Source organism: Lysobacter soli, assembly GCF_003382285.1.
GTDB classification, from domain to species: Bacteria; Pseudomonadota; Gammaproteobacteria; order Xanthomonadales; family Xanthomonadaceae; genus Lysobacter_J; species Lysobacter_J soli.
This window is the reverse complement of the sequence record NZ_QTJR01000003.1, coordinates 222,895-336,465: the sequence shown is the minus strand read 5'-3', so window position 1 is coordinate 336,465 and position 113,571 is coordinate 222,895. Positions and strand designations below refer to the sequence as shown.

Here is a 113,571-nt window from a genome sequence, read left to right as displayed (position 1 = left end):
GTAGCCGACCTTCGGATGCGTGCGAAGGAACTGGCCGTCGATGTTCACGCCCAGTCGCGAGAAGACGTCGTTCACCTGCGACAGCACGCCCGGCACGTTGCGATGGATGTGCAGCAGGCGCGTGCTGCCGGTGTGCTCGGGTAGCGTCACTTCGGGGAAGTTCACCGCCGACAGCGTCGAACCGTTGTCGCTGTAGCGGATCAGCTTGGCCGCCACTTCCAGGCCGATGTTTTCCTGCGCTTCCAGCGTGCTGCCGCCGATGTGCGGCGTCAGGATCACGTTGTCCAGCCCGATCAGCGGCGAGACGAACGGATCGGCGTTGCCCTGCGGTTCCACCGGGAACACGTCGATGGCGGCGCCGCCGATCGCGCCGGAAGCAAGAGCGCCGGCGAGCGCGTCGATGTCCACCACCGTGCCGCGCGAGGCGTTGATCAGGTGCGCGCCGGGCTTCATCTTCCCGACCTGCGCCGCGCCGAACATGCCCTGCGTCGCCGGGGTTTCCGGCACGTGAAGCGTGACGATGTCGCTGCGTTCGAGGAGGTCGTCCAGGCCCAGCGCCATGCGCGCGTTGCCGAGTGCGAGCTTGGTTTCGATGTCGTGGAAGATCACCTGCATGCCCAGCGCCTCGGCGATCACGCCGACCTGCGTGCCGATGTGCCCGTAGCCGACGATGCCCAGCGTCTTGCCGCGCACTTCATGGCTGCCGGCGGCCGACTTCGACCACCCGCCGCGATGGCATTGCGCGCTCTTCTGCGGGATGCCGCGCATCAGCATGATCGCCTCGGCCACGACGAGTTCGGCGACGCTGCGCGTGTTGGAGTAGGGCGCGTTGAAGACCGGGATGCCGGCCAGCTCGGCTTCGTCCAGGTCGATCTGGTTGGTGCCGATGCAGAACGCGCCGATCGCCATCAGCCGGCGCGCGTGCGACAGCACTTCGGCGGTCAGCTGCGTGCGCGAGCGGATGCCGACGATGTGCGCCTGCGCGATCTCCTGTTGCAGCAGCTCGGCCGGCAGCGATTTGTCGTAGAGCTGGATGTTCGAATAGCCGGCGTTGCGGAAGCTTTCCACGGCGGTCGGCGCGACGCCTTCCAGCAGCAGGACGCGGATGTCGGACTTCGGGAACGAGGTCGTCAGGCTCACGACGGTATCGGGTGTGGGTGGGCCTTGGACTATGTCAGAAATCCGGGCCGGTTGCTGCGCTGCATCACTGGACGCCGGCGCGCGCGCGGTGGCAGGCTGGGGCTCCTGTCCGGCCCGCGTCCCACGCGCCTTCCATGACCGATCCGCAGCCCATCGATGCCCGCCTGGAGCGCCTGCGCGCGCAGCTCCCCGGCCTTCGCCTGACGACCGATCCCGCCGATGCCGAACACTACGGTCGCGACTGGACGCGTCGCTGGACGCCCGCGCCGCTTGCGGTGGCGTTGCCGGCGTCCGTGGATGAGGTCGCCACGATCGTGCGCTGGGCCGTGGACGAAGGCGTCGCGATCGTTCCCTCGGGTGGACGCACCGGACTTTCCGGCGGCGCGGTCGCCGCGAATGGCGAACTCGTGCTCAGCCTCGAACGCATGAACCGCGTGCTCGATTTCGACGCGGTGGATCGCGCGCTCACCGTGCAGGCCGGCATCGCGCTGGAAGCGGTGCACAACGCGGCGCGCGAGCACGGACTCGTCTATCCCGTCGATTTCGCCGCGCGCGGCTCGTGTTCGATCGGCGGCAACATCGCGACCAACGCCGGCGGCATCCGCGTGATCCGCTACGGCAACACGCGCGAATGGATCGCGGGGCTCAAGGTGGTGACGGGCGCGGGCGAAGTGCTCGAACTCAATCGCGCGCTGATCAAGAACTCCAGCGGCTACGACCTGCGCCAGCTGATGATCGGTTCGGAAGGCACGCTCGGCATCGTGGTCGAGGCGACGCTGCGACTGGCCGATCCGCCGCCGCCGACGAACGTGATGCTGCTCGCGCTGCCGTCGTTCGAGACACTGATGCAGGTGTTCGCGGCGTTCCGCGAACGACTGACGCTGGAGGCGTTCGAGTTCTTCACCGACCGCGCGCTGCACCACGTGCTGGCGCACGGCGCGCAGAAGCCGTTCGACGAAGTGCATCCGTTCTACGTCGTCACCGAGTTCGCGGTGGGCGACGAGGCGAAGGAAGCCGCCGCGATGGCGGCCTTCGAGTTCTGCCTGGAAAACGGGCTGGTGAACGACGGCGTCATCAGCCAGAGCGATGCGCAGGCCGCGCAGCTGTGGCGACTGCGCGAAGGCATCACCGAGGCCTTGGCGAAGTACAAGCCGTACAAGAACGACGTATCGGTGCGGATCTCGGCCATGCCGGCGTTCCTCGCCGAAACCCAGGCACTGCTGGCGCGCGAGTACCCGCAGTTCGACGTGGTGTGGTTCGGCCATATCGGCGACGGGAACCTGCACATCAACGTGCTCAAGCCCGACGACGCCGACTACGCGGTGTTCGTGGACCAGTGCGAACACGTGACGCAGCTGCTGTCCGACGCGCTCGCCCGCCACGGCGGCAGCATCTCGGCCGAACACGGCATCGGGCTGGTCAAGAAGCCTTATCTGCTGGGCACGCGCTCGGCCGCCGAGATCGAACTGATGCGCGGCATCAAGCGGGTGCTCGATCCGAAGGGGCTGCTGAATCCGGGGAAGGTGTTCGACGCTTGACCATCCCGGTGTTTTGAGCCCTCCCCCCCTCGGAAGAGGGGTGGGGGTGAGGGTCGGGGCGCGAGGGCACGCGCGCACTCGCGACATGTGCTTTTTGCAGTGGCAACGGCGCGGTTTCTCCTGGGCAAGCCCGCGGGCACCTTCCTGTCGGGAGAGCAGCTCAAGCATCAGGTGAACGCTCCCACGATGCGCAACGATCGACACCGATTTTCGGACCGTAAACCGGTACCCTTCGCGGGCCGGCCGCGACGCGGCCTTCCAACGAACCGGGAAATCCTGATGAAGCGTTCCGTCCTGCTGCTTTCTCTCGCCCTGATGGCCGCCACGCCGGTGGCCTTCGCCTCCAGCTTCGCCGGCACGTCCGCGGGCTCGTCCGCCGGCGGCAGCTCCGCGTCCAGCGGCGCGAGCTCCGATTCGAGCTCGGGCAAGGACGACAAGGTGGTGCAGGCCGCGCGCGAGGATGCCGCGAGCTTCGTCGCGAGCGACGGCGCGATCCGCGGCGCCCAGCTGGAAGCGGCGCTGCGCCATCTGCGCGAGCAGGTCCCGCAGGCACGCGAGGCCAGCGACCTCGAACTGGCGCAGGCCATCCTCGCGCAGTGAATGCGGTGAACGGCCGCCGCGGACGCATTCGCGGCGGCCATGCCGTGCTGGCCGCGGCCTTGTGCGCGTGGAGCGCCAATGCCGCCGCCCTGAAGCTCGATCCCGCCGGCCTCTCGCCGGACGAACGTCTCGCCACGCAGCGACTGCTCGACGACGCACAGGCACGATTGCCTGAACGCATGCGTGCGCTATCCGGTCGCGACATCACCGTGCGCTGGTCGACGTTGGCCGACGAGGTGCACGGTCACGCCGGCCGCTCGGAACTCCTGCTCAACCGCGAACTGCTCGCGCCGCTGATCGAAGGCACCGAGGCAGCGCGACACGCGGCGCTGGCGACCGTGCTGCACGAGCTCGCGCATTTCCAGGATCGCGACGAGGGCATCTCCCGCGATCCGCGTTTCCTCGACCTCGCCGGCTGGCAGGTGCGCGCGACGCGCTTCAACACGCGCGTGGCCGGGCGCACGCGGGAGAACCGTTTCGTCGACCGCAGCCCGGATCCATACGAGCTCACGCGGCCGTCGGAGTATTTCGCCGTCAACGTCGAGCATTACCTGCTCGATCCGCAATACGCCTGCCGCCGGCCGGCGATGCACCGCTATCTCGAACAACGCCTTGGTTCGACGTCGGCGAGCACGCCGTGCACCGACGACCTGGTGTACGTCGATGCGGGCGAAGGAGACGGCGGCGCGATCGGCGCGATCGATCCCTCGCGCGTCTACGCGATCGATTACCTGCTCGCCGAAGGCAACGCGCAGCCGATGAGCCGATGGGGCCACAGCATGCTGCGCCTGGTCGTGTGTGCGCCGGGCCGTCCGCCCGGACCCGATTGCCGTTTCGATCTCACGCATCATCGCGTCCTCTCGTTCCGCGCCTTCGTCGACGACGTGCAGATTTCCAGCTGGCGCGGGCTGAGCGGTCGCTATCCGTCGCGCCTGTTCGTCTTGCCGATGCAGCAGGTGATCGACGAATACACGAAGGTCGAACTGCGCGGACTGCGCTCGGTGCCGCTGCGGTTGTCGCGCGAGGAGATCGCGGCGGTGCTCGAACGCACGTCGCAGCTGCACTGGAGTTACGACGGGCGTTATTACTTCCTCGGCAACAACTGCGCTGCCGAGACATGGAAATTGCTGCACGACAGCGTGCCGCGGCTTGCGGGGCAGGGCATCGGCAGCATCACGCCGACCGGCTTGCTGCGGCGGCTGGGTAATGCCAGCATCGCCGATGCGTCCGTGTTGGACGATCCCGCGCAGGCGCTGCGCCAGGGCTACCGCTTCGAATCGCAGGGCGCGTATTACGACGCGTTGTATGCGGGCGCGAAGGCTTCGCTGTCGCTGCCGACGCGAACGGTCGCGCAGTGGATGGACCTGTCGCCCGAGCAGCGTCGGCCGTCGATCGAGCGAGCCGATCTTCGGACCGGCGCCGCGCTGCTGATCCTCGAACAGGCTGCGCAGCGACGCGCCCTGGCGCAGGTTCGCGAGGCGCTGAAGCGGCGCTATCTCGCATCGGACCGTGAGGACGACGCGCCCGACGTCGTGCGTCGTCTCCTGCAGGAAAGCGTGTATCTCGGGCAGCCGTCGCGCCTTCTCGACGGACGCGGCTACGGCGTGCCGCAGCCCGACGAACGCGCGGCGCTCGACGCCCGCAGCGCTGCGCTACGCAGCGAACTGCAGGCGACGCGTGTGGAACTGGAACAGGGCGCGCGCCAGTGGATGGGCGCGGCGCAACGCGATCGGCTGGATGGCATCACCGCGAACACGGAACTGCTCGGCACACGTTTGCGTGCGCTGCATGCGGAGCAGGGTGGATTGCGCCTGCCGTGAGGGTTGGCGGGCGATCAGCCCAGCCACTTCGTCATCAGTCGTCGCGGATGCAGCGCGTAACCGCGACGACGGTAGATCTCGCGCGCGTGGTCGTTGTCGTCGCTCACCTCAAGCCGCACGCAGCGCAGGCCTTCGGCGATGCACAGCCTCTCGACTTCCTCCAGCGCCTGCTTGCCGATGCCGCCACCGCGATGCGCGGGCAGCACGTACAACTCGTCCAGCAGGCCGAAGCGACCACCGAATTCCAGGCTGAAACAGAAACCAACCACGACGTAGCCCGCCAGTTCGCCGTCGCGTTCGATCAGCACGAGGCGGCCGTTGCGGGCATCGCCGATCAGCGCGTCCATCGCCGCACGCACGCGTGCTTCGTCCCACGCGATGTGCTCGTCCGCATGGAACTGCCGGATCACCGGCAGCAGCGCGGCGCGATCGGAAGCAGCGGCGGGTCGGAAGGTCGGCATGTCCGCGGTCGACAGGCGATGCGCGATGGCCGCGCATCGCCCGGATGCCTCAGTCCGCGCGACCGGCGAATTCGCCCGTCGTGGTGTTCACCAGCACGCGCTCGCCGTTGCCGATGTACTCGGGAACCATGATCTCGATGCCGGTCGACAGCTTCGCCGGCTTCGGACGCTTGGTGGCCGTGCCGCCCTTGAGCTCCGGCGGCGTCTCGATCACTTCGATCGCCACGCTCTGCGGCAGCTGCAGTGCGACCGGTGCGTCGTCGATGATCTGCACGTAGCAGCCGGTGAGGTCGGCGACGATGTAGCCGGCCAGGTCGCCCACGACGTCGGCGTCGAGCGTGTACGGCGTGTAGTCCTCGTCGTCGAGGAACACGAACGCGTCGCCGTCCTTGTACGAGAACGTCGCCTGGCGGCGGCTGAGCTCGACTTCCTTCAGCTCGTCCTCGGCGCCCATGCTCACGTCGAGTTTGGTGCCGCCGGGCACGCTGTACATGGTGAAGCGGAACTTGACGTTGCCGCCGCGGCCCTGCGGCGAGCTGCGCTCGATGTCGCGGATCTGGTAAACCGCGTTGTTGTACTCGACAACGTTACCTTTCTTTACGTCGTAGGCTTTCATGGCTTGTTCGTTGGTTGTGATTCGTGATTCGTGAGTCGGAACAGCGCGTGGTTGCGAGTGGTGTCGTGCTTTCGAATCACGAATCACCAAACACGAATCACCGCTTCACTTCGGCGCAAGCCGCGTCGCGCCGTCGAGGCGGATCGTCTCGCCGTTGAGGTAGGTGTTGCCGAGGATGTACGCGACCAGGTCGGCGAATTCCTTCGGCTGACCGAGGCGCGACGGGAACGGGATCGACGCGGCCAGCGACTGCTGCACCGAGTCGGGCATGCCGTCGACCATCGGCGTCCAGAACACGCCCGGCGCGATGGTCATCACGCGGATGCCGAAGCGCGACAGTTCGCGCGCCATCGGCAGCGTCATGGCGACGACGCCGCCCTTCGATGCGGAATAGGCGGCCTGGCCGATCTGGCCTTCGTACGCGGCTACCGACGCCGTGTTGACGATCACGCCCCGTTCGCCGTCGGTGCCAGCCTCGTTGTGCTGCATCAGGTCCGCGGCGGCCTTGGCGACGTTGAAGCTGCCGACGAGGTTGACCATCACGGTGGACTGGAACTGCGACAGCGGCATCGACGCCTCGCGGCCGAGCACGCGGCCCGCGCCGAGAATGCCGGCGCAGTTGACCGTGACGTTCAGCCCGCCGAGGAACTCGCGCGCGGCCTTCACGTTTTCGGACACACCGGTTTCGCTGGTGACGTCGGTCTTGAAGTAGCGGGCGTTGATGTCGCCCAGTTCGGCGACGGCGGCCGCGCCCTTTTCGTCGTTCACGTCGAACAGTGCGACCTTGCCGCCGTGGGCGACCAGGTGCTGGGCAACGGCGAGGCCGAGGCCGGAAACGCCGCCGGTGACGATGGCGCGGACGGATTGGAGCTGCATGGGCGTGGTTCCTGACGCGGAAAGGCGGGATTTTAGCTTCTTTCGTCGCGTTTCCCGCGACCGGGCACAAAGCGCGTGGCGTACGCGATCTGTGCCGCATCGCTCGCCCCGGCCCTCACCCCAACCCCTCTCCCGGGGGGAGAGGGGCTTGAAGCGTCAGGCCATTCCCACCGTCGGATACCGCTCGCGCAGCTCTTCGGGCGTCATGCCGGGCGCGAACAGGAACCCCTGGCCCACGTGGACGCCCAGCTGCAGCAGGAAATCGCGGTGCTGCCCGGTCTCCACGCCCTCGGCGACCAGCGCCAGCCCGAGGCTGCGCGCGATGCCGGTGACCGCCTGGCAGACGGCGACGTCGGACTGGTTGTCCGGTACGCCCTGCACGAACAGCTGGCTCAACTTGAGCCCGTGGATCGGCAGCCGGCGCAGGTAGTTCAGCGCGCTGTAGCCCTCGCCGAAATCGTCGATCGTCAGGATCACGCCGAGCTGGCGCAGTGCGGCGAAGGTGCGCAGCGTGTCGGGGGCGTCCTCGATGAGCACGCGTTCGGTGAATTCCAGTTCCAGCGCATGGCCCGGCAGGCCGTACTCGGCGAGCACCGCGGCGACGGTGCTCGCGAGGTCCTCGCCCAGGAACTGCCGGTACGACACGTTCACCGCCACGCGCGGGATGTTGAGCCCGGAGTCCTGCCATTCGCGCATCTGCCGGCAGGCTTCGTTGAGCACCCAGTCGCCGATCCCGACGATGTCGCCGGTGGTCTCGGCGTGGTCGATGAACTTGTCGGGACGGATCTCGCCGAGCGAATGGTTGCGCCAGCGGATCAACGCTTCCGCCGCCACGACGTCGCCAGTGCGCATGTCGATCTGCGGCTGGTAGACGAGGTGGAACTCCTCGTTGTTGACGGCGCGGCGCAGGTGGGTTTCCAGCTGCAGGCGATGCAGCTGCTGTTCGGCCAGTTCAGGCGTGAACGTCTGCCAGCCGTTGCGGCCGCGCCGCTTGCTGTCGTACATCGCCACGTCCGCGCTCTGGATCAGCTGCTGCGAACGCACGCCGTCCAGCGGTGCCTGCGCGATGCCGATGCTTGCGGTGATGCTGAATTCCTCGCCGTCCAGGCGGAAGCTGTCGCCGAAGATTTCGAGGATCGCGTCCGCCAGGCGCTCCGGGCGCGATGGATCGCTGCCGGTGTCGCACAGGATCAGGAACTCGTCGCCACCGAAACGCGCGATCAGCCCTTCGTTGCCGATGGCGCGCTGGATGCGGCGCGCGGCTGACGCAAGCAGGCGATCGCCCGCCGCATGCCCGAGCACGTCGTTGACCACCTTGAAGCGATCCAGGTCGACATACAGCACGGCCAGTTGCGAGCGCAGCGGATCGTCGAGCCGGCTTTCGAGTTCGGCAAGCACGGCGTCGCGGTTGAGCAATCCGGTGAGCGGATCGCTGCGCGCCTGCACGCGCAGAGTTTCCTCGTCGTGCTTGCGCTCGGTGACGTCTTGCAGCGTGCCGGTCAGGCGGGAATGCAGCGGATCGCCCGCTTCGGCCTCGCCGATCACGCGGGCCCAGAACGTGCGTCCGTCGGCGCGATGGCCCTGCACTTCGAGGTCGAGGTTGCGGCCGAACGAAATCGCCTGGCCGAGCGCGGCGCGCAGGCGGTCGCGATCGTCCACGCGCAGGCAGTCGAGCATGCCTTCGATGGTGTCCGGCGCCGGCCGATGGCCGAGGATGCGCTGCGCTTCCTCGGTGAGATAAAGCCGGTCCGGCGTCACCTCCCATTCCCAGCCGCCGATGTGCGCCATGCTCTGCGCGCGGTCGAACAGCGTGCTGTCGCGCTTGAGCGCGGTGATGTCGGAGAACAGCGACAGCACCTGCTGCGGCTTGTCGCCGCCGGCCGGGAACTGCGGCACGGCGGTGACCGAAAGCCACATCAGCTGCTGGCGCTGGCGGTGGTACAGGCCGACGACGGTGCTTTCGATGATGCGGCCGCTTTGCAGCGCACGCGCCGATGGGTAGCGGTCGGACGCCAGCTGGCGCCCGTGTTCGTCCATTACCAGCCACTGCTCGCCGCGCATCGCGTCGTTGACCAGCTCGTCCTCGCCGACACCGAGGATCTTCATCGCGGCGACGTTGGCGTAGGTGATCTGCAGTTCCGCGTCCTGCACGACGATGCCGCGATCGATCGCCTCCATCAGCTCGCGATAGCGCAGTTCGGCGGTGTGGCGGCTGCTGAGGTCGCGCGCGACGGCGACCATCGCCTTGCGGCCGTCGAAGGTCAGCCCGGCGGTGTGCACTTCGACCGGGAAGCGCGTGCCGTCGCCGCGCATGTTGGTGACTTCGACCACGTAGGTGTCGCCGCGATTGAGCGTTTCCCACACCGGGACCATGTGGTCCTGCGGCAGGTCGGGATTGAGCGTCTCGATCGGCTGGCCGACGATTTCCTCGCGAGCGCGGCGATAGGCGTTCATGCCGGCCTTGTTGAGGTCGAGCACGGTGCCGTCCCACGCGATGATGCTCACCGGATCGGGCACCGCATCGAAGAGCGTGCGATAGCGGGCACGTTCGGCTTCGCAATCGGCCAGCGACTGCGCGAGCGCCTGGTGCGCCTGCAGCAGCAGCTCGCGCGTCGGCGCGGGCAGGGCGCTGTCGCGCGCCGCGTCCTGCAACGCCGCCAGCGTGGTTTTCGCATCCACCGGAAGGGGCGGGGCGGTGTCCTGCGCGGGCGAGCGTGGCTTCATGAGGAAGGGTCAGGTGGTGGCGAGGGCCTTGCCCACCTTGCTGCCGGTCTCGCGCCCGAGTTTCGAAGCGAGCCAGCGGCCGGTGTCGGCGAGTCTGGCAAGGTCGATGCCGGTCTCGATGCCGAGCCCGTGCAGCATGTACACGACGTCCTCGGTCGCCACGTTGCCGCTGGCGCCCTTCGCATAGGGACAACCGCCAGTGCCGGAGACCGCGGCGTCGACGACGGCAGCGCCTTCTTCCAGGCACGCGAGTACGTTCGCCAGCGCCTGGCCGTAGGTGTCGTGGAAATGCACGGCCAGTGCGTTGACCGGCACTTCCGAGGCCACCGCGAGCAACATCGCGCGCGCCTTGCCGGGCGTGCCGACGCCGATCGTGTCGCCGAGCGAGACCTCGTAGCAGCCCATGTCGTGAAGTGCACGCGCGACGCGCACGACGTCGGACAGCGGCACTTCGCCCTGGTATGGGCAGCCGAGCACGGTCGATACGTAACCGCGCACCGCGACGCCGTCGGCACGGGCGCGTTCCATCACCGGCGCGAAACGCTGCAGCGATTCGTCGATGGAGGCGTTGATGTTCCTGCGGTTGAACGCCTCCGATGCCGCGGTGAACACCGCGATCTCGTCCACGCCCACGGCGCGCGCACGTTCGTAACCCTGTTCGTTCGGCACCAGCACCGGATAGCGGACGCCCGGCGCGCGATGGATGCCGGTGAAAACTTCCGCAGCGTCGGCCAGCTGCGGCACCCACTTGGGGCTGACGAAGCTGGTCGCTTCGATACTGCGCAGGCCGGTGCCGGAAAGCCGGTCGATCAGTTCGATCTTGTCGGCGGTGGCTATCGTCGCCTTTTCGTTCTGCAGCCCATCGCGCGGGCCGACTTCGACGATGCGGACGGAAGACTTCATGCCGGCCTCATTCGTCCTGCGCCAGCGCGACGAGCACGGCATCGGCTTCGACGAAGTCGCCCGCGGCCGCGCGCACCTGCGCGACGGTGCCCGCGCGCGGCGCCTTCAGGCTCAGCTCCATCTTCATCGCTTCGATCACCATCAGCTCCTGTCCGGACTCCACGGTGTCGCCCTCGGCGGCCTTCACCAGCACCACGCGGCCCGGCATCGGCGCGAGCACGTTATGGCCGGCGTTGCCGCCGCCGCTGCGCTCGTGGCGATACATCGGCACCCCCAGCAGGCGCAGGCGGCGTTCGCCGTCGTGCACCACCAGACGCTGGCGGTCGTCGGCCAGCGTATCCAGTTCGAACGTAAATCGGCGTCCATGTCCGCCAATGCGCAGGCTGAGCGCCCCGTCGGCCTCGATTCGTGCCCCTTCGACCGCGTGGGACTGGCCCGCCAGGTCGATCCGGTACGTGCCGCCCGCGCCCTGCGCCTGCAGCTCGACGCGGTTGTCGCCCTGGAGGAACGCCAGGCTGCGATGGCCGCCGTGGCCGAGGCGCCAGCCGTCGGCGATTGCCCAGGGCGAGGTCGGATCGGTCGACGCCGCGGCGCGGCGGCGCGTGTCCTGTTCCTGCGCGAGCAGCACCGCGGTGGCGCCGGCGATCAGGCGCTCGGTGATGTCTTCATCGGCCGGCGCGAGGAACTCGTCGAGGTGGCGGTCCAGGTACCCGGTATCGATGGTGCCGTCCACCACGGCCGGATGCCGCGCGAGGCGTTCGAGGAATTCGATGTTCGACTTCGGCCCGGCGATGTCGCACGTCGCCAGCGCCGCGCGCAGCCGGGCCAGTGCGGCGGGGCGGTCGGCGGCGTGCACGATGAGCTTGGCGATCATTGGATCGTAGAAGATCGTGACGGTGTCGCCTTCGACCACGCCCGAATCGATGCGCACGCCTTCGCCCGCATGCGGCAGGCGCAGGCGTTCGAGCTTGCCCGAACCGGGCAGGAAGCCGGCGTCGGGATCCTCGGCGTAGAGGCGGACTTCGATCGCATGACCGTTCTGCGCGATGGCGTCCTGCTCGTGCGGGAGCGCGTCGCCCGCGGCCACGCGCAGCTGCCACTCGACCAGGTCGAGCCCGGTCACCATTTCGGTGACGGGGTGCTCCACCTGCAGGCGCGTGTTGATTTCCATGAAGTAGAAACCGCCGTCCTGGCCGACGATGAATTCCACCGTGCCCGCGTTGACGTAGTCGATCGAGCGCGCGGCGAGCACCGCGGCTTCACCCATCGCGGCGCGCAACTGCGGCGTGAGGAAGGGCGAGGGCGATTCCTCCAGCACCTTCTGGTAGCGGCGTTGCGCGGAGCATTCGCGTTCGTTGAGGTGGATCGCGTGCCCGTGCGTGTCGGCGAAGACCTGGATCTCGATGTGGCGCGGCTTCTCGACGTAGCGCTCCAGCAGCACGCGATCGCGACCGAAGGCGTTGGCGGCTTCGCGCTGGCAGCTTTGCAGGTTCGCCGCGAATTCGCCGCTCGCGCGCACGATGCGCATGCCCTTGCCGCCGCCGCCGTGCGCGGCCTTGATCATCAGCGGATAGCCGATGGCGTCGGCCTCGCGCTGCAGGCGTTCGGGCGACTGGTCCTCGCCCGTGTAGCCCGGCACGACCGGCACGCCGGCGGCCTGCATCAGCTCCTTCGCGCCGGCCTTGCTGCCCATCTTGCGCATCGACGCCGCCTTCGGGCCGATGAAGGCGATGCCGGCGGCTTCGACGGCATCGGCGAAATCGGCGTTCTCGCTGAGGAAGCCGTACCCGGGATGCACCGCCTGCGCGCCGGACTTCAACGCGACTTCGATGATCGCGTCGCCGCGCAGGTAGCTGTCCTGCGGACGCGGACCGCCGATGGGCCACGCCTCGTCGGCCTGGCGCACGTGCTGCGCATCGGCGTCGGCTTCGGAATACACCGCGACCGTGCGGATGCCGAGGCGGCGGCAGGTGCGGATGACGCGGCAGGCGATTTCGCCGCGGTTGGCGATCAGGATCTTGTCGAACGGGCGTTGGGGCATGAGGTCACTCGGGACGGTGGCACACGGCTTCGATGTTGTTGCCATCGAAGTCGATCACGAAGGCGCCGTAGTAGTTCGGGTGGTAGTGCGGGCGCAGGCCGGGTGCGCCGTTGTCGCGCGCACCGTGCTGCAGGGCGATGGCGTGGAACTCGTCCACGGCGGCACGCGATGACGCGACGAACGCGACGTGCAGGCCGGTGCTTGCCGTCTGGCCAGTGCCGATCCAGAACGCGGGCTTGCCGTCGGGGCCGAAGCCGCACCCTTCGTAGCCGCCGGTCTGCTCCTTCGTCACGTCCATGACGATGCCGTAGTCGAGCACGCCGAGCACGCGCTCGTAGAAGGCGCGCGAATGCGCGTAGTCGGACACCGTGATTCCCATATGGTCGAGCATGGTCGGTCCTCTGGTTCGATTACGGGATCCAGCGCGGCTTGCGCTTGTCGAGGAACGCGGTGAGTCCTTCCTGGCCTTCCTCCGACACGCGCAGGCGCGCGATCAGCGCGGCGTTGTCGTGGTCCAGGCGATCGCGATCGCGCTCGAACGCCACCCGCCGCACCAGCGTCTTGGCCTCGGCGCTCGCGTGCGGGCCGGCCTTGAGCAGCAGGTCGACCTGGCGTTGCACCGCGGCATCCAGCGCGTCGCCTTCCACAACCTGGTGCAGCAATCCGATCTCCAACGCGGTCGCTGCGTCGAAGATTTCCGCCGTGGCGAACCAGCGTCGCGCCTGGCGCGGACCGATGGCATCGAGCACGTAGGGCGAGATCACCGCGGGCAGCAGCCCGAGCTTGCTCTCGGTCAGGCCGAACTTCGCGTCGGCCGAGGCAATGGCGATGTCGCAGCACGCCACCAGCCCGACGCCGCCGCCGAAGGCCGCGCCCTGGATGCGGGCGACGGTCGGGCGGGGGAGTTCGTCCAGGGTCCGCATCAGGCGGGCGAGGGCGAGCGAATCGGTGCGGTTGGCCTCCTCGCTGGCGGCGGCCATGCCGCGCATCCAGTTGAGGTCCGCGCCGGCCGAGAAGGAGGCGCCTTCGCCCTCCAGCACCACGACCCGGACGCTGTCATCGGCGGCCACGGCTTCCAGGGCGCCGGTCAGGGCGGCGATCAGCATCGCGTCGAAGGCGTTGTGCAGCTCCGGACGATTCAGGCGCAGCCGGGCGACGGGCCCTTCGCGCAGGTTCAACAGCGGATTGGTCATCGGCCGGATTGCTTGCTGGAGTCTGGCGAATGATAGCCGCTGCCCTCCGATGGCCATGCTGCAGCCGCGTACGGCGGCGGCCGGGTGCTACAATTGAGAACGATTCCCATCTTGTCGACCCGTCGCCGCCGGCGGCGGGTTCGGCCTAAAGGTGACCCTTGAAGCTGTCCGAACTCCAACGCCGCACCGCCGCCATCGTCGAAGCCGTCGAGGACCAGGCGCCCAACGACGCGATCGCCCGCCGCCTGCGCGAGCTCGGCTTCGTGCGCGGCGAACGCGTGGAAGTCATGGCCGCCGGCCCGGTGTCGAAGGAGCCGCTGCTGGTGCAGATCGGCTTCACGCGTTTCGCGCTGCGCCGCACCGAGGCGGCGCGCGTGAGGGTCTCGCTCGAAGGCGCGCAGGCCGCGGCGGGAGCGATCGCGTGAGCGCGGCCGAAGGGACGGTGAAGGGCGTGGCCGCCGTGCAGAGCGCGACCGCGCAGAGCGTGCGCGTCGCGCTGATCGGCAACCCCAATTGCGGCAAGACGGCGCTGTTCAACCAGCTGACCGGCAGCCGTCAGAAGGTCGCCAACTACGCCGGCGTCACCGTGGAGCGCAAAGAAGGCCGTTTCCACGCACCGTCGGGCCGCCACTACGCGGTGCTCGATCTCCCCGGCGCCTACAGCCTGCACGCGGCAAGCCTGGACGAAGCGGTCGCGCGCGACGTCTGCCGCGGCTTCTATCCGGGCGAACCCGCGCCGGACGTGCTGGTGTGCGTGGTCGACGCGACCAACCTGCGCCTGCACCTTCGTTTCGCGCTGGAAGTGCGCGAACTCGGCCGCCCGATGGTGCTGGCCGTCAACATGATGGACGCCGCCAAGCGCCGCGGCATCGAAGTGGACCTGGCCGCGCTGGAACGCGAACTCGGCGTGCCGGTCGTGCCGACGGTGGCCGTCCGCAACGGCGGCGCGCGCGAACTGGTCGCGATGCTCGATCGCGTCGCCGGCAAGCTGCACGAGCCCAGTGCGCACCTGCCGGCCGACCTCGTCCACGATCCCGACGCGCTGCACGCCGAAACGCGCCGCCTCCTGTCGCTCGCCGTGACGATGCCGCGCCGCACCGCCGAGGTGGACGACGCGCTCGACCGCTGGCTGCTGCATCCGGTGCTCGGACTGGTGTCGCTGGCGGTGGTGATGTTCCTGATCTTCCAGGCCGTGTACGCCTGGGCGACGCCGCTGATGGACCTGATCGAAGCCGGCACCGGCGCGCTCGGCGAGACCGTCGGCAGCGTCATGCCAGACGGTCCGCTGCGCAGCCTGATGCTCGACGGCATCATCGCCGGCCTGGGCGGCGTGATCGTGTTCCTGCCGCAGATCCTGATCCTGTTCGCCTTCATTCTCGCGCTCGAGGAATCGGGCTACCTGCCGCGCGCGGCCTTCCTGCTCGACCGGTTGATGTCGCAGGCGGGCCTGTCGGGGCGGTCGTTCATCCCGTTGCTGTCGAGCTTCGCCTGCGCGGTGCCGGGCATCATGGCGACGCGTTCGATCCAGGATCCGCGCGACCGCCTCGCCACGATCCTCGTCGCGCCGCTGATGACGTGCTCGGCGCGCCTGCCGGTGTATGCGCTGCTGATCGGCGCGTTCATCCCGCAGCGCCAGGTGGCCGGTGGCCTGCTCAACCTGCAGGGCCTGGTGCTCTTCGCGTTGTATGCGGCAGGCATCGCCAGCGCGCTGGCCGTGTCGTGGATCATGAAGAAGTGGCGCCGCGACAAGAGCGAGCACGCACTGCTGCTCGAACTGCCGTCGTACCGCATCCCGCATCCGCGCGACCTGCTGATCGGCCTGTGGGAACGCGCGTGGATCTTCCTGCGCCGCGTCGGCGGCATCATCCTCGCGCTGACGATCCTGCTGTGGTTCCTGCTGTCGTTCCCGGCGGCGCCGGCGGGCGCGACGGGCCCGGCAATCGACTACAGCTTCGCCGGCCGCATCGGCCACGCGCTGACAGCGGTATTCGCGCCGATCGGCTTCAACTGGCAGATCTGCATCGCACTGATTCCGGGCCTGGCGGCGCGCGAAGTCGCGGTGTCCTCGCTGGCGACGGTGTACGCGCTGTCGGCGGCCAACGATGAAGCCGCCGCGCAGGCGCTGTCGCCGATCATCACCGGTTCGTGGTCCCTGGCGACCGCGCTGTCGCTGCTGGTGTGGTTCATCTACGCGCCGCAGTGCATTTCGACCCTGGCGACGATCCGGCGCGAGACCAACTCGTGGAAGCAGGTGGCGATCGCCACGGGCTATCTGTTCGGCCTGGCGTACCTGGCGTCGTTCGCGACGTACCACATCGCCGTGGCGCTGGGCGCGGGCTGACGATGGACGCCGGCCTGCTCGCGCAGTACGCGATCATCACCGTCGCGGTGATCGTCAGCGCGTGGTTCGTCGCGAAGCGGCAGTTCCCGAACGCGGTGCGCCGACTGCGCGTCGGTCTCGCCATTCCGCTGGTGCGCGAAGGTCGCGCCGCGTGGGTGCAGAAGCTGGGCCGCCGGATCGCGCCGCCATCGACCTTGGCCGATGCGTCCTGCGGTGGCTGCAACAGCTGCGGGCCGTCGGCGCCGCGGCGTCATTGAAACCGGCAAGTTCCTTTCCCGAGTAACGAAGCCCCTCTCCCGCGTGCGGGAGAGGGGTTCGGGTGAGGGCAAACCGAGGCAATGCCGGACAAGGCGTCAGTGTTTCCGCCGCGCCTTGTACCCGCGCACTTCCACCGCTTCGACTTCCAGCGTGAACGAGCGCTCCTCGCCATTGAACAGCGCGCCCACGCCCATCACCTGACGTTCGATCTCCTCGCCATCCGCGTTACGGATGGTGAGCACCACCGAGTACTCCAGCGCGTTCTCGCCGGGCGGCGGCTTGATCGTGCCCTCCACGCGCAGCGGCACCGACCGCAGCTTCGCGGACTGCGCGGCGTCCGGATCGAAACGCAGGTGGTGCCGGCACGACGGACAGACGTTGGCGCTTTCCAGGATCGTCGTCTTGCAGTGCGGGCACGTCCGCGTCGCGCCGGGCGTACCGGGGCGCGCGAGGCTCATGACGTGGCGGACGCCTCGGACTTCGATTCGCCCTTGTCGGCCTTCTCGTTCTTCTCGGCCTTGCCGGCGCTGCGCGTGTCGCGATCCTCGAATCCGAAGTCGACCTGGCCGCGCATGCGCGAACCCGGCGCGATGCTGACGACGCCGGCCTTGATGTCGCCGACGACCACGCCACCCTCGAGCAGTTCGACGCGCTGCGCCGATTCGACATTGCCTTCGAGCTCGCCGGCGATCACGACCTTGCGCGCACGCACGCCGCCGTTGACCTTCGCGCCGACTTCGACGGTGAGGTCGCCTTCGACATGCACGTCGCCCTTGAACCGGCCCGCGATGCGGATGTGGCCGGCGCCGTTGATCTTGCCTTCGATCGACAGGTCGGCGGCGATCACCGACTCCTTGCCTTCGCGTTCGTTCGCACGCGGGCTCGGCGACGGCGCAGGAGAGGGCGCAGGCGCAGCTGCGGCGGCGGGCTTGGGCGCGCCGAAGGAGAACTCGTCACGTGCCGGTTCCTTCGGCAGCGCCGATTCGGTCGGATTGGTGGGAGCGGGGCCGTTGTCGCGCTTGGGCGTTGCGGGCTGTGGGGAATTGAAGATCGCCATGACGCACTTCCTCGATTGGCAGGGGCGGGGCAATGCACGGGGGTGCAGAGAACGGGGTGCAACCCACCCGAGGCTACGCCCGCAAAACCGCGCTGCGTGTGACTCGCCTCACCCAATCGTTGCCGGCCTTGCGCCGTTCATTTGCCGATCACCTGCCTGAATCCGCATCAGAGCGCCTCCAAGCTTGCGAAGCCGCATCACATGCGGAAGACGCCGAAGCGCGTGCTCGCGTCACCCGGCGCGCTTTCGATCGGCGCGTTGAAGCTCGCCGACAGCGCGAGACCGAGCACGCGACGCGTGTCGGCCGGATCGATGATGCCGTCGTCCCACATGCGCGCGGTCGCGTAGTAAGGGTTGCCCTGCGATTCGTACTGCTCGCGTATAGGCGCCTTGAACGCGTCTTCCTCTTCGCTCGACCAGGACTTGCCGGCCGCTTCGATGCCGTCGCGCTTCACCGTCGCCAGCACGCTCGCGGCCTGTTCGCCGCCCATCACGCTGATGCGCGCGTTCGGCCACATCCACAGGAAGCGCGCGCCGTATGCGCGGCCGCACATCGCGTAGTTGCCGGCGCCAAAGCTGCCGCCGATGACGACGGTGAACTTCGGCACGTGCGAGCACGCCACCGCCGTCACCATTTTCGCGCCGTCCTTCGCGATGCCGGCGTTCTCGTACTTGCGGCCGACCATGAAGCCGGTGATGTTCTGCAGGAACACCAGCGGGATGCCGCGCTGGTTGCACAGCTCGATGAAGTGCGCGCCCTTGAGCGCGCTCTCGGCGAACAGGATGCCGTTGTTGGCGACGATGCCCACAGGATAGCCGTGCACGTGCGCGAAGCCGGTGACCAGCGTCTTGCCGTAGCGCGCCTTGAACTCCTGGAACTCGCTGCCGTCGACCACGCGCGCGATCACTTCGCGGATGTCGAACGGACGACGCGTGTCCTTCGGGACGATGCCGTACAACTCGTTGGTCGGGAACGCCGGCTCGCGCGACTCGCGCACCGCGACCGGCAGCGTCTTGCGGCGATTGAACGTGCCGACGATGTCGCGCGCGATCTGCAATGCATGGCGGTCGTCTTCGGCGAAGTGATCCGCAACGCCCGACACGCTGGTGTGCACGTCCGCGCCGCCGAGCGCTTCGGCGTCTACGACTTCGCCCGTGGCCGCCTTCACCAGCGGCGGGCCGCCGAGGAAGATCGTGCCCTGTTCCTTGACGATGATCGACTCGTCGCACATCGCCGGCACGTATGCGCCACCGGCGGTGCACGAGCCCATGACGACGGCGACCTGCGGGATGTTCTCCGCGCTCAGCCGCGCCTGGTTGTAGAAGATGCGCCCGAAGTGTTCCTTGTCGGGGAACACCTCGTCCTGCAGCGGAAGGAACGCGCCGCCGGAATCGACGAGGTAGACGCAGGGCAGGCGGTTCTCGCGCGCGATCTCCTGCGCGCGCAGGTGCTTCTTCACCGTCATCGGGAAATAGGTGCCGCCCTTGACCGTGGCGTCGTTCGCGACGATCACCACTTCCTGGCCCATGACGCGGCCGATGCCGCAGACCATGCCGGCGGCGGGCGCGGCGTCGTCGTACATGCCTTCGGCCGCGAGCGGTGCGATCTCGAGGAAAGGCGAACCGGGGTCGAGCAGCGCGGCGATGCGATCGCGCGCGAGCAGCTTGCCGCGTTCGGTGTGCTTCGCACGTGCCTTCTCGCCACCGCCGCCGGCAGCGCGAGCGAGGCGGGCGTCCAGTTCGTCGACCAGCGCGCGGTGGTAGGCGACGTTGTCCTGGAATTCCTGCGAGCGGGGATCGATGTGGGAAGTCAGTGCGGGCATCGATGCAGCGGCGTGCGGAAGATGCGGCATCAGACCATAAAGCGCGGGAATGGGCCAACGGTGCCGCGCCTGCGCGCCACGCGTGCGCAAAGAAAAGGCCCGCGCGAGGCGGGCCTTTCCAGTGGAACGATCGCGCGCCTTACTTGCGTTCGGCGGCTTCCTGCTCGGCCTTCTCCGCAGCGTTGTCGGCCTTCTCGGCGACCTTGCTCGCCGCGTCGGCCGTGGCCTGCGCGGCGTCGGCGGTGGCAGCTGCCGCACCGGCCGCTGCATCGTTGGCTACTTCGCGCGAACGTTCGGCGGCGTTGTCCACCGCAACGCTCGCGCGATCGGCGGCTTCGCTGGTCGCAGCCGCCGCAGCCTCGGCCGATTCCTGCGCGGCGTTGGCGGAGGCGTCGGCGGCCTGGTTGGCCGCAGCGGCGGCTTCGGCCGCTTCGCTCTGCGTGTCGGCCTGGTGGCAGGCCGACAGCGACAGCGCAGCAGCGGTCATGGCAATGGCGACGTAAAGCTTGGTGTTCATGGGTTTCTCCGTGTGACGGGGTTTGGGTCCCAGCCGGGGCGCACGATGCCAGCGGCCGCGCGAAGGAAAAGTCATCGTCGGGGACGCCGATGCCCGGACGGATGAATCGTGGAGAAACCGTTGCCGACCGAACGCATGCCGGTCGTTACACGCGCGATGGATCGTCGGGATCGGGTCGACGCATGCGGGTCGACGGGCGCGATAGCGGCAAATCGGTCCGATCGCGATGCATGTGCGGATGCCACAAATGAAAAAGCCGCCGGAAATCCGGCGGCTTCTTCGAAGCGGTAATCACCTGGGCAATTGCTTGCCCGCGGTTATTACTTCTTCTCTTCCTTCGAAGCTTCGGCAGCCTGGTCGGCAGCGTCAGCAGCCTGGCCAGCGGCGTCAGCAGCCTGCGAAGCGGCGTCGGCAGCGGCGTCGGCAGCGGCCGGAGCAGCAGCGGCGGCGGTGGCGTCGGCCGAAGCGGCGGCGGCGTCAGCAGCCTGGGCAGCGGTGTCGGCAGCAGCCTGGGCAGCGTCGGCAGCAGCGGCGTCGCCCGAAGCAGCGGCGTCGGTGGCGGCAGCAGCGGCTTCGGTCGAAGCAGCGGCGGCGTCAGCAGCGGCTTCGTCAGCCTGCTTCTGGTTCGAGCAGGCGGCCAGAGCGGCAACCATAGCCAGGGCGATCAGCGCCTTGTTGAAGGTCATGATTTTTATCCTCGTCGTTTAGTTAGGCAACGCGCAATTGCGCGTCAATAACATGATGACAAGCCGGTGACGCGTGTCAAGCGGCTTGGCCGGTTTTTTTTAGGTAATGCGTTTTTAACGCCTTATAGCAGCTCGATGGCGACAGCGGTAGCCTCGCCACCCCCGATGCACAGCGAAGCCACGCCCTTCTTGACGCCCCGTGCACGCAGCGCGTGCAGCAACGTCACCACCAGGCGGGCGCCGCTGGCGCCGATGGGATGCCCCAGTGCAACCGCGCCGCCGTTGACGTTGAGCTTCTCGTGCGAGATGCCCAGGTCCTTCATCGGCGCCATGGCCACACAGGAAAACGCTTCATTGACCTCGAACAGGTCAACGTCCTCGACCGACCAGCCGGCCTTGGCCAACACGTTTGAAATCGCTTTCACCGGCGCGGTGGTGAACCACTCTGGCGCCTGCGCATGGCCGGCATGCGCGACGATGCGCGCGAGCGGCGTCAGGCCACGCTTGGCGGCTTCGTCGGCGCTCATCAGCAGCGTGGCCGCGGCACCGTCGGAAATCTTCGAGGACGACGCAGCGGTCAGCACGCCATCCTTGCCGAACGCCGCGCGCAGCGTGGGGATCTTCGCCAGGTCGATCTTGCCCGGCTCCTCGTCGGTGTCGACGACGACGTCGCCCTTGCGACCCTTGACCGTGACCGGCACGACTTCGTCCTTGAACGCACCACCGCTTACCGCCGCCTGCGCGCGACGCGCGCTTTCGGTCGAGTACGCATCGAGCGCTTCGCGATCGAAGCCGTACTTGTGGCTCGTCGCATCGCCGAACACACCCATCGCCTTGCCGTCGTACGGATTGGTCAGGCCGTCCCACGCCATGTGATCGAGGAACTCCGCGCTGCCGTAGCGGATGCCGGTGCGCGAGTTGTTGAGCAGGTGCGGTGCATTGGTCATCGACTCCATGCCGCCGGCGACGACAACGTTGGCCGACCCGGCCTTGATCAGGTCATGCGCCAGCATGATCGCCTTCATGCCCGAGCCGCAGACCTTGTTGATGGTCGTGCAACCGGCGGAGGTGGGAAGGCCTGCACCCAGCGCGGCCTGGCGGGCGGGCGCCTGGCCCAGGCCGGCCGGCAGCACGCAGCCCATGATCACTTCGTCGACCTGGTCGGCGGCGACGCCGGCATGTTCGAGCGCACCCGTGATGGCGGCCGTACCCAGCGCGGGGGTCGGGACGCCGGTGTACTGGCCGAGGAAGGAACCGATGGCGGTGCGCTTGGCACCGACGATGACGACGTCGCTCATGAGGACTCCAACTGAAGGTCGAACCGTGACAGCGGCCGGCGCGAGGGGCCGGAACCCTCCGATTATGCGGGGCCGTGCTGCGGCGCGGCAAACCGGGCTCAGCCCAGCTTCAGCAGGACAGGGCGCGGCCACGTCCTGATTCGCCCTGCCGGCGAAACCCCAACGGCTCATAAAGCGAGGGGACGCCGGTCCAGACGAACGCCCCGGCCTGCCGCTCCCCCGGCGCCAAGGATTGCGGGTACGCCTCGACCTCGGTCGCGCCCCGCTGCCGGGCCAGCTCCACCACGGCAGCCACCAGCGCCCGGGCCACCCCGACACCGCGCCAGCGCGGCGGCACATACAGGCAGTTGAGCGACCAGGTATCGGCGGACCATTGGCGAACCAGCGACTTGCTCCGGTCGACCCGCGGGAACTCAGCGCGCGGGCCGATCCCGCACCAACCGGCCGCCTCGCCGTCGACGAATGCGAGCACCCCCGACGCCGCGCCGGCGTTGACGAGTTTGCGAAACGCCTCGCGGTTGGGTTCGCCTTTCGCTGCCTCCCAGGCGCGCCCGCCCATCGGCACGCGCCACCACATGCACCAGCACCCGCCGCATGCACCACGCGGGCCGAACAGCGTTTCGACGATGGACCAGTCGTCGCAACCCAGAGGTCGGGTGTGGATGGCGTTCATCGCGTTCACCGATGTGCGCGGAATGTGGCGCCCGATGCGGTTTCCGTCACCGGATCGTGCCGGTTGATTGTGGACGATCCGCATTGGGTCGATACTCGATTCGCGATCGCTGGGGAGCGATGCGATTTCATTCAGATGGGGAGCGTCATGCATTACAGGCACAAGGAACTGGTGACGGCGATGCGCAGCGTGCTGCTGTGCTCGGGCTTGATGGGGCTTGCCGCGTGCGGCGGCGGTGGCGGCGGCGGGAACGTGCGCGAGACGCCTCCGCTGTATGCCCCGCAGCAGCCGGGTACGCCGCCGCCGAGCACTCCGTCCAATCCGACACCGCCTGTCGTCAGCACGCCCAATCCCGCCTACAGCCAGCACATCGCGCTGACCAACACCGCGGCCGCGCACCAGGCCGGCTTCACCGGCGCCGGCGTACGCATCGGTGTCGTCGACAGCGGCGTGAATCGCAACCATCCGGCGCTTGCGCCGCGCGTCGTGGCGAACTTCAATTACATCGCCTCGCCACCGAACAACCTGCAGGTCGATGACGTGCTCGGCCACGGCACGGATGTCGCGCAACTTGCCGCCGGCACGCCGTTCGGTGCATGGCCGGGTGGTATCGCGCCGGGCGCTCAGATCGTGTCGGCGCGCATCCTGTCCGACACGCCGCCGAAGGACGACGGCACGGGGCAGGGCAACGAAGTCGGCGGCGAACTCGGCATGCGTCAGGTCCACCAGCAGCTGATCAACAGCGGCGTGCGGATCATGAACAACTCATGGGGCGGCCTGTACTGGACCAACACGGTCGCAACCAATCCGATCGCCGACGAATACCGCCCCTTCGTGCTGAGCAACAACGGCCTGGTGGTGTTCGCTACTGGCAACGACGGTCGCCCGAACCCCGACAGCATGGCGGGACTGCCGAGCCAGCCCGGCCCGAACGGCACGCTGCCCGCGGCGGACCTGGAACGCGGCTGGCTTGCGGTGACCGGCGTCAATCCCAACAACGTGCAGCAGCTCGACATCGATTCCAACGGCGCGGTCTACGCCAACGCGTGTGGCGTCGCGATGCGCTATTGCCTGGCGGCGCCGGGTACGACGGTGTTCACCGGCGTCAATGACGGCCCGACCTCGCCGTCGTACTGGCGCGGTTCGGGCACCTCCTTCGCTGCGCCGCAGGTGTCGGGCGCAGCGGCGCTGGTGTGGCAGGCGTTTCCGTACTTCAGCAACGACCTGGTGCGACAGACGCTGCTCGGCACGGCGACCGACCTCGGCGCGCCGGGCGTCGATCCCGTCTTCGGCTACGGCCTGCTCAACGTCGGGCGCGCGATCAACGGACCGGGCCGTTTCGACTGGGGCGTGACCAGCGTGGACGTCACCGGCATGAGTCGTCCGTGGAGCAACGCCATCGCCGGCAGCGGCGGGTTGCGCAAGCGTGGCACCGGCACGCTCGCGCTGACCGGCGCGAATACCTACACCGGCGCCACCATAGTCGAGCAGGGCACCCTGGAAGTGCAGCGCGCCATGCCGGGCGGCGCGACGGTAGCCAGCGGCGGACGCCTGCGCCTGAACGCCGGACTGCAGGGCAATCCGGTCGCGGCGAACGTCGGTGCGCTCGACAACACCGGCACCCTTGAATTCCTCGGCGGCAATACCGCACAGGGCGCGACGTACTCGATGTCGTCGTTCCGCAACAACGCCGGCGGCGCGATGGAACTGCAGATCGGCGCGCACCTGGACGTGTCCGGCACGGCGACGCTCGGCGGCGAACTGCGGCTGACCGGCCGCGCGCCGAACTACATCATCGCCACGCCCAGCATCAACACGCCCACGCGCGAGACCTTCCTCCAGGCCTCTACCGTGACGGGCACGTTCGCCACGGTGACGTGGTCGCCGTTCGTGACCGGTTCGGTCGCTTACGCGGCCACCGACGTATCGCTGCTGCTCACGCGCGCCGACGTCGCCACGGCCGCGTCGTCGATGAACCTCAGCGCGACCGCGCTGTCCAGCGCGCAGCGCATGGAAGGCGCGATGGACCAGATCGACACCAGCGTCGCCAATGGCGAGGGCGCCAGTCTCGACGTGCTCGCGGGGGCGATCGCGTTCCAGGGCACGCCCGATGCGGCCGCGGCGGAGACGTCGCTGTCGAGCCTCTCCGGCGAGCTGCACGTCGCCGACACCGCCTTCGCGATGATGGCGATCGAAGGCAACCGCCGCGCGCTGGAATCGCGCATCGACGCGCTGCAGGACGCGCCGCTCGGCGGCGCATGGTTCGACGACCTCGACTCGCAGCGTGCGCTCGCGCGTTTCGACATGCAGGCCGACGGCTGGATGGCCGGCCAGGATCGCCGCATCGGCGCGCTGACCGTCGGCGCCGCGCTCGCGCAGACCGAGGGCTACGCGCACCACGAGCAGCGTTTCGATCGCGAACACAACCGCCAGCTGGAGGCGCAGTTCTACGCGAGCTACGACCTCGGTCAGGGCTACCTGCTCGGCAGCGTTGCCGTCGGCCGCATGCAGCGCTGGACGCGTCGTGACGTGCTACTCGGCGCGGACGCGTTCCGCCTTGGCACCGACTACGCGCAGCGTTATGCGAGCGTCGGCATGCAGGCCGGCTTGCCGATGAACGTCGGTGAGGGGCGCATCACGCCTTACGTAGGCGTGCAGAACCTGCAGCTTGAACGCGATGGCTTCAGCGAAGCGGGCGCGGTCGGCTTCGGCCTGAGCACCGATGCATCGTCTATGCGCGTCAGCCAGGCCTTGCTCGGGGCGCGGTATGCGACGCAATGGAACGTCGGTTCGATGCAATGGGACCTTCAGGCTCGCGCGGAATGGCAGCGCCTGCTCTCGCAGTCCGGGGGCGACATCCAGGCGCGTTTCACTGCACTGGACGCGTGGTCGCCGATCATGGGCGGCGCGCTGGATCGCGACGTCGGCGTGCTCGGTTTCGGCGTCGGTACGTGGCTGCGCTACAACAGCCGCCTGAGCCTGGACGTCGATGCACGCAGCGATCACGGCGAAACGTGGACGCAGGCGATGCTCAACTGGACGACGGCGTTCTGATCGCATCGTCGGCGCAATGCAAAACGGCCGTCGATGCGACGGCCGTCTCGTTTCAGGCTACGGCTTCGCGACGGCTCAGTGCCGCTCTTCGAACAGCTCGCGGCCGATCAGCATGCGGCGGATCTCGTTCGTGCCCGCGCCGATGGCGTAGAGCTTGGCATCGCGCAGGATGCGGCCGGTCGGGAACTCGTTGATGTAGCCGTTGCCGCCGAGCGCCTGGATGCCTTCCAGCGCGACCTGCACCGCCGCTTCCGACGCATGCAGCAGGCACGAAGCGGCATCCACGCGACTGCGGTGTCCCGCATCGAAATCACGACCGACCTGGTAGGCGAACGCGCGGCTCGACTGCAGCGCGGTGTACATGTCGGCAATCTTGCCCTGCATCAGCCCGAACGTACCGATGGCCGCGTTGAACTGCTTGCGTTCGCGCACGTAGGGCAGGGCGATGTCGAGCGCCGCCTGCATCAGGCCGATCGGCCCGCCGGTCAGCACGAGGCGTTCGGTGTTCAGGCCGCTCATCAGCACCTTCACGCCGCGGTTCACTTCGCCGAGCACGTTCTCGGCCGGAATCTCGCAGTTCTCGAACACCAGTTCGCACGTGTTGGAGCCACGCATGCCGAACTTGTCGAGCTTCTGCGCAGTGGAGAAACCCTTCATCCCCTTCTCGACAATGAAGGCCGTCATGCACTGGCTGCCCGCGTCCTTGCCGGCGGTGCGCATGTAGACGATCAGCACGTCGGCTTCCGGGCCGTTGGTGATCCACATCTTGTTGCCGTTCGCGATCCACGTGCCGTCGCGAAGTTCCGCACGACAGCTCATCGAACCGACGACGTCGGAACCCGCGCCCGGTTCGCTCATCGCGAGCGCGCCCTTCCACTCGCCGCTGCACAGCTTCGGCAGGTACTTCTGGCGTTGCGCGTCGGTGCCGTTGGCGTAGAGGTTGCTCACGCACAGGTTCGAATGCGCGCCATAGCTCAGCCCAACCGAGCCGGACGCGCGGGAGATCTCTTCCATCGCAACCAGGTGCGCGAGGTAGCCCATCTCGCTGCCGCCGTACTCGGCGGGGACCGTCATGCCCAGCAGGCCCATTTCGCCGAGCTTCGGCCACAGGTCCTGCGGGAACCAGTTCTCCTCGTCGATCTGCGCCGCGCGCGGTGCGATCTCGACCTCGGCGAAGCGGCGAACGGCGTCGCGCAGGGCATCGATTTCGTCACCGAGGGGGAAAGGGCGCATGGGAATCCTTGTGTTCGAGAGGGCGGCGCGCGATCGAACGCCGCGCGCGATGCGCCAATTCTAGGCGGAGGCGGTGAATCGGTCGTCGTGCGGTGCAATAAAACCGCGCTTTCAGGGGCTCCAAAGCGAAGCGCCCCGCCACCGTACGCAACGGTGCGGGGCGCGATTGCGCGGAAGCCGTGGCGATCAGCCTTCGTCGTGGACCAGCGGACGGCCGTTCAGCGGCTGCACGTTGCGATTGTTGTGGCGGTAGTGCGCCAGGAACGCCTCGATCTGCTTCTTCGACATCGTGACCGGCGCCGGCAGCACGTACCACTCCACGTTCTCGGTCAGCGGCGGCGTGGTGAGCGAGCCCAGGTAGTGGTAGTAGCCGCGCTGCGCCGGCAGCAACGCGTCGATGTCGACCTCGTGCGGCGCGTTCTCCTTGTGCGCGAGGCTGTCGAGCACCGCCTGCGCCTGCGGATTGGCCTTGCCGACCTGGTACATCACGCCGACCACGGCCAGGCGCCCGTCCTGTGCCTTGAAGACGTAGTGGCCTTCCAGCGGATAGTGCCGGCCGTCGATGGTGTGCTCGCTTTCCGCGTGGAAGTGGAACTGCGTCAGCGCGAAATGCCGGCCGCGGATCGTCGCGTCGGTGGCGTGCGTTTCGACTTCCACCGCGTGGCCGTTGTCGACGGCTTCCATCGGCGCGTGCGTGTGCGTGAACACCAGCGCCTGCGGTTCGTCGTCGCGCGCGGCGACGGTGTCGTGCGTGACGATGTCGATCGGCGACTGCGCCATGTCGTGCGCGGACTGCCATTGCGCCTGATGGTCGTAGTCGATGCGGCCATCGCCTGCGTGGGCTGCGAAGGCGGCGGCGAGACCGAGGGCGGCGAGGGGAAGGGCGATGCGCATGGAGGCAACTCCGAGTGGGGGAATGCCACTTTGCGCCGGGCGCTGAGCGGCGTCTTTCGGAATTGCCTGAAAAGCAGGCCGTTTGTCGCGTACCGAAGCCCGTCATTTCGGCGAGGCCGGAGAGCGGGACCAATCGTGGATCGTCGCCGATACGCTCCTTTCGACCTGCCATAACGGCCTGGGTCCCGGCGTTCGCCGGGATGACGGTGATGGGGCGGTGGCGTCTCGATGCAAGAAGACCCACAAAAGAAAACGCCCGGACAGCCGGGCGCTTCTCGAATCATTGCGCTGCAACCGCTGCCACGTCCTCCGCGGCCCATAGCCCCCTTTAGTAAAGGGGGCGCCGCGGCAGCGGCAGGGATTTGGAGGAAGACTGCTGGGGCCCGAAGTTTGCGAATGCAAACTTTGGGGATTTTCCAGTCGAGACTGGAAAATCAGTGCCCGCCGCGAATCCTGCCCTGGAAACGCGGAGCGCTGCGACCCAGCGGCAGCTTCAGCTTGCCGATCGCGGTGATGCGCTCTTCGGCCAGGCGGTCGGCCGCGCGGTAGGTCGGGATCGCGTCACGCTCGGCGATCTCGAAGATGCGCGCGAGGTTGTGGTAGATCGTGCGCATCATGCGCATGGCGCGCTCGCGGTTGTAGCCGTCGAGTTCCAGCGCCACGTTCATCACGCCGCCCGCGTTCACCGCGTAGTCCGGCGCGTAGAGGATGCCGCGCTTGGCCACTTCGTCGCCGATGGCGTTGTTGGCCAGCTGGTTGTTGGCCGCGCCGCAGATGACCTTGGCCTTCAGGCGGGGCAGGGTGCCTTCGTTGACGGTGCCGCCCAGCGCGCACGGCGAGTACACGTCGGCCGGCACGTCGTAGATCTCGTCCAGGCCCACGGCTTCAACGCCGTATTCCGAGACGGCCTTGTCGACCAGGCCCTTGTTGATGTCGGTCGCGAAGATCTTCGCGCCGCGCTCCTTGAGCAGCTTCACGAACTCCATGCCCACGTGGCCGAGGCCCTGCACGGCGTAGGAGTACTTGCCGACTTCCTCGTCGCCGAAACGCTTGTTGAGCGTGGCCATCAGGCCCTGCAGCGTGCCGTAGGCGGTGAACGGCGACGGGTCGCCCGAACCGCCGTGGACCTGGTGCACGCCGGTGACGTACTCGGTCTCGCGGTACACGTATTCCATGTCGTTGACGTCGATGCCGACGTCCTCAGCCGTGATGTAACGGCCGCCGAGCGCCTCGACGAACTGGCCGAACGCGCGGAACAGCGCCTCGGACTTGTCGGTGGACGGATCGCCGATGATCACCGCCTTGCCGCCGCCGATGTTCAGGCCGGCGACCGCGTTCTTGTAGGTCATGCCGCGCGACAGGCGGAGCACGTCGTTGAGCGCGTCCTGCTCGGTCTTGTACGGCCACATGCGCGTACCGCCGAGGGCCGGACCGAGCACGGTGTTGTGGATCGCGATGATGGCCTTCAGGCCCGCGTCCTTGTTGTGGCAAAACACGACCTGCTCGTGGCCGAAGGTGTCCAGCGTTTCGAAAATCATCGGGTGCTCCGCTGTTGGCGCGAGAGGTTGCGCGTCGCGCTTTACGCCAACTGTGATGGGTAAGTCGTTGAATCGAAATGAAAATGACACTGCGGCCAAGGTCCAGGACCCCGCCGCAGGCGCGACAGTCTAATCCAATCGGCCGGAGGGGACAGGCATGCCGACGGACGGCTTCGCCGGCGCCGCCCGTTCAGAAAGCCCGGTAGCGTCCCTGGCGCAGCCAGAGCGTTGCGAGCCACTTCTCGCCGCGTTCCACCGGTAAGCCGGCGTGCAGCGAATCCGGGTCGGGCGAGCCGTCCGGATGCAGGTTCTCGAACACCACCGCGCGGCCCGGCCGCGGTTCGACGCGCAGCCCGGCGACCGGGAACTCGGTCTGCCCGCCGGCTTCCACGGTGTTGAGGTACGCGCAGATCGTGCGCATGCGGTTGCCGGCTTCCGGGCGATCGCGTTCGATCGAGCTGGGCGGGCGGTAGTCGCGATGCGGGCGATATTCCTGACCGGGCTCGTAGCGCAGGACGACCAGATGTTCGGCGTGGTCGAGCGGCACGCCTGCCGCGCTCGCCATACGCAGCTGCACGCAACGCAGCGCCAGGTCTTCCTGGATCGCGTCGAAGGACGCGTCGCTGCTGGTGCGGATCTCCTGTTCCATCGGCAGTCCGGTGTCCGGATCGACCGTGCGCGAACGCGTCAGGTGCACTTCGGCATTCGCGATCAGCAGCCGGCATTCTTCCGCGCTGAGCAGGCCGTCCACGGTCATCACGCGCGGCCGCGTGGATTGCAGATGCAGGTCGATCGGCTGCAATACGTCGTCCATCGACAGCACGCCCGGCGCGGCTTCGCTCCGTGCGAACTCCGGCACGACGATCTCCGGCAACGGTCCGACGCCGATTGCCTGCAACTGCCCGCGCAGATCGGCAGCGGCGTCGGGTTGCGGAACGTCGCCTTCGCCGTGCGTGATGCGCTCCAGGAACAGCCGCGCCGCGATCACGTCGCCGAGCCCCGCGCCGCGTTCGAGCAGTTGCAGGCAGCGCAACTGGTCCGCCGGATCGGCCTTGCGGCCGAAATGCACGGCAGCCGCGCGCAGCGCCGGCGGGTAATCGGCGCGAACCGCGCGCAGCACGCGCTCGTTGACGCGGCCATCGCGAGGCAACGTGCGTCCGCCCAGCGACATCAGCGCGAGGAAATACGAGGCGATCGGGCTTCCCACCGATTCGGCACGCAGCAGCCATTCGGCCGCGCGCAGCGGTTCGGCATCGCAGCCGACGCCGTACATCAGCATGCGGGCGTATTCGATCTGCGCGTTTGCTAGTCCCGCCTCGGCCGCACGGCGGTGCAGGGTGAACGCTTCGTCCAGTTCGTGCCGTGCCACCAGCGCCGACGCCAGTTGATAGAGCGCCTGCGGCGACCCGTCGTGGGCGCGGCGGCGAAGGTCGAGCAGGACGGCGTCTTCGTTCATGGCGGTTCGCGTGATCGGACGGCGAGTGTAGCCAGAAAGGAAGGGTGACTTTGCCGGGACGGGCGGTTGCTGGAGTCTCACGGGTTCCCCAAGGTTGATGCATCGAATCGCGCGCCGGCATTTCCATGCCCGTCATCCGATCCCCGTCATCCCGGCGAACGCCGGGACCCAGGCCCGCCGCGTCTGAAGCCACCGGGCGACAGGGTTGAACGCATGCCAGCCTGGATCCCGGCCTTCGCCGGGACAACGGCCTTTAGCCCCTCTCCCCCCGGGAGAGGGGTTGGGGTGAGGGTCGGGACGAGCGACTACGCCCTCGCTCGCGATGCCGACTGCCTTGCGCGCCGAGAAGATCAAGATGGATTCCAGCTTCCGCTGGAATGACGACTCATAGCCCCTCTCCCGCGCGCGGGAGAGGGGTTGGGGTGAGGGCCGGACGTGTGACCAGGCCGCGCTAGCAATTCCTATGTCCCGAAACCTACGCCAGAGATGCCACAGTTGCGGCGGCTGCCAGCTCTCCCGCGCCGCACAACAAGCCCCTAATCCCCCTCGGGCTACAATACGGATTCGACCGTTTCCGTATTTCGAGCGTCCATGAGCACCCCCGCAAGCAACCTGCCCGAAGCCGCCACCCCCGCGTTGAATGAGAGCGGCAGCCCGCTGCGGTTCGTCACCGCCGCCAGCCTGTTCGACGGGCACGACGCCGCCATCAACATCATGCGGCGCCTGATCCAGGGGCAGGGGGCGGAGGTCATCCACCTGGGCCACAACCGCTCGGTGGAAGACGTCGTCCGGGCCGCGCTGCAGGAGGATGCCGACGGCATCGCGCTGTCGTCCTACCAGGGCGGCCACGTCGAGTACTTCAAGTACATGGTCGACATGCTCAAGGAGCGCGGCGCCGGCCACATCCGCGTCTTCGGCGGCGGCGGCGGCACGATCACGCCGGAAGAGATCCGCGAACTCCAGGCCTACGGCGTCGAGCGCATCTACCACCCCAACGATGGCATGCACATGGGCCTCGTTGCGATGATCGAGGACGTCATCCGCCGCGCCGGCGATGCGCGCAAGGCCGCGCAGCATCCCGACAAGACGGCCGACATCGACGACGAAATCAGCATCGGCCACACCCTCAGCGCCATCGAGGAGGGCATCTTCGACGAAGCCCAGCTCGCGCACCTTCGCAAGCAATGGCAGCTGGCCGGCGGCAAGACGCCCGTCATCGGCATCACCGGCACCGGCGGCGCCGGCAAGTCGTCGGTCACCGACGAACTGCTCAACCGTTTCCTCGCTGCCTTCCCGGAGATGCGCATCGCCGTGATCTCCGTCGACCCCACGCGTCGCCGCACCGGTGGCGCGCTGCTGGGCGACCGTATCCGCATGAATTCGCTGCGCAGCAAGCGCGTCTACATGCGTTCGATGGCCACGCGCCGCCAGCACGCCGCCACCAACACCGTGCTGAAGGACTGCATCGGGTTCCTCAAGGGCCTCGGTTACGACCTGGTCATCGTCGAAACCGCGGGCATCGGCCAGAGTGATTCGGAAATCGTCGACCTCGTCGATTTCCCGATGTACGTGATGACCAGCGACTTCGGCGCGCCGAGCCAGCTGGAGAAGATCGACATGCTCGACTTCGCCGAGCTCGTCGTGCTCAACAAGTTCGACAAGCGCGGCGCCGAAGACGCGCTGCGCGACGTGCGCAAGCAGTGGAAGCGCAACCGCGTCGCCTTCCAGACCAAGGACGAGGACGTGCCGGTCTATCCGACCATCGCCTCGCAGTTCAACGACCCCGGCATCAGCTGGATGTTCGCCAACCTCTGCCGCCTGCTGCGCGACAAGCTCCAGCTGCCGGTCGACAAGTGGACCCCGGAGATCGACACCTCGCTGAAGGAACCGCGCGCGACCGTGCTGATTCCGGGCGCCCGCGTGCGGTATCTCGCCGAAATCGCCGAGCAGGGCCGCAGCATCAACGCGAAGATCGAAACGCAGGCGGAAGTCGCCGATCGCGCGCAGAGCTACTGGCAGTCGCTCAATGACCTGGGCGACGACGCACTGCCGAAGGCGCTGGACCTCTACGCCGCCGATGCCCTCACCGACGGCGGCGACAAGACGCTCCTCACCCTGCGCCAGCGCTACAACGACGCCGTGCAGTCGCTCACGTCCGAAGCGCTGAAGCTCCTGCGCGACTGGCCCGCGCGCCTGAAGTCCATCACCGACGAAGTCAACGAATACCAGGTTCGCGACAAGACGATCCGCGTCGAGAACTACCGCGAATCGCTGAGCCACCAGAAGATCCCGAAGATCGCGGCGCCCACCTACAAGAGCTGGGGCGAGCTGCTGACCTTCCTGCAGAAGGAAAACCTGCCGGGCTACTACCCGTACACCGGCGGCGTGTATCCGTACCGCCGGACCGGCGAGGATCCCATCCGCATGTTCGCCGGCGAAGGCACGCCGGAGCGCACCAACCGCCGCTTCCATTACCTGTCCGTCGGCCAGCCGGCCGCGCGCCTGTCCACCGCGTTCGACAGCGTCACGCTCTACGGCGAAGACCCCGCCGTGCGCCCGGACATCTTCGGCAAGATCGGCAACTCCGGCGTCAACATCGCCACGCTCGACGACATGAAGAAGCTGTACTCCGGCTTCGACCTGTGCGCGCCGAGCACCTCGGTGTCGATGACCATCAACGGCCCGGCGCCGATCATCCTGGCGATGTTCATGAACACCGCCATCGACCAGCAGGTCGAGAAGTACCTGCGAAGCGATGACGCGCGCTGGAACGAAGCGCACGACAAGATCGAAAAGCTGTTCGAAGGCCGCAAGCGCCCCGAATACAGCGGCATGCTGCCCGAAGGCAACGACGGCCTCGGCCTGGGCCTGCTGGGCGTGACCGGCGACCAGGTCGTCGACGCCGAGACCTACGCCAACATCAAGGCTCAGACGCTGGCCACCGTGCGCGGCACCGTGCAGGCCGACATCCTGAAAGAGGACCAGGCGCAGAACACCTGCATCTTCAGCACCGAGTTCGCCCTGCGCATGATGGGCGACATCCAGCAGTACTTCGTGGACAAGAACGTCCGCAACTTCTACTCGGTGTCCATCAGCGGTTACCACATCGCCGAAGCCGGCGCGAACCCGATCAGCCAGCTGGCTTTCACGCTCAGCAACGGCTTCACCATCGTGGAGTACTACCTCGCGCGCGGCATGAAGATCGACGACTTCGCGCCCAACCTGTCGTTCTTCTTCTCAAACGGCATGGACCCGGAATACACGGTGATTGGCCGCGTCGCCCGCCGCATCTGGGCGCGCGCCATGCGCGAGCGCTACGGCGCTTCCGCGCGCAGCCAGATGATGAAGTACCACATCCAGACCAGCGGCCGGTCGCTGCACGCGCAGGAAATCCAGTTCAACGACATCCGCACCACGTTGCAGGCGCTGTACGCGCTGTTCGACAACTGCAACAGCCTGCACACCAATGCATACGACGAAGCCATCACCACGCCGACGGAAGAAAGCGTGCGTCGCGCCGTCGCCATCCAGATGATCATCAACAAGGAACTGGGGCTCAACTTCAACGAGAACCCCTGGCAGGGCAGCTTCATCGTCGACAAGCTCACTGACATCGTCGAGGAAGCCGTCTACAAGGAATTCGAAGCCATCAGCGAACGCGGTGGCGTGCTGGGCGCCATGGACACGATGTACCAGCGCGGCAAGATCCAGGAAGAGAGCCTGTACTACGAGCACAAGAAGCACGACGGCACCCTGCCGCTGATCGGCGTGAACACCTTCCTGCCGAAGGACCACGGCGGCGACATCGTCACCGAGATCGAACTGATCCGCTCCACCGAAAGCGAGAAGGGCCAGCAGATCGACAACGTCGCCGGGTATCAAGGCAACCGCAACGGCTATGCGCCCGAGGGCTTGAAGGCGCTACAGGCGACGGCGCGGGAGCGTCGGAATGTGTTTGCCAGTTTGATGGAGGCGGTTAAGACGCATAGCTTGGGGCAGATTAGCCATGCGCTTTATGACGTCGGTGGGGAATATCGACGGAACATGTAAGCTTCTAACTCGGGCGCCAGACTGACTGGTGCCCGAGTTCTCTTCAGGGGGAAGGGTGCGCAAGCGGGACTACAAGCGACGAGTGCGGATCGCTCATTATCGTGAGCGTAACCCTTTGGAGAACGCGCCCTTGATCAGTCGCCATCGGACCGGAAAGTCCGTATCGCCGTCGGGAAGTTCGATGACGCAATGCAGATGATCGGGCAGGACGACCCACCCGTGGGTGCGGAAGGGGTGGCGGAGCATCACGTCCGAAACAGCGCGGCGGAGCAGGTCGATCTCGCGAACGAGCAGATCGTTGCCCCGCCGTTTCAGCCAGCGTAGCCCGGGTAAGCGGAGCGCACCCGTGTTGCCATGGACAATAGCAATCGTATGGATGAAAAGGCCCGCTTTGGCGGGCCTTTTCATTGGAAAGCAGGATGGGGCCGCGGCTAATGCCTGTAGTCTGCGGGCGTCAAAGCTCCCGTTTGATGAAATCGGCCAGTGCCCTGGATCGATAGAAGCCCATGCATTGCTCAAAGATCCTGTTGAACGGGCCCCGGCCTTCCTCGTCCTTCATCGGCAACTGTGCCCGGTAGTAGTTGGATGTGGATGATTCGACGAAGGCCGCGAGTCTCTTGCCCGCGTTCTGTCGCCGATCGGACAACTGGTAGCGAAGCGTTAGGTACGACTCGTCCCTCACCTCGCGCGCGACGTAGCCGCCGCTCCGTTCGTAGTTGCCATCCAGGCAGAGTTTCAACGCGTGCGCCTTCGCATCGTCAACCGAGATCCGTGGCTGTGCCGCCGGCGTGGGCGAACAGGCGAACGTGACGGCGCCAAATGTCGCGCAGGTCAGAACAGAGCGGAGGGCCATTTCAGCTCCCAGAAGGAACGGAGGCGGTTTGGACCACCCGCTTGCTGTGCTCCGTCGCAGGATGGCGTGTATAGGCGCATCCCGCCAGCGAGATCGATGCCCAGATCTCTCCCCCAGCCGATAACATATCGACGGTACACGCATCTAGAAGTTGGGTAGCTGGTCTGGTGCCAGTTCGCAGACATCCCAGTGCCGCTTTTGGGTGTCCTCGTCCCATCGAATTTCGTGGACTGTGGTTTTTCCGTGGCTGTCTCGCGTAAGGCAGAAGTACCCTTCATACACGCGGGGAATCCACGTTCCTGCGGTGGGGTGGGGAATGTGTGAGTTGAACTCGTAGGAATAGACCACTCCCGTGCTCAGTGGCAACGCTGGGGCATCCGCGTCGAACCGAGGGTCTGAATCTCCGTAAACAATGCATGCGTCTGGCGAGAGGTAAACCGGCTTCCCCTCAAAAAAGCCCATGCTCCAGACCGTACGCGACATGGCGCCGTGGAGACCTCGCTGGGATACGTGGAGCGCTGCAAGGTCGGGCGGCGTTCGTCTGGTTTCCTCGCTATCTGCCACAGTGAAGCACGGCAGGCCTCCAACCTGCCTTACTTGTCCCGCTTGGTGGACATGCGGCTGGCTGCAACCTGCGCAAAGCGGTATGGCCGCGATCAGAAATTCGCTCAGCTTGAACACTGATTAGCCCTACTGAGTGAGTGGAGGGAGGTTGCCGATGCTTCTTGGGTTGAGGAGAAAGTCGGCCAGGGCGTTTTCTAGGAGCTGTCGGATGTTAGGTGCGTGCATGTACTTCTTCCCGTATAGCTCGCGCCTGGCAATCCCTCCGACGATCGCAACTAGGTAGTAATCAGACAGGATGTTGGCCTGCTGCTCCATGTTGTACTGACAAAGTCGGGTGCCGGGCATGAGCGTGTAATCGTAGGGGTCTATGCCGCGTATCTCCAACGCGGACGACGTTGCGCGATATGCCGTCTATGCATTCCACCTGCCATCCGGAAAAGCCTTCGAGCGCTCGGCCGCCGGCTGTTGTGGGGTCATCTACAACGATGAAGTAACGAGCGGCCATGCTGCTCCGTAGTGGTCGGGAGCGCCAATGAAACGACTCCTTGCGAGCGTCGGAGTTGTCGCTCTACTCAGTGCGCCGAGCGTCAAGGCGGTTTCGTTCGGAATCGATGCGCACCCCATCGTGTACGAGGAGAGGGGACGTGTCTGTTTTCGGGTCGAGCGCTACGTCTACTCGCACTCGATCATCTCGTTTCTTGACTGGTATCGGGATATCGAGGCGCGCGACGTGCGACTCGTGGATTTGTTGGTAGGCAACGACGAGGACGGCTGGGGCGTCTACAAGGACGAGTCGACACCCGGGCTGCGACTTCGTAGATCGACGGGCGTTTGTTACGGACTCGCGCCGGCAGGGTTCGTGACGAGGGACGAAGCCGAACCTTTGCGGCCCGGACGCTACACCGTGCTGATGGACGCGCGAGAAGGCGAGAATCACCTTCGGTTCACCGACGACTTTTGCCTCTCAGACGATAGGCGCTTGGTCAAGTGCGATGACGGGGAGGAAGCACCGAAGTCGTTCATCGAGCAACTGCTCCGCTGGGTGTTCGGTGACTGACCTGACTACCACGATGCGCACACCATCCGCCGCAAGGGCAGGCGTATCGCGGGTGGCCATCAAGATGGTGATATCCCTGTTGGTTGCCGCACTAAGCACCGTGCCTTCCGCCCTGTCAGCCCAAGCAGCAAGGCCCATTTCCATCGGAGGAAGCGCCGACGAAGACGCTTGCGCGGCAGTCGGTAAGGTCAAAGGGTTGAAGCCAAAGGGAACCCTCGCGGTAAGGACCGGTCCCGGCCGTTCCTTCGCATCCGTCGACGAACTCCGGAACGGACAGTTGCTGTACGTCTGTGACTCGTCGAAGGACGGTACGTGGCTGGGCGTCGTCTACGCACGTGGCAACGACAGCTGCGGCGTGACCAGTCCTGTTGTGAAAAGGCAAGCCTATAAAGGGAGCTGCAAGCGCGGCTGGGTCCGCTCGGATTGGGTCGAGATCGTGGCGGGGTAGGTCCCCCGTGACTATCGACATTCCCGCCCACCCGGCGCGCGCCTCTAGAGTGGCCCCGTTTGGATCAGGAAGACGCCAGGCGAGGGCAGGGCGTTGGACGGTCCGCCCGCCTGCATGGAGACGTCCCGATGACCACCCGCCGTGACCTGCTCAAGTTCAGCGCGCTTGCCGCCGCTGCCGCAACGCTGCCGTCGTTCGCGTTCGCCGAAGAGAAGGCCAAACCTGTCGGCCGCGCGAAAAAGCCGCTGGACATCCTCATCCTCGGCGGCACCGGGTTCACCGGGCCGTTCCAGGTGAACTACGCACTGGCGCGTGGGCACAAGGTCACGCTGTTCAATCGCGGCAAGAAGCCGTCGCCGGAGTGGCCGGGCGAGGTGGAGCAGCTGTTCGGCGATCGCAACACGGGCGATCTGAAATCGCTGCAGGGCCGCAAGTGGGACGTGTGCATCGACAACCCCACGAGCCTGCCGTTCTGGGTGCGCGACGCGGGCAAGGTGCTGGCCGGCAACGTGGGGCATTACCTCTTCATCTCGACCATCTCGGTGTATGCCGATGGCAGCAAGCCGGGCATCGACGAGAACGCGCCGGTGGCCATCTACAAGGGCAAGGACGCGATGGCCGAAACACAGGAATCGCTGCGCGCCGATATCGAAAACCTCTACGGCCCGCTGAAGGCGCTGAGCGAGGCCGAGGCGCACAAGCAATTCGGCAAGCGCGTGACGATCGTGCGGCCGGGCTACATCGTCGGCCCACGCGACGAAACCGACCGCTTCACCTACTGGCCGCATCGCGTCGCACAGGGCGGCGAAATGCTGGTGCCCGGCGATGGCGCCGACCCGGTGCAGATCATCGACGGCCGCGACCTGGGCGAATGGATGATCCGTCTGGCGGAGGCGGGCACGATCGGCACCTTCAACGCCGTCGGCCCGAAAACGCCGATGACCATGGACGAGATGCTGCGCGCCTGCCAGAACGCCACCGGCGGCAAGCCGACGTACACGCACGTCACGCCGGAATTCCTGGAAGCGCAGAAGGTCGGCGAACTGCCGATCTGGGTGTCGCGCAAGAGCGGCGATTACGCGGGCTATGGCGCGGTGAGCAACGCGCGTGCGATCAAGGCCGGGCTCACCTATCGCCCGCTGGAAACCACCGTGACCGACCTGATGGCCTGGTTCCGCAGCCTGCCGGCCGAACGTCAGGCGAAGCTGAATGCCGGGATCTCGCGCGAGAAGGAAGCGGAGCTGCTCAAGGCGTGGCATGCGCAGCAGGGTGCGTAAACGGGACGCGTAGGTTCGACAAAGCGGCATGAAAAAGGCCCGGATTCCCGGGCCTTTTCATTGGGTCACAGCTGCCACGTCAGACCGGCGCGAAACCCTTGGCGGCCTTCTTGTCGCGCTTCTCGGCCTTCTTTTCCTTCATCGTTTTCGCCGGCTTCTTCTTCTGTTCCTTCTTCTGGTCCATGCCTTTCATGCGGCGTCTCCTGGATGCGGTGGCGGTGGACGGCGGCGGCCGTCGGCGAGCGAAGTATGCGCCTGCGGCAGGGCGCGCGGCGTAGCCGGACGCCCGTCACGGTGGGGTGGCCTAAACTAGGCGGCCCCACGCAATACCGCTCGACGCCCCATGATCACCAACGACGTTCTGCGCAGCATCCGGTACATGCTCGATCTCAGCGACCAGCGCGTCGTGGAGATCGTCCACCTGGTCGATCCGGCATTCGCGCTCGACAAGGCCGACGTGCAGGCGTTCCTGCGCCGCGAGGACGACCCCGAGTACGCCGATTGCAGCGACGCGGTGCTGGCTCGGTTCCTCGACGGGCTGGTGATCTACTGCCGCGGCCGCGACGAAAGCCGCCCGCCGCGCCCGCCGGAAACGCGCGTCACCAACAACGTCGTGCTGAAGAAGCTGCGGGTCGCCTTCGAGCTGAAGGACGTCGACATGCATGCGGTGTTCGAATCGGCCGGCTGGCCGGTGTCGAAGCCGGAACTGACGGCGCTGTTCCGCCAGCCGGGCCATCCGAATTACCGTCCGTGCGGCGACCAGCTGCTGCGCAACTTCCTGAAGGGCCTGACGCTGCGCGTGCGCGGCGCCTGAGGCGGCATTGCGTCAGAAGCGGTCGCCGACCGGCAGGTAGCGCCATTCGCCCGGCGGCATCTTCGCCAGCGACACCTTGCCGATGCGCAGGCGCCGCATCGCCACGACCTTCAGCCCGACCTGTGCGCACATGTCCTGGATCTGCCCGGGCCGAACGTCCTTGAGGGCGAAGCGCAGGCGGATCTCGTTCTGCCAGCTGACCTTGCACGGCGCCAGTTCGCGCCCCTGGTAACGCAGGCCGTGGTTGAGGCGGCGCAGGCCGTACGGGGCGATATCGCCGGCCACTTCGACGACGTATTCCTGCTCGATCTGCGCCGCGTCCTCGGTGAGCCGGCGCCACACGCGGCCGTCCTGCGTCAGCACGATGAGCCCGCTGGCCTCGGCCTCCAGCGGCACCAGCGGCGTCAGCCGGACGAAGTGGCGCTTCAGCAGGCGCACGCCGCTGGCGTCGCCTTCCCAGCGCGTGCCGGGCGTCACCAGCGCGGCGGCGGGGTCGCCACCGTCGAATGCATCGAAACCGGCCGGCTTGTGCAGCAGCACGGTGGCCGGTTCCGGCGCTTCCAGCACGGCGTCGGGGTCGAGTTCGACGCGCTCGTCCGTCACCGGGTGCTGCGGCGCCTCGACAACCTCGCCGTCCACGCGGACCCAGCCGTTCTCGATATAGCGCTCGGCATCGGCGCGCGAACACCCGACCAGTTCGGCCACGCGTTTGGAGAGTCGGACGGGATCGGTCATGGGCGGGGGCTCGGCGGGGGGGCGGTACTTTGGCACACGTTGCCACCACGCACCCGAATGCGGCGTCGAAACACGTCCGGTTGTCTGGCGCTACCATCCACCTGCCATGGAATCCGCGGGGGGCGGAGTGAACGGACTCAAGCCGGTGTCAAGTCGCCGAAGTGACGCCCTCTCGCGCGTCGGCTGGGATCAACTCGAACTCCTGCTGGCGGCGTACTACCGCAGCGAGGGCTATGACGTCGAGCACGTGGGCACGGGCGCGACCGGCGCGAAGGCCGACGGCGGCATCGACCTCAAGCTGCGCCGCGGCGAGCAGTTCGTCATCGTGCAGTGCAAGCACTGGAACGCGATGAAGGTGCCGCACAACGACGTGCACCAGCTGCTCGGCCTGATGGTCAACCACGGTGCGACGGGTGCGATCCTCGCGACCAGCGGCGAGTTCACCAAAGCCGCGATCGAGGCCGCGCAGAAGCTGGGCCACGTGCAGCTGATCGACGGCGACGAACTGCGGATGATGCTCGGGCCGATCCGCGAACCGGCCCCGGCGTTCGATTCGGTACGCATGGGCGCGCGCGATGGGATTCCGGCGGCCGTCGCTCGTCGCATCGGCGAGCGGTTGCTGTCGGCGACGGAGGATCGCATTCGCTACGGCAGTGGACGGCGGGAGCGGCGTTCGACAACGCGCAGCCTCGCGACGGTGCTCGCGCTCAAGCTGCTCGCCGCCGTGGTGTTCATGGCCTTCATGCTGCTGATGTATCGCGTGTTCGTCGATTCGATCATGCGGACGGTCGCGCCTGCGACGCCGGCGGCTTCTACCACGCAACCCGCAGCGCCTGCGGTTGCGCCGCCGGTTGCGGCCACCATCGATTCCTGCCGCGAGATCATCGACGCCAGGTCGGGGAGTTATATCGACCGCTGCGCGCAGGGGCCGGTGCACACGCCGAGCGCCGCGCAGACGCGCGAACAGCAGCATCGCGCGGAGGAAGCGATGAAGGTCATCGCCGAATCGACGCCGGAGATCTGAACGTCGGCACTTCACTCACGACCGGATGCAGGGGGCGGCATGGACGGAGCAGGGCAGGCAGCATCGCAGGACGCGGGATCGAGCGGCAACGTAGCGCCCATCGAAGTCCCGCGGGATCTGTGGCAGCAGTACACTTACTTGGGCGACAAGTGCGACAGCTACTCGCGCAGCTCGTTCGAGGATTTCGGACTGCTGTTCTCGACCGGCGCCATGGCGGCGTGGGTGCCGGTGTCGGCGCAGTTTCCCGAAGCCGCACTGGGCCGGTGGGCACCGCTGACGGGGTTCGTGGCGATCCTGTTCTTCATCGCCATCGTCGGTACGCGCACGCTCGCCAAGCAGGCGCTGGTGCAGTATTACCTCGCGAACCTCGCGCGCGTGGAGGCGAGCGTCGCATCGCGATTGCCGCCAAACGACGCGGACGCCTTCGCCTTCGCGCGCCGCTGGCCGCAGTGGCAGGCGACGCATTACGAACCGCTGATGCAGCGCTTCCTCCTGCTGTTCGCGATCTTCCTTGCATTCGTACCGACGGGTGCGCTCGCGGTCGGGTCGGGCGCGCTACAGGCGGCGGTGTACTTCGGCTGCTTCCTCGTGGTCGGCGGGATCTATGGTTCCGCTGCGGGCCGGCTGCGCGGCGCGGCGATGGCGGACGCGTGATGGCCATCGCCGCTGACCTGGGCGTCACCGACCTGGGAAGCCGCATCCTCAAGGTCAACCATGCCGGCGAGTTCGGCGCCATCGCCATCTACAGCGGACAGATCGCGATTGCGCGACTCGTCGCGCGCGACCTGGTGCCCGAGCTGATCGAGTTCCGCTCGCATGAGCGCCGCCATCGCGAGATCTTCGGCGCGGAACTGGCGCGGCGCGGGCGCCGCCGGTGCAGGAGCTACTGGCTGTGCGGACTGGGCGGTCTGGTGCTCGGGTTGACGACGGGCGTGCTGGGCCGTTCGGCCATCTCGGCCACGACGGTGGCCGTCGAGAGCGTCGTCCTCCGGCACCTGGAACATCAGCTGCACATGCTGCGTGGAAGAGACCCGGCCGCCGTCGAAGCGATCAGCGCGATCACCGAGGAAGAGCGTGCGCATCACGATCAGGCGGCGCTGCATGTGGATGAAGGGGGGCTTCTGTACCGCGTGTTGCGGCCGGTGGTGTCGATGGCGACGGAGTCGGTGATCTGGCTGGGGATGAAGCTTTGATCGGCGGGGGCGTCGCTAGACCTCTGGGCGCCGGTGCATCGCGCTTCGGTGATCGGTAGTAGTGCTCGATTGCAACGCGCTGGACCTCCGGCGGTGCGAACGCCAGGTTGCAGTCGGCGCGGGTAGCAGGGCTCTGAAGCAGGAAGATCGACAGCCAGGCGCTGCGCAGTCTGTTCATGAGGGCGTTTTGACGGGGGCGGCCGCCAGCGTCGCAGCACGATCGCACGGCCGATATCCGGATCACGCCACCCGTTGATGCGCACGAGTACGCCGCATCGCAAATAATGCGGCTTCAGCACAAGCCAGCTCTGTCATGACCATCACCCTCACCGACTTCGCCCGCCCCCGCCTGTTCCCGCGCGAGCCGCGGCGAAACACGATCCAGGACTGCACGCCGGAGCAGTTCGAGCGGCATCTGAACGAGGTGCCGCCGCTGGCTGTACTCGAGGGATACGCGCCGTTCTGCAAGCTGCACGTGCACCGCAACTGGACGTCGACGAAGTGCCTGGCGGTGCCGATCACCGACGACAACCGCCACCTGCTGCGCTCCGACTACGACGCGCGCACGCGCGACGAACTGCCGGTGCTGGTGCGCTGGTTCGAGGGGCTGGAGCCGCCGCTGGCGAACTTCCTCATCGTGATCCTCTACAGCCGCGAGCAACTGGCGAAGGAAGGCACCGAGATCGACGCCGACTGGGGCGTGGTCGGCTGCATGTACACCGCCGAGCCGGTTGAGACGCCGATGGCACCGATCACGATCATGCGCAACGCGCTGGGCGTGGAAGAGGGCGGTTCCGGCGTCCCGCTGGATCGCGATGCCTACCTGCGCAGCGTGGAGTTCTGGCGGACGCATGCGAACTGGCGTGGCTGACTCGCCCACCCGGTGCGACGTGCGTCACGTCGCGCGACATCCACCCGCCTGATTTACACGCCGCTTACCGCATCTTCACCGCTGCGTTGCCGCGCGACGCATCGAATGCCTGCGTTCACCACGAACGCAGGAGATTGATCATGAGGAAGACATGGAGCGCCGCCGCGATGGCGGTCGCACTGTTCGCATCCGGCGCGGCGACGGCCGCGATCACGCACGTGAGCGGTTCGGGCGTCAGTTACGATCCGGGCATCGCGCTGGAGGACGCCCGCGCCGATGCGATCGGCAAATGCACGGCGCAGGGCGGCGAGCCGATTGCCGAGGTCTACAACCACGTGACACGGGCGAACCAGTGGATCGCCAGTTCCGTGTGGTCGTGCGAAGTAGCGGACGCGCCCTGACGCGTGGGCTGCGCCGGCACTGAAAGGCCCGCCACGCGGGCCTTTCGCGTGTGCGCGTTCGGCGCCGATGACGCACCGGATGCTAGAGTCCGCCTTCATCCGAACCCCGCAAGAGCCCGCCATGAACCACACCGCCCCGTATCCCATCGGCACGCCCGGAACGCCTTGGGGCGCCGCGGAGAAGGCGCAGTGGCTCGCGGGGCAGGTACGCCGTCGCAGTTATGCGGACGAGGTGGTCGCGGCCATCGAGCCGCTGCGTTCGAAGTTCGACGTGGTCGAGTACGGCACGCTGCAGTACGGCGACGAGCGCTTCCCGCTGCTGGCGATCCGCAGCCGCGACCGGAACGACGCGCTGCCCGTCGCGCTGGTCACCGGCGGCGTGCACGGTTACGAAACCAGCGGCGTGCACGGCGCGCTGCAATTCGTGCGCGACCACGCGGCCGATTTCGCCGGACGCGTGAACCTGCTCGTCGCGCCGTGCATCAGTCCGTGGGCGTACGAGCGCATCCATCGCTGGAATGCCGAGGCGATCGATCCGAACCGTTCCTTCCGCGCGGATAGCCCGGCGCAGGAATCGGCGGCGCTGATCAAGCTGGTGGAACCCGTGCGCGATCGCGTGCTGGTCCACATCGACCTGCATGAAACCACCGACACCGATGAAACCGAATTCCGCCCCGCGCTCGCGGCGCGCGATGGCAAGCCGTTCGAGCCGGACGGCATTCCGGACGGCTTCTATCTGGTCGACGACAGCGAGAACCCGCAGCCGGAATTCCAGAAGGCCGTGATCGAAGCGGTGGCGAAGGTCACGCACATCGCGCCGGCCGACGCGCAGGGCCGCATCATCGGCTCGCCCGTGGTGGCGCCGGGCGTAATCGAGTATTCGCTGCGCAAGCTCGGCCTGTGCGCGGGCGTCACGGATGCGCGCTACAAGACCACGACCGAGGTGTATCCGGACAGCCCGCGCGCCACGCCGGAGCAGTGCAACCTCGCGCAAGCCGCCGCCGTGTGCGCCGCGCTGGAGTACGCGCTGGCGCATCCGTAAGCCGCATCACCCGCAGCATCGCGTGACCGGACGATCCTTTCGAGACGCCACCATGCCCAACCCGCATCGCCGCAAGTTCCTCGCCGAAACCGCCATCGCGCTGGCTGCCGCGCCGTTCATCAGCACCAGCGCGACGCGCGAGAAATCGAAGCAGTCGCGAAAACTCGGCGTTGCGGTGTGCGGCCTGGGCCGTCTCAGCGAGAACCAGATCGCGCCGGCGTTGATGAAGACGCAGCACTGCCGTCTTGCGGGTATCGTCACCGGGACGCCGGCCAAGGCCGCGGCGTGGAAGGCGAAGTACGGCATTCCCGATGGCAGCGTGTATTCGTACGACACGATGCATCGCATGGCGGACAACCCCGACATCGACATCGTCTACGTCGTCACGCCCAACGCGCTGCATGCGCCGCACACCATCGCCGCGGCGCAGGCCGGCAAGCACGTGTTCTGCGAGAAGCCGCTGGAGATCTCGGTCGAACGCTGCCAGTCGATGATCGACGCCTGCCGCAAGGCGGGCCGCCTGCTCGGCACCGCGTATCGCTGCCAGTACGACCCGCATCATCTGGAATGCATCCGGCTGGTGCGCGAGGAAGTGTTCGGCAAGCCGAGCATCGTGCAGGCGGGGTTCGCGATCGATGTGGGCGAGCCGACGCAGTGGCGCCTCAAGCGCGACCTCGCCGGCGGCGGCGCGCTGATGGACGTGGGCATCTACGCGTTGCAGGCCACGCGGTATCTCACCGGCGAGGAACCGATCCTGGTGTCGGCCATCGAGACCAAGACCGACCCGGTGAAGTTCGCGCAGGTCGACGAAACGATGGTGTGGACGACGAAATTCCCCAGCGGCGTCGTCGCGTACTGCAGCACCAGCTACAAGGACGGCGGCATCCAGAACCTGCGCGTGAACGCCGAACGCGGCTGGTTCGAACTCGACCCGGCCTTCTTCTACGACGGCAACCACGGCCGCCGCAGCGACGGGAAGGAGATCCGCTTTCCCGAGATCGACCTGTTCGCCGCGGAAATGGACGACTTCGCGCGATGCGTCCTCGAGAACCGGCCGACCAAGGTGCCGGGTGAGGAAGGCCTGCGCGACGTGCGGATCATGCAGGCGATCTACGAGTCGGCGCGCACGGGCAGGGCGGTGACGTTGGGGTGATGGGTTGCGCTTGCTCACCAGCTTCGTTCTCCGTCATCCCGGCAAAGGCCGGGACCCAGACCCGCAGCGCTGGGGAATGCCGGAAGCGGCGAACTATCGACCGTCATTCCAGCGAAAGCTGGAATCCATTTTGATCTTTGGCACTCCGCTGAAGGAGCAAAATCGCAGCGCTGTGCCGCGACATTGATTCAACGCATCCGCTTCGTTGCCCCTCACCCCAACCCCTCTCCCGGTGGGAGAGGGGCTTAACAGCCCCATACACCCATACACACGAGACGCCCCCATGCTTCGCCAGCGCCTGGCCGCCGTCGCCATCGTTCTTTCCGCGATTTCCGCATCGTCCTTCGCCGCACAGCCCATCGTTGGCGCGTACTACCCGGGCGGAAACGCCGCGCGCTATCCGGTGTCGAACATTCCGGCCGACACCGTCACGCACCTGTTCTACGCGTTCGCGCGCATCGAGGACGGCCGGTGCGTGATCGAGAAGGATGCGCCCGAGCGCTTCAAGGAACTCGCCGCGCTGAAGATGCAGCATCCCAAGCTGCGCACGATCATCTCCATCGGCGGCTGGGAAGCTGGCGGCTTTTCCGATGCGGCGCTGACGAAGGAAAGCCGCGAGCGCTTCGTGTCCTCGTGCGTGGCGATGTTCTTCGACACCCACCGGGGCAGCTTCGACGGCGTGGACCTGGACTGGGAATTCCCGGTGTACGGCGGCCCGAAGGAGATCGCGGCGCGGCCGGAGGATCGCGAGAACGCGACGCTGCTGGCGAAGGAATTCCGCCGTCAGCTCGATGCGAAGGCGAAGCAGCGCGGCCAGTCGTACCTGCTCACCGCCGCGCTGCCGGCCGGTCGCATGCAGTCGGCGGGTCCGTACGATCCGGCGAAGAGCTACGACCTGAAAGCGCTGGGCGAAATCCTCGATTTCATCAACCTGATGACCTACGACATGGGCACCGCGTTCTCCACCGTGTCCACGTTCAACGCGCCGCTGCGCGAAGTGCCACAGGATCCGCTGCCGCCGGAGCTGCGCCGCGCCAACAATGTCGAAGGCGCGGTGGATTTCTACCTGCAGCACGGCGTGCCCGCAGACAAGCTGGTGCTCGGCGTGCCGTTCTACGGCCGCGGCTTCCGCGTGAAGAGCGCCGACAACCACGGGCTCTACCAGGCTTACACCGAGCCGTATGCCGCCGGCGACTGGCGCGACATCCAGTCGAAGCTGCTGAAGGATCCGAAGTGGACGCAGCACTGGCACGACGTCGCGCAGACACCGTACCTGTTCAACGCCGACGAGCGCGTGTTCGTGAGCTTTGAAGATGCGAAGTCGATCGCGCTGCGCTCGCAACTGGCGAAGGAGCGCGGACTGCGCGGTGTCTTCATGTGGGAACTCACCGGCGACGACGACCAGCGCAGCCTGCTGAAGGCGATGGCGGCACCGTTCGAAACCCGAGAAGCCGCGCCGACGCGGTGAATCGCATGTGAAGCCACGCGCGCGGCGACGAAGGCACAATCACGCTCCCGCGCGCGAGGCCGGCTTCCATGTCACATCCGTCCGACGATACGGCGACGTTGCAGGCGTTGCTCGAACGTCTGGTGAAGTTCCGCCTGCCGCGCGCGATGTCGCTCAAGGAGCGCGTCGATGCCGGCGAACGCATGAGCGATACCGACATCGCCTTCATGAAGGAATCGCTGGAAGACGCGCAGGACGCACAGCATTTCGTCGCGCGCCATCCGGAGCTCCACGCGCTCGGCGCGAAGGTCGCGCAGCTCTACGAGGAGATCGTGGAGAAGGCCACGGAGAACGAGAAGAAGGCCGCGGACGGCGAGTGATACGCCGTCCGCCTTCTGGCTCGCGCCTTACTTCGCCGGTGCGCGTGGCAGCGAGGCGAGCGTCTGCGTCGCGACGGCGTCGAGGTTGAGCTTGCCGGCGTCCTTCGCCTTCATCGAGCCGCGGTAGAGGGCGCGCCACAGTACGCGGATGTCCGACGGCTGGATCACCTCCACCTGCAAACCGCCTTCGATCGTGTCGACGGTGTGCACCTTGAAGGTCGGAACGCCTTCGGTGCCCTTCGACAGGATCTGCGAGCAGCCGTACGGGCCGCATTCCACTGCGCTTTCGCGCACCACGCCGCCCTGCTGCATGCGCTCGGTGACGCTGGTCTGCTGCACGTCCTGCACGCCGACGCGATACGCCACCGCGAGATCGGCCTTGCGCACGTCGTCGATGCGGCGATAGCCCTTCGCCTGCAGCGCCTTGTCGAGCGAGGCCTGCAGGCGCGTGCGGAAGGCGGGATCCTGTGCGCGCTTGTCGAGCTCCGCCTGCAATCGCGCCGGCATCGGCACCCAGGCGTAGGTCGGGCCGGGCATGGACGTCGCGCCCTTGGAAACATCGACGTCTGCCGCCGGCTGCTTGCGCGACTGCGCATGGGCAACCGGGACGAGCGTGGCGAGCAGCGTGCCGCAAACGAGCGCGAAGGCGAGCGTCCTCATGGTGCGTCCCCGACCGGAAGGTGGCGTCACTGTGGTGGCGCTGGCATTAGGGCGGCGTGAGGCGGGCTCGTCCACGGGACCGGGGCGGCCGATGCGCTACCTTGCCGGCGTCCGCGAAGGAGGCTCCATGCGCAATCTGGATTTCAGTTCCTGGCAGGCGGTGCTGTCGACGCTGATCGGCCTGGCGGTGATCACGCTGATCGGCGTGGGCATCCGGTTGATCGTGATGCAGACCGTCCAGGCACGGCGCGAGCGCGAGAACCGGCAGATCAACGAGCGTCTGCGCACGCTCATCGCCGCGTACAAGACGCTGGGTGGATCGTTCACGGGCGACCTGTCGGTCGACCCCACCCACCTGCGCGACGTGCAGCGGCGCGGCGACGCGCCTGCGGAGCCGGGCAACGCCGAGCTGGCGTTGCCGAGCTCCGACCGCTCGCGCCGCATCCGGGATGCGGTGGAAGGCGCGCTGTCGGACATCCTGCTGCTGGGCACCGACGAACAGGTCCGGCTGGCGGCGCGCGCGGCGGCGGAACTCGTCGCGGGTCGGCCGGTGCATACGGCGGAACTGGTCGTGTCGCTGCGCGACTTCATCCGCGGCGTGCTTGACCTGGACCCGGTGCCGTCGAACCTGGAGATCCCGAGGCAGGGTCCGAGCCGGCCGTCGTCTGCGGGGAAGGGAAAAGGCGAGGGCGCGCGCGAGGAAGGAAAGCAGGGTGGCCGCGGCGGTGGCGGTGGGATGGGCGGCGGCGGAATGGGAGGCGGGCTCGCCGCGGGCGGTGTCGGGATGGGGCTGGGCGCGGGCCTGACGGATGAGGCGGAGGAGGGGCGGTAGCCGGAGCACTCGTTGCCGGAACGCCGCCGTCATCCCGGCGTAGGCCGGGATGCAGGCTGATGACCTTTCCGAAACCGCTGGTCATTTACCGTCATCCCGGCGAAGGCCGGGATCCAGGCTGATCACCTTTCCGAACCATCTCGTCATTCCAGCGAAAGCTGGAATCCATTTTGATTTGCGGCGCTAAGTGGATACGAAAAGGAAGAAGCAACAGCGCAGCGCTTCATCGCAGCGGCGGTTCGCCGCTATCCCTCCGTTGCCCCTCACCCCAACCCCTCTCCCGGTGGGAGAGGGGCTTGAACGCCGGCATCGCATCCCGTCCAGAGAAGGTTCAAATACCGTCATCCCGGCGAAGGCCGGGATCCAGGCTGATGACCTTTCCGAACCATCTCGTCATTCCAGCGAAGGCTGGAATCCATTTTGATTTGCGGCGCTAAGTGGATACGAAAAGAAGAAGCAACACCGCAGCGCTTCATCGCAGCGGTAGTTCGCCGCGTCCCCTCCGTTGCCCCTCACCCCAACCCCGCTCCCGCGGGGAGAGGGGCTAAACACCGCGGGGAGAGAGGTGTCCAGCAAACAACGCCAAAGCGACCGTTACTTCTTCGTCTCCAGCGCCGCCACCGCATCCAGCGATTCCTTTACGTGCTTCTGCGGATTGAGGTCGGAGTAGACGTGCGAAATCGTGCCGTTCGGCGCGATGACATACGACGTGCGATCCGACCATTCCGGCTTCTTGGCGAGGATGGCGTCGTACTGCTTCGCGATCTTTGCGCCGGTGTCGGCGGCGACGGGGAACTTGCCGCCGCAGTGTTCGGTGGACTTGGAGAACGCGGCCAGCTGTTCGGTGTTGCCGGCGGTGATGCCGATGACCGTCGCCTTCTCGGCCTTGAACTTGTCGATGGCCTCGGAGAACAGGTGCGCCTCGAGGTTGCAGCCGGGGGTGAAGGCGGCGGGGAAGAAATAGACCACGACCGGCCCCTTCTTCAGCGCATCGGACAGCTTGAAGGTGAACGGCTCGCCGGCGAGGTACGCCGGGGCGCTGAAGTCGGGTGCCTTCGCGCCGGCCTTCAGTGCAGCCACGGCCGGCGCGGCCAGCGCGACGGTGACGACGAGGCCGGCGGCGGCCTGCTTCAACAGGTGCTTCATGACGCGCTCCAGTGCGGACGGGTGTCCATACGATACGGGTTTCGTCCCGGCCGCGCGGGCGGGCGCAACGCCCGTCAGGCGATGGCGCGATCGCGCATCTTTCGGCTGCGCTTGACGGCATACATGGCGGCGTCCGCGCGGGCGATCAGGGTGTCAGGGTCGGGCTGGTCGTCGGCGGCGACGACCGCACCGACGCTGGCGCCTTCGTAGTCCACGATCACCGTGCCGAGGTCGAAACGGCGGCGCGTGCTTGCGGCCAGGCGCTCGCGGAAGGCCTCGATGCTTCCGGGGCCTTCTACGTGCGCGACCGTCCCGACCACGACGAACTCGTCGCCGCCCAGTCGCGCCGCGAAGTCGTCCGCGCGCAGCGCGCCCTGCAGCGTGCGGCCGATCGCGGCGAGGAAGCGGTCGCCCGCCTCGTGGCCATGGCGGTCGTTGATCGCCTTGAAGCCGTCCAGGTCGATGAAGGCCACCACCAGCGCCTCATGCTGGCGCTGGCAGTGCGCGATGCGGCGGGTCATCTCGGCCATGAGCGCACGGCGGTTCGGCAGGCCCGTGACCGTGTCGACCAGCGCGCTCGCGGCCAGCGCGGCGTTGGCCTCCTGCAGCCGGTCGACGAGGCGTTCGCGTTCGAGCTGCTGGCCGATGAGGCGGGAGAACATGAGCAGAGCGCGCTGCGCATCGTCGGGCAGCGGCAACTGGCGCGCACTGGCGGCGCACAGGGTGCCGTAGAGCGAACCGTCCTCCAGCTTCACCGGCGTGCTGACGTAGGTGTGGATGCCGAGCGCCCGCGCGGCGTCCGAATCGCCCCAGCGCGAGGGCACGTCGTCGGTGTACGCGCACTCCTCGTCGAGCGCGCGCCGGCAGAGCGTGTCGGACCACGGCACGGTGAGCTGCTCGGGGATCAGCAAGGTCTGTGTGTTGCGTGCGAACAGCACGTGCTGCACGCCCGCGTCGGCGTCCACCGACGTGAGATAGGTCGATTCCATGCCGGTCAGCGCTTCCAGCACTTCCAGCAGCGGGCGGACGAGTTCCTCCAGCGTGCGTGCGCCGGTCACCGCATCGGCGACGCGGACGAAGGGAAGGGCGGTGATCGAGGCGCTTGCGGTTTCCATGCCGCCATTATCGGCCGACAGACCGCTACGTTCACCCTGACGTGGCGTCGGCGACAATCCGGCGATGGCGACCCCCGACCCGAGTCCGAACCGCAAGCCGTTCCCGATCCTGCACGTGGTGTGGCTGCTCCTGCTGGCCGCCGCGTTCGGGGCCGGCTGGGCGCTCTGGTCGGGGCGGGTGCGGATTCCCGAGGCGTGGAACCCCTGGGCACCGCTGCGCATCGACGCGACGCCGAACCTGCTGACGCGCTTCAAGCTCGACCGCGCGGCGGGCGATCGCGCCGCCTGCCAGGTCGCGCTCGCGCAGGCGGACATGCGACTGACGCCCGTGGACGACCGCGTCACCGGCGAGCATTGCGGCTTCACCAACGCGGTCCGCATCCAGCGCACGAGCGTGGCGGTGGGATCGGATTTCACACTCAGCTGCCGCACGGCCCTGTCGCTGGCGATGTGGGAGCGCCACGTGCTGCAGCAGGCGGCGCAGGAACACCTGGGGACACGCGTGGCGCGCATCGAACACCTGGGTTCGTACGCGTGCCGGAACCTCTACGGCGAGCAGGGGCGTCGTCGCAGCCAGCACGCCACGGCGGATGCGCTCGACATCGCCGGCTTCGTGCTCGACGACGGGCGTCGGGTGCGCGTGCTGAAGGATTGGCGATCCGCGCTGGCAGGAACGACGCCGACGTCCGCTGCACCGGCTTCATCCGTGGCCACCGATGAAGCGACGAAAGACGCGCCCGACCTGGACGAAGCCCGGTTCCTCCGCGCCGTGCACGAAGGCGCGTGCGACTACTTCGACGTGGTGCTGGGCCCGGACTACAACCGGGCCCATGCGGATCACTTCCACTTCGATCGGGGTGCGTATCGGGCTTGTCGGTGAGCTTGCGCAGTCGATGCGCGCGACCCATCGCGATTACTTCATCCCGGCGAAGGCCGGGATCCAGGCTCCGAACGCTCGGCCACCGTGTGTGGACAACCCGCTCGTCGCCATTCCAGCGAAAGCCGGAATCCATAGCTTCGTCTCGCAGGAAAGCAGGCATTGCGAGCGCCACCGTGCGCGCACGTCTCGACCCTCACCCCAACCCTCTCCCGCGGCAGAGGGGCTCAAAGCAACCGCTCGCTCGAACGCCGCCCGTCGCCCGAAGAAACGACCGATAAATCACCCGCGACGCCACTCACGCCAGAACGACAACCCCGCGACTACCGTCGTTCGCAACGAAGTTGCCAGGAGTGGTTGCGATGTTGAAGTGGGCCATCATCTTTGCCGTCATCGGCCTCATCGCGGGCGCGCTGGGTTTCAGCGGCGCCGCGGGCGCGGCCATGGGCATTGCCAAGCTGCTGTTCTGGGTGGGCCTGGTGATCGCCGTCGTGCTTTTCATCTTGGGCGTGACCATCGCCAAGAAGGTGACGTAAGTCGCCACCGCCGCCGATGCGTGGGGCGTCGGCGGCGGTTTCTTTTCCGGACGGGATTCCCGCTCCGATGATCCGGGCGCGCAACGCGCCTCGCTTCTTCCAGATATCCCAATCCCGGCGCCGTCCGTCGCATCAGCGCACCGGCTCGCCGCACGGTTGCATTTCGTCACGCAGGGGCCGCTATCCTCGCCGGCACGTTCCGACCACGCCGCGGAGGTTCCCCATGGCCGACACGCCACGTCGCAAGGCCAGCGACTTCGATCCGGAAGTGATGCGACTGTTCGACCAGTACGTGCACGGCATCATCGACCGGCGCGGTTTCCTCAGCGGTGCGGCGCGTTTCGCGGTGGGAGCGGCCGGTGCCGCCGGCATCCTCGCCGCGCTCGCGCCCAACTTCGCCGCAGCGCAGGAGGTCAAGCCGGACGACAAGCGGCTGGTCGCGAAGTACCTCGAATTCCCGTCGCCGCAGGGCTACGGCACCGCGCGCGGCTATCTCGTCCGCCCCGCGAAGAAGAGCGGCCCGCTGCCGGTCGTGCTGGTCGTGCACGAAAACCGCGGCCTCAATCCGCACATCGAAGACGTGACGCGTCGCCTCGCGCTGGAGGGCTACATCGCCTTCGCGCCGGACGCGCTGTTCCCGCTCGGCGGTTATCCGGGCAATGAGGACGCGGCACGCGCCGAGTTCGCCAAGCTCGACCAGGCCAAGACGCGGCAGGACTTCATTGCCGCCGCGAAGATGCTGCGCACGATCGAAGGCGGCAACGGGCGGCTGGGCGTGGTGGGCTTCTGCTACGGCGGCGGGATGTCGAACTTCCTCGCCACGGAGCTGCCGGACCTCGACGCGGCCGCGCCGTTCTACGGCGCGCCGGCGCCGCTGGAGGGCGTGCCGAACATCAAGGCGCGCATGCTGATCGTGCTGGCCGAGAACGACGAACGCGTCAACGCCGGCTGGCCTTCGTACGAAGCCGCGCTGAAGCAGGCCGGCGTGAAGTACGAACTGTTCCAGCCACCCGGCACGCAGCACGGCTTCAACAACGACACGACGCCGCGATACGACGAAGCGGCCGCGCGCGAAGCCTGGAAGAAAACGCTGGCGCTGTTCGACGAAACGTTGCGCAAGCCGGCTGCCTGATGGTCGATGCCGCCGCGTCGCATCCGGCGATGCGGCGGCATCTGCTCAGAGCTTCGCGGTCGCGACCGGCGATTCGGCCGCGACGGCCGGCGCATCCTCGAACCAGCCCGAGTACGCCGGCGCGACCAGCGGCTTGAGTTCGCTGCCCGGCACTTCGACTTCGCCGCCATCGTCGGTGCGGAAGCGCAGGCCCGCGATGCGACCGCTGGAATTGAAACGCGGCACGAACACGTGCTGCATCGCACGTTCGGCGGCAGGCGCGGACAGCGAGGCGGATTCCTCCAGCGCCAGATGGCGGATCTGCTCGTGCAGCCTCGCCCACGCCGCCGGGTTCGGAATCATTTCCTCCGGCGACAACAGGCGGTTTTCCTCAGGCGACCAGAGGAACACCTCGCGGCCAGGGCGGCTGCTCGCGCCGCCGGTATACAGCTCTTCGTCGGCGACTACCGCGAACATGCGCGGCGCGTCGGCGGCGGTGCTGAAACGCAGCGTGAGTTCGAACGGCACGGACGGGCGCGGCGTCTTTTCCAGCGCGGCGTCGAGCGCAGCGCGGCGCGCAGCCGCATGCGCCACGAGCAGCTTCGCGAGCGCCGGGTAGCGATCCAGCCCGGTCGGATAGCTGATGCCGACGATCGCGCGGGCGTCGCGTTCGAACACATCCTGCGGTGCGGCGAAGGTTTCAGCCTTGGGCGCATCCGGCGTGGTTGCCGTGGCGACCGGCGCATCGCGACGACCGCACGATGCGAGCACGAAGGCGGCGCAACAGGCGAGCACGGCGATGGAGAAGCGCGACGCGGCGCTCGAAGGAATGTAGGTGGGCACGGCGGCGAAGGCAGCGGCAGAGGGCCGCGAACGTTAGCAACGCGATCGCGCGCGATCTCTCGGAATCCTCCGAAATTCAGGGCATTGCGCGCGCGCAGCCCCGTTAAGGTTCGAGTCGGCGAACCTTCGCGCGATGTTTCCGTGCGTTCTGGCAGGGTGGGGCTCCCGCGAGCCTGTCGAGGCCGAGTCAACCGAGGTGATCCCATGCACGAACGATCCGCACGCACTGCCCTGGGCACGCTCGCCAGCGCCGCGCTGGCATTCGCGGCCGGCGCCCTGGTGATGTACCTCACGGATCCCAACACCGGCCGCCGTCGCCGCGCGATCGTGCGCGATCGCGGTCTCTCGATGCGCAACGACGCCGAACGCTACGTGCGCGGCAAGTCCAAACGCGCCGCCGATCGCCTGCGCGGCGTGGCGGCACGCACGCGCGCGAGCATGACGTCGGAGCCTATCGACGACGATCTGTTGCACGAGCGCATCCGTGCGCGTCTCGGTCGCCTGGTCGGACATCCGCACAACGTCGAAGTGCACGTGCGCGATGGACGCGTGCAGCTGAAAGGCCATGTGGCCGAAGAGGAATTCCATGACCTCCTGCACACGGTCGGATCGATGCGCGGCGTGCAGAATCTGGAAAGCCTGCTGCGCACGACATCGTCAACGCAGCCGCCATCGGCGCCGCACTGAGCGCAATCACACAAGGACGAGCACATGGAAACCCAGGAACTCCACCGCGGCCGGTTGATCGACCACGTGCAGCTGGTCGTGCGCGATCTGCCGGCCAGCCGCCGTTTCTACGATGCAGTGTTCGAGGTGCTTGGCGTGCCGCTCGGCGGCACACTTGATGATGGCGCCTTCTGGTACGACGAGCTGTTCGTCTCGACCGCCGACAGCGAGGCGGCGCAGGGCGAACTGACGGGCCGACACCATCTGGCGTTCCAGGCGAAGGATCGCGCGGCGGTGGACGCGTTCCACAAGGCGGCACTGGCTGCGGGTGGTCGCGACAACGGCGCCGCCGGCGAGCGCCCGTACCATCCGGGGTATTACGCCGCGTTCGTGCTTGATCCCGACGGCAACAACATCGAAGCGGTGTACCACGGCGAGCACACCCGCAGCGCGCCTTCGGTGAAGGTCACGTTCTGAACGAATGGTCAAAATGGATTCCAGCTTTCGCTGGAATGACGACGTCGTCGGCTTCAGCCCCTCTCCCGTCGGGAGAGGGGTGAGGGGCAACGAAGCGGGAGCGGTGAACGAACGTTGCAGCACAACGCTTTCGGTGTTGCTTCGCACCGAATCGTGAAGATCAAAATAGGTTCCACTTTCGCCGGAATGAAGGCATCTCTGATGCTTCAAGTCGGAGTGCCCAAACGACATAGGCCTGGGTCCCGGCCTACGCCGGGATTACGGCAGAATAGGAACAGGACGCGGCACCGGACCTCTCGTCACCTCACCCGCGCCGCCAGCACCTTCCCGATGAACGTATCGAGCGCGTCGCCGCGATCGATCCAGCGCACCACGATCAGCAGGTCGTTGTCGCGATCGATGTAGACGATGTTCTGGCCATTGCCGCGGAAGGTGACGCTGCTTTCCGGCGCCGACGGCAGCGACTTGCGGTCGGTGTTGAGGAACCAGTTGCAGTAGCCGTATTCGGGATTGTCGGCGCCGGGCGTGCGCGCCTTGGCGATCCATTCGCGCGAGACGAGTTGCCTTCCATCCCAGCGTCCGTCGCGCAGGAAGAGATACCCGAAACGCGCCAGGTCCCACGCGTCGATGAACATGCCGCCGCCCCAGTGGCCGCCGCCCGAGACCGACTGCATCTTCTGCCCGTCCAGTTCGACCCACGAGTTGCGGTAGCCGTGCCAGCGCCAGCGCGTGCTTGCGCCGATGGGGTCCATCACGTTCTCGCGCAGCACCTCCGGCAGCGGGCGACGCCACACCTGCAATGCGGCCAGCGCCAGCACGTTCACGCGCACGTCGTTGTACATGTAGTGCGTGCCCGGTACGTGGCGCTCCCGGTTCGGCCATTGTTCCGGCGGACCCGACGGCCGGTCGCCCCAGTCCGGCTTGCCCCACAGCGTGCCCTGCCAGTCGCTGGTCTGACGCAGCAGGTGCTCCCACGTGATCGGTGCGTTGTGTTCGGACGCGAACAGGTCGACGTCGCGCGGCATGTAGTCGGCGGCGCGGTCGTTCGTGTCGCGGATCAGCCCGCGCTGCCATGCGATGCCGACCACCGTGCTCAGGAACGTCTTGGTGACGCTGTGGCTCATGTCGAGGCTGCGCGTGTCGCCGAATTCGGCCACGACCTTGCCGCGATGCACGATGATGCCGTTGAGCCCGGCGCGCACCGCGGTCGGGCCGATCTGGCCCTCGAAGAACGGCTCCTTTGCGCCGAAACTCTGCGCCAGCGCGATGGACTGGTCGCGAGGTTCCTTCGCCTCGTGCGCGATGGCGTAATCGATCGCCTCCTGCAGCCGCTTCGGATCGAAGCCTGACTGCACCGGCGTCGCCCGCGCCCAGTCGCCGCGCGGCGGGAAATAGCCCTGTGCGAACGCCGGAGCGGCCAGCAGCAGCCAGAGCAGGAGGAGGAAGCGGGCGTGCAGGGAGGCGGGACGGGTCATCGGGCGCGTCGCAGGGGGCGGAAAGGACCGCCGCAGCATAGCCGGCACCGGCGGCCGCGACCTCGACGTCGTTTGTCGATTCCGCACGACCCCGCTCGTCGATGTCGATGAAGGGCGCACTTCCGCGCCCGCGAACCGAAGGAGATCCCATGCGTTTCATGTCCCTGATCCGAGTCGACGAAAACACCGGCCAGGTGCCGAGCCAGCGCCTGATCGACGAGATGACCGTGCTCATCGGCGAGATGCGCGCCGCCGGCAAGCTCGTCGATACCGGCGGCCTGCAGCCCACCGCGAAGGGCCGCCGCGTGCGGCTGCACGACGGCAAGCTGTCGAACATCGACGGCCCGTTCGCCGAGGCGAAGGAAGTCGTCGGCGGCTACGCCATCCTCGAGGCGGCCGACCTGGACGAAGCCACCGAACTCACGCGCCGCTTCGTCGCGATCCACGGCGACGAATGGAACATCGAGTGCGAGGTGCGGCAGATCGAGGAGCCGGGCATCTGACACGCCGTGGGGACGCGGGCGCGGGCCGTTTGCACGTGCCCGCGCTGCGCTATCCTCGTGCACGGGGCGGGCTTCGGCCCGGGGTGATGCGCGGGGAGGGAACTCATGCGTCTTGCGACGTGGCGGGCATTCGCGTGTCTGCGTGGCGAAGTGTGTGCGGCGGGCATGGCGATGCTGCTGTGCGTGTTTGCGTCGATGGTGCCGATGGATGCCGCGGCGATGCGGCGGATCGATCCCGGCGAGGATCCGAAGCTCGCGCCGGACGAAGGCCTGGTCGTGCTGTCCGTCGACGCGAACGCTCCGGTCAGCAGCATCCACGTCAAGCGAGCTGATGGCGGCACGGCCGAGGTGCTCAACTACATCGGCCCGGGACGCGATTCCCGCCTGTACGCGACCAGGGCCGGCGACTACCGGTGGGCCCAGGTGAACCTGACCGCCTGGTGGTACCGCTCGCGCTTCGAACTCGACGAGGCGGAGTTCCGGTTCACCGTCGCCCCGGGAAAGATCACGTATCCCGGCGACCTGGTCCTCCGACTCGACTCAATGACCAGTGCGCGCATGCATGTCGCCAACCGGTCGCTGCCGATCATCGACTGGCTGGAGAAGGACCACGGCGCGCTGTACCCGCGCCTGTCGTTCGGGTACGCCGGCCAGTATCCGGATCCGTTCCCCGAGTTCTACCGGGCCGCACGTACCGGTCGCGTCGAGCCGGCGGAAAAGCTCAACGAAGGCCACGAGCCGCCCAAGCCTGGTGCATTGGCGCTCACAGCGGAGGTCATGTGGAAACCCAACCGGGTGGCGGACTTCGCGCTCAACGGGCCGGGCGACCTGCTCGCCGAAGCCGTGCGCGACGACAAGGGCACGTGGGGCCTCGACCTGGTGGACCTGAAGCTCGGCCGCTCGCAGCGCGTGCTCACCACGAAAAACGAGTTCGACAGCCTGCGGTGGAAGGACGCACGCACGCTCATCACCTCCAACGGAAGCGCCGGCACCAGTTATCACGTCTTCGACGTCGGCCCCAGCGACGGCACGACGCGACCGGTGCGGCATCGGCCGATCAACGGCAGCGGTCGCGTGGTGGACCTGTTGCCGGATGAGCCGGGCGTGATCCTGTTCGAAGGCTTCGACAGCCGCGGCGAACTGGTGGTGCATCGGATCGAACTCGAAGGCGACAAGGCCATCACTTCGTTCCAGAGCGCGAAGAGCCGCGACCGCCTGAACCGCGGCGCCACGCACGACATCGCGTGGTATGCGGACGGGCGGGGTCGCCTCCGCGCGGCGACGCTGTGGCGCGACGAGACCTACGTGCTCGTGCACGGCATGGACGGCGTGTTCCACGACGTCATGGAATACCGCGCCGAACCGGTGTTCACGCCGGTGTCGCTGTCCTGGGATGGCGACATGATGTACGGCTACAGCGAGGAAGGCCGCGCGCAACGCGATCTGGTCGCCTTCGATCCGACCACCCGGAAGATCACGCGTACCGTGTTCTCCAAGCCGGGCGTGGACATCGCCGGGGCCGTCTTCAACGACCGCCGCGAACCGGTGGCCGCACGCTACTACCAGTCGGGACGGCTGGTGACCGAGTACTTCGACGACGCCGGAAAGCAACTGGACCGCACGTTGCAGGCCGCGTTTCCCGGTCGCACCGTTGCGGTGGTCGACCGCAGCAGCGACAACCGGCAGCTCGTGCTCTGGGTCGATGGCACCGACCGCTCGCCGCAGCTCTACCACCTGGACGTCGCCGCCAAACGCGCCTCGCTGCTGGAGGAAGTCGCGCCGTGGCTGGCCGACAGGACATTCGCGCCGGTGCACGTGCTCAACGTGAAGGCGGCCGATGGGCTGGCGGTGGACGCTTTCCTGACGCTGCCGCCGGGCGGCGGCAAACGCCCGCTCGTGGTGTTCCCGCACGGCGGGCCGATCGGCATCAGCGACACGCTGCATTTCAACCGGGACGTGCAGTTCCTCGCCTCGCAGGGCTACGCCGTGCTGCAGGTGAACTTCCGCGGCTCCGACGGTTACGGCAAGCAGTTCCGCGAGGCCGGGCATCGCAACTACGGGCGCGCGATCGAGGACGACATCGACGCCGCGCTGCGGGCCGCACTGGCGTCGTATCCGCTGGACGAATCGCGCATGTGCGTGCTCGGCGCCAGCTACGGCGGCTATTCGGCGCTGGTCTCGGCGTTGCGCTGGCCGGGACGTTTCCGATGCGCGGTGTCGATGTCGGGCGTGAGCGATCGCGTGCTGCGTTTCACGGCCAGCGACGCCGGCAGTTCCGCGGAGGGTCGCGCCCAGCTGGAAAAGATCATGGGCGATCCGCGCAAGGACATGGCGGAGATGCAGGCGACGTCGCCGCTGTACCACGTGAAGGAGCTGACGTTGCCGCTGATGCTCGTGCACGGCCGCGAAGACAACCGAGTGGACTTCGAGCACACGCGGCGACTGGTGCGGATGCTCAACCTCGAGGGTCGGCCGCCGGTGGTGCTTGCCTTCCCGGGCATGGGACACAGCTTCGAGGATCCGATGGCACAGGACATCGCGTGGACCGGCATCGCCGGCTTCCTGCAGCAGTACCTGGGCGCACCAGCGGCGCCGGCCACGACCGCGGCCTCGGCCTCGGCCACGCCCGCCGCACCCGGCGGAGGTTAGGCCGCGCCGGTATCGACGCGACGGCGCGCGCGTCGTTCGATCAGATCGAGCAGCGGTCCGGTCATGGCGGTGGTGACCAGCGCCATGATCACCAGCACGGCGAAGAGGCGGTCGCCGATCAGGCCCATCTCGTAGCCGAGGTTGAGCACGATCAGTTCCATCAGCCCGCGCGTGTTCATCAGCGCGCCCAGGCGCAGCGCGTCGGTGTTGGGCATGCCGGCCGTGCGCGCGGCGAGCCACGTGCCCGCGCCCTTGCCGAGCGTCGCAACCGCAATGACCACCACGCCGAGCAGCAGGTCCGATGCCTGCCAGCCCTCCACGCGCAGGCGCAGGCCGGTCATCGCGAAAAACAGCGGCAGCAGCAGCGAAATCGCGAACGGCTCCACGCGTTCGACCAGCAGGTGCCGCAGCCGCGCATTGCCCGACACGGCGATGCCGGCGAGGAACGCGCCGAACAGCGCGTGGATGCCCAGCGCCTCGGTGACCAGCGCGCACAGCAGCGCCAGCAGCAGCAACGCGATGAGCGCGCGGCCTTCGCGTTCGACGGTGATCTCGCGGCGGGTTATCCACGGCCGCGCGAGCGCCAGCACCGCCACCGCGAACAGCAGCGTGCCCGCCAGGCTCACCACCGCCGTCATCCAGCCGGTGGCCTGCACGGTGGCGACGATCACCGCGAGCAGGCACCACGCGCTGGCATCGCCAAGCGCGGCGCAGGCGATCGCGATGCGGCCCATTTCGGTCTGCGCGATGCCGCGATCGGACAGGATCCGCAGCAGCACCGGGAAGGCGGTGATCGACAGCGACACGCCCATGAACAACGCGAACCCGGCGAAACCGACACCCGGCGGCGCGTGTTCGGCGAACAGCGCGAGCGCGAGCAGCACGCCGCAGAGGAACGGCAACGCGATGCCCGCGTGGCTGACCAGCAGCGCGAACCCGCGCCGGCCGTTGAGGCTCGACAGGTCCAGTTCGGCGCCGGCGACGAACAGGAACATCAGCACGCCGAGCTGGCTCACCATGCCGAGGGCGCCGAGGCTTTCGGGTGCGAACAGCCAGCCCTGCACGTCGGGTGCGACGGCGCCGAACAGCAGCGGGCCGAGCAGCAGGCCGGCGGCCATCTCGCCGATCACGGCTGGCTGCCCGAACCGGCGCAGCAACCACCCGGCGCCCTTCGCCACGCACAGCACGACCAGGAGCTGCAGCAGGAAGCGCGCGAGCGGGGTGGTCAGCGGGCCGTGCGTGGCGGCGGGTGCGGCGGGCGGCGGCGTTGGCGCCGATGTCAGGACGTCCGGAATCGGCAACCCATGGCGCGACATCGCCACGGCTGCGACCAGCGGCACCACGACCAGCAACAGGTAACGCCACGGGAACTTGGGTTGCATGCGATGCGGGTGGGACGTGGCCAAGGGGCGCTCCGGCGGCGATTCGACGGACTATAGCGGCCCGGCGCCCGGTTTCGCGCGGCGGAGTTGTTAGCGGCGACGGGTACCCGGACGCTATCGGCCTGGGCCCCGGCCTTCGCCGGGATGACGGTTTTTTTCGAGCGCGCCGTGCTCGTCCGAATCCACACATTCTTAACGGCAAACCGCATCCACGCGCCTATGCTTCGGCCTCCTCCCGAGGACTGCGCGCCATGGCCACCGATCCCATCCCGTCGAGCCTGTTCCAGTCCGCCGTGTTCGACGAATACCTCGACAACGCCCGCATGCACGCCGGGCATTACCTGCGGCGCCTGCCGGATCGCCATGTCGCCGCGCGCGCCGGTCGCGACGAACTGCTGTCCGCGCTGCGCATGCCCCTGCCGCAACACGGCGACGAAGGCGGCGAGGTGATCGACCTGCTCGCGCAGCAGGCCGAACGCGGCGCGGTCGCCTGCAATTCGCCGCGCTATTTCGGTTTCGTGGTCGGCGGCGCGTATCCGGTGGCGCTCGCCGCCGACTGGCTGGTGTCCACGTGGGATCAGAACGCCGGCATCTATGCGATCTCGCCGCTGGTGTCGGTGGTGGAGGAGATCGCCGGGCAATGGCTGCTCGACCTGTTCGACCTGCCGCGCGAAAGCGGCGTCGGTTTCGTCACCGGCTGCCAGATGGCGAACTTCACCTGCCTGGCGGCCGCGCGCCACCAGATGCTGCGACGCGCCGGCTGGGACGTCGAAGCCGACGGCCTGCAGGGCGCGCCTCGGCTGCACGTCGTGGCGTCGGCCGAATCGCACGTCACCATCGACGTCGCGCTGCGTTACCTCGGCCTGGGCACGCGCTCGGTGCATCGCGTGGAAACCGACGCGCAGGGGCGCATGAACGCCGATCGCCTGCGCAAGGTCGTCGCGTCGATCGAAGGGCCGATGATCGTCTGCGCGCAGGCGGGCAACGTGAACACCGGTGCGTTCGATCCGCTGCGCGAGGTCGCCGAGGTCGTGCGCGAACGTGGTGCATGGCTGCACGTGGATGGCGCGTTCGGTCTGTGGGCGCGCGCCAGCGAATCGCTGCGTGGCCTGGCCGATGGCATCGAACTCGCCGATTCGTGGGCGACGGACGCGCACAAGTGGCTCAACGTGCCCTACGACTGCGGCGTCGCGATCGTGCGCCACGCGCAGGATCACCGCGAGGCCATGACTTCGCAGGCCGCCTACCTGATCCAGACGCACGGCGAGGAACGCGACGCGGTGGACTGGGTGCCCGAGTTCTCGCGTCGCGCGCGCGGCGTTCCCGTATACGCGACGCTGCGCGCGCTGGGGAAGGGCGGCGTGCAGGACCTGATCGACGCCAGCTGCGAACGCGCCCGTCAGATGGCCGACGCGCTGCGCACCGCCGACGGCGTGCAGGTGCTCAACGACGTCGTGCTCAACCAGGTGCTGGTGCGTTTCGGCGATGACGACGACCTCACCCGTGCGGTGATCGCCGGCGTGCAGCGCGACGGCACGTGCTGGCTCGGTGGCACGACGTGGCAGGGCAAGGCCGCGATGCGCATTTCGGTGTCGAACTGGGCGACCAGCGAGGACGATGCGGAGCGCAGCGTCGCGGCGATCCTGCGCGTGTTCCACGCACTGCACGCCGCGGCAGGAACCGCGTAGCGGTCGAGGCGGGTCAACCCACGCGGACGAGGTGCGAGTTCAGTTCGCGCACCAGTTCGGCGAGGCCGACCGGCTTGCGGCAGCGCGGAATGTCGCCGTAGATCGCGGGAAGCGCGCTGTCGTCATAGCCGGTGAGGAACAGCATCGGCACGCCGCGTCCGCGCAGTGCTTCGACCACTGCGAAGGAAGTCTCGTCGCCGAGGTTCACGTCGAGCAGCGCGCCGTCGAGCACGGTCGCCAGCGCGATGCCGCGCAGCGCGCCCTGGACATCGGGGTAGGGGCCGACAATGGTCGCGCCTTCCAGTTCGAGCGCTTCCTGCAGGCCCGAGGCGAGGAGATAGTCGTCCTCCACCAGCAGGAGGTGGAGACCGCGGAGGCCAGCGTCGCGCATGGGATCTCTCCTCGGGTTTACCCGCATTGTTCGCGCCGAAAAGTTAAGACGGCGAGACGGCTGCGCATTCACGCAGCGCCCACGGTACAGGAGCGGATCGTGTCCGCGAGCCCGCCCGGAGCCCGCCCGTGACCGTCCATCCCGTTGCGACGTCCACGTCAGGTGCCGAGGCCTCCAGTTTCCTCGGCATGGTGCTGGCCGATCGCGGCGACCGCCGGCGCGCGGCCTGCGTCGCCGTCGTGCTGTTGCTGGCCTTCGCGGCGACTGCGCCGTTCGCCGGGCGCGCGCTGCCGGCGGTGCCGACCTTCGTTCCGGCCTACGATGCAGCGGTGATGGTGCTGGCGTCGATCGCCGCGCTGATGCTGCACGCGCAGTATCGCGACCTGCACCAGCGCAGCTTCCTGTGGCTGGCGTGCGGCTATCTGTACGGCGCGCTGTTCGCGTTGCTGCACGGCCTGAGTTTCCCTGACGCCTTCGTCAGCGGCAGCCTGTTCGGCGACTCGCAGACCACCGTGTGGCTGTGGATCTTCTGGCATGGCGCCTCGCCGCTGTTCGTCATCGCGTATGCGCTGGCCGGTACCGGGCGTTGGCGTAACGGCGGATGGCCGCTGCATCGCGTCGCGTATCCGGCGGTGGTCCTTTCGGTCGTGCTGATCGCGCTGGCGCTGGTGCGCCTGGACGATCGTCTGCCGCAATTGCTGGTGAGCGTGCAATACCGGCCGTTGATGACGCGGATGATCGGGACCGCGGTCTGGACCGTGCACCTGATCGCAATCGCGTTGCTGATCTGGCGCACGCGGCTGCGACGACTGCTCGACCTGTGGCTGTGCGTGACGCTGCTGGCGGCGGTGATCGAACTGGCGCTCAGCGGGATGATGATCAGTGCCCGTTATCAGCTGGGTTTCTACATCGGCCGCGTCTACGGGCTGGTCGGCACATTGGTGATGCTCGGACTGCTGCTGCGCCACGCGCTGCTGCTGCAGGGGCGGCTCGTGCGCGCGGCCTCCGCGCTGCACGACAGCGAGCGCCGCTACCGCGACCTGTTCGACAGCATGGGCGAGGCGTTCTACATCGGCGAAGTCGTGAAGGACGAGGAAGGCCGCATCGTCGACCTGCAGTTCCTGCAGGAAAACCCGATGGCGCGCCGCTACATCGGACGCGACATCGCAGGCCGCCGGTTGTCGGAGGTCGTGCCGGACTTCGACCAGGAGTGGCTGGACATCGTCGAGCAGGTCATCCGCACCGGCAAGGAACGCTCGCTCGAACGACCGTCGGCGCGCGTGCAGCGCTACTTCCGCTATCGCGTGTTCCGGCTGAAGGGTCGGCAGAAACAGGTTGGCATCCTGTTCCAGGACATCAAGCCGCGCCGCGACGCGGAGCTCGCCTTGCGCGACAGCGAGGAGCGCTTCCGCCAGTTCGGCCAGGCGGCGTCCAGCGTGCTGTGGATCCGCAACGCCGACACGCTGGAGCTGGAATACGTCAGCGCGGCGTTCGAGACCATCTGCGGACGGCGCTGCGACGCGGTGGTCGGCAGCGGCTTCGACGCGTGGCTGGCGATGGTGCACCCGGACGATCGCGAAGCCGTGCGCCGCGCGGTGCGCCGCGTGCAGCAGGGCGAACGCGTGGAACAGGAGTACCGGATCCTGCACGGCGAAACCGGCGACGAACTCTGGCTGCTGGGCACCGAATTCCCGATGCGCGACGACGACTGCCGCATCAACCGCATCGGCGGCATCGCGCAGGACGCGACGCTGCTGAAGAAGGCGCAGTTCCGCCTGAGCGAAAGCGAGGAGCGCCTGCGCAGCGCGATCGAAGTCGGCCGCCTGGCGACCTGGGACTGGAACCTGACCACGGGCGAGGTCGCCTGGTCGGACGAGCACTACCGCATCGAAGGCTATCTGCCAGGCGAAGTCGTGCCGAGCTACGAGGCCTGGGTCGCGCGCGTGCACCCGGACGACCGCGAGACGTCCGAAGCCGCGGTGCGGCAGGCGATGCTCACCGGTGGCGAATACGCGCGCGAGGTGCGCTTCCTGCATCCCGACGGCAGCGTGCACTGGGCCAACGCACGAGGCCGCTTCTTCTACGACGCCGCCGGCCGGCCCGTGCGCATGGTCGGCTCGATGATCGACACCACGCTGCGGCGCGAATACGAGGACGCCCAGCGCGTGCTGGTAGCCGAACTCCAGCACCGTACGCGCAACCTCATCGCGGTGGTGCGCTCGATTTCCGACCGCACGCTGCGCGAAAGCGCCGACATGGCGCAGTTCGCGACCGTGTTCAGCGAACGGCTGGGCTCGCTGGCGCGCGTGCAGGGATTGCTGTCGCGCCTGAAGGAGGGCCAGCGCGTGACCTTCGACGAACTGCTGCGCATGGAACTGGCGGCGCACCTGGACGCGCAGGACGGCTCGCGTTTCACGCTGTCCGGGCCGGACGGCGTGACACTGCGCTCCTCCAGCGTGCAGCCGCTGGCGCTGGCCATCCACGAGCTCATCACCAACGCGGTCAAGTACGGCGCGCTGCGCGACCCCGCCGGGTACCTGCGCATCGCCTGGAGCGTGCAGGACGAGGACGGCCGCCCGTGGCTGCACGTGGACTGGCGCGAGACCGGCGTGGTGCCGCCGGCGGCCTGCGACGTGGAGCGCGGCAGCGGCGCGGGACGCGAGCTGATCGAGCGGGCGCTGCCGTACCAGTTCGGCGCGCGCACGACGTATGAGCTCACCGATGCGGGCGTCCATTGCACCATCGCCATGCCTATTTCGCGCCGCGAAATGGCGTCACCGCACGGTCATGACGCGCGGTTATGAAGGCATGAAACATGGCACGTGCCGGCGACGTCGCGGCGAATGCCTGCTTCGCTCCGGCTTAACCTGCCTGCCCTGATTCTGTTTGCCCGAACCGACAGGTTTTTCCCCCATGGCCACCCGCAAGCTTCCGACTCCTCCCCAGGCGCCGGCCGCGATCTCGACCCGTCCCCGGATGCCGCGTCTGGTTCGTCTGCCGCGCAGGGAAGACGCGCGCAAACCCACGCGCGCCGATCGCGCCGAACACCAGATGCGCCTGCGCCGGCTGAGTGCGGGTCATGCCTGAACGTCTCGTTCCGTTGCGGTGATCCGCCCGTGCTAGGATCGCCGCAGAAGGGGAGTAGCTCCATCGTGCTGTCGCCGTCATTACGGGTCGTCCTGCAACGGGACCGGCCCCGGTGCAGCAGCAGGCCGCAGGCCTGTGAGCAAGACCTTCGCCGTAAAGCCGCGGCGAAGGTGCGTCCGGATCAAGCCCGATCGAAGGATCGTCGGTTGCTCGCGTTGAGCGACGGCGAAGGGCGGGTGATCGATCCGACGGATGCGATTCGCGCGTGGGTTACGGCTCCCGCCCACCGAACCGAACCCATCCGATGGACATCTTCCTAAACCCCGAAATCTGGATCGCCCTGGCCACGTTGACGGCGCTCGAGCTCGTGCTCGGCATCGACAACATCATTTTCATTTCCATCCTGTCCGGCAAGCTGCCGCCGCACCAGCGCGACAAGGCGCGCAAGCTCGGCATCGCGCTGGCGGCGATCACCCGCCTGGGCCTGCTGCTGACCATCGCCTGGATCGTGAGCCTGACCAAGCCGCTGTTCGAAGTCTTCGGCAACGAATTCTCGTGGCGCGACCTGATCCTCATCGGCGGCGGTCTGTTCCTGATCGCCAAGGCCACGCACGAGATCCACCAGAAGCTCGAAGGCGCCAGCGAAGCGGTCTCCACCGGCAAGGTCGTCGGCGCGACCTTCGGCAGCGTGATCGCGCAGATCATGGTGCTGGACATCGTCTTCTCGCTGGACTCGATCATCACCGCCGTCGGCATGGTCGACGAGCGCTGGGTGATGGTGGCCGCGATTTTGATCTCCATCGTCTTCATGCTGGCCTTCGCCAAGCCGATCGGCGATTTCGTCGAGCGCCACCCGACGGTGAAGATCCTCGCGCTGAGCTTCCTGATCATGATCGGCCTGGTGCTGATCGCCGACGGCTTCGGCCAGCACATCAGCAAGGGCTACATCTACACGGCGATGGCCTTCTCGGTGTTCGTCGAGATGATCAACCTGTGGATCCGCAAGCGCGAAGCGCGCAAGACCGAGCCGGTCAAGCTGCGCGAGCGGTACGAGGAAGTGCCGTCGGAGTGAGGCGGCACCCAGCCCCTCTCCCTGGGAGAGGGGCTGGGTGCCGCGGATGGCTCATGCCTGCTTTGCCGTCGCGGCAAAAAAGGCGTCATCCCCGCGAAGGCGGGGATCCAACTGTCAGTGCCGTCATGACCTCCGACGAGCGTGATGCCTCGGACGGATGGATTCCCGCCTGCGTGGGAATGACAGCAGAAGGGGAATGACGGCAAGAAGAGGCGTCATCCCCGCGAAGGCGGGGATCCAAGCCTGTCGGTGCCGTCATGGCCTCCGATGAGCGTGATGCGTCGGACCGATGGGTTCCCGCCTGCGCGGGAATGACAGCTAATAGAAACGTCATCCCCGCGAAGGCGGGGATCCAACTGTCGGTGCTGTCATGGCCGCCGAAGAGCGTGATACGTCGGACGGATGGATTCCCGCCTGCGCGGGAATGACGGCAAAAGCACGTCATGACGGCAGCGCCGTTGTGAACATTGCCGCGCTGCGCCGTTACTCGACCACGATCACCTGCACGTCCACCATCACGACGCCCCCCGCCACCTTCTGATCGAACGCTGGAAAAACTGGCTGTTCGGTATCTGCAGCGTCGTGTCCGAGCCGTCCGCCCGCGTTTCCTGCAGCGTCGTGTAGATCAGGTTGATGTCGACCACGCGGCCCTTGAGGCCCGGCTTCTCGCCGTTCTCCAGCAGTTCGATCTCGTCGTGCAGGCGGAAGGGGCGCGAGGTGAGGATCAGGAACGTGCAGAAGATGTTCGACAGCACGCTCCACGCCGCGAAGAACGCCACCGCCGCCACTGCGGCGAATCCGGTGATCGCCGTCCACAGCACCGACGCCGACACGCCCAGGCGCTGCAGGATCAGGAAAGTGGCGGCGACGTAGATCAGCGTGCCCATCACGCGTCGCGCGCCGATGGTCATCTCGACCGGCAACTCGTAGCGCGCGCACACGCGGTTGAGCGCCTTGCGCAGCAGCAGACGCAACAACCACGCGGCAACGAGGATCAGCGCCGCTTCGCCCAGCGGCACGACCAGGTCGACGCCGTCGCGTACCCACTTCGCGTTCGGAAGATGGCCTGCGGGAGAAAACACGTTCATCGCGTGGTCTCTGCGCGCGATGCGCGATGCGGTCGAGCGTGCAAGGGGATGCGTTCGTATCGGGATGCGGTGTTCATGCCGCAAGCGTAATCGCTGATGGCCGCTGCGAGTAGCGCGAGGAACTTACGTGTGGTCCGCTTCGTACTGTTTGGCCCACTCTGCGCCACGCCGGCGCATCTCGTCCTCGTCGACGTCCTCGACATGCGTGCCGAGCATCCAGCGATGGCCGAAGGGATCCACCACCGTGCCCATGCGGTCGCCCCAGAACTGGTTTTCCACCGCCTGCAATACCGTCGCGCCGGCCTTGATCGCGCGCTCGAAAGCCGCGTCCACGTCGTCGACGTACACCAGCAGGCTGCCGGTGGTGCCGCCACGCGATTCCGGGCCCAGCGCGTCCCATTCGGGGAACTCGTCCGACAGCATGAAGCGCGCATCGCCGATGCGCATCTCGGCATGCGCGACCTTGCCGCCGGCGTCGAGCCGGTAAGTGAGCGTCGCGCCGAAGGCGGTTTCGTAGAAGGCGATCGCATCGTTCGCATCGCCCACGACGATGCCCGGCGTGATGCGGTGATGTCCCGGCGGAATCGGATCGACGGCCATGGCGCGCGCTCCCGGCGGCAAAGCGCGAGCATGCGCGCGGGCGCGTGATGCCTCAGTAGAACGCAACGCCCGGCCGCAGCACCAGCTGGAACACCAGCAGCAGCGCGATGGCCCCCAGCAGCGGCGTCACGATCGCGCGCAAGGGCGTGCCCGTCGCCTGCGCATCGCGAACGCGCCACGCACCGGCGAGCATCCACAGCGCGCCCGGGACGCCGACGATCAACGGCAGCAGCACGACTTCCAGCATCTCGCGCGGCACGCGGAAGGGAATCACCAGCGCGGTGCCGATCAGCATCGGCAGCGCGATCGTCTGCAGCACGAAGCGCGTGCGCGCCGCTGGCGTGGCGACGGCTGCCGGCTCGTCGGCAAGTTCGAGCGCGGGCCGCACCAGCGCGAGCGACACGACGACGATGGCGGCCAGCGCGATCAAGGCCGCGATGAATTTCGTCTCCAGCGAGAGGCCGAAGTACACCATCGCCATGCCGACGTCGCTGCCCGTGCTCAGTGCGCCGATCACCACCTGCGGCAACGCCATCAGCAGCCCGCAATACGCCATCCACAGGACGAACAACCGCCACGCAACAGAACGCGGGCGACCCGCGCGCACCGCGAACAGGCACGCCAGGCCGACGATGGCGGTCGCCAGCGCGCCGGTGCCCTGGAACAGGCTCGCCAGCGGGTTCTCGCCGGTCCACAGGTGGTTGTTGTGGAACAGCGTCGGCTGCAATCCCGGCGTGAGCGCCTTCGGCACGACGAGGAAGACTTCCTGCACGAAGAACGTCAGGTTGAAGGCGAGCGCGTAGAGCAGGGCGGATACCAGGACGGTCCTCCAGCTCCAGCGCACGCGATCCGCGCGCGCCGGCGTAGCCGACTTCGAGGCGAACAGGCCCGCCAGCGCCAGCAGCGCCGGCCCGGCCAGCAGGACGATGGCGGTGATGATGAGCAACATGCGCGGTCCCCGAACGAGCAGCGCGCATGATGCCCGTGTCGCGGCGACGGGGTCCAGTCGCGCCTAATCCCGATCGGGCGCGCCGAGCGGGAAGTAGGACCGGTACGGCCGCGCTTCGTCCACGGCACGCGCGAATGCAGGCCGTACAAGCAGGCGCTCGCGATAGGCGCGCACGTTCGCGTAACGCGGATCGATGCGGTGTGTCCAGTCCGCATAGAACAGGAACGGTCCGGCGCCGCAATCGGCCAGGCTGAAGTGCGAGCCGGCGGCCCATTCGCGGTTCGCCATCACGCCGTCGAGCCAGCCGTAGGCGTTTTCGAGCATGTCGCGAGCGTCCTCGACGCCGCGCGTGTCGCGTTCGGCTTCCGGGCGCAGCGCGTCGTATACGAACTTCTGCTGCGGCGTGGAGATGTAGTGGTCGAAGAAGCGGTCCATCATCCGCACCTCGATCGCCTCGTCGGCATCGTCCGGGATCAGCTTCACCGGGCCGGGATGATGCACGTGCAGGTACTCGATGATGCAGCTGGCCTCGGCGACCATGCGGCCGTCCTCGACCAGCACCGGGAAGCGCCGCACCGGCCACATCGCGACCAGCTCGCGCCAGGCGTCGCACTCCGGCGATTCGAGCAGTTTCCATTCGAACGGCGTGCCGTTCTCGTACAGCGCGGTCAGGACCTTCTGCGAGTACGAGGAGAACGGGTGGGCATACAGCTGCAGCATGGGCGCTCCGGATGACGAGGCGGGTCGCCTCATCTTCCCCGACGAGCGCAGGGCCTGCGAATCGACATCCGGCATTCGCAAAAGAGAAAGAGGAGCCGAAGCTCCTCTTTCTCCTCCCACCCACGCTTGAATCTTGGCTGTTACCGCGTCAGGTCGTACTGGGCCGAGGCGGCGTTGGTCACGAGCGAGGACAGCGGCAGCAGCTGCGACAGGAAGCGGTTCCAGCGCGTCACGCCGGCCGGGCCGACCCACACGACGTCGCCGGGCTTCAGCCGGAACTTGTCGCCCAGCGCGAAGGCGACCGGCGACTTGGCATCGAGCTGGTAGACCGTGGTGGCGCCCTGCGTCGCCTGCGGCGTTCCCATGTCTTCAAGGCCGCGGATCACGTAGACCGCCTCACCCTTGGAGGTGATGGGGTTCAAACCGCCCGCGCGACCCAACGCCTGCGTGAGGGTGACATCGGTCGTCTTGAACGTGAGCGCCTGCGGACGCGCGACCTCGCCGATGACGTAGACCTCCTTGCGGTCGTTGAACGGCAGGAAGAGGCGGTCGCCCGGCTTGAGGTAGATGTCCTGCGCGACGTTGCCGTCGCGGTTGAGCGCGTCCAGGTCGAGGTTGTAGTTACGTCCGTCGCGGGTGAGCACCAGCCCCGACAGATCGGCCTGCGCGACGTCGATGCGCGCGCGGCCGACGACCTGCGACAGCGTCATCGGAACCGTCGTAACGTCCTGCGGCGTGGTGTCGACGAACGCGCCCTGCAGCGCGACGCGACTTCCGAATCCGACCACGTTGACGTCCAGCTGCGGATTGGTGAGGTACTTCGCCAGACGCGAGGTCAGCGTGCTGCGCAGGTCCTCGATCGTCATGCCGGTGACGTTGAGCTTGCCGGCATACGGGAAGTAGAACGTGCCGTCCGGCTGCACCAGGCGGCCGTTGGTCACGGCCTGCTGCTGGTTGCCGGCAGGCGTGGTGAGTTCGGGGTGGTCCCACACGGTGACGATGAGCGTGTCGCCGGGCTGGATCTTGTAGGTCTCGCCGCGGAACGCCAGCAGTTCCTGCGGTACGACGGCCTTGGGCGCGGGCGCGGAGACGACGTCGGAGGTGATCGGAATCATCTTCACCTCGCCCCCGACGAAGCGCGAATCCTGTATGTCGCCTCGCGTCATCTGCTGGCCGGTGCACCCGGTGATGACGGTCGCGATCGCGACCGAGCAGGCAAGAGTGAGCGTCTTCAATGCATGGCCCTCGGGTTCTTGGCGCGACATGCGCGGCTGGTCAGCTGCGCGATGCCCTTCGTCACCATTTCCATGCGGGACGCGGCCGGTGGAACGACGTTGTGAACGTAGCGATGTCCTTGTGTTCGCCACGGAAGCCTAGATCGCGCATGGCGCACACGGCGTGATGCCATGAGCGGGCAGTGCAGTTGCATTCAGTGATGCGAACGAGCGAATGAATGGCGGTGTGACCCGTGCCACACGTCGTTCAGTTCCGTAGACGCGACATCACGATCGCACCCATTTCCTTGATCGCGCGTCCACTTCGCCATAACGCCCGACCGGACGGAAGCCAGCGTTGCGTCCAGCGTTCGCGCTTGCCGCTTTCGGGAACCGGCACGGGCGTGATCTCAACGCCGGCCTTGCGGAACTCGATCACGGCACGGGTCATGTGGAGCGAGGAGGTCACCAGCAGGATGCGATCGAAGCCGTGCTCGCGGGCTATCTGCGCGGTGTAGCGCGCGTTGTCGCGCGTGTTGCGGCTCTTGGTTTCCAGAAGAAGTGCATCCTGCGGAACGCCCAGGCGCTGGATCGCATGTTCCATGATCCGTGCTTCGCTCGCGGCCTCATTGCCGCCGTTGTCGCCCCCACCGGACAGCACGATGACCGGCGCCTTTCCCTCGAGCCATGCACGCGCCCCCGCGGCGAGGCGGCTGTTCTCGAGGTCGTAGGCCGTGACGTTCTGGCGTTCGAGCCAGTAGAAGTGCGTGGCGCCGCCGAGCACGACGATCGCGTCAGCTTGCGGCAAGGTGGATTCATCGACGGGCGGATATCGGCTTTCGAGCCGGCCGCGCACCCAGTCCGAAACGCTCGGGATGGCTAACAATGCGGACCATGCGATGGCGAGCACCGCCGTGGCCATGGCGATGCGACGCCAGCGGATGAGTGCGAACAGCGCCGCGACGATGAGCAGCGCGACGGATAGGGCAGGGGGAAACGTCAGGGCGACAAGCAAGGATTGCAGGGCCTGCATGCGTGGCGGATATCCTCAGATCAGGATTTCGTTGGTGACATAGTAGTAGAACGCCGCGCACGACTGGATCAGCCCGAAGCGCAGGAGCAACGGATTGCGCAGCAACGCAACGCGGCTGTGCACGAGCATCGCCGCGAGGATCAGCGACACGCTCAGCCATGCCGGCAGCAGGTAACGGTTGGAGAAGTAGCCCCAGCCGACGGCGAAGAACGGAAGCGTCATCACCAGGTAGACCGCCGCGCTCTGCTTGATCTTCTCGCGATACTCGGCCCGCACCAGCGGCGCCAGCACGAAGGGCAGCATGTACCAGAAGATCGAGAACACCGCGAAGTCGACGCGGACACCGACACGCGACCGGTCCGTGGCGGTGTAGGTCATCATCAGTTCGTACAGCGCCGGTATGAAGGCACGGACGATCATCGTCGAGAGCCCGCTGACGTAGGACGCGAACGCGATGACGGCGATGAGGCGCTGCATCCTCGTGCCGAAAAGCAGCACCGGCGCGAACACCAGGTAGAGCAGTGACGACAGATGCAGGCTCGCCGCCACCGCGCCCAGCACGACGAACGCCAGCCATTGCTTGCGCTGGAACGACAGCAGCGAGGCGAACACCAGCAACGCGGCAAGGCCTTGTCGCACCGCGTTGATCGTCGCGTTGACGAACATCGGCGACACGTACAGCAGCATGATCGCCGCGCCGAGGAAGGTCAGGAAACCGCGGCGCTGGACCGGGTCGTCGCCGACGAGGTAGTCCTGGTAGCGGCGCGTCGCGATGAAGATGGTGCCGAGCATGAAGGCGAACAGCGCCGTCTGGTAGCCGATGACGCCGAAGCCGAGTTTCCACAGGCCCCACGTGAGATAGACGAAACCGGGCTCCAGTCGCGTCTCGCCACCGCCGGAACTGAGGCCCTGGAAGAAGCCGGCGTAGGTCTGCGTATCGGTGCCCACGTCCAGCGGACGCGTGCCGACGAGCCAGCAGCCGAACAGCCCGACCGCGATTAGCAGCAGCGCGCTGAGCGTCGTCGCCGCGGGGACATAGGTCGAGCGGCGCTGCGTCATCCCATATTCGGGAACGTTGGCATTCACGAGGTCGCGCCTCCTTCGGTGGCCCGCCGCAGCGCCAGCAGCATCCGCTGGCGCGCCTTGCGCACCATGCCGATGCTGCGGGCGAACAGGTGTTCGGGATAGCTCACCAGTCCCTGGCGCAGGAGTTCACGACGGACTTCGCGACCGGCGCGATGCATCGCTTTGAGGTCTTCGCTGAGTCCGCCGGCCCCGTAATTCGCCTTGTGCCAGTACGCGAGCACCTGGTCGAGCTTCGCGCAGCGGTAGCCGGAGAAGCCGATCTGGCCCCAGAGCAGGAAGTCCTCGACGCGCCGGTAGTTCTCGTCGAAACGGAACGGAAGGTCGCGCCGCAGTACGACCGATGCTGTCGGGAACGGATTGTTCAGGAGGAGGCGGCGACGCGGCACGATCTGCGTGCGTGCTTCGCGCGGCGGTGCGGGCGCGGGTTCGCGACGGTCGCGCACGAGCATGCGGTGCGCGAGCAGTGCGATTTCCGGATCGGCGCGTAGCGCACGCATCTGCAGTTCGATCTTCGTCGGCACCCACGTGTCGTCCGCATCGAGGAAGGCGACGTACGGCTGCGTCGCGCGTTCCCAGCCCGCGTTGCGTGCACCGGACGGCCCGCCGTTGTTCGCCAGTTCGACGACCTCGACCCAGCCCGGTGGATACTGCGCCGCGACGGCGTGCAGCGCGGCGACCGTGTCGTCGGGACTCGCGTCATCGACGAGGATGACCTGTGCCGGGCGCAATGTCTGCGCGTATACCGACGCGATCGAATCGCCGATCGTCCTGCTGCAACGAAAGCACGGCACAACGACGGAAATCGGCGCGACGGCGGTGGACGCATGTGGCGCGGGCGCGGGCGTGTTGCGCGCGGCAACGCGGCGGTCATGGTGGTCGATTGGGGCGGTGCGCGGCGCGTCGATCATCTGTGGCATTGGAAACCGATCCCGTGCGTTTTTGCGTATACGGAAAGTGAAGCCCGGGTGCGCTCCGGGGCTGCGTTCAGACTCGTGCGTGGCGCGTCGACACCGCTCATCCCTCGCGATTGGGCATGAAGCCGCGCACGCCCAGCCAGCGGGCGATGAGCAGCAGGATCTCCGACGCGACCGTCGCCCACGCCGCGCCCATCACGCCGTAGCGCGGAATGAGCCACCAGTTGAGCGCGACCGCCACGACCGCGGCGAACAGCATCGACACGACGCGGTAGCGCATGTGGCTTTCGGTGAGCAGCGCCGCTTCGACCGCGGTGGACAGGAATCGCACCGGTACGCACAGCGCCAGCACCGCCAGCAGCGTCGCGACATCGGCGAACGCCGGGCCGAACGCGAGCGGTATCGCCCACGGCGAGGCGACGGCGAGCAACAGCCCCACGATTACGCCCGCGCCGAGCATCGAGAGGTTGCCGATGCGGTACACGCGCCAGAAACGCGGGCGATCGTGCACGGCCCAGCGATGCAGCCGGGACAGCAGGAACTTGTGGTACACGGTCGCCGGGAACAGGTAGATCGCCGTCATCACGCCGAGCGCTACGCCGTAATGGCCCGCATCCTCGTTGCTGCTCAGGTACTTGAGCAGCACCGTGCTCACCTGGAAGAACACGGGATACAGGATAGCCGCGACACCGTAAGCCCACGCCTGCGACCACAACTGCGTGACGTTGGGCGTGACAAGGGGTTCGAGCGTCGTCGGGCGCGGGCCGTGGCCCCGCAGTTCCATGCGGCCGTGCCACATGGCGTTCAACTGCGGCATCGCGAGCGCGGCGATCAGCAACGCGACGACGCCGTAACCGAGCGCCGCACCCAGCGCGTTCGCCGCGGGCAGTGCGAGCAGCGTCGCCGCCACGGCCAGCCGCCCGGCGGACATCAGCATCTGCCACAACGCCAACGCGCTGTGGCGTTCTTCCAGCCGCAGCTTGCTGCCGACCAGGTCGACCGCGAACAGGCCGACGATCACCGGCGTGAGCAGCAGGAGCGTATCGCGCGTGTCCGCATCGACCACCGGGCCGAACAGGGCCCACGCGACCACGCCGCCCACGGCGAGCACGCACGTCCATGCGGAGAAGCGGAACGACGGTTTCAGCCAGCGATCGCCGGCCCAACCCTCGGCGCCGTAGACGCGCAGGCGGAATTGCGACAGGCCGAATCCGGCGAGCGGCGCGACGACGGTCACCGTCGCCAGCGACGAGGCGAACAACCCGTACTCCGCAGGCCCGAGCCGCCGCGCAAGCAGCACCTGCGCGAGGAACACCATGCCGGCACCCGCCATCGTCGCCAGCCACAACAGGCTGATCGCCGTTGCCGCCGGCCGCCAGGCGCTGGCGCTCATTCGCGTGCGCAATCGAGCGTCGGCGTTCGCGCCGGTCGCGGCGCGGCCAATACGTCCGAGCTCAGCAGTTCGCGGTACACATCGAGCGTGCGGCCGATCACCAGACGCTCGTCGAAATGCGCGAGGGCGCGTTCGCGGGCCTTGGCGCCCAGCCGGCGCACCTGCGCGCGGTCGTCGTCGAGCTGCATGATCAGCGCGGCGAGCGACGCCGCATCGCGCGGCGGCACCTGCAGGCCGTCCTCGCCGTGCGTCGTGACGACTTCGCGGCAGCCGGGCAGGTTGGTGGTGACGATGCAAAGCCCGCTCGCGGCGCCTTCGATCAGGCAGCGCGGCACGCCTTCGCGGTAGTAGCTGGGCAGCGCCATCACGTCGACGGAGGCCATCAGCGCCGGCATGTCGTCGACATGCCCAAGCCACTGGATGAGTCCGGCATCGTGCCAGGCCTGGACTTCCTCGCCTTGGAACGAGCTTGGATTCCCGTAGTCGGGCGTGCCTGCCAGCAGGAATTCCACGTTGCGGCCGCGTTCCTTCAGCATGCGCGCGGCTTCGACGTACTCGCCGATGCCTTTCTCGCGCAGCAGCCGCGCGGCGAGAAGAACGCGCAGCGGCGCGTCGTCGGCGCGGCCGCTGGCGGGCTGGAAGCGCTCGACGTTCACGCCCGAGCTGCGGATCACGCGGATCCGGTCTTCACGCACCAGGCGCAGCTTCGTGAGCGCCTCGGCGTCGTCCGGGTTTTGCAGGATCACCCGCGAGTTGCCGCTGCCGAGCGTGGAGCGCATGAGCGTGCTGACGACCGGCCGCAGCACGCGCGCCTTCAATCCGTTGCTTGCGTAGACGTAACCGAGGCCGGCGACGGCGTTCACCACCGCCGGAACGCCCGACAGGCGCGCGGCCATCGCGCCGTACACGGCGCACTTCACGGTGAAGTTGTGGATCAGGTCAGGGCGCTCGCGTCGCAGCAGCGCGGCGAGGTGCTTGATGGTGACCGCCTCTCGCAACGGATTGAGGCTCGCGCGGTCCATCGGCAAGGTTTCCCAGCGGATGCCGTTCTTCGCGAAGCGTTCGCCGTAGGGACCTTCAGGCGAGACCATGACGACCTCGGCGCCCTGCGCCTGCAACTGCATCGCGGCGGGAAGTCGGAAGTTGTAGAGATACCAGTCGGTGTTGGCGAAGAAGACGATGCGCATACGTGTTGACCTGGCAGCGCTCCTTCCTGGTGCGATGCGTGGCAAGGCTTCCTGTTCCGGGGTTGTCCGGATTCTAGCCATGCCGATTTACCGGTCCGTGCACGGGCCGCTCACGTTTGCATCCTCAGGTGAACGGAGAAATGCCAGCGTCGTCACGCCGTCGCAATGACGTTTCAGGCATCGCGTGCCGCCACGCAAAAAGAAGGCCGGCTTTCGCCGGCCTTCGCCTTCATTGCCCTCGCGCCCCTTCCCCCGAAGGGCCGCGCCGGACCGAAGTCACTTCGCGTACTGGTTGGTCGTCACGCGGATGTTGGTGGCCGTGCTCGCCTTCTGCACGTGCGGGTCGTTGCCGGTCGGCAGGATGCCCTTCTTGATGCCGGTCATGGACACCAGCGCGTAGTTGGTGGTGTGCGAGCCGAAGATCTTCGTGTAGTTGTTGCGGAACACGTTGCTGCTGGCCTGGTAGTCGTTGCTCGTGGAGCTGAACATCAGGCCGCACAGGTAGTTCCGGTTCATGCGGTTCAACGCGATGTAGCCACCGTTCGCGCCCACGGTGAGGATGCCGTAGCCGCCGTTGTACTCGACGGTGTTGTTCTTGATGGTCACGCCGGTGACGCGCTTGTAGACCAGGATGCCGTTGCCCTTGTTCTTGCGGATCAGGCAGTTCTCGATGTGCACCGTGTCAGTGGTGCGGGAGTCGTTGACGTCCGGCTCGATGTCGATGCCGCACTGCGGCGCGATGCCGTTGGAGTTGCTGAACTCGCTGTCGTACACCTTCACATTGCGCGAGCAGCCGATGGTCAGGCCCTGGCGACGGTTGTTGGTGCACACCACGTTGGAGACGACCACGTCGTTGCACGGCACGACCGCGCCCGACGCCTGCGCCGCGCCGCCGATGGACATGCCATCGCCCCAGCAATCGGCGATGTAGATGTCGCGCACCGTCACGCGGGTGGAACCGCGCACCATGATGCCGTGGCCCCATTCGCCGGCGCTGCCGAGGTGGCGATAACGGTCGCCGCGGATCTTGCCGCCGGAGATCTCGACGTCGCTGACCTGCATCGCCATCAGCACGTAGGCGCGCTCGGCGCTGTTGCTCTTGGCCCAGAGTTCGGCGGCCGGGTCCAGCTTGAGGTGCATCTTGCTGCGCAGGCGCACGTTGCGCGTGGGGTCGATCACGTACTTGCCGGCCGGAACGTACACGGTGCCGCCGGTGGAGGGCAGGGCATTGACCGCCTTCTGGAAGGCGGTGGTGTCGTCGGACGAACCGTCGCCACGCGCACCGTAGTTCTTGACGTTGAGGGTGGTGGTGCCGCGGGCACGCTTGGGCGGCGTGTACGTGAGCGCGGTGGTCGCGCCGGTGGCGGCCATCACCTTGCCGATGCCGGCGAAGCCGAGCACGGGCGGAATGGAGAGAAGCAGGGACTTGCGGAGGAATTCGCGACGTTCGGCGGTCGCAGGCGCCATCACCTGGATATCGTTCACAGTAGGGTTCCGGAATTAAGGAACGCCCCCGGGTGAGCGGTTCTGCTCGATGGGGCTTGGTGGTGTGAAGCGCGCCCCCTCGCGAACTTCACGTCATCACGCCACGATCATGTTCGTGACTGACGTGCACCCTACAGCAACAAGTGTGAATCGATACCCCTATCTTCACTATTTGTGCACGCGCGCAAACAAATCGGCGCGTGTCGTTCATGTAGCGGCGCATTCAAGTTCATGACTGCGATTTCGATGCTGCGCGATGATGCGCGATTGCGCGAGATGAACCGGGCGCGGCTGCATCGGAGCCGGATGAGCTTGCTGAAATCACGCGTCGTGCCGGTGATTTCGCGTGACGGAGTATGGCGCGCGTGACGGTATTCGTCACGTCGCGCAGTGAAGACGAGGCGCAGCGCCTCGCGAGGCAATTACCGATGAGTCCGCTTCGAACTCAGTCGAGGTAGCGATTGTCCGCGTCGACGCGGATGCCTTCGGTTCGCTCGGCGATGGTGACGTGGCGCTTGCCGCCACGTTTCTTGCCGGCGGAGTTCCCGGCCGGCCCGTTATCGTCGAATTCGTTGCGCGCCACGATCAGGCTGCGCGTGCCCGGCCGCACGCCGACACCGCCCAGCACGTTCATGCGGATGCGGTTGTCCTCGATGCGGCAGTCGGTCGCGCCGACGGTGAGGATGCCGTGCCCGCGGTTGTGCTCGATCAGGCAGTCGCGCACGGTGGCGTCGGAAACGCGCTTGTAGAGCTGGATGCCCGCACCTTCGTTGCCACGCACGGTGCATCGCGCGATCAGGATGTCGTCGGCGATGTCCCCTTCATCCGGCTCCACGTCGATGCCGGCGCCGGGCAGGGTGCCGCCGGTGTCGATGAACTCGGAATCGAACACGCGCACGCGGCGCGAGCGGCCGATGGTGAGTCCCTGGCGGCGGTTGCCGGCGCAGACGACGCGTTCGATCGTCACGTCGCGGCTGGGAACGAAGGCAGCGCCCACTTTCGTTCCGCCGATGGAGATGCCATCGCCCCAGCAATGCGAGATGTGCAGGTCGCGCACGTTTACGCGTTCGGACGCGCGGATCATCACGCCGTGGCCCCATTCGCCGGTCGTGCCCTTGTGGGACGAGCGCTCGCCGATGATGCGGCCACCGGAGATCGTCGTATCGCTCACGCGATGCGCGTTGAGCACGTAGGCGCGCTCGGCGGCGTTCGGCTTGGCGAGCAGGCGCGTGCCTGGCGACATCGCCAGGTGCATGCGGCTGCGCAACTGCACGCCGACGACCGGATCGATGAGGTAATCGCCGGCCGGCACCTGCACGGTGCCGCCGGATTGTGGCAGCGCATCGATCGCCGCCTGGAAGGCGCGCGTGTCGTTGGCGACGCCGTTGCCGCGTGCGCCGTGCCGACGCACGTCGACGACGGCGCTCCCGATGGGCGAGGCCGCCCACGACGCCATCGGCGCCGCGGACAGCATCGCGATCGACGCGGCGATCCGCCGCCTCAGCAGGTCAGGCATAGGCGCGTTCGCGTGTGTCCTGCACCTGCTGCGTGCGCCGCTCGCGGCGCGACGCGAGCCACGGAAGCACGACGGCGAGGAGGTAGAACTTAGACGCGTGGTACTTGTTGTCGAGCCGCCGCCGGTTGCGGTCGAGCCATGCGCCGGCGCCGGGAAGCTCGGCCGAATCGCGCGCGAACTCGCGCACGCAGTCGAACCTCGCCTTCGCCAGTCCACGCACGTCGAAGCGGAAACTGCCCTTGCCGGTGACGTACGGCAGCTCCTCGAAGCGCGTGGCGATGTGGTCGCGGATCAGCAACTTGTTGAGCTTGGTGACCGGATCGACCTTCTGGTAACGCGGCACTTCGCGATGGATCCACTCGCGCAGCGTGAGGTCGCAGAACGGGTAGGCGACCTTCAGGCCGAGCGCGGCGCTCGAGTACAGGCCCTTGGCGAACGCGCCCGCCGAGCCGGCGATCGACGTCGACATGTCGCGCCATTCCCACAGGCTAGTGGCCGAGCCGATTTCCTCGCGATAGAGCTCGAGGCGATGACGCGAATGCTGCGAGATCGGCCGTCCGAGCAGTTCGTCGACTTCGTCGTCGCTGAAGCGCGAGCCCGGGAACGCACGCTCGATCTCGTTCATGCGCAGCGTGCTGAGCATGTAGCAGAGCTTGAAGCTGCGATCCACGCCGGGAAGTTCCGAGAGCCAGCCCGGCAGCGGCAAGTCGCGCGACAGTCGCTTGAGCATTTCCTGGCGCTTGCTCATCGGCGTGCCGAAGTAGCTGTCGGCGCCGAGGCCGTCGACGACGCCATCGCCGCCGTGGCCGACCACCTCGGTGCCCAGGTCGATGCAGGAGAGCAGCGCGAAGTCGGCCGTCAGCAGCGGCATGCGATCGACGACGCCGAGGTAGCGGTCGTACGCGCGCGCCGGATCGCAGGTCAGCGTTTCATGGCGAAGGCCGAGCGTTCGCGCGACGTGCGTCGCCGATTCGACTTCGTCCTCTTCCTGGCCGCCGAGATAGGTAATGCACGTCGTGTCCGGACGCGCGTCGGCGATGGCGATCGCCAGCGTCGTCGAGTCCTTGCCGCCGCTCTGCAGCAGCCACGGCGAACTCATGCCGGCGCAGCTGCGCTGGATCGCGTCGCACAGGCGGCGGTGGTAGCCGGCGACCCAGTCCTGCTCGGTCGCGGCGTACTCCGGCACTTCGCCCGCATTGCGGAACTTGAAGTGGAACTTGGGCTCGGTGTGCATGTCGTCGTGCGGGCAGAACCCGAACGTGACCAGCCGGACGCCTTCGTAGATCGAGTACGGCGGATAGACGAAGGCGTTGCGGAGGATGTCGGCGACCGACACCGGATCCACGGCCGGCGGCGGGACGTCATCGCGCATCAGGCGCGAGAAGTCCGGCGTGCCGTAGTAGGGCGACATCGTGATCTGGGTGCGCATCGCGTTACCTCGCTCCCGCACGCAGGGGTTCGTCCTTCATCGGCTGGTAGTCGTAGTACGTGTAGGCGTACTGACCCGAGCCGCGCTTCTGCACCGCGTTGAAGATCGCGCCGCGCACTTCGACGCCGTTCTGTTCCAGGCGCTGCTTGGCCAGGGCGATCTCGCGCTGCTGGTTGAGGCCCCAGCGCACGACCATGAGGCAGGTGCCGACGTGGTGGCCGATCACCGCGGCGTCGGTGACCGCGAGCACAGGCGGCGTATCGATCACCACGATGTCGTACTGCTGCGCGAGCTTGTCCAGCAGCGAAGTGAAGCGCGGATGCATCAGCAGTTCCGACGGATTCGGCGGGATCGTGCCGCGCGAGATGAACGACAGGTTCTCCGTGCCGCCGACCTTGCGCACGGCCTGGATCTCGTCGATGCGGCCGGAAATCAGCTCCGAAAGACCACCGTCGGCGCGCGTTCCGAGCGCCAGGTGCAGCGTGCCGCGACGCATGTCGGCGTCCACCAGCAGCACGCGCTGGCCGGCCTGCGCCATCGTCACGGCGAGGTTCGCGCAGACGAACGACTTGCCCACGCCCGGACTCGGCGCGGCGATCATCAGCATGTTGTTCTTCATCTCGAAGCGGGCGAAATGCAGGCTCGTGCGCAGCGTGCGCAGCGCCTCCATCGCCAGGTCCGACGGTGAGCGGAACGCCAGCAGGCGCTGCTTCCCGTCGCGACGCGCGGCCGTGCCCGGCTGAGCGACGATCTGCTTGCCCTTCGCGCTGAAGGGAATCGACGCATACACCGGCAGGCCGAGCAGTTCGATGTCGACCGGATCCTCGACGCCGCGACGGAACATCTGGCGCGTGAGCACGAATGCGACCATGAACATCGCGCCGATGAGCGTGCCGGCGCCGATGACGATCAGCGGCTTCGGCCACGACGGGCTGTCCATGTTGACGTCGGCCGGATCGATCACGCGCGCGTTGCCGACCGCGCTGGCGGCGGCGATGTTCAGCTGCTGCGCCTGGTCGAGCAGGTTGGCGTAGGTCTGGTTGATGACCTCCACGTCGCGGTTCAGGCGGAACAGGCCCTGCTGCGTGTCGGGCAGGTTCCCGATCTGGCCCATGATCTGGTTCTTCTTCGCCTCGAACTGGCCGATCTGGCGCATCAGCGACTGGTAGACCGGATGCTCGGGCGTGTAGCGGCTGGCGATGTCGGCGCGCTGCACCTGCAGCTGCTGGATGCTCTGGTCGAGCGCGACCGTCTGGTCGAGCAGCGCCTTGTTCGACACGCCGACGTCCATCGTGCGCGTGCGCGACTGGAAGGTGTTCAGGCGGGCCTGCGCGTCGGCGAGTTCGCGGCGTACCTTCGGCAACTGCTCGGTGACGAACTGCAGGCGCTTGGCCGCTTCGGCCGAATTGCGCGCCACGTTCTGGCGCACGTAGGCCTGCGTGATCTGGTCGAGCACCTGCTTCGCGCGCAGCGCATCCGGGTGCGGATAGGTCAGGTTGATGATGCCGGAGTTGCGGCCCTGTTCGCTGACGGTGATGTCCTTCTTCAGCTTGGTCATCAGCGCCATGGTGTTCAGGCGCGTCATCTCGAAGCGGGTGCCGGGGTTGGCGGCCAGGCGTTCGACTTCCAGCGTGAGGCCGCGGCCGTTGGTGGCCTTCTGGCCGACGCGGCCTTCCAGCATCAGGTTGCCGTCCGGATCGAGCAGCTTGTACTTGCCGCGCTCGCCGGCGATCAGCTGCAGCGGAATGCCGACCAGCTGCTCGGGTACTTCGAACGAGCCGACGTCGACCTGTTCGCCGCCCCACGCATAGCTGTCCAGGCCGAACCACGGCGAGGCCACTTCGCCCGGATGCAGGCGCTGCTGCATGCGCGCCATCGTTTCGCCGATGAGCGGCATGCGCACCGGTTCGACGACGGTGTCCAGGTCGAGGCGTTCGATCGCTTCACCGAGCACGCGGCGCGAGGTCAGCAGCTGCGTTTCCGTCGCGGCGGGCGCATCGACGATCGGCGGTGCCGGCGCGGTGGTGGGCTGGTTGAGGCCCGGCACCGTCGGCGGACGGGACTCGACCTGCACGACGGCGTTGGCCTCGTACTGCGGCGTCGCCAGCAGCACGTACGCCACCGAAACGATGAAAAACGCCAGCGTGCCGAACAGGATCGGCCACTTGTTGTCGGTGAGCGTGGATACGAGGGTGGGGATGTCGATGTCGTCTTCGCGCGCGTTGGCGGCGGGCGGGACGGCATAGGGGGCATCGGCCCGGGAGATCACGTGAGTGGCCATGTTTCGTCACCTGGTGAAGAGCAGGGCATGCGACTGCGCACGCAAGGGGAACGCGGCGTGCCGCGCGTGTGTCGTCCACGACCGCAAGGGCGTGGGAGGGTGCGGGACGCGCGCGGTGGGGGCGGTCATGACGCCCCCCACGCGCTGCGGATCGCGACCTGGTTTGGCGAACCGGCGTCCCGCGACGGCGTCGTCGCGTGAGTTACCGGGCGCAGGCCCGCCAAGGCGTCGGCGACGCGCACATCGGCGTCGCTCAATTCGGGAATGCGGTTGCTGTCGGACGGCGCGACACGGCGCGGCGGCAGCCAAGCTTCGTCTAGCAGGCGCGACACGTGGCCGGCGATCGCCTGTGCGTCGTGCACCATCAGGTGCACGCGGCCCTGGGCTTCGACCGGCGGCGGCTCGAGCGAAAGCAGCGGGATTTCCAGCGCCATCGCCTCTGCGTACAGGGACGGCCCAACGAAGGCCAGTCGCGCACGGCGCAGCAGGAACAGCGCGGCAAGGTAGTCCGGCGCGTCGATGCGGTGGAGGTTGTCGGGCGTGTTCTCGTCGAGGAACACCGGACCGATCGCGCAGACGACATCCACGCCCGGGTGCTCGCGCGCGATCTGCGTGAGCGCATTGCACATCAGCGTCGCGTGCGCTTCCTCGCATTCGTGGCCGAGCATCAGCACCAGCGGGGCGTTGTCGCGCAGCGCGGCGAAGCGTTCGGCCAGCGCCAGACCCATGCCGTGTTCGGGCTGCAGGCGTTCGAGCGCGCTGCGCAGCGCATCCGGCGCGGCGTTGCCGGTGACGAGCACGCGATGCGCCGGCACGCCTTCGGCGACCAGCTGGCGGCCTGCTGACTGACCGGATGCGACGTGCAGCGACGCGAGTGCACGCGCGATGCGGCGGCCCGGATCGTCCGCCGCACGCGGGGACGAGGTATTCGCGAGGCCGCCGTCGATGCACACCACGGGCACGTGGTGGTAATGCGCGGCGAGCGCGGTGGCGAGCGTCGCGGGCGCATCGCCCGGCACGACGACGACGTCCGGACGCACCTGCGTCATCACGCGCTTGATGCCGCCCAGCGCGCTGGAGGTCATCTCGGCCGGATCCTCGCCCGACGCCGGCACCGATACCTTCACATCCGCCGACAGGTCGAAAAGTTCGAGCACGCGCGCCGATTCCTGCTCCGATTCGGCGGCCACGCAGACGGTCGTCTCGAAGCGTTCGTCGCGCGCCAGCTGCTGCGCGATGGGTGCCATGCGCACCGCGTCGGGCGAGTCGCTCAGCACGCACAGGGCGCGCACCGGCGGCTTCGGATTGATGTCCGAAGCGGCTTCAGCGGCGGCATCGGCAAGGTGCAGCACGTCGGGGAGTGCGATGCCGGCACGGGCGGGCGCATCGCTGCGCTCGGGCACGTTGCGCACCTCGTCGTGGTCGTCGAAGCCCGCCAGGGCACTGAGGAAGTTGATGCCGTGGTTGTTCGTCTGCGTCTGCACCGGCGCGGGAATGGGCCGGGGAGCGCTTCGCGGCCAGCGACCGCGCAGTTTCGTCAGCGCCTTCGGCACCCACCACACGTGCAGCGCCATCACCAGCATGAAGGCGGCGAAGGCGAGCGACTGCGGCATGTCGCGCAGCGACCAGCCCATCAGCACGAGGATGCCGGCGACCGCGACCATCGTCAGCAGCACCAGGCGCGGCGGCATGCCGGTGTCGCACAGCAGGTGGTGAAGATGCTGGCGATCGGCCTTGAACGGCGATCCGCCCGCACGCAGTCGGCGATACATCACCGCCAGCGTATCCATCACCGGCAGCGCGACGCACCACAGCACGTCCGGCGGGTTGAGGCGGCCCACCTTCGCGTGACTCATATAAATAAGGGCCCACGCCAGGATGAAGCCGATCAGCGTGCTGCCGGCGTCGCCCATGAAGATCTTGCGGCCGTCGGGCCAGCCGAGGTTGACGAACAGATAGGGAATCAGCGCGGCGAACAGCACCTGCAGCATCACCAGCACGCCCGGCATCGACCAGGACGAGTCGTCGAACAGCAGGATCGCGCCGATGCACACCATCGCCATCGACGCGGCGAGGCCGTCGATGCCGTCCATCATGTTGAAGGCGTTGATCAGGCCGATGACGGCGATGATCGTGAACGGGATGCCGAACAGCCCGATGTCGATGTGGCGCGTGCCGACGATCTGGCCCAGATCGTGCACGTAGAAGCCCGACATGAAGATCACCAGGCCGGCGGCACCGGCCTCGACCAGAAGGCGTGAAGTCACGCTGAGGTTGCTGGCGTCATCCAGCGCGCCGGCTGCGACGATCATCACGCCGCCGGCCAGCAGGCTCGTCACGAACCCGTCGATGTAGCCCAGATAGCTCAGCCCCACCAGGGTGCCGAGGAAGAAGCACAGCCCGCCGATCAGCGGAATGCTGCCGCGGTGCTGCTTGCGCGCGTCGGGCCGGTCGACCAGTCCGATCTTCCGCGCCCACGGGCGCATGGCGAAGATGGCGAACAGGGTCACGGCCAACGCGATCGCGCTGGCAGCTACCAGCTTGGGGTCCCTCATGCATGCACCTCGGATCAGAAACACGAACGACGAAAGGGCAAAGGCGTGTTTTTCCGTGTGCGTGCGCACTCAACCATCGGCAGCGGATCGCGTGTTCCTCACGCGTCGAAATCTGACGCGCTGCGTCCGTGCGCAACGAATCTATGGTTGCGTAGTTGATGAAGAGATGAAAAAAACACATTCACGCGAATGAACCTGCGATCGGCGATAACTCAGGTTCAGATGGATGAATCACTTCACGGCATGCGCACGTCGCTGAAGCAATTGGAATGAACGTGTCACAGTTTCGTTCGCCAATCGCGTATACAAGACTCGATGCGTTCGAACGCAATATCGAATGCGCGCTGGTCGCGACCGTAGGGATCTTCGATGTCGCTGCCGTCCTGCCAGTGCGAAAGCATGCACACGCGGCCCCGCAGTGTCGGACACAAAGCGAGCACTGCAGCGACCTGGCGTTGCTCCATTGCGAGGACGAGATCGGATTGCTGCATCAGCACCTTGGTCGCTTGCCGTGCGATGTGATCGCTGCCGTCGTAGCCATGCGCGGCAAGCGCCGCTTGTGCCTTGGGGTCGATCGGAAAGCCGCGCATAGCGGCGAGCCCGGCGGAGGCGACCTGCATGCCGGGGCGCAGGAGGCGTGCACGCACGATGGCCTCGGCCATGGGACTTCGGCAGATGTTTCCCTTGCAGACGATGAGTAGGCGATGAGTCATGGCGCGACGCTAGCAAAACCGCGCGTACGGGCCATTCATGCTTGCCCGGCAACGTTCACGAATGTGTGCAACGCGTAAAGACCGCGCGTGCGAAGTGGCTCAGGGCGTCACGTCCGACGGCAGCGTCTGGCGTGCGCGCTGCATGGCGTGCCACGGATCGCGCTTGAGGTTTCGCGCGCGACGCAGCGCCTTGTGCAGGTCGAACGCACCGGCCTGGCGAACGCGTCCGAGCTCTTCCCACGTGAGTGGCATCGCCACGGTCGCGCCCGGTCGCGCCCGCAGGGACCAGCTCGTCACGCTGGTAGCACCGCGTGAATTGCGCAGCCAGTCGATGAAGATGCGGCCTTCACGCGCGGCCTTCGAGGCCGTCGCGATGTAGCGCTCCGGTGCGCGGGCGACCAGCGAGTCGGCGAAGGCGTCGCAGAAATCCTTCACCTGCGACCAGTCCGGTCCGCGACGAATCGGCGCCACGACATGCACGCCCTTGCCGCCGGAGAGGCGGACCCAGCTGCGCAGGCGCAGTTCGGCGAGGCGGTCGCGCACGTCGCGCGCCGCGGCCTTCAGCGCGTTCCATTCGATGCCTTCGTCGGGATCCAGGTCGAACACGAGCCGGTCGGGCTTGTCGACGTCGTCGATGTGCGAACCCCAGACGTGGAATTCGATCGAGTTCATCTGCACCAGTTCGAGCACGCCGTCGAGGTCCTCGACGTACAGGTAATCGCCCTGGCCGCTGACTTCGCGCAGCGTGATCTCGCCCACGTGCTCGCCGAGCGAATCGGCATGGTGCTTCTGGAAGAAACACGAACCCGCGATGCCATCGGGGCACCGCACCAGCGAAAGCGGACGCCGCACGAGTTCGGGCAGCATCCAGCGCGAGACCGCGCGGTAGTAGTCTGCGATCTCGCCTTTGGTCATCCCCGCGTCGGGATAGACCACTCGATCGGGGCTGGTGAGCCGGGGCGTCGTGGCCATGCGTCAGCGTCGCATGCGGCGTGCGCGTCAGGCGGACTTGCGCCCGGTGCGCTTCTTCGCCGCGGTCGTCTTCTTCGCGGCCGCCTTTTTTGCGGCCTTTTTCGCCGGCGCGGCCTTGCCGGCCGAACCGCCGCCACCTCCGCCGCCACCCTTCTTCTCCAGGCTGCGCTTTAGCAGATCGGCGAAGTCGATGACGTTGGTCGCGGCGTTCTCGGGCAGGTTGTCCTCGTCGGCGGTGGCCTTTCGCACGACGTTCTTGGACTTCACGCGGTCCTCTATCACCTTCGTCAGGCGCTCGCGGAAGTCGTCCTTGTAGTCCTCCGGATTCCACTTGGAGCTCATCGATTCGATGAGCTGCTTGGCCATGTCGATCTCGCGCGTGGTGATCTTCCACTTCTCCAGGCTGCCTTCGGGCAGCTTGTAGTCGGCCGGGTCGATCAGCTCCTGCGCGAACCGCAGGATCAGCAGCATCAGCGCGTCGTCCTTCGGCACGACAGCGGCAAGGTATTCGCGCGTGCGGATCACCACGCGCCCCACGCCGGCCTGGCCGGTGCGCTTGAGCACCTCGCGCAGCAGCACGTAACCCTTCTCGGCCTTCTTGCCCGGTTCGAGCACGTAGGGCTTCTCGAAGAACTCCGGGCCGATGGACTCCAGGTCCACGAAGGTATCGATATCGACCGATTCCTTGTGGTCTGGCGCGGCGTTGGCGATGTCCGATTCCTCCAGCACGACGTAGCTGCCCTTGTCGTACTCGAAGGCCTTGACGATCTCCTTCCACGGCACTTCCTCGCCGGTCTCGGCGTTGACGCGCTCGTAGCGGACCGGCGCGTTGTTCCGGCTGTCGAGCATGCGGAAGGACAGATCGACGCGGCGTTCGCCGCTCATCAGCTTCACGGGGATGTTGAGCAGACCGAACGACAGGGTGCCGGTCCAGATGGGGCGGGCCATGGGAAACCTCTATCTACCGGACGAACTACCGGATGAACCGGCCGGAGGAGGATGACTTTCCGTGGAACCGCGTTGGCGGGCGGTGAAAGCAGGGCCGCGGCCGGCGCGACCCTGCAAGCCCGTTCAGGCGAGGCCGGCGCCTGGGCTCGGCGCGCGGCGCGCGGCGCCGCGGATCCGCAGCGTCTGCCAGATCGCGGCGAACAGATACAGCACGAAGGCGGTGCCGATGGGTCCGAAGAGACGCGGATCCTCGGGGCCTGCGGCATAGGGCGCGCCCAGCGGAAGCCGCGTGAGCGACTCCACGAACGCCGGAATGAAGTGGAAGAACAGCGCGGTGAGATTGAACAGCGCCGCGACGTAGACGCTGAGGCGACCGAAGCCGCGGCGTCGTTCGGCGAACCAGCCCAGCGCCAGCACGAGCAGCGTGAGCACGCTCAGCACGTGCGGCGCACCGAAGCCGCCACGCCGGAAGATGAAAAGCCCCGTGACCGCGGCGCCGATCGTGAACCAGAAGAAGAGGGCGCCCGATCGCGAGGTGATGCGGATTTCGCGATGCGCGATGAGTGCGACGAAGCCGGCGATGACGCCGACGATCGCGATGACGGTGTGGAATGCACCGAAGGCGGTGATGTTCAGCAGCTCGAGCATGGCATCGTCCTCGTGGGGAAGGGCGCGGGCAGAGCCTCTTCGGAGGACAACGGGGAAAGTGGGGTGGGGCGGTCATGCCTTCGCTCGTCATTCCCGCCTTCGCGGGAATGACGGTGGACGAACACCGCGCCCCCTCATTGGAGAGGGCGCGGATGCGTTACGGCGCCGAGTCGACCAGCACGACTTCGGCATCCTCCAGCGCCTTCACGGTGATCGCGCCTTCGTTGCGGATCGCCGCGCCGTCGCGGGCTTCGAGGCGGATGCCGTTCACTTCGATCGCGCCCTTGGCCGGCACCAGGTAACCGAAGCGCGTGCCGTCGAAGCTGTATTCCGCCGACTCGCCGGCGGCCAGCGTCAGGCCAAGCACGCGCGCCTGGGCGCGGATCGGCAGCGCGTCCTCGTCGCCGGCGATGCCGCTGGCCAGCGTCACGAAGCGGCCGGAGCGCTCGCCCTTCGGGAAAGGCTTGCTGCCCCAGGTCGGCGCGCCGCCGCGGGCGTCGGGGATGATCCAGATCTGGAAGATCCGCGTGGTGTCCGGCTCCAGGTTGTATTCCGCGTGCTGGATGCCGGTGCCCGCGCTCATCACCTGCACGTCGCCGGCTTCGGTGCGGCCCTTGTTGCCCAGGTTGTCCTGGTGGGTGATCGCGCCGTCGCGGACGTAGGTGATGATCTCCATGTCCGAATGCGGATGCGGCGGGAAGCCCGTGTTCGCGGCGATGGTGTCGTCGTTCCACACGCGCAGCGCGCCCCAGCCCATGCGCGCCGGATCGTGGTAGCTGGCGAAGGAGAAGTGGTGCTTGGCATCGAGCCAACCGTGGTTGGCTCCGCCGAGGGAGTTGAACGGGCGACGCTCGATCATGACCTTGCTCCGAAGTGGGTGGATTGCGTGGGGCAAACGATAGGCGCCCGGCGGCCTGTAGGGAATGGAACGGATCGAATATGATTCTTTCCATTCCTTGCATGATGGGGCCACCCCATGAAACTGCCCGACCTGGAAGCCTGGGCGATCTTCGCCACGGTCGCCGAAACCGGCTCCTTCGCACGCGCCGCGGCCGAGCTGAACCTCTCGCAGGCCACCATTTCCAAGGCGATCACGCGACTGGAGACGCGTCTGAAGACGGTGCTGTTCCACCGTACCTCGCGGCGCATGTCGCTGACCGAAAGCGGCCGCGGTGCGCTGGAACGCGCCAGCCGCATCCTCGCGGAGGGCGAGGCGGTCGAGGCCGAGATCACCGCGCAGGCAGCCAGTCCGCGCGGCACCGTGCGCATGGCGGTGCCGATGTCGTTCGGCATCGAACACCTCGCGCCGCTGCTGCCGGAGTTCATGCAGACGTATCCCGACGTCTCGCTCGACGTGGATTTCGACGACGGCCTGGTCGATCTGGTCGGCGGCGGTTTCGACCTCGCGCTGCGCATCTCGGCGCTGGCCGATTCGAGCCTGCTCGCGCGCCGGCTGTGCGGCGTGCGCGTGTTGCTGGTCGCATCGCCGGCGTATCTGGATGCGCATGGACGCCCGCGTCATCCGCGCGAGCTTTCGCAGCACAGCACGCTGTTCTACACGCTGTCGCGCTTCGGCGGCGCGTGGCGGTTCCAGCACAAGCGCCACGGCGATTTCTCGATCAGCGTCAACGCGCAGCTTCGCGTGAACAATGCCGAGGCGCTCAATCCCGCGTTGCTCGCCGGCATGGGGATTGCGTTGCAGCCCGAGTTCCTGGTGTGGCGCGAACTGAAGGCGGGCAAGCTGGAAGTCGTGCTGCCCGAATGGTCGCCGCCGCCGATCGCACTGCACGTGGTCACGCCGCCGGGACGCGTACGCCCGGCGCGCGTGCAGTTGCTGATCGAACACCTGGTGAAGAAGTTCGCGAAGGCGCCGTGGGCGGAGCGGGCGGGTTAGTCGGATCGCGGCGTCGCTCGAATGCACGCGTACTCGCGCGTCGCGCCCTCACCCCAACCCCTCTCCCGCGCGGGAGAGGGGCTTTGAAGCACTACGTCACGGCGTGAGCGACAACGCGTTCGCCGCGGTGATCAATCCCGATCCCGTCGCGTTCGCGCCCCAGCACTCGTTCACCGCCGGGCCGGACGGCTGCGATACCAGCGCGCAACCGGCGCCCCACGGAATCGCGGCGGTGGTCAGGATGTCCTCGACGTCGGCCTGCACGAGGTTCGGGTTCTTCTGCAGCATCAGCGCGGCGATGCCAGCCACGTGCGGCGAGGCCATCGACGTGCCGCTCAGGTAGAAGTACGACGTCTTGCCGCTCTGCGTCTGGTACGGACCGACCACCCACGAACCCGGAGCGGCGACGTCCAGATCCTGTCCCGCGAGCGCACGGCTCGAGAAATCGGCGATGTGGAAATCGGCGGTGTTGGTGGGGTCGGGCACGTCATCGGCGTTCCACCAGTTGCCCGGATTGCCGTCGGCGCCGGGCTTCCACTGGCCGTTCCAGCCCGTGGCGGCGACCGAGACCACCGGTGCGTAGGCGCCCGGATAGCCCATCCCCGCGTCGCCTTCGTTGCCGGCGGACGCGACGATCACCACGCCTTTGGAGATCGCGTAATCGACCGCCGCCTTTTCGGACGCGTCGAGCGACGGACCGCCCAGGCTCATGTTGATCACCACCGGCGAGGCGCCCAGCGCGCCGCTGGCTTTGAGGTTGGCGACGTAGACGATGCCCGCGGCCACCACCGACGACCAGCCGGAACCGTTCTGGTTGAGCACCTTCACCGGGATGACCGTCGCGCGCGGCGCGGTGCCGTTGATCGGAATGCCATTGAGGCTGTAGCCGAGGATCGTGCTGGTGACGTGCGTGCCGTGCGAGTTCTGGTCGTGTTCCCACTTGTTCGGCGGTTCGGACACGTTGCCCTTCTCGCCGCCGCCGCCGTTGAACGCCTTGGCGAACTGGCTGGCGATGCGTTCCTGCGGGAAGTACTGGCGCCATGTGTCGAGCAGCCCGGTGTCGAGCACCGCGACGTACACGCCGTTGCCATCGTAGGCGATGGTGCGGCCGGCGCCGAGGTTGGTGACGTCCACCGCGTCCTGGTCCCAGGTGCTTAGGCCATTGGCGAAATTCGTTGCGCTCACCGTGTCGACCGGGCTGCCCTTGCGTTCGGCATCGGGATTGGCGGCGGTCACGAAGGGCAGGGCGCGGATCGCGGCGAGCTGGTCTTCGGTGGTCTTGAGCGTGACCAGATCGATTTCGGCCACCACGTCGCGCACGGTGCCGTACGTTCCGAGCTTGGCCAGCGTTGCCGGCGTGGCGTCGCCGTTGAGCAGGACGTTCACGCCGATCTGGCGCGTGGACGAAGCGGCCTGCGCGGCGACGGGCAATGCGCAGGCGAGGGCGAGGACGCTCAGGGCTTTGTTGATCACGGGGTGGATCTCCTCGGAGGTGGCCCGTTGTACGGGCGCGGGACAGGGTTTGCCCGGAGCAAACGCGACCGCGACGGGCAACAGGCCGCCCTCGTCCCTGTGGAAGTCCCCATGCCGAAAGCGTGCGCATCCGGTCGGCGGATGGTGCGTGTGGATTTGTTGCGAACAGGTCTTCTGCCTGTCGGAACGGTGTAAAGGGCGAAGCTGTATGCGGGCGGGTTGGCGCGCCGTCGGCCCGAGTGAGCGCAGCGCGCCCCGAGGTTGCCATCGTTGGAGCCTTGCCGCTCGCTACGCGTTGCTCGTCATTCCTGCGAACGCGGGAATCCAGTGCCTTTGCACGCACCCGCCGCACTGCAAGCAGCTGCCGTCCACGAAAGACGCTGGATTCCCGCGTTCGCGGGAATGACGGGAAGGTTTGACGCCGTTCGGGGTTCCCTCCGGCGCCGCGGCGTTGAGCCCAACCTCTACTCCGCCGAAAACTTCGACAGATTCTGCTTGATCTTCTCGATCCCCGCCCACGGGTCCTTGCGACGTCGCTTCAGGCGCGCGGGCACGTCGGCGATGGTGAACGCGTCGCCGCGCTTGAGCTTGGACAGCTCGCTCCACGCCAGGGGCATCGACACCGGCGCACGCGGCCGGGCACGCAGCGAATACGACGCGACCGCCGTGGCGCCGCGCCCGTTGCGCAGGTAGTCGACGAAGATGCGCTTGTTGCGAAGACGCTTGGTCGACACGGAGAGGAAGCGGTCGGGTTCGGCCTGCGACATCACTTCTGCGAAGCTCTGCGCGAACGGTTTCACCAGGCTCCAGTCGCAGCCGGGATTCAACGGCACCACCACGTGCAGGCCCTTGCCGCCGGTAGTGCGCAGGAAGGATTCCAGTTCGAGTTCGATGAGCCGCTTGCGCACGTCCACGGCGGCGCGTTTGACTTCGTCGAACGGCACGTCGGGGCCGGGGTCCAGGTCGAAGACGATGCGGTCGGCGCGATCGGGATCGTCCGCGTGCGAGCCCCACGGGTGGAATTCCAGCGCGTTGAACTGCACCAGTTCCATCAACGCGGCGTCGTCGTTCACGACGAGGTAGTTGGCGTTGTTGCCGGCTTCTTCCTTCAGGCGCACGAATTCGACGAGCTCGAGCCCGGGCGTGTGGTGTTTCTGGAAGAAGCAGGGTTTGTCGGTGCCGGCGGGGCAGCGGATGATCGACAGCGGACGGCCGGCGATTTCCGGCAGCAGATGGTCGCGAACCGCCGCGTAGTAGTTGGCGACATCGAGCTTGGTGTAGCCGTCGTCGGGATACAGCACCTTCGTCGGGCTGCTGAGTTTCGGCGGCGTGCGCGCGGTTTTCGTCGCCGACTTCACGGCCTTCTTCGTTGCCGTCTTCGATGCGCTCGTCTTGGATGCGGTCTTCTTCGCTGCGGCCTTGGTCGGCTTCGTACCCGAACCGCGATCGCTGTCAGATAGATCCTCGATGCGCTTGTCGTCGCGAATGGATTTGAGCGACGGCTGCCGGAGCAGGCCCTGTCCGCCGATGCCGCGGAAGTTCACTTCCACCACGAAGCGCGGTTCGAACCACTTCGCGCTGCGCAGGTCGGTGTCGTTCTCGGGCACGTACACGGTCGGTTCCTTCGAACCCGCCCGGCCGAGGCGCTTGCTGATGTCCTTGATCAGCGTGTCGGAGAACCCGCTGCCCACGCGGCCGACGTAGGCCCAGCCATGGCGCTTGTCGGGCGTGGCGAGCAGCAGCGACCCGAAACCGCTGCGACTGCCCTTCGGCGCGGTCCATCCGACGACGGCGTATTCGTCGCTGTGCAGCGCCTTGGTCTTGCGCCAGTCGTCGCCGCGCCCGGAGTGGTAGGCGCGGTCGGCGCGCTTGGAGATGATGCCTTCGAAATCCTGTTGGCCCGCGAGCTCGAATGCCTGCTCGCCGTCGCCCACCGCATGCGAGCTGTACGACAGGTGGCGCGTGCCGTGGCCGAGGATCTGCTCCAGCAGCGTCTTGCGTTCGATCAGCGGCGCCTTGCTGATGTCCACGCCATCGACGTGCAGCAGGTCGAACAATGCGTACGACAACGTGCCCTGGCGTTCGCCGGACAGCGTCGCCTGCAGCAGGTTGAAGTCGTCGCGCGTGCCGGAGCCGGCGATGAGTTCGCCGTCGAGCGCAGCGGATTTCAGGCCCAGCGCTTCGATCGCGCCGGTGATCTCGGGCACCTTGTCGGTCCAGTCCAGCGCATTGCGCGACCAGAGCTTGGCCTTGCCCCGCGCGACAGTGGCGACAATGCGGTAGCCGTCCCACTTGATCTCGTGCACCCACTGGTCGCCTTCGGGTGGCGCGTCGCCGAGCTTGGCCAGCTGCGGCGCGAAGAACTCCGTCGGCGCGGCGGCCTTGCGCGCGCCGGGCAACTTCATCGCCAGCTTCGCCCAGTCGCGATGCCGCGTCGCGCTCTGAACCGGCACTTCGGTCTCGCGCTTGCGTTTGGCCTTGCCGCGTCCGGCGCGCTTGGCGTCTTCCTCCGGCGGCGGCGTGACGTCGGCGAGCAGGTCGTCGGCTTCGAGCGTGCCGGCGTATTCGTCCTTGTCCTTGAACAGCAGCCATTGCGGCTGACGCGCCGGTTTTCCCGAGCGCACCAGGTGCCAGCCGCCCTTGAGCTTGTCGCCGAACAGTTCGAACTTCAGGTGGCCCTTCGCGAGCTGTTCTTCCGGGTCGTAAGGCGTCGCCCACACGCCGTGGTCGAACTGCGCGACATGGCCGCCGCCGTAATGGCCCTTCGGAATTTCGCCTTCGAACTCGGCGTAATCGACCGGATGGTCCTCGACTTCGACCGCCATGCGCTTGACGTTCGGGTCGTAGCTCGGTCCCTTGGGCACCGCCCAGCTTTTCAGCGCGTCGCCGATCTGCAGGCGGAAGTCGTAGTGGCGGCGGCTGGCGTGATGCAGCTGGACGACGAAGATCGCACGCCGGCCCTGCGGCAGGCGCTTGCCGGGCTCGGGTTCGCGGGTCTTGGTGAACTGCCGCTTGCGGCGGTATTCCGTCAGGCTCATTGCATCGGCGTGGCGCGGGCGGGACTTCACCTTCCGCCCGTGCGGGTGGACGCCGCGCGAAAGCCTGAAGCGGGAATGACGTGACCTTCCGCCCGGTTCGCCGCATGAACGGCATGCGATCATCCGCGCTCATTCCGGGGGAATGCCGCATGTACCGTCTTTACTACTCGCCCGGGGCGGCGAGTCTGGTCGTCCATTGGCTGCTCATCGAGCTGGACGTCCCGCACGAACTGGCGTTGGTCGACACCAAGGCCGGCCAGCAGAAAAGCGCCGGGTACCTCGCGCTCAATCCCAATGGCGTGGTGCCCACGCTCGTCGCCGACGGCCAGCCGCTGTACGAGGCCGCCGCACTGGTGCTGCACGTCGCCGATCGCCATCCGCAGGCGGGGCTCGCGCCGGCGCTGGACGACCCGCAGCGCGGCGCGTACCTGCAGTGGATGCTCAACCTCGCCAACACGCTGCAGTCGCCGCTGCGGCTGTGGTGGTATCCGCAGGACATCGACGCCGACCACGCCGACCGCGTGCAGGCCGGCGCGCGCGGCCGCATCGAGGCGACGTGGGACCGGCTTGACGCGCACCTCGCCGCGAACGGTCCGTACCTGCTGGGCGACCGCCTGAGCGCGGCGGACTTCTACCTGACGATGCTGATGCGCTGGACGCGGAACATGCCGCGCCCGGGCCACACGTGGCCGCACCTGGCGACGCTGGCCGAACGCATGAAGGCGCGGCCGTCGTTCCGCACGCTCTACGAACGCGAGGGGCTGACCGAATGGGCATGAACCTTTCGACCGCCGCGCGCGCGGCGTTGGCGACCATGTGCGCGGCCGGTGCGCTGCTCGCCACCGGCTGCAAGGAAGTGCAGGACATCCGCGAGGAACTGGGCTGGAGCCAGCAGAAGGAGGCGCCGCCACCGCCGCCGGTGGTGAGCCTGGACGACCGCTGGGTGCCTGCCGATGTCGCCGTGGCCGATGCCGCGCAGACGCAGTGGTCCTCGCGCTGGTGGCAGTGGGCCAGCCGCTTCGATGGCAAGGCGCCGTACCAGGATCGCGATGGCAGCCGCTGTGCGGAGCACCAGGACGGTCCGGTGTGGTTCCTCGCCGGCACCGACGGTTCGTTCGACGCGATGCGCACCTGCACGATTCCGGCCGATCGCCACCTGTTCGTCCCGCTGATCACGCGGGCCGTCGGCGCCGGCGAGCCGGGCGAAACGGAAGCGCTCAGCTGCACGCAGAAGCAGCAGCGCGCGGCGAACTTCGTCGACCACGTCTACACCGGGCTCGTGCTGCTCGACGGTCGTCCCATCGGCCAGTACCAGCGCATGCGCGCGGCCGGCGAGTCGTGCTTCACGCTGACCTCGAACGACCCGGCCGTCGCCACCGACGGCTACTGGCTGATGCTCAAGCCGCTGCCGCCGGGCCAACACACGCTGGCGATCGCCGCGGCGTACCGCGAAGGCCCGCGCCAGATGATGCAGAACTTCCAGTACACGCTGGAGGTGCAGGGTGCGGAGCAGGCGGCCGATGCCGCTGCGGTCGCCGAAGAAGGCGGCGCCGGATTCGATGACGCCGCGGACCTGGCCGATGGAGTGGAAGCGGCGGACTAGGTTTCGTGGTCGCGCCCCCGCTTTCGCTTGCCGTCATTCCCGCGAAGGCGGGAATCCATGCATCCGTACCGTCACGCCCGACGGCTGGCGGAGGCGTGGCGCAGCCATAGCTGGATCCCCGCCCGCGCGGGGATGACGGCAAAGGCGCGCCGCGTGCGGTTATCGCCGCCTGGCGACGCCACGGCCGCACACGCCCCGCATCCCGCCCACCCCAGCACTTCGCTTGCCGCGGCCCCCTTGGTACTCTCCGGGCACGGCGGGGTCTGAGCTCCGCCTGTTTTTTGCCCGTCGCCGACGCACCGCGACGGGCGCCGTCCCGCCAGGCGAACGGAGTCGCGGCGATCACGAGTACAGGCAGAACCGGATGACGATTCCCGCGACCGCAGCGCCGGCCGAAAGCAGCAACAGGCTTCCGCGCCAGATTCCCTACATCATCGGCAACGAAGGCTGCGAGCGCTTCAGCTTCTACGGGATGCGCAACATCCTGGTGCAGTTCCTGGCCTCCAGCGCGCTGCTGGCGTACCTGCCCGAAGGCGAGCGCGCGGGCATGGCGAAGGAGGTCTTCCACACCTTCGTCATCGGCGTGTACTTCTTCCCGCTGCTGGGCGGCTGGCTGGCCGACCGCTTCTTCGGCAAGTACCGCACGGTGCTGTGGTTCTCGCTGATCTACTGCGCCGGCCACGCGTGCCTGGCGCTGTTCGAGAACAACCGCAACGGCTTCTACACCGGCCTGTTCCTGATCGCGCTGGGCTCGGGCGGCATCAAGCCGCTGGTGGTGTCGTTCGTCGGCGACCAGTTCGACCAGACCAACAAGCACCTGGCGCGGAAGGTCTTCGACGGCTTCTACTGGATCATCAACTTCGGCAGCTTCTTCGCCTCGCTGCTGATGCCCATCTTCCTGCGCGAATACGGGCCGGCGGTGGCGTTCGGCATCCCGGGCGCGCTGATGTTCATCGCGACCTTCATCTTCTGGCTCGGCCGCAAGCAGTACATCAACGTGCCGCCGGCGGCATCGGATCCGAACTCGTTCCTGCACGTCGCGCGCACGGCGCTCCTCGCGCCGGGGCAGGGGCGCGGCGGCTTCCTCGTCGCGATGGGCGGTTTCGCACTGGCGGCGGGCCTGCTGCTCGGCTGGGCGCTGCATGCGACGGTCGGACTGTCGTGGTGGCCCGAATCGTTCGGCTTCGTCATCTCCGCGTGCCTGGCGCTGGGCGCGGTGATCGCCTTCGGCGGCATCGGCACGTCGATGCAGCTCGACCGCGCCCGCGGCACGCATCCGGACGCGGCGGTCGACGGCGTGCGCGCCGTGCTGCGCATCCTGATCGTGTTCGCGCTGACCACGCCGTTCTGGTCGCTGTTTGACCAGAAGGCCTCGACGTGGGTGCTGCAGGGCAACCAGATGGCGATGCCGCACGACGCGTGGTGGTGGCCGAGCTGGCTGGTGCGCGACGCCGCGCAGATGCAGGCGCTGAACCCCGCGCTGGTGATGCTGCTGATCCCGTTCAACAACCTGGTGCTGTACCCGGCGCTCAAGCGCATGGGCTTCGAGCCCACCGCGCTGCGGCGCATGGGCGCGGGCATCGCGTTCTCGGGCGTGGCTTGGGTGATCGCTGGCGCGCTGCAGCTCTACATCGACGGCGGCGACCCCGTCTCGCTGGCGTGGCAGATCCTGCCGTACGCGCTGCTGACCTTCGGCGAGGTGCTCGTGTCGGCGACCGCGCTCGAGTTCGCTTACAGCCAGGCGCCGCAGGCGATGAAGGGCGTGATCATGGCCTTCTGGTACCTCGCCAGCACGTTCGGCAGCCTGTGGGTGCTGCTGACCAACGCGGGCGTGCGCAACGAGTACGTGACCTCGCACATCGGCGCCACCGGGCTCAGCGAGAACGCCTTCCTGATGTTCTTCTTCGCCGGCTTCGCCTTCGTCGCGGCGGCGGCGTTCGCGCTGTACGCGCGGCGTTACCCGATGCAGGACAACTACCGTCACGCCTGATCCTCCATGATCGGGCGATCGAACGGGACGAACACTGGAACCCACTGAATGCTGACCTTCGCCCTGATCGCCGTGACCGTGCTGGTGTCCTGGCTCGCCTTCGAGCGGCCGGCGCTGCTGGACCGCCTGATCCTGTGGCCGCCGGCGATCGACCGGAAAAAGCAGTACGACCGGCTGCTGACGCATGGCTTCATCCATGCCGACTGGTCGCACCTGCTGTTCAACATGATCACGCTGTACTTCTTCGGTCGCCTGATCGAGCGCGTGATGGCAGAGCTGGTCGGGCCGCTCGGGTTCGTGCTGTTCTACCTGTCGGCGATAGTCATCGCGATCCTGCCGACCTACCTGCGCCACCGGCACGATCCCACGTACCGGAGCCTAGGCGCGTCGGGCGCGGTATCGGCGGTGCTGTTCGCCTTCATCCTGCTGCAGCCGTGGTCGCTGATCCTCGTGTTCTTCCTGCCGATGCCGGCGATCCTGTACGCCGTGATGTACATCGGCTATTCGATCTACATGGACAAGCGCGGCGGCGACAACATCAACCACAGCGCGCACATCTCCGGCGCGATCTACGGCGTGTTGTTCATGCTGCTGATGGAGCCGCGCTTCGGCGGGGCCTTCCTGCAACGGCTGATGAGCCCCTCGTTCGGGGGCTGATGCGGCAATGCATCGCGGCGGGGCATCGCGCCCCGCCCGGTATTCCGGATTACGCCGCGACGCAGGCGGTGTCGGGCTCGGCGTCGCCGTAGGTCTGGAGCAGGCGCGAATAGACTTCGGCGTCGATCTGCGCGGTTTCCACGGTATGGCGGTCGGTGCGCGCCAGTTCGTAAAGGCGGGACATCAGTGCGTCGTCGCTCAGGTGGTCGAGCGTCAGGTGATGCAGGGTCATGGTGTCCTCCCGGGCGTGCGGAGCGCTTCCCCAAGCGCATTTCCGGTACTGGATCACGCAGATTCCGTGCCACACGTCGTGATGAGGATCTGGCCGACGCGATGTGACGCAAGCGGTCAGATCCGGTCGCCACGCGTTCGCACGCGTGACGCAGCGGGTCGGCGCTCACCCGGCATGAATGCAGCCCGTGATATGCCGGAATTCCCCGTTGAGCCAGGAGTCCAGGCATGGCGATGAGGAAGGCCGGCAAGAAGACCACGGCCCGCAAGGCGCCCGCGAAGAAAGCCGCTTCGAAGAAGACCGCGAAGAAGGCACCTGCGAAGGCAGCGAAGAAGGCCGTCGGCAAGGCCGCGAAGTCGGCCAAAACGGCGACGAAGAAGGTCCCCGCGAAGAAGGCTTCGACGAAGAAGACCGCGGCCACGAAGGCCCCGGCAAAGAAGTCCGCGACGAAGAAGGTCGCCACCAAGAAGGTCGCCACCAAGAAGTCCGCGGCGACGAAGGTCGCAGCGAAGAAGACCGCAGCGAAGAAGACCGCCGCCCGGAAGGCCACCGCCAAACAGGCGACCGCCGCCCGCAAGACCCCCTCGCGCCAGACATCCAACGCAACCGCCGCCGCCAAGGCGCCGCGTCGCCGTGCTCGCGAGGAAAAGCCGCAGATCACGCCCGAGCAGGCGTTGGCGAACACGCGTGAGCTGCTCGCCGCCAAGCAGGAACGCGATCACCAGCCGCCGCCGTGGCAGCAGTTCGAGGCGAACCACGGGCACGGCGGTGGGCCGGGCGCGATGTCCGACAGCGCCGCCGAAAAAGCCCAGGAGCTGCACAACGCCGAGATCCGCCTGGAGGGAAACCAGGGCCACATCAGCAGCCAGGATCGACGCAACCAGGGCAAGCGCGATGCACGCTGAGCGCGGCATGATCGCGCCTGGCTTCCACCGGATTCCGTCATGACCACGCACCAGATCGAGCACGATCCCGCATCGGGCGTCTTCACCACCACCGTCGATGGCGAGGTCGCCGTGCTGGAGTACCAGCGCGAAGGCGACCGCCTGGTGATCACCCACACCGGCGTGCCGGACGCCATCGGCGGGCGGGGCATTGCAGGCGAACTGGTGAAGGCCGCCTTCGAATACGCCAAGGCGCAGGGCTGGCACGTACATCCCCGGTGCGCGTACGCGGCCGCGTGGGCGGAGCGGCATCCGGAATACAACCAGCTGCTCGCCTGACGGCCCCAGTCAGTGGCCGGAAGCGGCGGTTCCGTGGCGGCAGGCGCCGGATTCAGACAGCCCGCCCGGAAGCGCCGCTTTCCCGGCCCCTCGGTTGGCGGTGATTTGCGCTTGAGCGCACGCCGGGATGCGTGGAAGGCCAAGGTATGACAGCATTCGCGCCCCGTCCCCCGACACCCGCGCCGCACCGGCGCTAATGCGCATGCGCCTGAACAAGCACATCAGCGACACCGGCTACTGCTCGCGGCGCGAGGCCGACGGCCTCATCGCCGAAGGCCGGGTCACGGTCAACGGCCTGCGCGCGCGCGTCGGCGCCGAAGTGGGCGAGGGCGATGAAGTCCTGGTCGACGGCCAGCCGCTGAAGGCGCGCACGGTCGCAAAGAACAAGCGCCAGCACGTCTACATCGCGCTCAACAAGCCGGTCGGCGTGACCTGCACGACCGAGTCCACGGTGAAGGGCAACATCGTCGACTTCGTCGGCCACGAGCGCCGCATCTTCCCGATCGGCCGCCTGGACAAGGATTCCGAAGGGCTGATCCTGCTGACCAGCAACGGCGACATCGTCAACGAGATCCTGCGCGCCGAGAACAAGCTGGAGAAGGAATACCTGGTCGCGGTGAACCACGCGGTGACCGACGAGTTCCTGCGCGGCATGGCGCGCGGCGTGCCGGTGCACGGCGAAACCACACTGCCGTGCAAGACCGGGCGCCTGAACCGGTTCGGCTTCCGCATCGTGCTGGTGCAGGGCCTCAACCGCCAGATCCGCCTGATGGCCGCGCACTTCGGCTTCCGCGTGAAGCAGCTCATGCGCGTGCGCATCGGCAACGTCAAGCTCGGGCACCTCAAGCCCGGCCAGTGGCGCAACCTCACCGACGCCGAACTGCGCGGCCTGCTGCCCAAGCGCGACAGCTGGTAATCCCGCGCGCGGCCCGGGATGCGTCGATCCGGGCATCACGCCGCCGCCGCTAACCTGCGGCGATGACAAGGGATTGCCCATGAAGCGATTGTTGTTGCCCCTCGCGCTGTCCGCAGCGCTCATCGCGTGCAAGCGCGAACCCGAACCCGCCGCTCCCGTCGCCACCCCCGGCGCGCCCGCCACGGCGCCGGGCGATACGGCCATCGTCGCGCCTGCCGACGTGAAGCTGGAAGACGTGTCCGAATCCACGTCGGACTACATCATCGGCATCAGCTACCAGGTGCCGGCCGAGCAGTACCCGGGCCTTGCCGCGGAGCTGAAGAAATACGCCGACACCGCGCGCAACGACCTGATCGAAGCAGCCAAGGCGCGCAGCCAGCCCGGCGGTGCGACCAGTGCGCCGTACGACCTGTCGCTGAGCTTCACCGAACTGATGCACACGCCCGACGTGGTGGCCGTGGCCGCCGACGGCAGCAGTTACACCGGCGGCGCGCACGGTGCGCCGCTGATCGCGCGCTTCGTCTGGTTGCCGAAGCAGAACCGCCTGCTCACGGCGCAGCAGCTGGTTCCGAGTGCCGCCGGCTGGACGGCCATTTCCGACTACGTTCGCGAGCAGTTGCACGCCGCGCTGTCGCAGCGCGTGGATGCCGACGACCTGCCGGCCGAGGAACGCGCCGAAGTGGTGAAGAACGCCTCGAAGATGATCGACGACGGCACGCAGCCGGAGCCGTCGGATTTCGCGCTGTTCGAACCGGTCGCCGCGCCCGACGGGCGCCTGTCCGGCCTGCGGTTCGTCTTCGCGCCCTACCAGGTAGGGCCGTATTCGGACGGCACGCAGACGGTGGAAGTGCCCGTCGACGTGCTCCTGCCGCACCTGGCGCCGGAGTTCCGGCCGCTGTTCGCCGCCGCGCCCGCGCCGGCCCCCGTCGCGACCCCGACGCCTCCGGCGCGCTAGGATCGGGCATCCCGGCCACGTCGGCCGGGCACACCGACGCCGGGCAGGCCGGCGTCCGCCTCGCCGGAGTCGCCATGTCCGCATTGCGCAGTCGGGTCGAGCAACTGTTGTCGTTGGCCGATGTCCGCCTGGACGGCGACCGGCCCTGGGACCTCCACGTCGAGGACGAGCGCTTCCACGCGCGCGTGCTCTCGCAAGGCTCGCTGGGCCTGGGCGAGTCGTACATGGACGGGTGGTGGCGCGTGCCGTCGCTGGACGGAATGCTCTACCGCATGATCGCGGCGGACCTCGACCAGAAGGTCCACGGCATCGGCCTGGCCATCGACGCGCTGCGGGCGCGCTTCACCAACCTGCAGAGCCGCCGGCGCAGTTTCCAGGTGGGCGAGCGCCACTACGACCTCGGCAACGACCTGTATCGCGCGATGCTCGGCAAGCGCCTGGTCTACAGCTGCGCGTACTGGCGCGACCGCGACGGCGCGCTGATCGACAACCTCGACGACGCGCAGGAAGCCAAGCTCGACCTGGTCTGCCGCAAGCTCGGCCTGCAGCCGGGCATGAAGGTGCTCGACATCGGCTGCGGCTGGGGCGAGGCGCTGAAGTTCGCGGCCGAACGCTACGGCATCACCGGCGTCGGCGTGACGGTCTCGCGCGAACAGGCGGCCTTCGCGCGCGAGCTGTGCCAGGGATTGCCGATCGACATCCGCCTGCAGGATTACCGGGAACTCGATGAGCGGTTCGACCGTTCGTTCTCGCTGGGCATGTTCGAACACGTCGGCGTGAAGAACTACCGCACGTACTTCGAAGTCGCGCAGCGCTGCCTCGGCGACGACGGCCTGTTCCTGCTGCACACCATCGGCACCAACCGCTCGGTGCGGCATACCGATCCGTGGATCGGCAAGTACATCTTCCCGAACTCCATGCTGCCTTCGGCCGCGCAGATCGCGCAGGCGAGCGAAGGCCTGTTCGTGCTGGAGGACTGGCACAACTTCGGCGCCGACTACGACCGCACGCTGCAGGCCTGGCGCGCGAACGTCGAACGCGCCTGGCCCCAGCTGGACGACCGCTACGACGAGCGCTTCCGCCGGATGTGGCGCTTCTATCTGTCCGCGTCGATGGCGACCTTCCGCAGCCGGCATTCGCAGCTGTGGCAGCTGGTGCTGTCGCCGAAGGGCGTGCCGGGCGGTTACGTCGCGCCGCGTTGAGCCGTTTCGCTGCGGATCAGAATTCCAGATCCAGCGCCGCGCACAGGTAATCGACGAACTTCGCCATGCCGTTCAGGTCGGTTTCCAGTGTCTTCAAGAGGCGCGGGCCGATCATGGTGGCGTCATCGATCACGCGGAATGCGACGAAGTTCTTGCGCTTGAGGTCGTCGGCGAACTCGAAGTCGTCGGGGAAGCCGCGCGGCATGCGCGTGAGCATCTCGTCCTCGTCGAGGTCGAAGCGTCGGCGGAACTTCGCGTCGTGCGCGGCGGCTTTCCAGCTGCCCGGGTTGTCGACGATGAAGTGGCGCACGCGACGCAGCGTGTCCGGCTGCGGATGCCACAGGCCCGCGCCGACGAAGCAGTTGCCCGGCTGGATCTGCACGTAGAACGACGGCGCTTCGACCTGGCGCCCGCGCTCGTGGAACAGCCGCGCGCCCTGCCAGGTCTTGTACGGCGTCTTGTCGTTGGCGAAGCGCGTGTCGCGCTGGATGCGGAACAGCGAACCGCCGACACCGCTCGGTGCGGCGCGATAGTGCTCGCTCACGCCGGCGAGCCCGGGCTGCAGGTCGGTCAGCAGGCGCTGGAACGGTTCCTTCAGGTGCGCGTCGTAGTCGGCCTTGTGGGTCTGGAACCACGTACGGTTGTTGTTGCGCGCGATGCCGCGCAGGAACTTGAAGCTTGCTTCGCTGAAATAGGTGGCCATGAGGCGGGGAGTCCGGGGCTTGGGTCCTATCTGGGGCGCGGCGGGCGCTTATTCCAGCCCGGCCGCGATGTCCCGCCCCCAGATTTCGAGCTGATCGAGCAATACCTGCTTCTGCGTGTCCTGCGCGTGCAGGGCGCGCAGCAGGCCGATTTCCTCGGCGAAACGCGCGAAGCTGTACTCGGAGGCGCCGGATTCGTCGTACAGCCGCCAGCGACGGTAATCGTTCCAGCGCGCCCATTCTTCCGCGTCCAGCGTTTCGGGCCAGTTGCGTGCGCGGTAGCGGAACAGCATCTCCGGCAGGCGCGCGTCGCGGAACGCGAACTCGGCCAGCCCCAGCGATTCCGGCGGCGTGGTGCGCACCTGCGGGAACAGGCGCTTGTCGCTGTCACCGATGAAGCCATCGTAAAGCGAGGCATCCACGTCGGAGGCCACGCGTTCGCGCTCGACGCCGAACACCTGCCGCACTTTCTCCGCGATTTCCGGACCGGCCTCGCGGATGCGCGCGGCGCGTTCCTCGGCGAGCACCGGATCGATGCGCAGGCGGTCGAAATCCGGCCCGCGCAGGTGATCCCACGAAATCAGCGCCGGGCAGCGGTTGGTGTGCACTTCCTTGAGCGCAACGCGCGATTCGCCTTCGGGCAGGTCGGCCGCGCGCACGTAAAGACGCTCGGCGATGCCTTCCGGGCTGAGGCGCAGCAGTGCATCGGGATCCTGTTCGAGATCGAACACGATCACGCGGCTGTCGATGCGCGGATGTCGCGCGATCGGCAGCACCGGCGCGGCGCACAGGCGGCTGGCCGGGAACTTCTGCGATACGTGCAGCACGGGCTTCATCGCGATGACGTCGAGCAGGCTCGATGCGTAGCGCTTGTCGCGCAGGCGAAGCGCGTAGTCCCACAGGCGCGGCTGTGCTTCCTTCAGTTTGCGTGCGAGGCCGATCAGCGCACGTACGTCCGAGAGCGCCTCGTGCGCGTCGCCGATGCGGACGCCGTTTGCTTCGGCGAGGTGTTCGAGCTTGAACGACGTCGCGCCATCCTCGCGCGTGGGCCAGACCAGCCCGTCCGGACGGATCGCATGCGCCAGGCGCAACACGTCGAGCAGGTCCCAGCGCGAACTGCCGCCGCGCCACTCGCGCTCGTACGCGTCGAAGAAATTGCGGAACAGGCCGTGGCGGATGAACTCGTCGTCGAAGCGCAGCGAGTTGTAGCCAAGCGAGCAGGTTTCCGGCCGCGCCATCTCCTCGAAGATCAGCGCGAACGCCGCCGCTTCGCTCATGCCCTCGCGCAGCGCGTGCTGCGGCGTGATGCCGGTGACCATGGTGGCGCCGGGCGACGGCAGGAGGTCGTCGGCAGGCCGCACGAACACGCTGATCGGCGTTTCGATCTGGTTGAGGTCGCAGTCGGTACGGATCGCCGCGAACTGCGCGATGCGCGTGGTGCGCGGATCGGCGCCGAAGGTTTCCAGGTCGTAGAAAAGAAAGCTGCCCGGCACGTCAGGCGTCCACGGGCAGCGGCGAGAGGCGTTCGCGCACGGCGGCGTCGACCACGTTCCAGTCGAGGGTGTCGAGCGACGCATGGCCGCGTGTGAGGTCGACCAGCAGGTCGCGTTGCTGCCGTCCGCGCTCGAACGCCCTGGCATACGGAATGCGGTGGAAGGTCACCATCGCATAGCGCGGCATGAAGCGATCCGGATGACGCTGCGCGAGTTCGCGTTCGAGCGCGCGCTGCAGCAGGTAATCGTCGTCATCCACGCGGTCGCGCATCTCCAGGTAGTTCTCCAGCGCCATCTGCTGGATCGCACGGGCGTTCGGCAGGCGATCGGCCTGGAACGCGGCGAATGCGGCCGCGCGGTCGGGCTGGGCATCGAGTTGTTCGGCCAGTGCGACACAGTCCTCGAACGCGCAGTTCATGCCTTGCCCGTGGAACGGCACCATCGCGTGCGCGGCGTCGCCGAGCAGCACGGCGCGACCGTCCAGGTGCCAGCGATCAAGGTAAAGCGTCGCGAGGATGCCGGTCGGGTTGCGCTCGAAATCCTGCTCCAGATCCGGAATCAGCGGCAGCGCATCGGCGAAGTCGCGTTCGAACAACGCGCGCGCGTCATGTCCGGTACGCACCGTCGCGAAGCTCGGATCGCCTTCGTTGGGCAGGAACAGCGTGACGGTGAAGGTGCGTTCGTCGTTGGGCAGGGCAATGCACATGTAACGGCCGCGCGGCCAGATGTGCAGTGCGTTGGGCTCGATGCTGAAGCTGCCGTCCCGCGCAGGCGGGATCTCCAGCTCCTTGTACGAATGCCCGAGCGATTCGGTGCGTTCGCCCAGATCGACCTGCTTCGTCATCGCAGAGCGCAATGCCGATCCCGCGCCGTCCGCACCGACGAGTGATTCGAATGCCACCTGGTGCGTGCTGCCGTCGCGCGGATCGGTGAACATCGCGATGCGCGCGTCGAAATCGACGTTCGACAACCCCCGGTCGAAGTGCAGCCGCGCGCCGGCGCGTTCGGCGATGTCGAGCAGCACGACATTGAGTTCCCCGCGATGCACCGACCAGATCACCTCGCTATCGTCGCGACCGTACCGCTGCAGGTCGGTGCGGCCATCGAGGAAGTGCACCATGCGGCCGCGCATCATCACCGCGTGCTTCATTACCGCGTCGTCTGCCCCGGCGAGTCGAAGCGCGTGACGGCCGCGCTCTGCCAGCGCGAGGTTGATCGAACGCCCACCGCCATAGCCCTGCACGCGCGGATCGCCGCGCTTCTCGTACACGTCCACGCGCCAGCCGCGCTGCACCAGCAGCGTCGCGAGCACCGCACCGGCGAGGCCGGCGCCGATGAGGGTGATGTGGCGGTTGTCGGGTATTGCAGTCACGTTCGGTCCCCATGCTGTCATTCCCGCGAAGGCGGGAATCCAGGCGTCAGTTGCCGGCAAGGCCGGGCCACAGATCGCTCCACTCAGGATTGCGTTCTTCGATCAGTCGGACCTTCCATGCCCGGTTCCACTTCTTCAACTGCTTCTCTCGATGGATTGCGGCCGACATGTCTTCGCACTGTTCGTACCAGATCAGGCGCGTGACGTCGTGTTGCTTTGTAAAGCCTCACATCAGGCCCTCGCGGTGTTGCCAGGTGCGCGCCATCAGGTTGCTCGTCACGCCGATATAGATCGTGCCATTGCGATTGCTTGCCAGCATGTAGACCGCCGGTTGCTTCGCCATTCCTCATCCTTGAAACGCCTGATACTTGGATTCCCGCCTTCGCGGGAATGACAGCTTCAACCATCCCGCCATGCCTCTACCGCACGCACAAACCGCAGCACGTCCGCGTGCGTGTTGTAGAGCGGGGTGGGCGAGATGCGGATGACGTCGGGTTCGCGCCAATCGCCCAGCACGCCGCGTGTGGCGAGATCATCGAACAATGCGCGCCCCGCGTCGCGGCCGGTGAGACCGCGGCCGCCGATCACGCGAAGGGACAGCTGGCAGCCGCGCTGGGCGGGGTCGGCCGGCGTGACGATCTGCAGAGTGCCGTCCAGCCGCTCGCGGATCAGCGCTTCCAGATAGCCCGTCAGGCGCAGCGATTTCGCGCGCAGCGCGGGCATGCCGGCCGCATCGAACAGCTCCAGCGAAGCGCGCAGCGGCGCCATGCCGAGGATCGGCGGATTGCTCAGCTGCCAGCCTTCCGCGCCGGGCGTCGGCACGAAATGCGGGCCCATGCGGAAGCGCGTGTTCTGCTCATGCCCCCACCAGCCGGCGAAACGCGGGCGATCGCTGTGCGCGTGGCGCTCGTGGACGAAGCACCCGGCGACCGCGCCCGGACCGCTGTTGACGTACTTGTAATGGCACCACACGGCGAAATCGACGCCGCTGTCGTGCAGCGCAAGTTCGAGATTGCCTACCGCGTGCGCAAGGTCGAAGCCGCACACGGCGCCGTGCGCGTGCGCGATCTTCACGATGCGCGGCAGGTCGAACGCCTGTCCGGTGCGGTACTGCACGCCCGGCCACAGCACGAGGGCGAGTCGCGCGCCGTGCGTGGCGATCGCGCGCTCGATCGCTTCCATCGACGTCGTGCCATCGTCGCGATCGGGCTGCACTTCGATCAGGTCCGTCGCCGGATCGAATCCGTGGAAACGAATCTGCGACTCGACGGCGTAGCGATCGGACGGGAACGCGCCTGCTTCGACCAGGATCGCCGGCCGCTCGCGCGTGGGTCGGTAGAAGCTCACCATCATGAAATGCAGGTTCGCCGTGAGCGTGTTCATCGCCACGACTTCCAGCGGCTTCGCACCGACCAGTCGCGCGAGCGATTCGCGCACCAGTTCGTGGTACGGCATCCATTGCGCCTGGCCGGTGAAGTGGCCTTCGACGGCTTCGTGCGCCCACTTGTCCAGCACTTCCTCGACATGCGCACGCGCACCGCGCGGCTGCAGTCCCAGCGAATTGCCGACGAAGTATGCCTGGTCGGCGCCGACGTGTTGCGGGATCAGGAACTGCGAGCGCATGTCGCGCAGCGGGTCGGCGGCGTCCTGGGCGATTGCGTACGTATCGGAGTAAAGCTCGGAAACTGCGTCGGTCATGGAATCAGCCGTTCGGCGCGTCGACGACGCGCTTGGTGTAGGTGCTCGCATCGAGCTCGTCGACCTCGACGCACAGTTGCGTGGCCGGCGGGTGGCCGGTGAGCACGGAAGACAATGCCGCGATGATCAGCTCGGCGAAGCCCTTGCGCGTGGCGTCGTCGCGGCCGGGCAGCACCTTCAGCTGCACGTGGATGAACGCACGCCCGGCATCGGCGACGCCGACGCGGTAATCGTCCAGGCGCAACGCGCGGCTCTTGATCGCTTCCTCGTCGAAATGACCGCTGTCGGCGAGCGCCTGGTTGATCGCGCGCAAGGCCGCGGTCGGATTGAATTCCGCGAGGTTCACCGTGTACTGCAACGTGACGTGCGGCATGTGCGGGCCCTCAGGCGAATCGGGCCATCGAAAGGCCCAGCCATTCCAGCGCGGTGCCGTGGTAGAGGCGCGCTCGCTCGGCGTCGGACAATTCAAGCGCGGCGATACCGGCGCCGGGTTCCTGTTCGCCGAGCGGGAAGGGGTAGTCGGTGCCGAGCATCACGCGATCGACGCCGCAGGTATCGAGCAGGTAACGCAGCGCACGCGGATCGGCGACCCACGAATCGAAGAACAGCTGGTTCAGGTATTCGCGGGGATTGCGCGGATTGTCGGTCGCGACGAGGTCGGGGCGCATGTTGAAGCCGTGTTCGATGCGGCCGATGGTGTACGGGAAACTGCCGCCGCCGTGCGCCATGCACACCTTCAGGTTCGGCACGCGTTCGAGCACGCCGCCGAAGATCAGGCAGCACGCGGCGCGCGACTGCTCCGCCGGCATGCCGACCAGCCACGGCAGCCAGTATTTCGGCATCGTCGCCGCACCCATCATGTCCCACGGATGCACGAGGATCGCGGCGCCGAGTTCGCCCGCAGCCTGGAAGAAGTCGAACAGCTCCGGCGCGTCGAGGTTCCAGTCGTTGATGTGGCTGCCGATCTGCACGCCCTGCAGGCCGAGCTGGTCCATGCAGCGCTCAAGTTCCTGGATCGCGAGACGCGGCGATTGCAGCGGCACGGTGCCGATACCGGCGTAGTGGCGAGGGTACTCGCGGCACGCTTCGGCCATGTGCTCGTTGAGCGCCTGGTGCAGTTCCAGCGCGTGGTGCGGCTTCGCCCAGTAACTGAACATCACCGGCACGGTGCTGATCACCTGCACCTGTACGCCGAAACGCGCGTAGTCGTCGATGCGTTCCTGCGGATCCCAGGTCTTGGACCAGATCTCGCGGAAGAACTTGCCGTCCTTGTAGATGCGGTGACGGCCGTCTTCGGTGTGGTGGATCACCGGGAAGCGGTCGTCGCCGTACTTGCGCGCCAGGTTGGGCCAGTCGCGCGGAAGGTAATGGGCGTGGGTGTCGATCTTGAGCATGCGCGACGGTGCGTCCTCAGGTATCCGGCATCACGTACTTCGATGGAGCGGGGTTCACGTGGCCGCATTGTCCGCACGTGCGATGGTCGCGCGAGGCGTAGAAGCGGTCGAACACCGGCGGGAAATCGGTCTCGATGTTGCGCAGCGGGAAGAACTCCTCATACAGCTTGTGGTTGCAGCGTTCGCAGAACCACATCAGGCCGTCGAGTTCCTCGGGGCGGCGACGGCGTTCGATCACCAGTCCGATCGAATCGGGCATGCGCTGCGGCGAATGCGGCACGCGCGGCGGCAGCAGGAAGATCTCGCCCGCCTTGATCGGGATGTCGCGCGCCTGTCCGTCTTCCTGGATGCGCAGGATCATCTCGCCTTCGAGCTGGTAGAACCACTCGGCGCCCTCGTCGAAGTGGTAGTCGGTGCGCTGGTTCGGGCCGCCGACGACC

Annotated in this window: 105 protein-coding genes and 1 pseudogene (2 of these 106 cut by a window edge); 44 read left to right on the top strand and 62 right to left on the bottom strand. The window is 67.4% G+C overall.

Annotated elements, in window-relative coordinates:
- A protein-coding gene (gene serA / locus DX912_RS07135) for a phosphoglycerate dehydrogenase (RefSeq protein ID WP_115841787.1) crosses the window boundary here: on the bottom strand, positions 1–1,140 show its 5' portion. The gene continues 99 nt to the left of window position 1, outside the view; the window shows 1,140 of its 1,239 coding nt (coding positions 1–1,140); it begins with the start codon at positions 1,138–1,140; its stop codon lies beyond the left edge, outside the window.
- A gap of 134 nt (positions 1,141–1,274) precedes the next feature.
- Here serA and DX912_RS07130 point away from each other — a divergent pair, with 134 nt between their 5' ends.
- From DX912_RS07130 to DX912_RS07120, 3 genes are all read left to right on the top strand, one after another.
- Positions 1,275–2,678, top strand: a complete 1,404-nt coding sequence (locus DX912_RS07130) for an FAD-binding oxidoreductase (RefSeq protein ID WP_115841786.1) — start codon at positions 1,275–1,277, stop codon at positions 2,676–2,678.
- A 279-nt stretch (positions 2,679–2,957) separates the two neighbouring features.
- Complete coding sequence (locus DX912_RS07125; RefSeq protein WP_115841785.1) at positions 2,958–3,278, top strand: DUF2388 domain-containing protein; 321 nt, start codon at positions 2,958–2,960, stop codon at positions 3,276–3,278.
- A gap of 5 nt (positions 3,279–3,283) precedes the next feature.
- Positions 3,284–5,098 (top strand): DUF7844 domain-containing protein, encoded by a 1,815-nt coding sequence (locus tag DX912_RS07120; protein ID WP_233433511.1) that lies wholly within the window; start codon positions 3,284–3,286, stop codon positions 5,096–5,098.
- Between the two features lie 14 nt (positions 5,099–5,112).
- On the opposite strand, the gene DX912_RS07115 is transcribed toward DX912_RS07120, so the two are convergent.
- The 8 genes from DX912_RS07115 to DX912_RS07080 all read right to left on the bottom strand — a co-directional run bounded on the left by DX912_RS07115 (position 5,113) and on the right by DX912_RS07080 (position 13,912).
- On the bottom strand, positions 5,113–5,559 hold the full coding sequence (locus DX912_RS07115; protein WP_115841784.1) for a GNAT family N-acetyltransferase: 447 nt from the start codon (positions 5,557–5,559) through the stop codon (positions 5,113–5,115).
- A 49-nt stretch (positions 5,560–5,608) separates the two neighbouring features.
- Positions 5,609–6,175 carry an elongation factor P-like protein YeiP gene (gene yeiP, locus DX912_RS07110; protein WP_115841783.1) on the bottom strand — a complete coding sequence of 189 codons (567 nt, stop codon included), beginning with the start codon at positions 6,173–6,175 and terminating at the stop codon, positions 5,609–5,611.
- 105 nt (positions 6,176–6,280) lie between these two features.
- The gene (locus DX912_RS07105) at positions 6,281–7,051 is read right to left on the bottom strand and encodes an SDR family NAD(P)-dependent oxidoreductase (RefSeq protein ID WP_115841782.1); all 771 of its coding nucleotides are present in this window, start codon (positions 7,049–7,051) and stop codon (positions 6,281–6,283) included.
- Positions 7,052–7,207: 156 nt separating this feature from the next.
- A complete protein-coding gene (locus DX912_RS07100; protein ID WP_115841781.1) occupies positions 7,208–9,775 on the bottom strand; it encodes a sensor domain-containing protein in 2,568 nt (855 codons plus the stop codon).
- Positions 9,776–9,784: 9 nt separating this feature from the next.
- On the bottom strand, positions 9,785–10,678 hold the full coding sequence (locus DX912_RS07095) for a hydroxymethylglutaryl-CoA lyase (protein WP_115841825.1): 894 nt from the start codon (positions 10,676–10,678) through the stop codon (positions 9,785–9,787).
- Between the two features lie 7 nt (positions 10,679–10,685).
- Complete coding sequence (locus DX912_RS07090; RefSeq protein ID WP_115841780.1) at positions 10,686–12,719, bottom strand: acetyl/propionyl/methylcrotonyl-CoA carboxylase subunit alpha; 2,034 nt, start codon at positions 12,717–12,719, stop codon at positions 10,686–10,688.
- A 4-nt stretch (positions 12,720–12,723) separates the two neighbouring features.
- Positions 12,724–13,110 (bottom strand): VOC family protein, encoded by a 387-nt coding sequence (locus DX912_RS07085; protein WP_115841779.1) that lies wholly within the window; start codon positions 13,108–13,110, stop codon positions 12,724–12,726.
- 19 nt (positions 13,111–13,129) lie between these two features.
- Entirely contained in the window at positions 13,130–13,912 is a 783-nt protein-coding gene (locus tag DX912_RS07080) for an enoyl-CoA hydratase-related protein (protein ID WP_115841778.1), read from the bottom strand.
- A gap of 158 nt (positions 13,913–14,070) precedes the next feature.
- Between DX912_RS07080 and DX912_RS07075 the strand changes: the two genes are divergently transcribed.
- Genes DX912_RS07075 through DX912_RS07065 form a run of 3 tightly spaced genes read left to right on the top strand, consistent with a single transcriptional unit; the run spans position 14,071 to position 16,510 of the window.
- Complete coding sequence (locus DX912_RS07075) at positions 14,071–14,337, top strand: FeoA family protein (protein ID WP_115841777.1); 267 nt, start codon at positions 14,071–14,073, stop codon at positions 14,335–14,337.
- A gap of 59 nt (positions 14,338–14,396) precedes the next feature.
- Complete coding sequence (gene feoB / locus DX912_RS07070; protein WP_115841824.1) at positions 14,397–16,253, top strand: ferrous iron transport protein B; 1,857 nt, start codon at positions 14,397–14,399, stop codon at positions 16,251–16,253.
- Positions 16,254–16,255: 2 nt separating this feature from the next.
- Positions 16,256–16,510: a DUF6587 family protein gene (locus tag DX912_RS07065; protein ID WP_115841776.1), complete on the top strand. Its 255-nt coding sequence runs from the start codon at positions 16,256–16,258 to the stop codon at positions 16,508–16,510.
- A gap of 96 nt (positions 16,511–16,606) precedes the next feature.
- On the opposite strand, the gene DX912_RS07060 is transcribed toward DX912_RS07065, so the two are convergent.
- The 7 genes from DX912_RS07060 to DX912_RS18350 form a co-directional block, all read right to left on the bottom strand.
- Positions 16,607–16,969 carry a hypothetical protein gene (locus DX912_RS07060; RefSeq protein WP_115841775.1) on the bottom strand — a complete coding sequence of 121 codons (363 nt, stop codon included), beginning with the start codon at positions 16,967–16,969 and terminating at the stop codon, positions 16,607–16,609.
- Complete coding sequence (locus DX912_RS07055) at positions 16,966–17,568, bottom strand: bactofilin family protein (protein ID WP_115841774.1); 603 nt, start codon at positions 17,566–17,568, stop codon at positions 16,966–16,968. Before DX912_RS07055 ends, DX912_RS07060 begins: the two co-directional genes overlap by 4 nt.
- Positions 17,569–17,765: 197 nt before the next feature.
- The gene (locus DX912_RS07050; RefSeq protein ID WP_115841823.1) at positions 17,766–19,391 is read right to left on the bottom strand and encodes a carboxyl transferase domain-containing protein; all 1,626 of its coding nucleotides are present in this window, start codon (positions 19,389–19,391) and stop codon (positions 17,766–17,768) included.
- Between the two features lie 139 nt (positions 19,392–19,530).
- Positions 19,531–19,908: a hypothetical protein gene (locus DX912_RS07045; protein WP_115841773.1), complete on the bottom strand. Its 378-nt coding sequence runs from the start codon at positions 19,906–19,908 to the stop codon at positions 19,531–19,533.
- Between the two features lie 320 nt (positions 19,909–20,228).
- On the bottom strand, positions 20,229–20,594 hold the full coding sequence (locus DX912_RS07040; RefSeq protein ID WP_115841772.1) for a hypothetical protein: 366 nt from the start codon (positions 20,592–20,594) through the stop codon (positions 20,229–20,231).
- Between the two features lie 122 nt (positions 20,595–20,716).
- Positions 20,717–21,892, bottom strand: a complete 1,176-nt coding sequence (locus DX912_RS07035; protein ID WP_115841771.1) for a thiolase family protein — start codon at positions 21,890–21,892, stop codon at positions 20,717–20,719.
- Positions 21,893–22,001: 109 nt separating this feature from the next.
- Positions 22,002–22,649: a GNAT family N-acetyltransferase gene (locus DX912_RS18350; RefSeq protein ID WP_181902743.1), complete on the bottom strand. Its 648-nt coding sequence runs from the start codon at positions 22,647–22,649 to the stop codon at positions 22,002–22,004.
- Positions 22,650–22,712: 63 nt separating this feature from the next.
- On the opposite strand from DX912_RS18350, the gene DX912_RS18720 reads away from it, so the two are divergent.
- Positions 22,713–25,619 carry a S8 family serine peptidase gene (locus tag DX912_RS18720; RefSeq protein WP_181902742.1) on the top strand — a complete coding sequence of 969 codons (2,907 nt, stop codon included), beginning with the start codon at positions 22,713–22,715 and terminating at the stop codon, positions 25,617–25,619.
- A 75-nt stretch (positions 25,620–25,694) separates the two neighbouring features.
- Here DX912_RS18720 and DX912_RS07020 read toward each other — a convergent pair whose 3' ends face one another.
- The 4 genes from DX912_RS07020 to DX912_RS07005 form a co-directional block, all read right to left on the bottom strand.
- Positions 25,695–26,852, bottom strand: a complete 1,158-nt coding sequence (locus DX912_RS07020; RefSeq protein WP_115841769.1) for an isovaleryl-CoA dehydrogenase — start codon at positions 26,850–26,852, stop codon at positions 25,695–25,697.
- Positions 26,853–27,038: 186 nt separating this feature from the next.
- Positions 27,039–27,746 carry a carbonic anhydrase gene (locus tag DX912_RS07015; protein ID WP_115841768.1) on the bottom strand — a complete coding sequence of 236 codons (708 nt, stop codon included), beginning with the start codon at positions 27,744–27,746 and terminating at the stop codon, positions 27,039–27,041.
- A gap of 434 nt (positions 27,747–28,180) precedes the next feature.
- Complete coding sequence (locus tag DX912_RS07010; protein WP_115841767.1) at positions 28,181–29,284, bottom strand: Glu/Leu/Phe/Val dehydrogenase dimerization domain-containing protein; 1,104 nt, start codon at positions 29,282–29,284, stop codon at positions 28,181–28,183.
- 190 nt (positions 29,285–29,474) lie between these two features.
- Positions 29,475–30,740 (bottom strand): 2OG-Fe(II) oxygenase, encoded by a 1,266-nt coding sequence (locus DX912_RS07005; protein ID WP_115841766.1) that lies wholly within the window; start codon positions 30,738–30,740, stop codon positions 29,475–29,477.
- 591 nt (positions 30,741–31,331) lie between these two features.
- On the opposite strand from DX912_RS07005, the gene DX912_RS07000 reads away from it, so the two are divergent.
- The gene (locus DX912_RS07000) at positions 31,332–34,790 is read left to right on the top strand and encodes a methylmalonyl-CoA mutase family protein (RefSeq protein WP_115841765.1); all 3,459 of its coding nucleotides are present in this window, start codon (positions 31,332–31,334) and stop codon (positions 34,788–34,790) included.
- A gap of 96 nt (positions 34,791–34,886) precedes the next feature.
- Here DX912_RS07000 and DX912_RS18150 read toward each other — a convergent pair whose 3' ends face one another.
- Positions 34,887–35,198 carry a hypothetical protein gene (locus DX912_RS18150; RefSeq protein ID WP_147298581.1) on the bottom strand — a complete coding sequence of 104 codons (312 nt, stop codon included), beginning with the start codon at positions 35,196–35,198 and terminating at the stop codon, positions 34,887–34,889.
- 46 nt (positions 35,199–35,244) lie between these two features.
- On the bottom strand, positions 35,245–35,643 hold the full coding sequence (locus tag DX912_RS06995; protein ID WP_233433510.1) for a hypothetical protein: 399 nt from the start codon (positions 35,641–35,643) through the stop codon (positions 35,245–35,247).
- 1,096 nt (positions 35,644–36,739) lie between these two features.
- Between DX912_RS06995 and DX912_RS06985 the strand changes: the two genes are divergently transcribed.
- The 3 genes from DX912_RS06985 (at position 36,740) to DX912_RS06970 (ending at position 39,803) form a co-directional block, all read left to right on the top strand.
- Entirely contained in the window at positions 36,740–37,264 is a 525-nt protein-coding gene (locus DX912_RS06985; RefSeq protein WP_115841763.1) for a hypothetical protein, read from the top strand.
- 576 nt (positions 37,265–37,840) lie between these two features.
- On the top strand, positions 37,841–38,989 hold the full coding sequence (locus tag DX912_RS06980; RefSeq protein ID WP_115841762.1) for an SDR family oxidoreductase: 1,149 nt from the start codon (positions 37,841–37,843) through the stop codon (positions 38,987–38,989).
- Between the two features lie 343 nt (positions 38,990–39,332).
- Positions 39,333–39,803 (top strand): YehS family protein, encoded by a 471-nt coding sequence (locus DX912_RS06970; protein ID WP_115841760.1) that lies wholly within the window; start codon positions 39,333–39,335, stop codon positions 39,801–39,803.
- 12 nt (positions 39,804–39,815) lie between these two features.
- On the opposite strand, the gene DX912_RS06965 is transcribed toward DX912_RS06970, so the two are convergent.
- Positions 39,816–40,538, bottom strand: a complete 723-nt coding sequence (locus DX912_RS06965) for an rRNA pseudouridine synthase (protein WP_115841759.1) — start codon at positions 40,536–40,538, stop codon at positions 39,816–39,818.
- Positions 40,539–40,683: 145 nt separating this feature from the next.
- Between DX912_RS06965 and DX912_RS06960 the strand changes: the two genes are divergently transcribed.
- The 9 genes from DX912_RS06960 (at position 40,684) to DX912_RS06920 (ending at position 48,049) form a co-directional block, all read left to right on the top strand.
- Complete coding sequence (locus DX912_RS06960; protein WP_181902741.1) at positions 40,684–41,562, top strand: restriction endonuclease; 879 nt, start codon at positions 40,684–40,686, stop codon at positions 41,560–41,562.
- Positions 41,563–41,601: 39 nt separating this feature from the next.
- On the top strand, positions 41,602–42,216 hold the full coding sequence (locus tag DX912_RS06955; RefSeq protein ID WP_115841757.1) for a hypothetical protein: 615 nt from the start codon (positions 41,602–41,604) through the stop codon (positions 42,214–42,216).
- Positions 42,216–42,755: a demethoxyubiquinone hydroxylase family protein gene (locus DX912_RS06950; protein WP_115841756.1), complete on the top strand. Its 540-nt coding sequence runs from the start codon at positions 42,216–42,218 to the stop codon at positions 42,753–42,755. The genes DX912_RS06955 and DX912_RS06950 overlap by 1 nt, the downstream gene beginning before the upstream one ends.
- A 313-nt stretch (positions 42,756–43,068) precedes the next feature.
- Positions 43,069–43,626 carry a DUF3228 family protein gene (locus DX912_RS06945; RefSeq protein ID WP_115841755.1) on the top strand — a complete coding sequence of 186 codons (558 nt, stop codon included), beginning with the start codon at positions 43,069–43,071 and terminating at the stop codon, positions 43,624–43,626.
- A 140-nt stretch (positions 43,627–43,766) separates the two neighbouring features.
- Positions 43,767–44,027 (top strand): hypothetical protein, encoded by a 261-nt coding sequence (locus DX912_RS06940; protein WP_147298579.1) that lies wholly within the window; start codon positions 43,767–43,769, stop codon positions 44,025–44,027.
- Between the two features lie 121 nt (positions 44,028–44,148).
- On the top strand, positions 44,149–45,069 hold the full coding sequence (locus DX912_RS06935; protein ID WP_115841753.1) for a M14 family metallopeptidase: 921 nt from the start codon (positions 44,149–44,151) through the stop codon (positions 45,067–45,069).
- 52 nt (positions 45,070–45,121) lie between these two features.
- Positions 45,122–46,222 (top strand): Gfo/Idh/MocA family protein, encoded by a 1,101-nt coding sequence (locus tag DX912_RS06930; protein WP_115841752.1) that lies wholly within the window; start codon positions 45,122–45,124, stop codon positions 46,220–46,222.
- 283 nt (positions 46,223–46,505) lie between these two features.
- Positions 46,506–47,690: a glycoside hydrolase family 18 protein gene (locus DX912_RS06925; RefSeq protein WP_115841751.1), complete on the top strand. Its 1,185-nt coding sequence runs from the start codon at positions 46,506–46,508 to the stop codon at positions 47,688–47,690.
- 68 nt (positions 47,691–47,758) lie between these two features.
- Entirely contained in the window at positions 47,759–48,049 is a 291-nt protein-coding gene (locus tag DX912_RS06920; protein WP_115841750.1) for a hypothetical protein, read from the top strand.
- Between the two features lie 27 nt (positions 48,050–48,076).
- Here DX912_RS06920 and DX912_RS06915 read toward each other — a convergent pair whose 3' ends face one another.
- Entirely contained in the window at positions 48,077–48,709 is a 633-nt protein-coding gene (locus DX912_RS06915) for a DUF4136 domain-containing protein (protein WP_115841749.1), read from the bottom strand.
- 127 nt (positions 48,710–48,836) lie between these two features.
- Between DX912_RS06915 and DX912_RS06910 the strand changes: the two genes are divergently transcribed.
- Entirely contained in the window at positions 48,837–49,541 is a 705-nt protein-coding gene (locus tag DX912_RS06910; protein WP_147298578.1) for a hypothetical protein, read from the top strand.
- Positions 49,542–50,135: 594 nt separating this feature from the next.
- Here the strand turns inward: DX912_RS06910 and DX912_RS06905 are convergent.
- Complete coding sequence (locus tag DX912_RS06905; protein WP_115841747.1) at positions 50,136–50,687, bottom strand: peroxiredoxin; 552 nt, start codon at positions 50,685–50,687, stop codon at positions 50,136–50,138.
- 74 nt (positions 50,688–50,761) lie between these two features.
- A complete protein-coding gene (locus DX912_RS06900; RefSeq protein ID WP_115841746.1) occupies positions 50,762–51,802 on the bottom strand; it encodes a GGDEF domain-containing protein in 1,041 nt (346 codons plus the stop codon).
- A gap of 64 nt (positions 51,803–51,866) precedes the next feature.
- Between DX912_RS06900 and DX912_RS06895 the strand changes: the two genes are divergently transcribed.
- The 3 genes from DX912_RS06895 (at position 51,867) to DX912_RS06885 (ending at position 54,347) form a co-directional block, all read left to right on the top strand.
- Positions 51,867–52,682 (top strand): extensin-like domain-containing protein, encoded by an 816-nt coding sequence (locus DX912_RS06895; protein ID WP_115841745.1) that lies wholly within the window; start codon positions 51,867–51,869, stop codon positions 52,680–52,682.
- Between the two features lie 359 nt (positions 52,683–53,041).
- A complete protein-coding gene (locus DX912_RS06890; RefSeq protein WP_115841744.1) occupies positions 53,042–53,215 on the top strand; it encodes a DUF1328 family protein in 174 nt (57 codons plus the stop codon).
- Between the two features lie 223 nt (positions 53,216–53,438).
- On the top strand, positions 53,439–54,347 hold the full coding sequence (locus tag DX912_RS06885) for a dienelactone hydrolase family protein (RefSeq protein ID WP_115841743.1): 909 nt from the start codon (positions 53,439–53,441) through the stop codon (positions 54,345–54,347).
- A gap of 45 nt (positions 54,348–54,392) precedes the next feature.
- Here the strand turns inward: DX912_RS06885 and DX912_RS06880 are convergent, their stop codons facing one another.
- On the bottom strand, positions 54,393–55,169 hold the full coding sequence (locus tag DX912_RS06880; protein WP_115841742.1) for a hypothetical protein: 777 nt from the start codon (positions 55,167–55,169) through the stop codon (positions 54,393–54,395).
- Positions 55,170–55,373: 204 nt separating this feature from the next.
- On the opposite strand from DX912_RS06880, the gene DX912_RS06875 reads away from it, so the two are divergent.
- Together DX912_RS06875 and DX912_RS06870 are read left to right on the top strand one after the other, a co-directional pair.
- Positions 55,374–55,856: a BON domain-containing protein gene (locus DX912_RS06875; protein WP_115841741.1), complete on the top strand. Its 483-nt coding sequence runs from the start codon at positions 55,374–55,376 to the stop codon at positions 55,854–55,856.
- A 24-nt stretch (positions 55,857–55,880) separates the two neighbouring features.
- Positions 55,881–56,312: a VOC family protein gene (locus DX912_RS06870; protein ID WP_115841740.1), complete on the top strand. Its 432-nt coding sequence runs from the start codon at positions 55,881–55,883 to the stop codon at positions 56,310–56,312.
- A 299-nt stretch (positions 56,313–56,611) separates the two neighbouring features.
- Here DX912_RS06870 and DX912_RS06865 read toward each other — a convergent pair whose 3' ends face one another.
- A complete protein-coding gene (locus DX912_RS06865; RefSeq protein ID WP_115841739.1) occupies positions 56,612–57,787 on the bottom strand; it encodes a serine hydrolase domain-containing protein in 1,176 nt (391 codons plus the stop codon).
- A gap of 158 nt (positions 57,788–57,945) precedes the next feature.
- Between DX912_RS06865 and DX912_RS06860 the strand changes: the two genes are divergently transcribed.
- Both DX912_RS06860 and DX912_RS06855 read left to right on the top strand, forming a co-directional pair.
- Positions 57,946–58,290 (top strand): YciI family protein, encoded by a 345-nt coding sequence (locus DX912_RS06860; RefSeq protein ID WP_233433509.1) that lies wholly within the window; start codon positions 57,946–57,948, stop codon positions 58,288–58,290.
- Positions 58,291–58,395: 105 nt separating this feature from the next.
- Entirely contained in the window at positions 58,396–60,939 is a 2,544-nt protein-coding gene (locus tag DX912_RS06855; RefSeq protein ID WP_115841738.1) for an alpha/beta hydrolase family protein, read from the top strand.
- Here the strand turns inward: DX912_RS06855 and DX912_RS06850 are convergent.
- Complete coding sequence (locus tag DX912_RS06850; protein ID WP_115841737.1) at positions 60,936–62,321, bottom strand: cation:proton antiporter domain-containing protein; 1,386 nt, start codon at positions 62,319–62,321, stop codon at positions 60,936–60,938. The genes DX912_RS06855 and DX912_RS06850 overlap by 4 nt on opposite strands.
- Before the next feature lie 251 nt (positions 62,322–62,572).
- Between DX912_RS06850 and DX912_RS06845 the strand changes: the two genes are divergently transcribed.
- Positions 62,573–64,009: a pyridoxal phosphate-dependent decarboxylase family protein gene (locus DX912_RS06845; protein ID WP_115841736.1), complete on the top strand. Its 1,437-nt coding sequence runs from the start codon at positions 62,573–62,575 to the stop codon at positions 64,007–64,009.
- A gap of 13 nt (positions 64,010–64,022) precedes the next feature.
- Here DX912_RS06845 and DX912_RS06840 read toward each other — a convergent pair whose 3' ends face one another.
- Positions 64,023–64,400: a response regulator gene (locus tag DX912_RS06840; RefSeq protein WP_181902740.1), complete on the bottom strand. Its 378-nt coding sequence runs from the start codon at positions 64,398–64,400 to the stop codon at positions 64,023–64,025.
- Positions 64,401–64,528: 128 nt separating this feature from the next.
- On the opposite strand from DX912_RS06840, the gene DX912_RS06835 reads away from it, so the two are divergent.
- The 4 genes from DX912_RS06835 (at position 64,529) to DX912_RS18340 (ending at position 69,100) form a co-directional block, all read left to right on the top strand.
- The gene (locus tag DX912_RS06835; protein ID WP_147298577.1) at positions 64,529–67,204 is read left to right on the top strand and encodes a PAS domain-containing protein; all 2,676 of its coding nucleotides are present in this window, start codon (positions 64,529–64,531) and stop codon (positions 67,202–67,204) included.
- Positions 67,205–67,313: 109 nt separating this feature from the next.
- A complete protein-coding gene (locus tag DX912_RS18345; RefSeq protein ID WP_157030537.1) occupies positions 67,314–67,487 on the top strand; it encodes a hypothetical protein in 174 nt (57 codons plus the stop codon).
- A gap of 304 nt (positions 67,488–67,791) precedes the next feature.
- Complete coding sequence (locus tag DX912_RS06830; protein ID WP_115841733.1) at positions 67,792–68,559, top strand: TerC family protein; 768 nt, start codon at positions 67,792–67,794, stop codon at positions 68,557–68,559.
- Between the two features lie 370 nt (positions 68,560–68,929).
- Positions 68,930–69,100, top strand: coding sequence for a hypothetical protein (locus DX912_RS18340; RefSeq protein ID WP_181902739.1), 171 nt, complete (start codon positions 68,930–68,932; stop codon positions 69,098–69,100).
- On the opposite strand, the gene DX912_RS06825 is transcribed toward DX912_RS18340, so the two are convergent.
- The 11 genes from DX912_RS06825 to DX912_RS06775 all read right to left on the bottom strand — a co-directional run bounded on the left by DX912_RS06825 (position 69,075) and on the right by DX912_RS06775 (position 80,228).
- Positions 69,075–69,647, bottom strand: a complete 573-nt coding sequence (locus DX912_RS06825; RefSeq protein ID WP_115841732.1) for a mechanosensitive ion channel domain-containing protein — start codon at positions 69,645–69,647, stop codon at positions 69,075–69,077. The genes DX912_RS18340 and DX912_RS06825 overlap by 26 nt on opposite strands.
- 123 nt (positions 69,648–69,770) lie before the next feature.
- Positions 69,771–70,247: a VOC family protein gene (locus tag DX912_RS06820; RefSeq protein ID WP_115841731.1), complete on the bottom strand. Its 477-nt coding sequence runs from the start codon at positions 70,245–70,247 to the stop codon at positions 69,771–69,773.
- 52 nt (positions 70,248–70,299) lie between these two features.
- On the bottom strand, positions 70,300–71,196 hold the full coding sequence (locus DX912_RS06815; RefSeq protein ID WP_115841730.1) for a hypothetical protein: 897 nt from the start codon (positions 71,194–71,196) through the stop codon (positions 70,300–70,302).
- A 63-nt stretch (positions 71,197–71,259) separates the two neighbouring features.
- On the bottom strand, positions 71,260–71,916 hold the full coding sequence (locus DX912_RS06810) for a glutathione S-transferase family protein (RefSeq protein ID WP_115841729.1): 657 nt from the start codon (positions 71,914–71,916) through the stop codon (positions 71,260–71,262).
- 140 nt (positions 71,917–72,056) lie between these two features.
- Complete coding sequence (locus DX912_RS06805) at positions 72,057–73,181, bottom strand: polysaccharide biosynthesis/export family protein (protein WP_232338413.1); 1,125 nt, start codon at positions 73,179–73,181, stop codon at positions 72,057–72,059.
- 217 nt (positions 73,182–73,398) lie between these two features.
- Positions 73,399–74,163, bottom strand: coding sequence for a YdcF family protein (locus DX912_RS06800; protein ID WP_115841728.1), 765 nt, complete (start codon positions 74,161–74,163; stop codon positions 73,399–73,401).
- A gap of 15 nt (positions 74,164–74,178) precedes the next feature.
- Positions 74,179–75,222, bottom strand: coding sequence for an EpsG family protein (locus DX912_RS06795; protein ID WP_115841727.1), 1,044 nt, complete (start codon positions 75,220–75,222; stop codon positions 74,179–74,181).
- Positions 75,223–75,245: 23 nt separating this feature from the next.
- A complete protein-coding gene (locus DX912_RS06790) occupies positions 75,246–76,157 on the bottom strand; it encodes a glycosyltransferase family 2 protein (RefSeq protein ID WP_181902738.1) in 912 nt (303 codons plus the stop codon).
- Between the two features lie 106 nt (positions 76,158–76,263).
- On the bottom strand, positions 76,264–77,556 hold the full coding sequence (locus DX912_RS06785; protein ID WP_115841725.1) for a lipopolysaccharide biosynthesis protein: 1,293 nt from the start codon (positions 77,554–77,556) through the stop codon (positions 76,264–76,266).
- A complete protein-coding gene (locus DX912_RS06780; protein WP_115841724.1) occupies positions 77,553–78,743 on the bottom strand; it encodes a glycosyltransferase family 4 protein in 1,191 nt (396 codons plus the stop codon). The genes DX912_RS06785 and DX912_RS06780 overlap by 4 nt, the downstream gene beginning before the upstream one ends.
- A 276-nt stretch (positions 78,744–79,019) precedes the next feature.
- The gene (locus tag DX912_RS06775) at positions 79,020–80,228 is read right to left on the bottom strand and encodes a right-handed parallel beta-helix repeat-containing protein (RefSeq protein ID WP_147298576.1); all 1,209 of its coding nucleotides are present in this window, start codon (positions 80,226–80,228) and stop codon (positions 79,020–79,022) included.
- A gap of 231 nt (positions 80,229–80,459) precedes the next feature.
- Between DX912_RS06775 and DX912_RS18335 the strand changes: the two genes are divergently transcribed.
- Positions 80,460–80,597, top strand: a complete 138-nt coding sequence (locus DX912_RS18335) for a hypothetical protein (RefSeq protein WP_181902737.1) — start codon at positions 80,460–80,462, stop codon at positions 80,595–80,597.
- Positions 80,598–80,673: 76 nt separating this feature from the next.
- Here DX912_RS18335 and DX912_RS06770 read toward each other — a convergent pair whose 3' ends face one another.
- The 9 genes from DX912_RS06770 to DX912_RS06730 all read right to left on the bottom strand — a co-directional run bounded on the left by DX912_RS06770 (position 80,674) and on the right by DX912_RS06730 (position 92,149).
- Entirely contained in the window at positions 80,674–81,744 is a 1,071-nt protein-coding gene (locus DX912_RS06770; protein ID WP_115841722.1) for a right-handed parallel beta-helix repeat-containing protein, read from the bottom strand.
- Positions 81,737–83,173, bottom strand: coding sequence for an asparagine synthase-related protein (locus tag DX912_RS06765; protein ID WP_115841721.1), 1,437 nt, complete (start codon positions 83,171–83,173; stop codon positions 81,737–81,739). Before DX912_RS06765 ends, DX912_RS06770 begins: the two co-directional genes overlap by 8 nt.
- Before the next feature lie 4 nt (positions 83,174–83,177).
- Entirely contained in the window at positions 83,178–85,454 is a 2,277-nt protein-coding gene (locus DX912_RS06760) for a polysaccharide biosynthesis tyrosine autokinase (RefSeq protein ID WP_115841720.1), read from the bottom strand.
- A 125-nt stretch (positions 85,455–85,579) separates the two neighbouring features.
- Entirely contained in the window at positions 85,580–88,009 is a 2,430-nt protein-coding gene (locus tag DX912_RS06755; RefSeq protein ID WP_115841719.1) for a UDP-N-acetylglucosamine 2-epimerase, read from the bottom strand.
- A gap of 278 nt (positions 88,010–88,287) precedes the next feature.
- Positions 88,288–88,722, bottom strand: coding sequence for a low molecular weight protein-tyrosine-phosphatase (locus DX912_RS06750; protein ID WP_115841718.1), 435 nt, complete (start codon positions 88,720–88,722; stop codon positions 88,288–88,290).
- A 99-nt stretch (positions 88,723–88,821) separates the two neighbouring features.
- Complete coding sequence (gene ligD, locus DX912_RS06745; protein ID WP_115841717.1) at positions 88,822–89,694, bottom strand: non-homologous end-joining DNA ligase; 873 nt, start codon at positions 89,692–89,694, stop codon at positions 88,822–88,824.
- A gap of 27 nt (positions 89,695–89,721) precedes the next feature.
- The gene (ku, locus tag DX912_RS06740; protein WP_115841716.1) at positions 89,722–90,642 is read right to left on the bottom strand and encodes a non-homologous end joining protein Ku; all 921 of its coding nucleotides are present in this window, start codon (positions 90,640–90,642) and stop codon (positions 89,722–89,724) included.
- A gap of 123 nt (positions 90,643–90,765) precedes the next feature.
- Positions 90,766–91,290: a hypothetical protein gene (locus DX912_RS06735; protein ID WP_115841715.1), complete on the bottom strand. Its 525-nt coding sequence runs from the start codon at positions 91,288–91,290 to the stop codon at positions 90,766–90,768.
- Positions 91,291–91,447: 157 nt separating this feature from the next.
- Positions 91,448–92,149, bottom strand: coding sequence for a pirin family protein (locus DX912_RS06730; protein ID WP_115841714.1), 702 nt, complete (start codon positions 92,147–92,149; stop codon positions 91,448–91,450).
- 117 nt (positions 92,150–92,266) lie between these two features.
- Between DX912_RS06730 and DX912_RS06725 the strand changes: the two genes are divergently transcribed.
- Entirely contained in the window at positions 92,267–93,184 is a 918-nt protein-coding gene (locus DX912_RS06725) for a LysR family transcriptional regulator (RefSeq protein ID WP_115841713.1), read from the top strand.
- Between the two features lie 96 nt (positions 93,185–93,280).
- Here the strand turns inward: DX912_RS06725 and DX912_RS06720 are convergent, their stop codons facing one another.
- A complete protein-coding gene (locus tag DX912_RS06720) occupies positions 93,281–94,657 on the bottom strand; it encodes a S8 family peptidase (RefSeq protein WP_220340769.1) in 1,377 nt (458 codons plus the stop codon).
- Between the two features lie 464 nt (positions 94,658–95,121).
- A complete protein-coding gene (gene ligD / locus DX912_RS06715) occupies positions 95,122–97,695 on the bottom strand; it encodes a DNA ligase D (RefSeq protein ID WP_115841711.1) in 2,574 nt (857 codons plus the stop codon).
- Between the two features lie 149 nt (positions 97,696–97,844).
- On the opposite strand from ligD (DX912_RS06715), the gene DX912_RS06710 reads away from it, so the two are divergent.
- The 4 genes from DX912_RS06710 to DX912_RS06695 all read left to right on the top strand — a co-directional run bounded on the left by DX912_RS06710 (position 97,845) and on the right by DX912_RS06695 (position 101,945).
- Positions 97,845–98,474 carry a glutathione S-transferase family protein gene (locus DX912_RS06710; RefSeq protein ID WP_115841710.1) on the top strand — a complete coding sequence of 210 codons (630 nt, stop codon included), beginning with the start codon at positions 97,845–97,847 and terminating at the stop codon, positions 98,472–98,474.
- Positions 98,471–99,298: a hypothetical protein gene (locus DX912_RS06705; protein WP_147298575.1), complete on the top strand. Its 828-nt coding sequence runs from the start codon at positions 98,471–98,473 to the stop codon at positions 99,296–99,298. The genes DX912_RS06710 and DX912_RS06705 overlap by 4 nt, the downstream gene beginning before the upstream one ends.
- Positions 99,299–99,662: 364 nt before the next feature.
- The gene (locus DX912_RS06700) at positions 99,663–101,288 is read left to right on the top strand and encodes a POT-type proton-dependent oligopeptide transporter (RefSeq protein WP_115841708.1); all 1,626 of its coding nucleotides are present in this window, start codon (positions 99,663–99,665) and stop codon (positions 101,286–101,288) included.
- 48 nt (positions 101,289–101,336) lie between these two features.
- On the top strand, positions 101,337–101,945 hold the full coding sequence (locus DX912_RS06695; protein WP_115841707.1) for a rhomboid family intramembrane serine protease: 609 nt from the start codon (positions 101,337–101,339) through the stop codon (positions 101,943–101,945).
- Positions 101,946–101,994: 49 nt separating this feature from the next.
- Here DX912_RS06695 and DX912_RS06690 read toward each other — a convergent pair whose 3' ends face one another.
- Complete coding sequence (locus DX912_RS06690; protein WP_115841706.1) at positions 101,995–102,177, bottom strand: hypothetical protein; 183 nt, start codon at positions 102,175–102,177, stop codon at positions 101,995–101,997.
- 227 nt (positions 102,178–102,404) lie between these two features.
- Here DX912_RS06690 and DX912_RS06685 point away from each other — a divergent pair, with 227 nt between their 5' ends.
- The 5 genes from DX912_RS06685 to cfa all read left to right on the top strand — a co-directional run bounded on the left by DX912_RS06685 (position 102,405) and on the right by cfa (position 106,473).
- Positions 102,405–103,082 carry a histone H1-like repetitive region-containing protein gene (locus tag DX912_RS06685; RefSeq protein WP_181902735.1) on the top strand — a complete coding sequence of 226 codons (678 nt, stop codon included), beginning with the start codon at positions 102,405–102,407 and terminating at the stop codon, positions 103,080–103,082.
- A 39-nt stretch (positions 103,083–103,121) separates the two neighbouring features.
- Complete coding sequence (locus DX912_RS06680) at positions 103,122–103,400, top strand: GNAT family N-acetyltransferase (protein WP_115841705.1); 279 nt, start codon at positions 103,122–103,124, stop codon at positions 103,398–103,400.
- Between the two features lie 196 nt (positions 103,401–103,596).
- Positions 103,597–104,316 carry a pseudouridine synthase gene (locus DX912_RS06675; RefSeq protein ID WP_115841704.1) on the top strand — a complete coding sequence of 240 codons (720 nt, stop codon included), beginning with the start codon at positions 103,597–103,599 and terminating at the stop codon, positions 104,314–104,316.
- A gap of 79 nt (positions 104,317–104,395) precedes the next feature.
- Positions 104,396–105,271, top strand: coding sequence for a DUF3298 and DUF4163 domain-containing protein (locus DX912_RS06670; RefSeq protein ID WP_115841703.1), 876 nt, complete (start codon positions 104,396–104,398; stop codon positions 105,269–105,271).
- Between the two features lie 74 nt (positions 105,272–105,345).
- Positions 105,346–106,473 carry a cyclopropane fatty acyl phospholipid synthase gene (gene cfa, locus DX912_RS06665; RefSeq protein ID WP_115841702.1) on the top strand — a complete coding sequence of 376 codons (1,128 nt, stop codon included), beginning with the start codon at positions 105,346–105,348 and terminating at the stop codon, positions 106,471–106,473.
- 16 nt (positions 106,474–106,489) lie between these two features.
- Here cfa and DX912_RS06660 read toward each other — a convergent pair whose 3' ends face one another.
- The 9 genes and pseudogenes from DX912_RS06660 to DX912_RS06625 all read right to left on the bottom strand — a co-directional run.
- The gene (locus tag DX912_RS06660; protein WP_115841701.1) at positions 106,490–107,176 is read right to left on the bottom strand and encodes a DUF2461 domain-containing protein; all 687 of its coding nucleotides are present in this window, start codon (positions 107,174–107,176) and stop codon (positions 106,490–106,492) included.
- A gap of 48 nt (positions 107,177–107,224) precedes the next feature.
- On the bottom strand, positions 107,225–108,667 hold the full coding sequence (gene sbcB, locus DX912_RS06655) for an exodeoxyribonuclease I (protein ID WP_115841700.1): 1,443 nt from the start codon (positions 108,665–108,667) through the stop codon (positions 107,225–107,227).
- 1 nt (position 108,668) lies between these two features.
- Positions 108,669–110,039: an FAD-dependent oxidoreductase gene (locus DX912_RS06650; RefSeq protein ID WP_233433507.1), complete on the bottom strand. Its 1,371-nt coding sequence runs from the start codon at positions 110,037–110,039 to the stop codon at positions 108,669–108,671.
- A 46-nt stretch (positions 110,040–110,085) separates the two neighbouring features.
- Positions 110,086–110,208, bottom strand: coding sequence for a GIY-YIG nuclease family protein (locus DX912_RS18785; RefSeq protein ID WP_425477912.1), 123 nt, complete (start codon positions 110,206–110,208; stop codon positions 110,086–110,088).
- Between the two features lie 3 nt (positions 110,209–110,211).
- A pseudogene (locus DX912_RS18780) lies at positions 110,212–110,358 on the bottom strand (GIY-YIG nuclease family protein); the annotation flags it as partial.
- Positions 110,359–110,438: 80 nt separating this feature from the next.
- Positions 110,439–111,737, bottom strand: a complete 1,299-nt coding sequence (gene kynU, locus DX912_RS06640) for a kynureninase (RefSeq protein ID WP_115841698.1) — start codon at positions 111,735–111,737, stop codon at positions 110,439–110,441.
- Between the two features lie 4 nt (positions 111,738–111,741).
- Entirely contained in the window at positions 111,742–112,110 is a 369-nt protein-coding gene (locus tag DX912_RS06635) for a 5-carboxymethyl-2-hydroxymuconate Delta-isomerase (protein WP_115841697.1), read from the bottom strand.
- A gap of 10 nt (positions 112,111–112,120) precedes the next feature.
- Complete coding sequence (locus tag DX912_RS06630) at positions 112,121–113,131, bottom strand: amidohydrolase family protein (RefSeq protein WP_115841696.1); 1,011 nt, start codon at positions 113,129–113,131, stop codon at positions 112,121–112,123.
- A gap of 16 nt (positions 113,132–113,147) precedes the next feature.
- A protein-coding gene (locus DX912_RS06625) for a 3-hydroxyanthranilate 3,4-dioxygenase (RefSeq protein ID WP_115841695.1) crosses the window boundary here: on the bottom strand, positions 113,148–113,571 show its 3' portion. The gene runs 107 nt beyond the window's last position; 424 of the gene's 531 nt are visible here — the last part of the coding sequence; the start codon falls outside the window, past its right edge; the stop codon is at positions 113,148–113,150.

Excerpts from the sequence above, each read along its gene's own strand:
- DX912_RS07130 (WP_115841786.1), top strand. The coding sequence starts at position 1,275 with ATGACCGATCCGCAGCCCATCGATGCCCGCCTGGAGCGCCTGCGCGCG.
- DX912_RS07125 (WP_115841785.1), top strand. The coding sequence starts at position 2,958 with ATGAAGCGTTCCGTCCTGCTGCTTTCTCTCGCCCTGATGGCCGCCACG.
- DX912_RS07115 (WP_115841784.1), bottom strand. The coding sequence starts at position 5,559 with ATGCCGACCTTCCGACCCGCCGCTGCTTCCGATCGCGCCGCGCTGCTG.
- yeiP (WP_115841783.1), bottom strand. The coding sequence starts at position 6,175 with ATGAAAGCCTACGACGTAAAGAAAGGTAACGTTGTCGAGTACAACAAC.
- DX912_RS07105 (WP_115841782.1), bottom strand. The coding sequence starts at position 7,051 with ATGCAGCTCCAATCCGTCCGCGCCATCGTCACCGGCGGCGTTTCCGGC.
- DX912_RS07100 (WP_115841781.1), bottom strand. The coding sequence starts at position 9,775 with ATGAAGCCACGCTCGCCCGCGCAGGACACCGCCCCGCCCCTTCCGGTG.
- DX912_RS07095 (WP_115841825.1), bottom strand. The coding sequence starts at position 10,678 with ATGAAGTCTTCCGTCCGCATCGTCGAAGTCGGCCCGCGCGATGGGCTG.
- DX912_RS07090 (WP_115841780.1), bottom strand. The coding sequence starts at position 12,719 with ATGCCCCAACGCCCGTTCGACAAGATCCTGATCGCCAACCGCGGCGAA.
- DX912_RS07085 (WP_115841779.1), bottom strand. The coding sequence starts at position 13,110 with ATGCTCGACCATATGGGAATCACGGTGTCCGACTACGCGCATTCGCGC.
- DX912_RS07080 (WP_115841778.1), bottom strand. The coding sequence starts at position 13,912 with ATGACCAATCCGCTGTTGAACCTGCGCGAAGGGCCCGTCGCCCGGCTG.
- DX912_RS07065 (WP_115841776.1), top strand. The coding sequence starts at position 16,256 with ATGGACGCCGGCCTGCTCGCGCAGTACGCGATCATCACCGTCGCGGTG.
- DX912_RS07060 (WP_115841775.1), bottom strand. The coding sequence starts at position 16,969 with ATGAGCCTCGCGCGCCCCGGTACGCCCGGCGCGACGCGGACGTGCCCG.
- DX912_RS07055 (WP_115841774.1), bottom strand. The coding sequence starts at position 17,568 with ATGGCGATCTTCAATTCCCCACAGCCCGCAACGCCCAAGCGCGACAAC.
- DX912_RS07050 (WP_115841823.1), bottom strand. The coding sequence starts at position 19,391 with ATGCCCGCACTGACTTCCCACATCGATCCCCGCTCGCAGGAATTCCAG.
- DX912_RS07045 (WP_115841773.1), bottom strand. The coding sequence starts at position 19,908 with ATGAACACCAAGCTTTACGTCGCCATTGCCATGACCGCTGCTGCGCTG.
- DX912_RS07040 (WP_115841772.1), bottom strand. The coding sequence starts at position 20,594 with ATGACCTTCAACAAGGCGCTGATCGCCCTGGCTATGGTTGCCGCTCTG.
- DX912_RS07035 (WP_115841771.1), bottom strand. The coding sequence starts at position 21,892 with ATGAGCGACGTCGTCATCGTCGGTGCCAAGCGCACCGCCATCGGTTCC.
- DX912_RS18350 (WP_181902743.1), bottom strand. The coding sequence starts at position 22,649 with ATGCGGATCGTCCACAATCAACCGGCACGATCCGGTGACGGAAACCGC.
- DX912_RS18720 (WP_181902742.1), top strand. The coding sequence starts at position 22,713 with ATGCATTACAGGCACAAGGAACTGGTGACGGCGATGCGCAGCGTGCTG.
- DX912_RS07020 (WP_115841769.1), bottom strand. The coding sequence starts at position 26,852 with ATGCGCCCTTTCCCCCTCGGTGACGAAATCGATGCCCTGCGCGACGCC.
- DX912_RS07015 (WP_115841768.1), bottom strand. The coding sequence starts at position 27,746 with ATGCGCATCGCCCTTCCCCTCGCCGCCCTCGGTCTCGCCGCCGCCTTC.
- DX912_RS07010 (WP_115841767.1), bottom strand. The coding sequence starts at position 29,284 with ATGATTTTCGAAACGCTGGACACCTTCGGCCACGAGCAGGTCGTGTTT.
- DX912_RS07005 (WP_115841766.1), bottom strand. The coding sequence starts at position 30,740 with ATGAACGAAGACGCCGTCCTGCTCGACCTTCGCCGCCGCGCCCACGAC.
- DX912_RS07000 (WP_115841765.1), top strand. The coding sequence starts at position 31,332 with ATGAGCACCCCCGCAAGCAACCTGCCCGAAGCCGCCACCCCCGCGTTG.
- DX912_RS18150 (WP_147298581.1), bottom strand. The coding sequence starts at position 35,198 with ATGAAAAGGCCCGCCAAAGCGGGCCTTTTCATCCATACGATTGCTATT.
- DX912_RS06995 (WP_233433510.1), bottom strand. The coding sequence starts at position 35,643 with ATGGCCCTCCGCTCTGTTCTGACCTGCGCGACATTTGGCGCCGTCACG.
- DX912_RS06985 (WP_115841763.1), top strand. The coding sequence starts at position 36,740 with ATGAAACGACTCCTTGCGAGCGTCGGAGTTGTCGCTCTACTCAGTGCG.
- DX912_RS06980 (WP_115841762.1), top strand. The coding sequence starts at position 37,841 with ATGACCACCCGCCGTGACCTGCTCAAGTTCAGCGCGCTTGCCGCCGCT.
- DX912_RS06970 (WP_115841760.1), top strand. The coding sequence starts at position 39,333 with ATGATCACCAACGACGTTCTGCGCAGCATCCGGTACATGCTCGATCTC.
- DX912_RS06965 (WP_115841759.1), bottom strand. The coding sequence starts at position 40,538 with ATGACCGATCCCGTCCGACTCTCCAAACGCGTGGCCGAACTGGTCGGG.
- DX912_RS06955 (WP_115841757.1), top strand. The coding sequence starts at position 41,602 with ATGGACGGAGCAGGGCAGGCAGCATCGCAGGACGCGGGATCGAGCGGC.
- DX912_RS06950 (WP_115841756.1), top strand. The coding sequence starts at position 42,216 with ATGGCCATCGCCGCTGACCTGGGCGTCACCGACCTGGGAAGCCGCATC.
- DX912_RS06945 (WP_115841755.1), top strand. The coding sequence starts at position 43,069 with ATGACCATCACCCTCACCGACTTCGCCCGCCCCCGCCTGTTCCCGCGC.
- DX912_RS06940 (WP_147298579.1), top strand. The coding sequence starts at position 43,767 with ATGAGGAAGACATGGAGCGCCGCCGCGATGGCGGTCGCACTGTTCGCA.
- DX912_RS06935 (WP_115841753.1), top strand. The coding sequence starts at position 44,149 with ATGAACCACACCGCCCCGTATCCCATCGGCACGCCCGGAACGCCTTGG.
- DX912_RS06930 (WP_115841752.1), top strand. The coding sequence starts at position 45,122 with ATGCCCAACCCGCATCGCCGCAAGTTCCTCGCCGAAACCGCCATCGCG.
- DX912_RS06925 (WP_115841751.1), top strand. The coding sequence starts at position 46,506 with ATGCTTCGCCAGCGCCTGGCCGCCGTCGCCATCGTTCTTTCCGCGATT.
- DX912_RS06920 (WP_115841750.1), top strand. The coding sequence starts at position 47,759 with ATGTCACATCCGTCCGACGATACGGCGACGTTGCAGGCGTTGCTCGAA.
- DX912_RS06915 (WP_115841749.1), bottom strand. The coding sequence starts at position 48,709 with ATGAGGACGCTCGCCTTCGCGCTCGTTTGCGGCACGCTGCTCGCCACG.
- DX912_RS06910 (WP_147298578.1), top strand. The coding sequence starts at position 48,837 with ATGCGCAATCTGGATTTCAGTTCCTGGCAGGCGGTGCTGTCGACGCTG.
- DX912_RS06905 (WP_115841747.1), bottom strand. The coding sequence starts at position 50,687 with ATGAAGCACCTGTTGAAGCAGGCCGCCGCCGGCCTCGTCGTCACCGTC.
- DX912_RS06900 (WP_115841746.1), bottom strand. The coding sequence starts at position 51,802 with ATGGAAACCGCAAGCGCCTCGATCACCGCCCTTCCCTTCGTCCGCGTC.
- DX912_RS06895 (WP_115841745.1), top strand. The coding sequence starts at position 51,867 with ATGGCGACCCCCGACCCGAGTCCGAACCGCAAGCCGTTCCCGATCCTG.
- DX912_RS06890 (WP_115841744.1), top strand. The coding sequence starts at position 53,042 with ATGTTGAAGTGGGCCATCATCTTTGCCGTCATCGGCCTCATCGCGGGC.
- DX912_RS06885 (WP_115841743.1), top strand. The coding sequence starts at position 53,439 with ATGGCCGACACGCCACGTCGCAAGGCCAGCGACTTCGATCCGGAAGTG.
- DX912_RS06875 (WP_115841741.1), top strand. The coding sequence starts at position 55,374 with ATGCACGAACGATCCGCACGCACTGCCCTGGGCACGCTCGCCAGCGCC.
- DX912_RS06870 (WP_115841740.1), top strand. The coding sequence starts at position 55,881 with ATGGAAACCCAGGAACTCCACCGCGGCCGGTTGATCGACCACGTGCAG.
- DX912_RS06865 (WP_115841739.1), bottom strand. The coding sequence starts at position 57,787 with ATGACCCGTCCCGCCTCCCTGCACGCCCGCTTCCTCCTCCTGCTCTGG.
- DX912_RS06860 (WP_233433509.1), top strand. The coding sequence starts at position 57,946 with ATGTCCCTGATCCGAGTCGACGAAAACACCGGCCAGGTGCCGAGCCAG.
- DX912_RS06855 (WP_115841738.1), top strand. The coding sequence starts at position 58,396 with ATGCGTCTTGCGACGTGGCGGGCATTCGCGTGTCTGCGTGGCGAAGTG.
- DX912_RS06850 (WP_115841737.1), bottom strand. The coding sequence starts at position 62,321 with ATGCAACCCAAGTTCCCGTGGCGTTACCTGTTGCTGGTCGTGGTGCCG.
- DX912_RS06845 (WP_115841736.1), top strand. The coding sequence starts at position 62,573 with ATGGCCACCGATCCCATCCCGTCGAGCCTGTTCCAGTCCGCCGTGTTC.
- DX912_RS06840 (WP_181902740.1), bottom strand. The coding sequence starts at position 64,400 with ATGCGCGACGCTGGCCTCCGCGGTCTCCACCTCCTGCTGGTGGAGGAC.
- DX912_RS18345 (WP_157030537.1), top strand. The coding sequence starts at position 67,314 with ATGGCCACCCGCAAGCTTCCGACTCCTCCCCAGGCGCCGGCCGCGATC.
- DX912_RS06830 (WP_115841733.1), top strand. The coding sequence starts at position 67,792 with ATGGACATCTTCCTAAACCCCGAAATCTGGATCGCCCTGGCCACGTTG.
- DX912_RS18340 (WP_181902739.1), top strand. The coding sequence starts at position 68,930 with ATGGCCGCCGAAGAGCGTGATACGTCGGACGGATGGATTCCCGCCTGC.
- DX912_RS06825 (WP_115841732.1), bottom strand. The coding sequence starts at position 69,647 with ATGAACGTGTTTTCTCCCGCAGGCCATCTTCCGAACGCGAAGTGGGTA.
- DX912_RS06820 (WP_115841731.1), bottom strand. The coding sequence starts at position 70,247 with ATGGCCGTCGATCCGATTCCGCCGGGACATCACCGCATCACGCCGGGC.
- DX912_RS06815 (WP_115841730.1), bottom strand. The coding sequence starts at position 71,196 with ATGTTGCTCATCATCACCGCCATCGTCCTGCTGGCCGGGCCGGCGCTG.
- DX912_RS06810 (WP_115841729.1), bottom strand. The coding sequence starts at position 71,916 with ATGCTGCAGCTGTATGCCCACCCGTTCTCCTCGTACTCGCAGAAGGTC.
- DX912_RS06805 (WP_232338413.1), bottom strand. The coding sequence starts at position 73,181 with ATGTCGCGCCAAGAACCCGAGGGCCATGCATTGAAGACGCTCACTCTT.
- DX912_RS06800 (WP_115841728.1), bottom strand. The coding sequence starts at position 74,163 with ATGCAGGCCCTGCAATCCTTGCTTGTCGCCCTGACGTTTCCCCCTGCC.
- DX912_RS06795 (WP_115841727.1), bottom strand. The coding sequence starts at position 75,222 with ATGACGCAGCGCCGCTCGACCTATGTCCCCGCGGCGACGACGCTCAGC.
- DX912_RS06790 (WP_181902738.1), bottom strand. The coding sequence starts at position 76,157 with ATGATCGACGCGCCGCGCACCGCCCCAATCGACCACCATGACCGCCGC.
- DX912_RS06785 (WP_115841725.1), bottom strand. The coding sequence starts at position 77,556 with ATGAGCGCCAGCGCCTGGCGGCCGGCGGCAACGGCGATCAGCCTGTTG.
- DX912_RS06780 (WP_115841724.1), bottom strand. The coding sequence starts at position 78,743 with ATGCGCATCGTCTTCTTCGCCAACACCGACTGGTATCTCTACAACTTC.
- DX912_RS18335 (WP_181902737.1), top strand. The coding sequence starts at position 80,460 with ATGACTGCGATTTCGATGCTGCGCGATGATGCGCGATTGCGCGAGATG.
- DX912_RS06770 (WP_115841722.1), bottom strand. The coding sequence starts at position 81,744 with ATGCCTGACCTGCTGAGGCGGCGGATCGCCGCGTCGATCGCGATGCTG.
- DX912_RS06765 (WP_115841721.1), bottom strand. The coding sequence starts at position 83,173 with ATGCGCACCCAGATCACGATGTCGCCCTACTACGGCACGCCGGACTTC.
- DX912_RS06760 (WP_115841720.1), bottom strand. The coding sequence starts at position 85,454 with ATGGCCACTCACGTGATCTCCCGGGCCGATGCCCCCTATGCCGTCCCG.
- DX912_RS06755 (WP_115841719.1), bottom strand. The coding sequence starts at position 88,009 with ATGAGGGACCCCAAGCTGGTAGCTGCCAGCGCGATCGCGTTGGCCGTG.
- DX912_RS06750 (WP_115841718.1), bottom strand. The coding sequence starts at position 88,722 with ATGACTCATCGCCTACTCATCGTCTGCAAGGGAAACATCTGCCGAAGT.
- ligD (WP_115841717.1), bottom strand. The coding sequence starts at position 89,694 with ATGGCCACGACGCCCCGGCTCACCAGCCCCGATCGAGTGGTCTATCCC.
- ku (WP_115841716.1), bottom strand. The coding sequence starts at position 90,642 with ATGGCCCGCCCCATCTGGACCGGCACCCTGTCGTTCGGTCTGCTCAAC.
- DX912_RS06735 (WP_115841715.1), bottom strand. The coding sequence starts at position 91,290 with ATGCTCGAGCTGCTGAACATCACCGCCTTCGGTGCATTCCACACCGTC.
- DX912_RS06730 (WP_115841714.1), bottom strand. The coding sequence starts at position 92,149 with ATGATCGAGCGTCGCCCGTTCAACTCCCTCGGCGGAGCCAACCACGGT.
- DX912_RS06725 (WP_115841713.1), top strand. The coding sequence starts at position 92,267 with ATGAAACTGCCCGACCTGGAAGCCTGGGCGATCTTCGCCACGGTCGCC.
- ligD (WP_115841711.1), bottom strand. The coding sequence starts at position 97,695 with ATGAGCCTGACGGAATACCGCCGCAAGCGGCAGTTCACCAAGACCCGC.
- DX912_RS06710 (WP_115841710.1), top strand. The coding sequence starts at position 97,845 with ATGTACCGTCTTTACTACTCGCCCGGGGCGGCGAGTCTGGTCGTCCAT.
- DX912_RS06705 (WP_147298575.1), top strand. The coding sequence starts at position 98,471 with ATGAACCTTTCGACCGCCGCGCGCGCGGCGTTGGCGACCATGTGCGCG.
- DX912_RS06700 (WP_115841708.1), top strand. The coding sequence starts at position 99,663 with ATGACGATTCCCGCGACCGCAGCGCCGGCCGAAAGCAGCAACAGGCTT.
- DX912_RS06695 (WP_115841707.1), top strand. The coding sequence starts at position 101,337 with ATGCTGACCTTCGCCCTGATCGCCGTGACCGTGCTGGTGTCCTGGCTC.
- DX912_RS06690 (WP_115841706.1), bottom strand. The coding sequence starts at position 102,177 with ATGACCCTGCATCACCTGACGCTCGACCACCTGAGCGACGACGCACTG.
- DX912_RS06685 (WP_181902735.1), top strand. The coding sequence starts at position 102,405 with ATGGCGATGAGGAAGGCCGGCAAGAAGACCACGGCCCGCAAGGCGCCC.
- DX912_RS06680 (WP_115841705.1), top strand. The coding sequence starts at position 103,122 with ATGACCACGCACCAGATCGAGCACGATCCCGCATCGGGCGTCTTCACC.
- DX912_RS06675 (WP_115841704.1), top strand. The coding sequence starts at position 103,597 with ATGCGCATGCGCCTGAACAAGCACATCAGCGACACCGGCTACTGCTCG.
- DX912_RS06670 (WP_115841703.1), top strand. The coding sequence starts at position 104,396 with ATGAAGCGATTGTTGTTGCCCCTCGCGCTGTCCGCAGCGCTCATCGCG.
- cfa (WP_115841702.1), top strand. The coding sequence starts at position 105,346 with ATGTCCGCATTGCGCAGTCGGGTCGAGCAACTGTTGTCGTTGGCCGAT.
- DX912_RS06660 (WP_115841701.1), bottom strand. The coding sequence starts at position 107,176 with ATGGCCACCTATTTCAGCGAAGCAAGCTTCAAGTTCCTGCGCGGCATC.
- DX912_RS18785 (WP_425477912.1), bottom strand. The coding sequence starts at position 110,208 with ATGTCGGCCGCAATCCATCGAGAGAAGCAGTTGAAGAAGTGGAACCGG.
- kynU (WP_115841698.1), bottom strand. The coding sequence starts at position 111,737 with ATGACCGACGCAGTTTCCGAGCTTTACTCCGATACGTACGCAATCGCC.
- DX912_RS06635 (WP_115841697.1), bottom strand. The coding sequence starts at position 112,110 with ATGCCGCACGTCACGTTGCAGTACACGGTGAACCTCGCGGAATTCAAT.
- DX912_RS06630 (WP_115841696.1), bottom strand. The coding sequence starts at position 113,131 with ATGCTCAAGATCGACACCCACGCCCATTACCTTCCGCGCGACTGGCCC.